General features: G+C 47.8%; 118 protein-coding genes and 1 other RNA gene (1 of these 119 cut by a window edge). 28 read left to right on the forward strand and 91 right to left on the reverse strand.

Annotated features, from left to right (window positions below; all coding sequences use genetic code 11):
- Window positions 1–743 precede the first annotated feature (743 nt).
- The 4 genes from cydX to purL form a co-directional block, all read right to left on the reverse strand.
- Complete coding sequence (gene cydX, locus ACN0TT_RS10570) at window positions 744–863, reverse strand: cytochrome bd-I oxidase subunit CydX (RefSeq protein ID WP_417762116.1); 120 nt, start codon at window positions 861–863, stop codon at window positions 744–746.
- A gap of 12 nt (window positions 864–875) precedes the next feature.
- The gene (gene cydB, locus ACN0TT_RS10575) at window positions 876–2,033 is read right to left on the reverse strand and encodes a cytochrome d ubiquinol oxidase subunit II (protein ID WP_417762117.1); all 1,158 of its coding nucleotides are present in this window, start codon (window positions 2,031–2,033) and stop codon (window positions 876–878) included.
- A 16-nt stretch (window positions 2,034–2,049) separates the two neighbouring features.
- On the reverse strand, window positions 2,050–3,621 hold the full coding sequence (locus tag ACN0TT_RS10580; RefSeq protein ID WP_417762118.1) for a cytochrome ubiquinol oxidase subunit I: 1,572 nt from the start codon (window positions 3,619–3,621) through the stop codon (window positions 2,050–2,052).
- 1,147 nt (window positions 3,622–4,768) lie between these two features.
- Entirely contained in the window at window positions 4,769–8,650 is a 3,882-nt protein-coding gene (gene purL / locus ACN0TT_RS10585; protein ID WP_417762232.1) for a phosphoribosylformylglycinamidine synthase, read from the reverse strand.
- A 289-nt stretch (window positions 8,651–8,939) separates the two neighbouring features.
- On the opposite strand from purL, the gene mltF reads away from it, so the two are divergent.
- Entirely contained in the window at window positions 8,940–10,385 is a 1,446-nt protein-coding gene (gene mltF, locus ACN0TT_RS10590; RefSeq protein WP_417762119.1) for a membrane-bound lytic murein transglycosylase MltF, read from the forward strand.
- Window positions 10,386–10,567: 182 nt separating this feature from the next.
- Here mltF and tadA read toward each other — a convergent pair whose 3' ends face one another.
- The 3 genes from tadA to ACN0TT_RS10605 form a co-directional block, all read right to left on the reverse strand.
- A complete protein-coding gene (tadA, locus tag ACN0TT_RS10595; protein WP_417762120.1) occupies window positions 10,568–11,113 on the reverse strand; it encodes a tRNA adenosine(34) deaminase TadA in 546 nt (181 codons plus the stop codon).
- A 156-nt stretch (window positions 11,114–11,269) separates the two neighbouring features.
- Complete coding sequence (locus ACN0TT_RS10600; protein ID WP_417762121.1) at window positions 11,270–11,836, reverse strand: DUF1415 domain-containing protein; 567 nt, start codon at window positions 11,834–11,836, stop codon at window positions 11,270–11,272.
- A 234-nt stretch (window positions 11,837–12,070) separates the two neighbouring features.
- Window positions 12,071–14,164 carry a TonB-dependent siderophore receptor gene (locus ACN0TT_RS10605; protein ID WP_417762122.1) on the reverse strand — a complete coding sequence of 698 codons (2,094 nt, stop codon included), beginning with the start codon at window positions 14,162–14,164 and terminating at the stop codon, window positions 12,071–12,073.
- Between the two features lie 667 nt (window positions 14,165–14,831).
- Between ACN0TT_RS10605 and ACN0TT_RS10610 the strand changes: the two genes are divergently transcribed.
- Both ACN0TT_RS10610 and ACN0TT_RS10615 read left to right on the forward strand, forming a co-directional pair.
- On the forward strand, window positions 14,832–15,299 hold the full coding sequence (locus tag ACN0TT_RS10610) for a DUF3617 domain-containing protein (protein ID WP_417762123.1): 468 nt from the start codon (window positions 14,832–14,834) through the stop codon (window positions 15,297–15,299).
- A gap of 43 nt (window positions 15,300–15,342) precedes the next feature.
- The gene (locus tag ACN0TT_RS10615; protein WP_417762124.1) at window positions 15,343–15,657 is read left to right on the forward strand and encodes a hypothetical protein; all 315 of its coding nucleotides are present in this window, start codon (window positions 15,343–15,345) and stop codon (window positions 15,655–15,657) included.
- A gap of 60 nt (window positions 15,658–15,717) precedes the next feature.
- On the opposite strand, the gene ACN0TT_RS10620 is transcribed toward ACN0TT_RS10615, so the two are convergent.
- Window positions 15,718–16,599, reverse strand: coding sequence for an SDR family oxidoreductase (locus tag ACN0TT_RS10620; RefSeq protein ID WP_417762125.1), 882 nt, complete (start codon window positions 16,597–16,599; stop codon window positions 15,718–15,720).
- A gap of 169 nt (window positions 16,600–16,768) precedes the next feature.
- On the opposite strand from ACN0TT_RS10620, the gene ACN0TT_RS10625 reads away from it, so the two are divergent.
- Window positions 16,769–17,302 (forward strand): TetR/AcrR family transcriptional regulator, encoded by a 534-nt coding sequence (locus ACN0TT_RS10625; RefSeq protein WP_417762126.1) that lies wholly within the window; start codon window positions 16,769–16,771, stop codon window positions 17,300–17,302.
- A 562-nt stretch (window positions 17,303–17,864) separates the two neighbouring features.
- Here the strand turns inward: ACN0TT_RS10625 and guaA are convergent.
- Both guaA and guaB read right to left on the reverse strand, forming a co-directional pair.
- The gene (gene guaA, locus ACN0TT_RS10630; protein ID WP_417762127.1) at window positions 17,865–19,439 is read right to left on the reverse strand and encodes a glutamine-hydrolyzing GMP synthase; all 1,575 of its coding nucleotides are present in this window, start codon (window positions 19,437–19,439) and stop codon (window positions 17,865–17,867) included.
- Between the two features lie 84 nt (window positions 19,440–19,523).
- Window positions 19,524–20,990, reverse strand: a complete 1,467-nt coding sequence (gene guaB, locus ACN0TT_RS10635) for an IMP dehydrogenase (protein ID WP_417762128.1) — start codon at window positions 20,988–20,990, stop codon at window positions 19,524–19,526.
- A gap of 130 nt (window positions 20,991–21,120) precedes the next feature.
- Here guaB and xseA point away from each other — a divergent pair, with 130 nt between their 5' ends.
- Window positions 21,121–22,461: an exodeoxyribonuclease VII large subunit gene (gene xseA, locus ACN0TT_RS10640; RefSeq protein WP_417762129.1), complete on the forward strand. Its 1,341-nt coding sequence runs from the start codon at window positions 21,121–21,123 to the stop codon at window positions 22,459–22,461.
- A gap of 293 nt (window positions 22,462–22,754) precedes the next feature.
- Here xseA and der read toward each other — a convergent pair whose 3' ends face one another.
- The 8 genes from der to ACN0TT_RS10680 all read right to left on the reverse strand — a co-directional run bounded on the left by der (window position 22,755) and on the right by ACN0TT_RS10680 (window position 31,636).
- The gene (gene der, locus ACN0TT_RS10645; RefSeq protein ID WP_417762130.1) at window positions 22,755–24,221 is read right to left on the reverse strand and encodes a ribosome biogenesis GTPase Der; all 1,467 of its coding nucleotides are present in this window, start codon (window positions 24,219–24,221) and stop codon (window positions 22,755–22,757) included.
- A gap of 79 nt (window positions 24,222–24,300) precedes the next feature.
- On the reverse strand, window positions 24,301–25,485 hold the full coding sequence (bamB, locus tag ACN0TT_RS10650) for an outer membrane protein assembly factor BamB (RefSeq protein ID WP_417762131.1): 1,185 nt from the start codon (window positions 25,483–25,485) through the stop codon (window positions 24,301–24,303).
- A gap of 11 nt (window positions 25,486–25,496) precedes the next feature.
- Entirely contained in the window at window positions 25,497–26,117 is a 621-nt protein-coding gene (locus ACN0TT_RS10655; RefSeq protein ID WP_417762132.1) for a YfgM family protein, read from the reverse strand.
- A 17-nt stretch (window positions 26,118–26,134) separates the two neighbouring features.
- Window positions 26,135–27,415 (reverse strand): histidine--tRNA ligase, encoded by a 1,281-nt coding sequence (hisS, locus tag ACN0TT_RS10660; RefSeq protein WP_417762133.1) that lies wholly within the window; start codon window positions 27,413–27,415, stop codon window positions 26,135–26,137.
- Window positions 27,416–27,532: 117 nt separating this feature from the next.
- Window positions 27,533–28,645: a flavodoxin-dependent (E)-4-hydroxy-3-methylbut-2-enyl-diphosphate synthase gene (gene ispG, locus ACN0TT_RS10665; RefSeq protein WP_417762134.1), complete on the reverse strand. Its 1,113-nt coding sequence runs from the start codon at window positions 28,643–28,645 to the stop codon at window positions 27,533–27,535.
- A gap of 54 nt (window positions 28,646–28,699) precedes the next feature.
- Window positions 28,700–29,698: a RodZ domain-containing protein gene (locus ACN0TT_RS10670; RefSeq protein WP_417762135.1), complete on the reverse strand. Its 999-nt coding sequence runs from the start codon at window positions 29,696–29,698 to the stop codon at window positions 28,700–28,702.
- Window positions 29,698–30,483, reverse strand: a complete 786-nt coding sequence (gene pilW / locus ACN0TT_RS10675; RefSeq protein ID WP_417762136.1) for a type IV pilus biogenesis/stability protein PilW — start codon at window positions 30,481–30,483, stop codon at window positions 29,698–29,700. Before pilW ends, ACN0TT_RS10670 begins: the two co-directional genes overlap by 1 nt.
- 31 nt (window positions 30,484–30,514) lie before the next feature.
- A complete protein-coding gene (locus ACN0TT_RS10680; protein WP_417762137.1) occupies window positions 30,515–31,636 on the reverse strand; it encodes a bifunctional tRNA (adenosine(37)-C2)-methyltransferase TrmG/ribosomal RNA large subunit methyltransferase RlmN in 1,122 nt (373 codons plus the stop codon).
- Window positions 31,637–31,858: 222 nt separating this feature from the next.
- On the opposite strand from ACN0TT_RS10680, the gene ACN0TT_RS10685 reads away from it, so the two are divergent.
- Complete coding sequence (locus ACN0TT_RS10685) at window positions 31,859–32,941, forward strand: CNNM domain-containing protein (RefSeq protein ID WP_417762138.1); 1,083 nt, start codon at window positions 31,859–31,861, stop codon at window positions 32,939–32,941.
- Window positions 32,942–33,137: 196 nt separating this feature from the next.
- Window positions 33,138–34,865 carry a bifunctional metallophosphatase/5'-nucleotidase gene (locus ACN0TT_RS10690; protein ID WP_417762139.1) on the forward strand — a complete coding sequence of 576 codons (1,728 nt, stop codon included), beginning with the start codon at window positions 33,138–33,140 and terminating at the stop codon, window positions 34,863–34,865.
- A 125-nt stretch (window positions 34,866–34,990) separates the two neighbouring features.
- On the opposite strand, the gene ACN0TT_RS10695 is transcribed toward ACN0TT_RS10690, so the two are convergent.
- The 12 genes from ACN0TT_RS10695 to ACN0TT_RS10750 all read right to left on the reverse strand — a co-directional run bounded on the left by ACN0TT_RS10695 (window position 34,991) and on the right by ACN0TT_RS10750 (window position 43,959).
- A complete protein-coding gene (locus ACN0TT_RS10695; RefSeq protein WP_417762140.1) occupies window positions 34,991–35,530 on the reverse strand; it encodes an isochorismatase family protein in 540 nt (179 codons plus the stop codon).
- A 58-nt stretch (window positions 35,531–35,588) separates the two neighbouring features.
- Window positions 35,589–35,879, reverse strand: a complete 291-nt coding sequence (locus tag ACN0TT_RS10700) for a hypothetical protein (protein WP_417762141.1) — start codon at window positions 35,877–35,879, stop codon at window positions 35,589–35,591.
- A gap of 87 nt (window positions 35,880–35,966) precedes the next feature.
- Window positions 35,967–36,428, reverse strand: a complete 462-nt coding sequence (locus tag ACN0TT_RS10705; protein ID WP_417762142.1) for a hypothetical protein — start codon at window positions 36,426–36,428, stop codon at window positions 35,967–35,969.
- 414 nt (window positions 36,429–36,842) lie between these two features.
- The gene (gene tnpB, locus ACN0TT_RS10710; protein ID WP_417762143.1) at window positions 36,843–37,118 is read right to left on the reverse strand and encodes an IS66 family insertion sequence element accessory protein TnpB; all 276 of its coding nucleotides are present in this window, start codon (window positions 37,116–37,118) and stop codon (window positions 36,843–36,845) included.
- Window positions 37,119–37,134: 16 nt separating this feature from the next.
- Window positions 37,135–37,407 (reverse strand): IS66 family insertion sequence element accessory protein TnpA, encoded by a 273-nt coding sequence (gene tnpA, locus ACN0TT_RS10715; protein ID WP_417762233.1) that lies wholly within the window; start codon window positions 37,405–37,407, stop codon window positions 37,135–37,137.
- 223 nt (window positions 37,408–37,630) lie between these two features.
- Complete coding sequence (locus ACN0TT_RS10720) at window positions 37,631–38,860, reverse strand: tetratricopeptide repeat protein (protein ID WP_417762144.1); 1,230 nt, start codon at window positions 38,858–38,860, stop codon at window positions 37,631–37,633.
- A gap of 9 nt (window positions 38,861–38,869) precedes the next feature.
- Complete coding sequence (locus tag ACN0TT_RS10725) at window positions 38,870–39,484, reverse strand: energy transducer TonB (protein ID WP_417762145.1); 615 nt, start codon at window positions 39,482–39,484, stop codon at window positions 38,870–38,872.
- Between the two features lie 2 nt (window positions 39,485–39,486).
- Window positions 39,487–39,891, reverse strand: a complete 405-nt coding sequence (locus ACN0TT_RS10730; protein WP_417762146.1) for an ExbD/TolR family protein — start codon at window positions 39,889–39,891, stop codon at window positions 39,487–39,489.
- 13 nt (window positions 39,892–39,904) lie between these two features.
- Window positions 39,905–40,432 carry a MotA/TolQ/ExbB proton channel family protein gene (locus ACN0TT_RS10735; protein ID WP_238894939.1) on the reverse strand — a complete coding sequence of 176 codons (528 nt, stop codon included), beginning with the start codon at window positions 40,430–40,432 and terminating at the stop codon, window positions 39,905–39,907.
- On the reverse strand, window positions 40,432–41,787 hold the full coding sequence (locus ACN0TT_RS10740; RefSeq protein WP_417762147.1) for a MotA/TolQ/ExbB proton channel family protein: 1,356 nt from the start codon (window positions 41,785–41,787) through the stop codon (window positions 40,432–40,434). The genes ACN0TT_RS10735 and ACN0TT_RS10740 overlap by 1 nt, the downstream gene beginning before the upstream one ends.
- Complete coding sequence (locus ACN0TT_RS10745) at window positions 41,787–42,569, reverse strand: DUF3450 domain-containing protein (protein ID WP_417762148.1); 783 nt, start codon at window positions 42,567–42,569, stop codon at window positions 41,787–41,789. Before ACN0TT_RS10745 ends, ACN0TT_RS10740 begins: the two co-directional genes overlap by 1 nt.
- Window positions 42,570–43,029: 460 nt before the next feature.
- The gene (locus tag ACN0TT_RS10750; protein WP_417762149.1) at window positions 43,030–43,959 is read right to left on the reverse strand and encodes a LysR family transcriptional regulator; all 930 of its coding nucleotides are present in this window, start codon (window positions 43,957–43,959) and stop codon (window positions 43,030–43,032) included.
- 148 nt (window positions 43,960–44,107) lie between these two features.
- On the opposite strand from ACN0TT_RS10750, the gene ACN0TT_RS10755 reads away from it, so the two are divergent.
- Entirely contained in the window at window positions 44,108–44,548 is a 441-nt protein-coding gene (locus ACN0TT_RS10755; protein ID WP_417762150.1) for a DoxX family protein, read from the forward strand.
- 11 nt (window positions 44,549–44,559) lie between these two features.
- Entirely contained in the window at window positions 44,560–45,249 is a 690-nt protein-coding gene (locus ACN0TT_RS10760) for a pirin family protein (RefSeq protein ID WP_417762151.1), read from the forward strand.
- 78 nt (window positions 45,250–45,327) lie between these two features.
- Here the strand turns inward: ACN0TT_RS10760 and ACN0TT_RS10765 are convergent, their stop codons facing one another.
- From ACN0TT_RS10765 to ACN0TT_RS10790, 6 genes are all read right to left on the reverse strand, one after another.
- Window positions 45,328–45,819: a GNAT family N-acetyltransferase gene (locus tag ACN0TT_RS10765; RefSeq protein ID WP_417762152.1), complete on the reverse strand. Its 492-nt coding sequence runs from the start codon at window positions 45,817–45,819 to the stop codon at window positions 45,328–45,330.
- A gap of 158 nt (window positions 45,820–45,977) precedes the next feature.
- On the reverse strand, window positions 45,978–47,273 hold the full coding sequence (locus ACN0TT_RS10770; RefSeq protein WP_417762153.1) for a c-type cytochrome: 1,296 nt from the start codon (window positions 47,271–47,273) through the stop codon (window positions 45,978–45,980).
- Window positions 47,274–47,282: 9 nt separating this feature from the next.
- Window positions 47,283–49,055 carry a GMC family oxidoreductase gene (locus ACN0TT_RS10775; RefSeq protein WP_417762154.1) on the reverse strand — a complete coding sequence of 591 codons (1,773 nt, stop codon included), beginning with the start codon at window positions 49,053–49,055 and terminating at the stop codon, window positions 47,283–47,285.
- Window positions 49,056–49,058: 3 nt separating this feature from the next.
- Window positions 49,059–49,760 carry a gluconate 2-dehydrogenase subunit 3 family protein gene (locus tag ACN0TT_RS10780; RefSeq protein ID WP_417762155.1) on the reverse strand — a complete coding sequence of 234 codons (702 nt, stop codon included), beginning with the start codon at window positions 49,758–49,760 and terminating at the stop codon, window positions 49,059–49,061.
- A gap of 603 nt (window positions 49,761–50,363) precedes the next feature.
- A complete protein-coding gene (locus ACN0TT_RS10785; protein WP_417762156.1) occupies window positions 50,364–50,663 on the reverse strand; it encodes an NrfJ in 300 nt (99 codons plus the stop codon).
- Between the two features lie 79 nt (window positions 50,664–50,742).
- Window positions 50,743–50,958 carry a DUF3820 family protein gene (locus ACN0TT_RS10790; RefSeq protein WP_417762157.1) on the reverse strand — a complete coding sequence of 72 codons (216 nt, stop codon included), beginning with the start codon at window positions 50,956–50,958 and terminating at the stop codon, window positions 50,743–50,745.
- Window positions 50,959–51,641: 683 nt separating this feature from the next.
- Between ACN0TT_RS10790 and ACN0TT_RS10795 the strand changes: the two genes are divergently transcribed.
- From ACN0TT_RS10795 to ACN0TT_RS10805, 3 genes are all read left to right on the forward strand, one after another.
- Complete coding sequence (locus ACN0TT_RS10795; protein ID WP_417762158.1) at window positions 51,642–52,385, forward strand: AAA family ATPase; 744 nt, start codon at window positions 51,642–51,644, stop codon at window positions 52,383–52,385.
- The gene (locus tag ACN0TT_RS10800; protein ID WP_417762159.1) at window positions 52,345–52,710 is read left to right on the forward strand and encodes a CopG family transcriptional regulator; all 366 of its coding nucleotides are present in this window, start codon (window positions 52,345–52,347) and stop codon (window positions 52,708–52,710) included. The genes ACN0TT_RS10795 and ACN0TT_RS10800 overlap by 41 nt, the downstream gene beginning before the upstream one ends.
- Window positions 52,711–52,855: 145 nt before the next feature.
- Window positions 52,856–53,383, forward strand: a complete 528-nt coding sequence (locus tag ACN0TT_RS10805) for a nuclear transport factor 2 family protein (protein ID WP_417762160.1) — start codon at window positions 52,856–52,858, stop codon at window positions 53,381–53,383.
- Window positions 53,384–53,472: 89 nt separating this feature from the next.
- On the opposite strand, the gene ACN0TT_RS10810 is transcribed toward ACN0TT_RS10805, so the two are convergent.
- The 4 genes from ACN0TT_RS10810 to ACN0TT_RS10825 form a co-directional block, all read right to left on the reverse strand.
- Window positions 53,473–54,930 (reverse strand): HDOD domain-containing protein, encoded by a 1,458-nt coding sequence (locus ACN0TT_RS10810; protein WP_417762161.1) that lies wholly within the window; start codon window positions 54,928–54,930, stop codon window positions 53,473–53,475.
- A 156-nt stretch (window positions 54,931–55,086) separates the two neighbouring features.
- On the reverse strand, window positions 55,087–56,409 hold the full coding sequence (aceA, locus tag ACN0TT_RS10815) for an isocitrate lyase (protein ID WP_417762162.1): 1,323 nt from the start codon (window positions 56,407–56,409) through the stop codon (window positions 55,087–55,089).
- Window positions 56,410–56,476: 67 nt separating this feature from the next.
- Entirely contained in the window at window positions 56,477–58,102 is a 1,626-nt protein-coding gene (gene aceB, locus ACN0TT_RS10820) for a malate synthase A (RefSeq protein ID WP_417762163.1), read from the reverse strand.
- A 1,253-nt stretch (window positions 58,103–59,355) separates the two neighbouring features.
- Window positions 59,356–61,134 (reverse strand): monovalent cation:proton antiporter-2 (CPA2) family protein, encoded by a 1,779-nt coding sequence (locus tag ACN0TT_RS10825; protein ID WP_417762164.1) that lies wholly within the window; start codon window positions 61,132–61,134, stop codon window positions 59,356–59,358.
- Window positions 61,135–61,619: 485 nt separating this feature from the next.
- Between ACN0TT_RS10825 and ACN0TT_RS10830 the strand changes: the two genes are divergently transcribed.
- Window positions 61,620–62,144, forward strand: a complete 525-nt coding sequence (locus ACN0TT_RS10830) for an outer membrane protein assembly factor BamE (RefSeq protein WP_417762234.1) — start codon at window positions 61,620–61,622, stop codon at window positions 62,142–62,144.
- A 61-nt stretch (window positions 62,145–62,205) separates the two neighbouring features.
- Here ACN0TT_RS10830 and ACN0TT_RS10835 read toward each other — a convergent pair whose 3' ends face one another.
- Complete coding sequence (locus ACN0TT_RS10835; RefSeq protein WP_417762235.1) at window positions 62,206–62,520, reverse strand: RnfH family protein; 315 nt, start codon at window positions 62,518–62,520, stop codon at window positions 62,206–62,208.
- Window positions 62,521–62,524: 4 nt separating this feature from the next.
- Window positions 62,525–62,962: an SRPBCC family protein gene (locus ACN0TT_RS10840; protein ID WP_417762165.1), complete on the reverse strand. Its 438-nt coding sequence runs from the start codon at window positions 62,960–62,962 to the stop codon at window positions 62,525–62,527.
- A gap of 184 nt (window positions 62,963–63,146) precedes the next feature.
- Between ACN0TT_RS10840 and smpB the strand changes: the two genes are divergently transcribed.
- Window positions 63,147–63,629 (forward strand): SsrA-binding protein SmpB, encoded by a 483-nt coding sequence (gene smpB / locus ACN0TT_RS10845; RefSeq protein ID WP_417762166.1) that lies wholly within the window; start codon window positions 63,147–63,149, stop codon window positions 63,627–63,629.
- A gap of 104 nt (window positions 63,630–63,733) precedes the next feature.
- Window positions 63,734–64,088: a transfer-messenger RNA gene (ssrA, locus tag ACN0TT_RS10850) on the forward strand.
- Between the two features lie 579 nt (window positions 64,089–64,667).
- Here ssrA and ACN0TT_RS10855 read toward each other — a convergent pair.
- The 23 genes from ACN0TT_RS10855 to ACN0TT_RS10965 all read right to left on the reverse strand — a co-directional run bounded on the left by ACN0TT_RS10855 (window position 64,668) and on the right by ACN0TT_RS10965 (window position 81,478).
- Window positions 64,668–65,408 carry a hypothetical protein gene (locus ACN0TT_RS10855; RefSeq protein WP_417762167.1) on the reverse strand — a complete coding sequence of 247 codons (741 nt, stop codon included), beginning with the start codon at window positions 65,406–65,408 and terminating at the stop codon, window positions 64,668–64,670.
- A gap of 3 nt (window positions 65,409–65,411) precedes the next feature.
- Window positions 65,412–66,101 carry a hypothetical protein gene (locus ACN0TT_RS10860; RefSeq protein ID WP_417762168.1) on the reverse strand — a complete coding sequence of 230 codons (690 nt, stop codon included), beginning with the start codon at window positions 66,099–66,101 and terminating at the stop codon, window positions 65,412–65,414.
- Window positions 66,101–66,583, reverse strand: coding sequence for an adenine glycosylase (locus ACN0TT_RS10865; protein WP_417762169.1), 483 nt, complete (start codon window positions 66,581–66,583; stop codon window positions 66,101–66,103). Before ACN0TT_RS10865 ends, ACN0TT_RS10860 begins: the two co-directional genes overlap by 1 nt.
- Complete coding sequence (locus tag ACN0TT_RS10870; protein WP_417762170.1) at window positions 66,580–68,994, reverse strand: phage tail protein; 2,415 nt, start codon at window positions 68,992–68,994, stop codon at window positions 66,580–66,582. The genes ACN0TT_RS10865 and ACN0TT_RS10870 overlap by 4 nt, the downstream gene beginning before the upstream one ends.
- Before the next feature lie 12 nt (window positions 68,995–69,006).
- The gene (locus ACN0TT_RS10875; RefSeq protein WP_417762171.1) at window positions 69,007–69,636 is read right to left on the reverse strand and encodes a phage tail protein; all 630 of its coding nucleotides are present in this window, start codon (window positions 69,634–69,636) and stop codon (window positions 69,007–69,009) included.
- Window positions 69,633–70,841, reverse strand: a complete 1,209-nt coding sequence (locus ACN0TT_RS10880) for a baseplate J/gp47 family protein (RefSeq protein ID WP_417762172.1) — start codon at window positions 70,839–70,841, stop codon at window positions 69,633–69,635. The genes ACN0TT_RS10875 and ACN0TT_RS10880 overlap by 4 nt, the downstream gene beginning before the upstream one ends.
- A gap of 2 nt (window positions 70,842–70,843) precedes the next feature.
- The gene (locus ACN0TT_RS10885) at window positions 70,844–71,182 is read right to left on the reverse strand and encodes a DUF2590 family protein (protein ID WP_417762173.1); all 339 of its coding nucleotides are present in this window, start codon (window positions 71,180–71,182) and stop codon (window positions 70,844–70,846) included.
- Window positions 71,179–72,921 carry a phage tail tape measure protein gene (locus tag ACN0TT_RS10890; protein ID WP_417762174.1) on the reverse strand — a complete coding sequence of 581 codons (1,743 nt, stop codon included), beginning with the start codon at window positions 72,919–72,921 and terminating at the stop codon, window positions 71,179–71,181. Before ACN0TT_RS10890 ends, ACN0TT_RS10885 begins: the two co-directional genes overlap by 4 nt.
- Before the next feature lie 21 nt (window positions 72,922–72,942).
- A complete protein-coding gene (locus ACN0TT_RS10895; RefSeq protein ID WP_417762175.1) occupies window positions 72,943–73,068 on the reverse strand; it encodes a DUF6890 family protein in 126 nt (41 codons plus the stop codon).
- A gap of 62 nt (window positions 73,069–73,130) precedes the next feature.
- A complete protein-coding gene (locus tag ACN0TT_RS10900; protein WP_417762176.1) occupies window positions 73,131–73,394 on the reverse strand; it encodes a putative phage tail assembly chaperone in 264 nt (87 codons plus the stop codon).
- Window positions 73,391–73,633, reverse strand: coding sequence for a hypothetical protein (locus ACN0TT_RS10905; RefSeq protein WP_417762177.1), 243 nt, complete (start codon window positions 73,631–73,633; stop codon window positions 73,391–73,393). The genes ACN0TT_RS10900 and ACN0TT_RS10905 overlap by 4 nt, the downstream gene beginning before the upstream one ends.
- A gap of 2 nt (window positions 73,634–73,635) precedes the next feature.
- Window positions 73,636–74,184 carry a hypothetical protein gene (locus ACN0TT_RS10910; protein WP_417762178.1) on the reverse strand — a complete coding sequence of 183 codons (549 nt, stop codon included), beginning with the start codon at window positions 74,182–74,184 and terminating at the stop codon, window positions 73,636–73,638.
- Between the two features lie 9 nt (window positions 74,185–74,193).
- Complete coding sequence (locus tag ACN0TT_RS10915) at window positions 74,194–74,751, reverse strand: glycoside hydrolase family 108 protein (RefSeq protein ID WP_417762179.1); 558 nt, start codon at window positions 74,749–74,751, stop codon at window positions 74,194–74,196.
- Window positions 74,738–74,944, reverse strand: a complete 207-nt coding sequence (locus ACN0TT_RS10920) for a TraR/DksA C4-type zinc finger protein (protein WP_417762180.1) — start codon at window positions 74,942–74,944, stop codon at window positions 74,738–74,740. The genes ACN0TT_RS10915 and ACN0TT_RS10920 overlap by 14 nt, the downstream gene beginning before the upstream one ends.
- A 7-nt stretch (window positions 74,945–74,951) precedes the next feature.
- Window positions 74,952–75,401 carry a phage protein gene (locus ACN0TT_RS10925; RefSeq protein WP_417762181.1) on the reverse strand — a complete coding sequence of 150 codons (450 nt, stop codon included), beginning with the start codon at window positions 75,399–75,401 and terminating at the stop codon, window positions 74,952–74,954.
- Between the two features lie 11 nt (window positions 75,402–75,412).
- Complete coding sequence (locus tag ACN0TT_RS10930; RefSeq protein ID WP_417762182.1) at window positions 75,413–76,519, reverse strand: DUF2586 domain-containing protein; 1,107 nt, start codon at window positions 76,517–76,519, stop codon at window positions 75,413–75,415.
- A gap of 4 nt (window positions 76,520–76,523) precedes the next feature.
- Window positions 76,524–77,177 carry a hypothetical protein gene (locus ACN0TT_RS10935; RefSeq protein ID WP_417762183.1) on the reverse strand — a complete coding sequence of 218 codons (654 nt, stop codon included), beginning with the start codon at window positions 77,175–77,177 and terminating at the stop codon, window positions 76,524–76,526.
- Window positions 77,174–77,659 (reverse strand): phage tail protein, encoded by a 486-nt coding sequence (locus ACN0TT_RS10940; RefSeq protein ID WP_417762184.1) that lies wholly within the window; start codon window positions 77,657–77,659, stop codon window positions 77,174–77,176. Before ACN0TT_RS10940 ends, ACN0TT_RS10935 begins: the two co-directional genes overlap by 4 nt.
- The gene (locus ACN0TT_RS10945; protein WP_417762185.1) at window positions 77,656–78,126 is read right to left on the reverse strand and encodes a head completion/stabilization protein; all 471 of its coding nucleotides are present in this window, start codon (window positions 78,124–78,126) and stop codon (window positions 77,656–77,658) included. Before ACN0TT_RS10945 ends, ACN0TT_RS10940 begins: the two co-directional genes overlap by 4 nt.
- Window positions 78,127–78,234: 108 nt before the next feature.
- Window positions 78,235–78,993, reverse strand: coding sequence for a phage terminase small subunit (gene gpM, locus ACN0TT_RS10950; RefSeq protein WP_417762236.1), 759 nt, complete (start codon window positions 78,991–78,993; stop codon window positions 78,235–78,237).
- A complete protein-coding gene (locus tag ACN0TT_RS10955) occupies window positions 78,924–79,430 on the reverse strand; it encodes a hypothetical protein (protein ID WP_417762186.1) in 507 nt (168 codons plus the stop codon). The genes gpM and ACN0TT_RS10955 overlap by 70 nt, the downstream gene beginning before the upstream one ends.
- A 65-nt stretch (window positions 79,431–79,495) precedes the next feature.
- Window positions 79,496–80,527 carry a phage major capsid protein, P2 family gene (locus tag ACN0TT_RS10960; RefSeq protein WP_417762187.1) on the reverse strand — a complete coding sequence of 344 codons (1,032 nt, stop codon included), beginning with the start codon at window positions 80,525–80,527 and terminating at the stop codon, window positions 79,496–79,498.
- Between the two features lie 45 nt (window positions 80,528–80,572).
- Entirely contained in the window at window positions 80,573–81,478 is a 906-nt protein-coding gene (locus ACN0TT_RS10965) for a GPO family capsid scaffolding protein (protein ID WP_417762188.1), read from the reverse strand.
- A 198-nt stretch (window positions 81,479–81,676) separates the two neighbouring features.
- On the opposite strand from ACN0TT_RS10965, the gene ACN0TT_RS10970 reads away from it, so the two are divergent.
- Complete coding sequence (locus ACN0TT_RS10970; protein WP_417762189.1) at window positions 81,677–83,473, forward strand: terminase large subunit domain-containing protein; 1,797 nt, start codon at window positions 81,677–81,679, stop codon at window positions 83,471–83,473.
- Window positions 83,455–84,507, forward strand: coding sequence for a phage portal protein (locus ACN0TT_RS10975; RefSeq protein WP_417762190.1), 1,053 nt, complete (start codon window positions 83,455–83,457; stop codon window positions 84,505–84,507). Before ACN0TT_RS10970 ends, ACN0TT_RS10975 begins: the two co-directional genes overlap by 19 nt.
- On the opposite strand, the gene ACN0TT_RS10980 is transcribed toward ACN0TT_RS10975, so the two are convergent.
- The 3 genes from ACN0TT_RS10980 to ACN0TT_RS10990 form a co-directional block, all read right to left on the reverse strand.
- Window positions 84,504–84,704: a hypothetical protein gene (locus ACN0TT_RS10980; protein ID WP_417762191.1), complete on the reverse strand. Its 201-nt coding sequence runs from the start codon at window positions 84,702–84,704 to the stop codon at window positions 84,504–84,506. The genes ACN0TT_RS10975 and ACN0TT_RS10980 overlap by 4 nt on opposite strands.
- A 71-nt stretch (window positions 84,705–84,775) precedes the next feature.
- Window positions 84,776–84,970 carry a hypothetical protein gene (locus tag ACN0TT_RS10985; protein WP_417762192.1) on the reverse strand — a complete coding sequence of 65 codons (195 nt, stop codon included), beginning with the start codon at window positions 84,968–84,970 and terminating at the stop codon, window positions 84,776–84,778.
- Window positions 84,963–85,391, reverse strand: a complete 429-nt coding sequence (locus ACN0TT_RS10990; protein WP_417762193.1) for a hypothetical protein — start codon at window positions 85,389–85,391, stop codon at window positions 84,963–84,965. Before ACN0TT_RS10990 ends, ACN0TT_RS10985 begins: the two co-directional genes overlap by 8 nt.
- A gap of 183 nt (window positions 85,392–85,574) precedes the next feature.
- Between ACN0TT_RS10990 and ACN0TT_RS10995 the strand changes: the two genes are divergently transcribed.
- Both ACN0TT_RS10995 and ACN0TT_RS11000 read left to right on the forward strand, forming a co-directional pair.
- Window positions 85,575–85,823: an ogr/Delta-like zinc finger family protein gene (locus ACN0TT_RS10995; RefSeq protein ID WP_417762194.1), complete on the forward strand. Its 249-nt coding sequence runs from the start codon at window positions 85,575–85,577 to the stop codon at window positions 85,821–85,823.
- A 282-nt stretch (window positions 85,824–86,105) separates the two neighbouring features.
- The gene (locus ACN0TT_RS11000) at window positions 86,106–86,399 is read left to right on the forward strand and encodes a helix-turn-helix domain-containing protein (RefSeq protein WP_417762195.1); all 294 of its coding nucleotides are present in this window, start codon (window positions 86,106–86,108) and stop codon (window positions 86,397–86,399) included.
- Here ACN0TT_RS11000 and ACN0TT_RS11005 read toward each other — a convergent pair.
- The 16 genes from ACN0TT_RS11005 to ACN0TT_RS11080 all read right to left on the reverse strand — a co-directional run bounded on the left by ACN0TT_RS11005 (window position 86,374) and on the right by ACN0TT_RS11080 (window position 95,283).
- Complete coding sequence (locus ACN0TT_RS11005; protein WP_417762196.1) at window positions 86,374–87,000, reverse strand: 3'-5' exonuclease; 627 nt, start codon at window positions 86,998–87,000, stop codon at window positions 86,374–86,376. The two genes, ACN0TT_RS11000 and ACN0TT_RS11005, sit on opposite strands and share 26 nt — an antisense overlap.
- Before the next feature lie 16 nt (window positions 87,001–87,016).
- Window positions 87,017–87,328: a hypothetical protein gene (locus ACN0TT_RS11010; RefSeq protein ID WP_417762197.1), complete on the reverse strand. Its 312-nt coding sequence runs from the start codon at window positions 87,326–87,328 to the stop codon at window positions 87,017–87,019.
- Between the two features lie 46 nt (window positions 87,329–87,374).
- Entirely contained in the window at window positions 87,375–87,671 is a 297-nt protein-coding gene (locus ACN0TT_RS11015; protein WP_417762198.1) for a hypothetical protein, read from the reverse strand.
- A gap of 1 nt (window position 87,672) precedes the next feature.
- The gene (locus tag ACN0TT_RS11020) at window positions 87,673–88,683 is read right to left on the reverse strand and encodes a DNA cytosine methyltransferase (RefSeq protein WP_417762199.1); all 1,011 of its coding nucleotides are present in this window, start codon (window positions 88,681–88,683) and stop codon (window positions 87,673–87,675) included.
- 49 nt (window positions 88,684–88,732) lie between these two features.
- On the reverse strand, window positions 88,733–88,972 hold the full coding sequence (locus ACN0TT_RS11025) for a hypothetical protein (RefSeq protein WP_417762200.1): 240 nt from the start codon (window positions 88,970–88,972) through the stop codon (window positions 88,733–88,735).
- Window positions 88,959–91,217: a replication endonuclease gene (locus tag ACN0TT_RS11030; protein WP_417762201.1), complete on the reverse strand. Its 2,259-nt coding sequence runs from the start codon at window positions 91,215–91,217 to the stop codon at window positions 88,959–88,961. Before ACN0TT_RS11030 ends, ACN0TT_RS11025 begins: the two co-directional genes overlap by 14 nt.
- Entirely contained in the window at window positions 91,217–91,756 is a 540-nt protein-coding gene (locus ACN0TT_RS11035) for a DNA methyltransferase (RefSeq protein WP_417762202.1), read from the reverse strand. Before ACN0TT_RS11035 ends, ACN0TT_RS11030 begins: the two co-directional genes overlap by 1 nt.
- Entirely contained in the window at window positions 91,753–92,343 is a 591-nt protein-coding gene (locus tag ACN0TT_RS11040; protein ID WP_417762203.1) for a hypothetical protein, read from the reverse strand. Before ACN0TT_RS11040 ends, ACN0TT_RS11035 begins: the two co-directional genes overlap by 4 nt.
- Entirely contained in the window at window positions 92,340–92,753 is a 414-nt protein-coding gene (locus tag ACN0TT_RS11045) for a hypothetical protein (RefSeq protein WP_417762204.1), read from the reverse strand. Before ACN0TT_RS11045 ends, ACN0TT_RS11040 begins: the two co-directional genes overlap by 4 nt.
- The gene (locus ACN0TT_RS11050; RefSeq protein WP_417762205.1) at window positions 92,750–92,977 is read right to left on the reverse strand and encodes a hypothetical protein; all 228 of its coding nucleotides are present in this window, start codon (window positions 92,975–92,977) and stop codon (window positions 92,750–92,752) included. Before ACN0TT_RS11050 ends, ACN0TT_RS11045 begins: the two co-directional genes overlap by 4 nt.
- Entirely contained in the window at window positions 92,974–93,243 is a 270-nt protein-coding gene (locus ACN0TT_RS11055; protein WP_417762206.1) for a hypothetical protein, read from the reverse strand. The genes ACN0TT_RS11050 and ACN0TT_RS11055 overlap by 4 nt, the downstream gene beginning before the upstream one ends.
- A complete protein-coding gene (locus ACN0TT_RS11060; RefSeq protein WP_417762207.1) occupies window positions 93,240–93,506 on the reverse strand; it encodes a hypothetical protein in 267 nt (88 codons plus the stop codon). The genes ACN0TT_RS11055 and ACN0TT_RS11060 overlap by 4 nt, the downstream gene beginning before the upstream one ends.
- The gene (locus ACN0TT_RS11065) at window positions 93,506–93,736 is read right to left on the reverse strand and encodes a hypothetical protein (RefSeq protein ID WP_417762208.1); all 231 of its coding nucleotides are present in this window, start codon (window positions 93,734–93,736) and stop codon (window positions 93,506–93,508) included. Before ACN0TT_RS11065 ends, ACN0TT_RS11060 begins: the two co-directional genes overlap by 1 nt.
- Before the next feature lie 264 nt (window positions 93,737–94,000).
- Entirely contained in the window at window positions 94,001–94,453 is a 453-nt protein-coding gene (locus tag ACN0TT_RS11070; RefSeq protein ID WP_417762209.1) for a hypothetical protein, read from the reverse strand.
- 11 nt (window positions 94,454–94,464) lie between these two features.
- The gene (locus tag ACN0TT_RS11075; protein ID WP_417762210.1) at window positions 94,465–95,010 is read right to left on the reverse strand and encodes a phage regulatory CII family protein; all 546 of its coding nucleotides are present in this window, start codon (window positions 95,008–95,010) and stop codon (window positions 94,465–94,467) included.
- Between the two features lie 66 nt (window positions 95,011–95,076).
- Window positions 95,077–95,283 carry a DNA-binding protein gene (locus ACN0TT_RS11080; RefSeq protein WP_417762211.1) on the reverse strand — a complete coding sequence of 69 codons (207 nt, stop codon included), beginning with the start codon at window positions 95,281–95,283 and terminating at the stop codon, window positions 95,077–95,079.
- Window positions 95,284–95,396: 113 nt separating this feature from the next.
- Here ACN0TT_RS11080 and ACN0TT_RS11085 point away from each other — a divergent pair, with 113 nt between their 5' ends.
- The 4 genes from ACN0TT_RS11085 to ACN0TT_RS11100 all read left to right on the forward strand — a co-directional run bounded on the left by ACN0TT_RS11085 (window position 95,397) and on the right by ACN0TT_RS11100 (window position 99,414).
- Window positions 95,397–96,074, forward strand: a complete 678-nt coding sequence (locus tag ACN0TT_RS11085; protein WP_417762212.1) for a helix-turn-helix domain-containing protein — start codon at window positions 95,397–95,399, stop codon at window positions 96,072–96,074.
- A gap of 17 nt (window positions 96,075–96,091) precedes the next feature.
- Entirely contained in the window at window positions 96,092–96,793 is a 702-nt protein-coding gene (locus ACN0TT_RS11090; RefSeq protein WP_417762213.1) for an SGNH/GDSL hydrolase family protein, read from the forward strand.
- 21 nt (window positions 96,794–96,814) lie between these two features.
- The gene (locus ACN0TT_RS11095) at window positions 96,815–97,852 is read left to right on the forward strand and encodes a tyrosine-type recombinase/integrase (protein WP_417762214.1); all 1,038 of its coding nucleotides are present in this window, start codon (window positions 96,815–96,817) and stop codon (window positions 97,850–97,852) included.
- A 335-nt stretch (window positions 97,853–98,187) separates the two neighbouring features.
- Window positions 98,188–99,414, forward strand: coding sequence for an integrase domain-containing protein (locus ACN0TT_RS11100; protein WP_417762215.1), 1,227 nt, complete (start codon window positions 98,188–98,190; stop codon window positions 99,412–99,414).
- Between the two features lie 110 nt (window positions 99,415–99,524).
- Here ACN0TT_RS11100 and ACN0TT_RS11105 read toward each other — a convergent pair whose 3' ends face one another.
- From ACN0TT_RS11105 to ACN0TT_RS11125, 5 genes are all read right to left on the reverse strand, one after another.
- Window positions 99,525–101,063, reverse strand: coding sequence for a DNA cytosine methyltransferase (locus ACN0TT_RS11105; RefSeq protein WP_417762216.1), 1,539 nt, complete (start codon window positions 101,061–101,063; stop codon window positions 99,525–99,527).
- A 131-nt stretch (window positions 101,064–101,194) separates the two neighbouring features.
- Entirely contained in the window at window positions 101,195–103,261 is a 2,067-nt protein-coding gene (locus ACN0TT_RS11110) for an AIPR family protein (RefSeq protein WP_417762217.1), read from the reverse strand.
- Window positions 103,258–104,214 carry a PD-(D/E)XK motif protein gene (locus ACN0TT_RS11115; RefSeq protein ID WP_417762218.1) on the reverse strand — a complete coding sequence of 319 codons (957 nt, stop codon included), beginning with the start codon at window positions 104,212–104,214 and terminating at the stop codon, window positions 103,258–103,260. Before ACN0TT_RS11115 ends, ACN0TT_RS11110 begins: the two co-directional genes overlap by 4 nt.
- Window positions 104,207–106,912, reverse strand: coding sequence for a Z1 domain-containing protein (locus tag ACN0TT_RS11120; RefSeq protein WP_417762219.1), 2,706 nt, complete (start codon window positions 106,910–106,912; stop codon window positions 104,207–104,209). Before ACN0TT_RS11120 ends, ACN0TT_RS11115 begins: the two co-directional genes overlap by 8 nt.
- Entirely contained in the window at window positions 106,909–108,405 is a 1,497-nt protein-coding gene (locus ACN0TT_RS11125; protein ID WP_417762220.1) for an ATP-binding protein, read from the reverse strand. Before ACN0TT_RS11125 ends, ACN0TT_RS11120 begins: the two co-directional genes overlap by 4 nt.
- A 348-nt stretch (window positions 108,406–108,753) precedes the next feature.
- Between ACN0TT_RS11125 and radC the strand changes: the two genes are divergently transcribed.
- The 5 genes from radC to ACN0TT_RS11150 all read left to right on the forward strand — a co-directional run bounded on the left by radC (window position 108,754) and on the right by ACN0TT_RS11150 (window position 111,606).
- Window positions 108,754–109,245: a RadC family protein gene (radC, locus tag ACN0TT_RS11130; RefSeq protein WP_417762221.1), complete on the forward strand. Its 492-nt coding sequence runs from the start codon at window positions 108,754–108,756 to the stop codon at window positions 109,243–109,245.
- Between the two features lie 45 nt (window positions 109,246–109,290).
- Window positions 109,291–109,653: a hypothetical protein gene (locus tag ACN0TT_RS11135; RefSeq protein ID WP_417762222.1), complete on the forward strand. Its 363-nt coding sequence runs from the start codon at window positions 109,291–109,293 to the stop codon at window positions 109,651–109,653.
- Between the two features lie 80 nt (window positions 109,654–109,733).
- Window positions 109,734–110,138 carry a DUF2787 domain-containing protein gene (locus ACN0TT_RS11140; protein WP_417762223.1) on the forward strand — a complete coding sequence of 135 codons (405 nt, stop codon included), beginning with the start codon at window positions 109,734–109,736 and terminating at the stop codon, window positions 110,136–110,138.
- Between the two features lie 108 nt (window positions 110,139–110,246).
- On the forward strand, window positions 110,247–110,807 hold the full coding sequence (locus tag ACN0TT_RS11145; RefSeq protein ID WP_417762224.1) for a site-specific integrase: 561 nt from the start codon (window positions 110,247–110,249) through the stop codon (window positions 110,805–110,807).
- Between the two features lie 73 nt (window positions 110,808–110,880).
- Window positions 110,881–111,606: a lecithin retinol acyltransferase family protein gene (locus tag ACN0TT_RS11150; protein WP_417762225.1), complete on the forward strand. Its 726-nt coding sequence runs from the start codon at window positions 110,881–110,883 to the stop codon at window positions 111,604–111,606.
- Between the two features lie 77 nt (window positions 111,607–111,683).
- Here ACN0TT_RS11150 and ACN0TT_RS11155 read toward each other — a convergent pair whose 3' ends face one another.
- Both ACN0TT_RS11155 and ACN0TT_RS11160 read right to left on the reverse strand, forming a co-directional pair.
- A complete protein-coding gene (locus ACN0TT_RS11155) occupies window positions 111,684–112,349 on the reverse strand; it encodes an inovirus Gp2 family protein (protein WP_417762226.1) in 666 nt (221 codons plus the stop codon).
- Window positions 112,350–112,580: 231 nt separating this feature from the next.
- Window positions 112,581–113,740, reverse strand: the 3' portion of a protein-coding gene (locus ACN0TT_RS11160) for a YfjI family protein (protein ID WP_417762227.1). Its footprint extends 271 nt past the window's final position; 1,160 of the gene's 1,431 nt are visible here — the last part of the coding sequence; its start codon lies beyond the right edge, outside the window; the stop codon is at window positions 112,581–112,583.

Below are 113,740 nucleotides of genomic sequence, written 5' to 3' on the forward strand. Positions count from 1 at the left end.
GGCAAGGCAGGTGATGTGCCGTGTAGTTATTCTCCACCAACAGCGCCTAACGCTGAATAAATTGCGCGCTGTCGCTGTCCGAAGGGTTCATTTAAACGCCTCCTGAACATTGTTGCGCCCAGCTTGCTTAGTTGACTAAGCGTCGCAGGCCTCGCCTCGTTCATAACGCGTTTAATTTGAACAAAAATGAAACACAAAGATAAACAGCCCCTAGGGAAGGTTGCGAACAAGTCCAGAGTGTCGTGAAGACTTATTCGCACCGTCCCTAATATTCCGTCAAATCATCTCTCTTGGCTAAACTCACTTCACCCTCTAGGGTAACCCCCGCCTGTTAACAGTGGCCGCTAAAGATGAACCTACAGCACAAAACGACAAAGCACGGTAGCGTGCGTATAGGAAAATGGCTGATATCACTCATAGCAAACATCAGACACAGCAGTAAGACGCATCAGCTGTGAATACCTAAAAATTACGCTCAGTACCATGGTGACTTGGGTTACCGCCCTATCGGCTCATACTGTGATCAATGCAAGGCAGTCAAACAGCCGTTAATGCGTTGTCTTTGATGTTGATAGTTAGGCAGCAGCTTTACGGCTAAAGTCCGATTTAGCCGCTTCTGACGCTCTTGCTGTGGAGCGAAACCGTCTCACTGTTCCAGTACGATTACGCTAGTTAGCTAACCCACAATAAAAAAGGCTGCCCGTACGTAGGCAGCCCTTTTTGAGTGCAATAAGCGCTATGGCTTACGCTTGATCGTCTTCGTTAGCACGATCCATATTCTCAGTATTTTCCAACCAAAGCGCATTGATAATGCCGAAAGAACAAGCCAGCAACAAACCCAGTATCCAAGTGAAATACCACATATTGTTTCCTCCTTAGTACAGTGAAGTGCTGTTAGCTTCAATGTGTTCACGGCTTATGCGACCGAACATCTTGAAGTAAGTCCACAGGGTGTAACTCAGAACGATTGGTACGAAGATAATCGCTACATAAGTCATCACGCTCAGTGTCATTTGGCTAGCGGTTGCATCCCACATAGTCAAACTCATGTTTGGTTGCAGTGAAGATGGCATCACGAATGGGAACATTGCTACACCACAAGTCAGAATCACACCAGCAATGGTCAGCGAGCTGAACAGGAACGCGAAACCAGCACGATTCAGGCGACTAGTCAGGAAGGTCAACGCCGCAGCGACCACCCCCAGAATTGGGAAGATCCAAGTCAGTGGGTATTTGTCGTAGTTAGCCATCCAAGCACCTGCTTGAGTGATGACTTCTTTGTTAGTTGGGTCAGACACTGCATGTCCGTCGATAGCAGAAGTGATAACATAGCCATCCATTCCGCTTACCCAGAAACCCGCAACCACAAACAGTACCAACACAACCAGTGACAGCACTTGTGCAACTTTAGACGCACGAGCACGCAACTCGCCTTCAGCCTTCATCTGCAACCAGCAAGCACCTTGTGTCATGAACATACCAACGCTGATCAAACCTGCAACCAAACCGAATGGATTCAGCAGATAAATCAAGTTCAACAACCAGTTGCTGTCGGCGCCACCGTAATATGCACGCAGGTATTCGTCGAAATGAAACGGTACACCCTGCAACAAGTTACCGAATGCAACACCGATAACCAGTGGCGGCACGAAACCACTCGCAAACAAACACCAGTCCCACGTTTTACGCCAAGTTGTTTTTTCGATTTTTGAACGGTAATCGAAGCCCACTGGACGCAACCACAAACATGCCAGTACCAAAATCATAGCTACATAGAAGCCAGAGAAAGATACCGCATACACAGTTGGGAACGCTGCAAAAAGTGCACCGCCAGCGGTGATTAACCAAACTTGGTTACCATCCCAGTGAGGTGCGATTGAGTTAATCATTACACGACGTTCAGTATCATCTTTACCAATAATAGGCAGCAATGCACCCACGCCCATATCAAAGCCATCTGTCACGGCGAAGCCGATCAGCAATACGCCGAGCAGGGCCCACCAGACAAATCTCAAAATTTCATAATCAAACATGGTCTAATCCCTCTGCTCAGGCTTCAAGTTTTTCGAAGTGATAACGGCCGGTCTTCAGTGAGCTAGGACCTTTACGTGCAAACTTGAACATCAAGAACATCTCGACAACCAACAGCACGGTGTAAAGCAATGTAGTCAGAATAATGCTGAACCACAGGTCACCGACAGTTAGGCTAGACGCTGACATGAAGGTTGGCAGCATTTCAGACACAGTCCAAGGCTGACGACCATATTCAGCAACAAACCAACCGCACTCGATGGCAATCCAAGGCAGTGGCAAGCTGAACAACGCGGCTTTTAGTACCCATTTTTTCTCTTCGATCTGGTGGCGAGTGCTCTGCCAGAATGCTGCTGCAAATACCAGCAACATAACAAAACCTAATGCAACCATCACGCGGAATGAGTAGAACAATGGCGCTACCGATGGGATAGAGTCTTTGGCAGCAGACTTGATCATCTCTTCTGTCGCATCAACCACTTTATCGGTATAAGGTTTCAGCAGCAGGCCGTAACCCAAATCGGATTTCTTCTCTTCGAAAGCAGCAACCAGTGACGCATCAGGCTCTTGACCCGCTTTCTTGGCTAAACGCAGTTGTTCCAGCAAGGCATAAGCTTTCATACCGTTACGGATACGTGCTTCGTGCTCATTCACCAAGTCATGAATACCAGTCACTTGCTCATCAACAGAACGAGTGGCGATGATACCCATAGCGTAAGGGATCTTGATAGCGAAGTTGGTTTCCATCTCGTTTTGATTTGGATAACCGAAAGCAGTGAATGAAGCAGGTGCTGGCTCGGTGTGCCATTCAGCTTCAACAGCAGCCAACTTAACGCGTTGCACTTCACCCATGCGATAACCTGATTCGTCACCCAATACGATAACTGACAGGATAGCGGCCATACCGAAACTTGCGGCTACCGCAAATGAACGGCGTGCAAACGGCAGGTCACGTTTTTTCAGAATGTAGTATGAAGAGATCGCCAGTACGAACATCGCACCAGTTACATAACCAGAGGCTACAGTGTGTACGAATTTAACCTGCGCAACAGGGTTGAACAGCAGCTCAGCAAAGCTGGTCATTTCCATACGCATGGTTTCGTAGTTGAACACTGAACCCACAGGGTTTTGCATCCAGCCGTTTGCTACCAGAATCCACAATGCAGACAAGTTAGAACCTAACGCCGTTAACCAAGTAATGGCTAAGTGCTGGCGTTTTGAGAAACGGTCCCAACCGAAGAAGAACATACCAACTAAGGTAGATTCCAAGAAGAAGGCCATCAAACCTTCGATCGCCAATGGCGCACCGAAGATATCGCCTACATAGTGAGAGTAGTATGACCAGTTAGTCCCGAACTCGAACTCCATGGTCAAACCGGTAGCAACCCCAATGGCGAAGTTGATACCGAACAATTTACCCCAAAACTTGGTCATGTCTTTATAGATTTGCTTATTGGTCATCACGTACAGTGATTCCATGATGGCCAGCATAAAAGTCATACCCAAAGTTAGGGGTACAAACAAGAAGTGATACATGGCTGTCAACGCGAATTGAAAGCGTGAAAGCTCAACAACCTCTCCAACTATCATTTGTGACTCCTTACATGGTGTACCGTCAATCAGCGTGCATCCCCATCGCTAAGAAAGACGGTGAGCAGGATAGCGTTAATTTGACATTTTGTTTTTATAAGTTCGGTCTAAGCAGGCCGAACAAACATTCCAAAATGATTCTTAGGCATCGGTTATCTTAGACCAAAGTCCAAAACAGCAATTTACCTACAAAAATTTGCACCGAATCACACTGGAAATATTTTCGTGTTATCGATCACATTTAACGCATAATGAAAAATAAACTTTTATTTATTTTTCATTAAGTTAAACATTAAACCAATCTGAATATAGCGATGATTTTATACCACTCAGCTTTGACTCAAATCAATCAAAGCCTAGAGTTTTAACGGGTTTTGCGGACAGCAACACAGTCAAAATAAAGCACCATTGACATTTAGCAAAAACAATGATAGGGAATTGTGATTTTTTGGGTTTTAATGGATTTTTCGGCGACTTAAATAAAAAAGCACCATAAACCTATCAAATATACATTTTACCTTACCGACCATACCTGAATTCATGCCACCTACACCCAGCGACACCAACTCAATATATTGTTTTTATTTATTTAAAATGCATCACAACAGAGAAAATCACATCAAACCATAAGAGCCTACCCAAACAACTTTAATCACATTAAATTCAATTTTGCTAATGTAAAATGTTTGCTAAGTTCTCAAGCCAGCAGCGTGCACTTTCAAACAATTTGTCATGCTAACTGATACGGTTCTCCGCCAATTTACGCTCACAAATTATTCATCATGCCAAGTTGATGCGAGTATGAAACAGCGTAGATAAGACACTATCTGCATGAAATTATAGGTGTTTATCCTAATCCTGCTCGTCGAGAAGGGAAAATAATGACGGTGTTAAGATAGTATGTTGTTCTATAACAAATAATTTAGATTTCACTAAGATGAAAACCGTTGTCATTTACGCGACAAGCGTCGAAAAATCAGTCCCATGTAGCGACTTTTCTATGTAACTCAACTGACGCAGTAAATAGGCTATTACAGCATTAGCGCTACAATGTAACTTGATGAATAGCAATAGTTTTAATTCATTTAACACAACAAACAAAAAGGGCAGGTAAAAATTTACCTGCCCTTTTTAACGCTCAAAAACCTTAACCGAGGTTTACTCTCGCATTACGGAACATACGCATCCACGGGCTGTCTTCGCCCCATGCATCAGGGTGCCAAGAGTTAGCAACAGTGCGGAAAACACGCTCTGGGTGCGGCATCATAATCGTCACTCGACCATCAGCCGAACTAATACCAGCCAAACCGTTTGGTGAACCGTTCGGGTTTTGTGGGTACTGGGTAGCAATAGCACCATTACCGGTCACATAACGCAGTGCGACAGTGCCGCTTTGTTCTGCCGCTTGTTGTGCTGCGCTTGAGGCGAACTCAGCGCGGCCTTCACCGTGACTTACCGCGATTGGCATACGGGAGCCCGCCATGCCGTTAAAGAACAGCGATGGGCTCTGCTGGATTTCCACCAAGCTAAAGCGCGCTTCAAAGCGTTCAGAACGGTTACGCACAAAATGTGGCCAATGTTCAGTGCCCGGAATAATCTCTTTCAGGTTTGACAGCATCTGACAACCGTTACATACGCCAAGGGCGAAGCTATCAGCACGTTCAAAGAAGCGGCTGAACTGCTCGCGCGCACGAGCGTTGAACAGAATCGATTTTGCCCAACCTTCGCCGGCGCCGAGTACGTCACCGTAGGAGAAGCCACCACAAGCCACTAAGCCGTGGAACTGTTCCAGTGACAGACGACCAGACAGAATGTCTGACATATGCACGTCAACGCTATCGAAACCAGCGCGGTCAAACGCCGCCGCCATTTCTACGTGAGAGTTAACGCCCTGCTCGCGCAGAATCGCCATTTTAGGCGCAACGCCTTTAGCAATATAAGGTGCAGCGACATCTTCCGCAGGGTCAAAGCCAAGTTTCACGGTCAAACCAGGGTCCTTAGCATCCAGTTTGATGTCGAACTCTTCTTTGGCGCATTCAGGGTTATCACGCAGCGATTGCATGCGGCAAGTGGTTTCAGACCACAGTTGACGCAGTGCCACACGGCTAGCCGCATACACTTGACGCTCACCATCAAGGATGGTCAGTTGATCATCATCGCTCAATTCAGCCACTTGATGACACGCCACACCCACAGCGTTGTATGCCGTAATAATCGCTGCAGCATCGGCTTTAGCGACTTGCAATACCGCACCCAACTCTTCGTTGAACAAACGGGCTAAATCAGAGCCAGCCAGTTCAGCCAGTTGCACTTTTAAGCCAGTGTTACCCGCGAACGCCATTTCGGTCAGAGTGGTAAACAAACCACCGTCAGAACGGTCGTGGTAAGCCATCAGCTTACGCTCAACCACCAGCTGTTGCGTGACATTGAAGAAACCTTTCAGTGCCGCTGCTGCATGCAGATCTGGGGCTTGATCGCCGAGCGCTTCAAATACTTGTGCTAAACATGAACCGCCCAAACGGGTTTCACCGTTGGCGACATCGGCCAGCAGCAATACAGTGTCACCTTTATCGGTGCGCAGCTCAGGGGTTACGGTGTTGCGCACATCGCGTACCGCACCAAAGGCAGTGATCACCAAAGACAATGGTGCAGTCACGGCTTTATCGGTGCCGTTATCTTGCCAAGCGGTCTTCATCGACATGGAGTCTTTACCCACTGGAATAGTGAGTTCTAACTCAGGACACAGCTCTTCACCGATGGCTTTTACCGCTTCATACAAACCAGCGTCTTCACCTGGGTGATTCGCTGCTGACATCCAGTTAGCGGACAGCTTGATGCGTTTCAAATCACCAATGTCAGCACCCGCGATGTTCATGATCGATTCAGCCACCGCCATACGGGCAGATGCGCCAAAGTCCAGCAGTGCCAGTGGTGTGCGCTCGCCCATCGACATTGCTTCACCCGCATAGGTATCGAAGGTTGCAGCAGTCACGGCACAGTCAGCCACGGGCACTTGCCATGGGCCAACCATTTGGTCACGGTTAACCAAGCCAGTTACGGTGCGGTCACCAATGGTGATCAGGAAGGTTTTATCCGCCACAGTCGGCAACGTCAGCACGCGCTTCACCGCTTCAGCGATATCAATCTTGTCTTCTTCAAGCGCTACACCGGTCACTTTTTGGGTGGTGGCTTCACGGCTCATTTTCGGTGCTTTACCGAGCAACACTTCCAGCGGCAGATCGATAGGTTTGTTATCGAAGTGTTCATCTGACAGGCTCAGGTGTTCTTCTGCCGTCGCTTCACCCACTACGGCGAATGGTGCGCGTTCACGCTCACAAATCGCTTTAAAGGTGTCGAGGTTTTCTGCTGCAACTGAAAGCACATAACGTTCTTGTGATTCGTTACACCAGATCTCCAACGGACTCATGCCCGGCTCATCTGATGGTACGTTGCGCAGTTCAAACTTACCGCCACGGCCAGCATCGCTTACCAGCTCAGGGAATGCGTTCGACAAACCGCCCGCGCCTACGTCGTGAATAAATTGGATTGGGTTGTCATCGCCCATCTGCCAGCAACGGTCGATCACTTCTTGGCAGCGACGTTCCATCTCTGGGTTTTCACGCTGTACAGAAGCGAAATCCAAATCTTCGCTGGATTGGCCTGATGCCATAGAAGACGCCGCACCACCGCCAAGACCGATGTTCATCGCTGGCCCACCCAGTACGATAAGCTTGGCGCCCAGTGAGATTTCACCTTTTTGCACGTGATCTTCACGGATGTTACCTAAGCCACCGGCCAACATAATTGGCTTGTGATAACCGCGCACTTCTACGCCGTTGTGGCTACACACTTCCTGCTCATAAGTGCGGAAGTAACCCACCAGCGCTGGACGACCAAATTCGTTGTTGAAGGCAGCGCCGCCCAGTGGGCCATCCATCATGATGTCAAAGGCTGAAGCGATGCGCTCAGGTTTGCCGTAGTTGCCTTCCCATGGTTGTTCAAAACCGGGGATTTTCAGGTTAGATACACTGAAACCCGTCAAACCTGCTTTAGGTTTAGAGCCACGGCCTGTTGCGCCTTCGTCACGGATTTCACCACCAGAGCCCGTTGCAGCACCCGGGAATGGGCTGATCGCGGTTGGGTGGTTGTGGGTTTCCACTTTCATCAGAATGTGGACTGGTTCGTTGTGATAACGGTAGACGCCATCGGTGTCGGCAAAGAAACGGCCCGCTTCGCAACCGGTCATCACTGCCGCGTTGTCTTTATACGCTGACAACACGTTGTCCGGCGTGGTTTCGAAGGTATTTTTAATCATTTTGAACAGCGATTTAGGCTGTACTTCACCGTCGATAGTCCAATCGGCGTTGAAGATTTTATGACGGCAGTGCTCTGAGTTAGCTTGCGCGAACATCATCAATTCGATGTCGTTCGGGTTGCGGCCCAATTTGACAAAATTTTCGACCAGATAGTCGATTTCGTCATCAGCTAGCGCCAAGCCCATATTGCGGTTGGCAACTTCCAACGCGCTGCGGCCTTGCTCCAGAATATTCACACTAATAAACGGTGCAGGCTCGGTACGGGCAAACAGCACTTGCGCATCTTCAAAGCGGTTTAAGACCACTTCCATCATGCGGTCATGCAATAAAGCAGTGACTTGAGCAAATTGACTGTCGGATATTTGGTCAGCGGTGATATAATAAGCAATGCCGCGCTCTAAGCGTTTGATTTGATTTAAACCGCAGTTATGCGCAATGTCAGTCGCTTTAGATGACCACGGGGAGATCGTTCCCGGACGAGGTGTTACAAACAGTAACTTACCTTGTGGTTCGTGGGATTCGACGCTTGGGCCATAGGCAAGCATTTTGGCCAGATTCGCTTTCGCATCGTCATTCAGTGGCGCCGTTAAATCGGCAAGGTGGATATACTCGGCGTAAATGTTACTGACAGGAAGTTCTGCAGTGGCACAAGCTTCCAATAGTTTTTGTACCCTGAAAGCAGAAAGTGCTGGGGCTCCACGGATGATCTCCATCACGTTAAATCACCTTTTTATAAAATATTTACGGGGTCAGAGGTGGCGACATTATAGGGAAATAGCGAGGGTAAATCACCTTAGTAATTGTCGAAATCGCCCCTAACTATGCTATAAACTATACAGCTCAAGGAACAGTGCGTTCATCTTGGTAAACAACCAATCATAGATGAAATATTTTTAGTAGACGTAAAAAAATAACTAATTGATTTAAAGTTATTTTTTAAGTTTTGCAACGATATTTGACATGAATTCGATTGCTTACATTTAAGAGAACCAGATTTTTGTTATGAACAAGCTGTTACCACTTCTTTTATCGCTAATATTGTTAGTCGGTTGCCAAAAGGCGGCTGACGAAGCACCTGTCGCTCAGCCGCCAAAAGTGAATACTGAGCTGAAAGTCGGCACACTTTATGGCGCCCAAATCTATGTCAGTTCCACCCGCGGTAATAGTGGGTTTGACTACGAACTGGCAGAGCGTTTTGCTGATTTTCTGCAAAAGCCACTCAACATCACGCCTTATGCCAATATTCATGAACTATATGATGCACTTGAACGTGGTGATATTGACGTTATTGCTGCGGGATTGGCCGACACGCCAGTACGCCGCGATCAATTTCGCCTCAGCCCGCCGCTTTATTACGTCAACCAAGTGGTGGTTTATCGCAATGGTTCACGCATTCCCATCGCGCCTGACAACATTGATGGCCGCATTGCAGTAGTGGCAGACTCATCGTTCGTCAACACGTTGGAGCAACTCAAGCTGGATGCGCCGAGCCTCAGCTGGGAAGAGTTACACGATAAAGACAGTGAAGAGATTTTATGCATGATTAACAGTGGCCAGTTGGATTACACCATCTCCGACTCTTCCACGATTGAGATCAATCGTCGTTTTATGCCAGAGCTGCGCGTGGGCCCCACGGTGGAGGAAGACCAACCGATTGTCTGGCTAATGCGCCGTAACGGCAGCGATCGTCTTATGAGTAAATTGCTGCATTTCTGGCATGAAGAGAAGCACGATGGCACCCTTGACCATCTGGTCGAAAAGTACTTCGGCCACGTCAAACGCTTTGATTATGTCGATACCCGTGCCTTTATGCGTGCTGTAGAACTAAAGCTGCCGCGATACCGTCACTGGTTTGAACAATATGCCGGGGAACTTGACTGGCGTAAGCTGGCCGCCGCCGCATACCAAGAATCCCATTGGGACCCGCGGGCACGTTCCCCCACGGGCGTACGTGGCATGATGATGCTGACCATTCCCACGGCGGAGCAGCTTGGCATTAGTAATCGGCTCGATCCTGAGCAAAGTATTAAAGGCGGTGCCACTTATCTCAGCAGCATTTTGCAATCTCTGCCGGCGTCGATTCCGCAAGAGGAACGCATGTGGTTTGCGCTAGCCACATACAACATCGGCTACGGTCACATTGAAGATGCGCGGATTTTAACGGAACGGTTAGGTAAAAATCCGAGTGCGTGGAAGGATGTCAAACAGGTGCTGCCATTGCTGCAAAAACGTAAGTACTACCAGCAGACTAAATATGGCTATGCGCGTGGTAATGAAGCGGTACGTTATGTAGAAAATATTCGCCGCTACTACGACACGCTCGTATGGATGGATGACCATGATGCGCAGCAACAGCTGGCCGAAAGTAGTGACAGCAGCATGGGAGAAGACAGCAGCAGTATGACCGCCGATGCCGCGACAACCACCACAGCTGGATCACCGGAATGATAGCTAAAGGTGAATTTAAACCTTAGGGCTAGCCGCCACGAAGCAGAGATGCTAACTTGGCGGCACTGTCTATTTAGGCGCCAACTCCATCATGAAACAGCGAACCATCAACCGTAGTGCCGCTCGTCGTCGTGTATTAAAGAAAGCCCATCGCAAGAGACAACACGCTCACCATCGTCTATTTAACTTTTTTCTGTATTTTGCTGAATAGCTGACGCTTGGCGCTGCTGTTTGAGCGACTTCTGCTCTTGGCGGCGCCGTTTGAAAAAGCTGCTCAGTTGGTAGGCACACGCCTCCGCTAATACGCCACTTGTCACTTGCACTTGATGGTTAAATTGCGGTTGCTGCAGCAGATCAATCACACTACCAGCCGCGCCAGTCTTCGTATCAAATGCCCCAAACACTACGCGGCCAATGCGACTATGCACCATAGCGCCAGCACACATAGCACAAGGCTCTAACGTCACGTACAAGGTGGTATCCAGTAAGCGATAGTTTTGCAGCGCCTTACCCGCCTGTTGCAAACAACGAATTTCCGCGTGGGCGGTTGGATCGTTATCAGTGATGGGCAGATTCCACCCTTCAGCAATCACCTGATTATCTTTCACCAACACCGCGCCGACGGGAACTTCACCCGCCGCTTCCGCATGCTCAGCCAACTTGAGCGCATGGCGCATCCATTGCTCATCTTCGGCTAATTGTGGGTTGGGCTTATCGGTATCAGTCATGGTGCTATTGCTGCAGAAATTTGGCGGAAGTATAACGAGTCAGCGTGACGATTGGTAGGTAGCCTCAACGGTTCAACTGTAGAATCACTTTCAACATTATGCGTGTGCAGGTAGCTAACGTTTGCATGACACTCGTGAGCCACCTGTACCAAGATGCTATTGGCTCTTAAATAGATGAGGGAACAACGCTTGTCGCTCTACCGCTGTCAACGCCGACACACGGGCAATGTTGATATCGGGAATCGCATCCGGGTTAGGATAATGCTCCAACACCTTACTCATACTGGCTTCGCGGATCAGATGGTAAATCGGATATGGCGAACGGTTGGTTAAGTTAGCCGGATCATCTTCCACCGTATTGGCAAAGCAGTAATCCGGATGGAACGTGGCGACTTGATACACACCATCCCACTTTTCTTGACGCAGCAACGCCTCAACCCAATCAATAAATTGATTGTAATCAAAGAAGTCTTGCAACATGTTTGGCACTACCACTAGCGTGGTTTCCAGCTCATCGGCGGTGTTGTTATCTAACTCGGTGAAACATTGAAACAGTTCACTCAGCAATGCTTCTTCAGTCGTCGCCTCACTCACATGAATTTGGATCTGCTTATTACGCTGTGGTTTCGCCGCAAACGGACATAGGTTTAAGCCGATGACCACACGCTCCAGCCAGTCATTTACCTCGGTCTCAATCGCATCAATATTCAGTGTGGTGCTCATAAATATCATCAGTCATTTTCAATGCGCGGAGCATAGCATAACTGCGAGCAAAGTGATGACGTTTATGCATGTACGTAAGCGCATCACACAACGGGGCGACTTTCCCTAAAAAGCACAGCGCCCCATCAAAGATGAAGCGCTGTGCTAAGTTCAAGCTAAGGACTCAGGATGACCATGCCCTTGATAGCAAGCCGAACATGTCGTCCACAGGCACACTACGCCGCCAAGCTAGTCCTAGTAACGCCAAGTGATCGATCCCATTACGTTACGTGGTGCACCAAAGTTTGCTTGCCCCCATTGCGGGCTCAAGCGGTATTTTTCATCTCCCACGTTATTGAGATTGACTGCTAACTTCAGGTTTGGCGTCAGTTGGTAACTCGCAAACAGGTCAACCAAGGCATAAGCGCCCTGCACTTCGGTATCGCCATAGTAGATTTCATTTTGCCAATTAACCACAGCCCCAACTCGCAGCCCGTCCACCATTGGCACGTTGTAAGCCGTAGCCAGCTTAAACTGTTGGGTCGGGATAAAACGGCGGGTATCAGCGCCATTGTCATCATCCACTTTCACTTGAGTATAACCGGCACTGATGTTCAGCCCCGGTAACACTTCACCGACCAACTCCAGTTCAAAACCATCACTATCGAGTGATACACCACGATAGATGTTCAGCCCAGAAACCGTGTCACGGCTAACCCACTCACCAAAATTATCCTGTGATGATTTGAACAGCGCGAGTGTCATTACCGCTTTACCAGCGAACATCTCCTGTTTAACACCCACTTCAGAGCTTTCACCACGGACAGAGCCCAGTGGCGCTAAGTTGTCATTCACCCATGGCTGGGGCGTAAACACTTCGCTATAGCTGCCGTACAGCACTGTGCCATCGAACACTTCATAGGTCAGGCCAACATAAGGGACGGTTTCGCTTTCATCGACATCCTGCGCCGCCCCGTAACTGATCCCATTTTGCTTGATATCCACCGTTCTCGCCCCTGCGACCAAGGCCAAATCATCAGTGAATTTAATCCGTGTGGAGAGGTAAAACGAATCCTGTTTCTGGTGGATATCGGTCGATTGTGTCGCGGCATCGTAGATATCAAAATCCGGCTCGGCAGTATTTCCCGCCGCCCAGTCACCACCAATCGGGGCATAGTTCCATTCGCTGGAGTAAACCGAGCGTCCGGTGAGATCGATCTCGGCGTGGTTAACGCCCACCACTAAGTCATGCTCTTGCCCCCATAATGAAAAGGTCCCGCTAACAAAGAGATCAAAAATATCCTCTTTGTCCTTGGCTTGATACAAACTCGCTTGGGCTAACAGTCCCTCTTCGGTGATAGGCTCTGGCGAACCCGACAGATAAAATGACTTCCACGCTTTATCCTGCATGTTGCGGGTGTAAATAGCTTTTGCCACCCAGTCATAGCCGATCTGCTGTTCTAATTCGACAAAGGTGCGCTGTTGCTTCACATCCTGCGCAGCCCAATCCGGTGCGGTGTTGGCAGACTCGTCATAGTCGGTCAACGAGCCATCACTGTAAAACAACGGTAACGCCCCCGATGAGTTAGCATCATTGTGGTTATCATTAATGCTATGCCCGACAGTGAGTTGAGTGGTATCTGTGAGATAACCACTAAGCACCCCATAAAAAACCGTTAACTCTTTGCCATAACGGTCAAGATAAGAGTCACCATCTTCCTTGGCTAACACCAGTCGGCCGTTCAGTTTGTCATCAATAATGGCACCAGATACATCGGCATCCACACGATATTGATTCCAGCTGCCTGCTGATGCTGATACGGCGGCGCGTGTATCAGCGGTTGGCCGCTTACGCACATAGTTAATCGTGGCCGATGGATTAGCTAACCCAGTGATCAGCCCAGTAGCACCTTTAACCACTTCGACTTGCTCGTAAATAGCGGCATCATCATGCCCTTGGGTCAATCCATAAGAAAACGGTACGCCAACCCCATCAAACTGAAAGTTTACAATGTCAAAACCACGGGCGGTGTAGTAAGTACGGCCAGTTTCTACCTGCTCTACCGTTACCCCAGGCACATAATTCAGCAGCGAATTTACCTCGCGCAAAGAAAAGTCATCAATCTGATCGCGGGAGATAACGGTAACCATTTGCGGTGTTTCCAACGCCGACAAATTCAGCTTGGTAGCTGCTTTGGTTTTATCGGGTTCACCGTAGACATAGATGGTTTCGATATTGTCAGCATCTGGAGTTTGTTCGGTTTGGGGTGTTGCAGCCAGTGCCACAGTGCTAGTGAACAGGGCCATAGATATTGAAATCGCTAAAGTGCTTTTCGCAGTATTTGTCATGAGTTCAATCCGAAACTAAGTGTTGTCCGTCAAATGTAAATGAGACGTTGTATATACATTGTAAATGAGAGTCAATCTCATTTACTAAGAGTATGAGACCTATTAACCTATTTGGATGGTTACTGCGAGAACATGCGCAATATGCAGTGCTAACGAGAGGAGGATGTCGAGTTTACGGCTTACCAGCGCGACCTTCCATGGTACAAGTGCATCAGAAAATTGCACTGTATTCCCGAGTGACTGGGGAGTTTGGGCCACGTTTTTTTTGAAAACAGTGGATTTGGCATAAAAAGCACTCAAGTGTTAGCGGCTAAACTACAACTAGAAGAAATATAGTTGCCCGCTCACACCTCGTCGACTCTGGTCAGCGAACGGGGAAATAACAATTATCGATCGTGACTAAACAAGCTTTAAATTCACGCTGGCAACCACATTTATGCAAAACATCAACATCTATTCTTCATCAATCTTTCCCCGCCGCCCCTAATCGGTCCAATCCAAAATCAAGCGATTATCGACATAGGAATCGTTCAAGTAGGAGCTCACAACCATCAGCTATCCCTCGTCAACCTAAGATTGCTAATCCTAGGTCATTTTCGGTACTAATTGACATTAGCGTACAAACCATACAGTCTAAAACAGTCGCATAAATTAACAGGGATGACTAATGCAACACTCAGTACATAAGCTGCTTTTAACCGGACTAATATTCACCTCCCCCCTTCTATACGCTGAAGACTACGATTTCACTCCCGGCCTGTGGGAAATCACCACTAAAAGCGAGGGTACACTAATAAAAGCAACCCCCGAGATGAAGCAGATGTTGGAAAAATCAGGCAGTTTGAAGCCCTTTACGTACACCAAGAAAGCATGTATCAGAAAATTTAATCTTTTTGATGATGCTAACAGTGAAGACGGCGAAAAATGTCAGAAGAATATCCAACGAATCAACGCAACTCAGGCAACGTTTGAATCAAACTGCACCAGTATTGATAGCACCACACATACCGTGGGTGAATATCATCTGAATGGAAAAACTCTCACATTCACCCAAGAATCTGAGGTTACTGAGGAAAGCATGAGTATTAAAGGCACCTTGATTGGCAACGGAAAATATCTTGGCCCTTGTAAGTAAAACTGCACCATTCCGGCCCATTTACGGGCTGGACTGACAGTCAATGCATCAGCGAAATAAACCATCAAGGCTTCCCCATTTCTTGCACTGTCCCCTTGAAGAGCTCAAACTCGATGTGGCAGAGCGTTCCGTTTTAACACCTCTGACCATTGATGCAGCTCGTCAATTACGCTTGGTGGTATTGACACAGCGTAACAACAAAAGCCCGCAAGGTAATCCCCCCTTAAATGCACCATGCAATGGTTATCGAGATCTCAAGGTAGACGGCGAGACTGTCACGTTTGAACACACTTCTTTAATCATTGATGCAGACCGCCATTTGCGCTTGGTGATTTATGCGAAGAGTGAACATGACTAATTAACGAAAGGGTAAGTTATGCTTAGAAGGGCAAAAGCAATTTGCCCTTCTAATCTCAAATTACGCGTCAGCACCACCTAGAACTTTGTCTAGTTGCATTTCTGTCAAAACACGGTCTTGAATAGGTTGTTTGACAGCGTTAATTTCATCCACCCCCCAAACCAAGCCAACAGGTGTGCGTGTTGGGCGCTTACCAGCAGGCATGTCTGCCAGAGCTAAATAAGCATCTACGACCATTTGTGGATTAGGGGCTTGATCGCTCTGCATAAATTTACCGAATTCTTCGAACATGGTGGCTGGGATGTTTGCCAATTCACCGTAGCTGTCCAGTATGTCTGTACGTGATGGTTGTTGTCCTGATGCACTTAAACCTGTTGGGAATGGACCAGGTTGTACGATGGCGACATCGATACCAAATGGCGCTACTTCGTAGCGTAAACCTTGAAGGTAGCCTTCTAAAGCATGTTTGGTTGCTGCGTAGGTAGAGAAATACGGAGCAGAAATTTGGCCAACCATGGATGAGGTGCTGATGATAAGACCAGATTTAGCTTCACGCATCGCAGGTAAAACAGCCAGAATAGTGCGCATAGCACCATAGTAGTTGGTTTCCATCTGCTCGCGCGCTTGGTCAATACTAAATGCTTCGGTAATACCAAGGTACATTACGCCAGCATTGTTTAGCAAAACATCAATTTTCCCCGCTTTATTTAGTACGCTTGCAATGGCGTTTTTGACTGATTCGTCGTTGGTAACATCCATATCAACAACTTGAATTGAATCGCTATAGGCTTCCAGCTCTGCCTTAACGACTGCATTTTTGCCTTCTGAACCGCGCATGGTGGCAAACACTTGGTAGCCTTTATCGGCAAAATCTTTTACTGATTGTTGACCAAAGCCACTACTGCTTCCTGTAATAACAATGCTTTTTTTTGTATTGCTCATTTTTCTTTCCTATTCGGTTTGCCAATTAAGTACCAGTCGGTACAATAAGCGCAAAAGAATAGTATGTCAAATTAAGATACTGGGCGGTATTAAAATGAGTTTGGACCCAACTAAGCCTTCACGGGGGCGACCAAAAACCCTAGATCGCGATTATGTTTTGGATGTCGCAATGAATTCTTATTGGAAAGAAAACATAGGCACTTTGTCTCTTAATGAAATTTGCAGGAGGTCTGGTGTATCAAAGCCTGGTCTTTATCGTGAGTTTTCAAATGAAGATGGCTTGATGAAGGCTGTACTGATCAGGTATCAAGAACAAGTGTTAAATCCTGTACAGCTGATGCTAAACAGCGAAATGCCGTTTCGAGAAGCGCTTGATAACCTTGTGTCATTTGCCACCTCTGCCAGTTGTCATCATGAGTCCCCAAATGGCTGCCTTTTTATAAAAATGCGTGAGTCGCGAATGCACTTAGGCGAAGCAACACTCGCACAAGTTGATTTTCTTGAGGAGCAAGGTTTATCTACTTTCAAAGAATGGGTAAAACGTTCAAAGGACAAAGGAGAGTTTTCTGCAGATATGTCTCCAGAGTTTGCAGCTACCTATATCGATGCACAGCTAATTAATGCTTCGACACTGCTGGCTCATGGAGAAGATCCTCAAACGGTGAAGAAGATACTATTCGTTGCTTTTTCCATGTTGGGGTAACGCTTACGTCAGTTCAGAATTGCTGCAATAAGAACGGATTTTTACATAGGTTGACCTTTCCAAGCATTTAGTGTCAACCGATCCTTGTTCTATACTCAGCTCGCAGGCTCCAATGTATCCAATGCGGCTAGCTTTGAAAGAATATTGACTGCATCGGGGATTTTATCCTTGTGAGTATTTCCATAACCAATGACGAGTCCGCGATGATTGCCGTGATCCCCACTATAAAATGTAGACAGCGCATGTACCGCAATACCGAATTCCTGTGCTTTTTTAGCAATATATTTATCATCGAGAGTTGCTGGTAACTGTAATGTCTAATGCATGCCAGCAAAGCCACCAAGAATCCAATCTTCCGGAAAATATTGAGAAAGCACAGTCCTCAGCACTTGCTGTCGCTCCCTATAAATACGCTTCATCCGGCCAAGATGGCGTCCAAATTCACCAGACGTCATAAAATTTCTGAAAACCAACAATCATTATCCCCATAAAAAAGTGCCAGTCAGTAAAACTGACTGGCACTTTTTTAGCTTAAGGCTTTAATCGCTATTGATAGCGAGCCCTACTCCCACTCGATCGTCGCTGGTGGCTTACCAGAGATATCGTAAACTACACGAGAGATGCCATTCACTTCGTTGATGATACGGTTAGACACCTTACCTAAGAAGTCATATGGCAAGTGCGCCCAGTGAGCGGTCATAAAGTCGATGGTTTCAACTGCGCGCAGTGACACAACCCAATCGTACTTACGGCCATCGCCCATCACGCCTACAGAACGAACTGGCAAAAACACGGTAAATGCTTGCGATACTTTGTTGTAAAGATCCGCAGCATGCAACTCTTCAATGAAGATAGCATCAGCGCGACGCAGCAAGTCACAGTATTCTTTCTTGATTTCGCCAAGAACGCGTACGCCCAAACCAGGACCTGGGAATGGGTGACGGTACAGCATGTCGTATGGCAGACCCAGTTCCAAACCGATCTTACGCACTTCGTCTTTAAACAGTTCACGCAGTGGTTCAACCAAGCCCATCTTCATATTATCTGGCAATCCACCAACGTTATGGTGTGACTTAATCACATGCGCTTTACCGGTTTTAGACGCGGCAGATTCGATAACGTCTGGGTAGATAGTACCTTGTGCCAACCATTTTGCATTTTCGAGTTTGTGTGATTCTTCATCAAACACTTCGACGAATACGCGACCGATGGTTTTACGTTTTTCTTCTGGATCAGCTTTGCCTTCCAGTGCTTTCAAGAAGCGTTCTTCAGCATCAACGTGCACGATGTTCAGGCCGAATTTATCACCGAACATATCCAGCACTTGTTGTGCTTCATTCAAGCGCAGTAGGCCGTTATCCACAAATACGCAGGTCAGCTTGTCGCCGATGGCTTGGTGAACCAACATAGCCACCACAGAAGAGTCGACACCGCCTGACAGCCCAAGGATCACTTCATCATTACCCACTTGCTCTTTGATACGAGCAACAGCGTCTTTGATAATTGATTCAGAGGTCCACAGACGCTCACAACCACAAGCGCCCATCACAAAGTTTTCCAGCATTTTCATGCCTTGTTTTGAGTGAGTCACTTCTGGGTGAAATTGTACGCCGTAGTATTTTTTCTCTTCGTTGGCCATTGCCGCATATGGGCAGGTATCAGTTGAACCGATAGTGACGAAGTCGGCAGGGATCTCCACCACTTTATCGCCATGGCTCATCCAAACGTCCAGCAGTGGCTTGCCATCTTCGGCGGTCGCATCTTGCAAACCTGCAAACAGTGCTGATTCACCAACCACTTTAACTTGGGCGTAGCCAAATTCACGTTCGTTAGAACCAGCAACTTTACCCCCCAGTTGCTCAGCCATGGTTTGCATGCCGTAGCATACACCCAACACTGGCACACCTGAGTCAAACACGTATTGCGGTGCACGAGGAGAGTTTTCTTCGGTCACACTTTCTGGGCCGCCAGAAAGAATAATCCCGTCTGGGTTGAATTCGCGAATATCCGCTTCATCGACATCCCAGCTCCACAGTTCACAGTAAACGCCGATTTCACGTACTCGACGTGCAACCAGTTGAGTATATTGCGAGCCGAAATCTAGGATAAGAATTCGTTGGTCATGAATATTGCTCATTGAAAACCTTTATTTCGATTTAAGTGAAGCCGTGGTAAATGACCACGGCTTGAAAGCATCAAATAGTATTACCGGACTAACAAATTAGCCGCGGTTGTTATAGTTAGGTGCTTCTTTGGTGATAGTCACATCATGTACGTGTGATTCACCCATGCCCGCTGCGGTCACTTTCACAAACTGTGCTTTTTCGTTCAAGTCTTTGATGGTAGCGCAACCAGTCAAGCCCATGCATGAACGCAGACCGCCCATGTGTTGGTGGATAAGCTCTTTGATTTTACCTTTGTAAGGAACGCGACCTTCGATACCTTCTGGTACCAATTTGTCAGCAGCGTTATCGCTTTGGAAGTAACGATCTGAAGAACCTTTAGACATGGCGCCTAATGAACCCATGCCACGGTAAGATTTGTAGGCACGGCCTTGGTACAGTTCAACTTCACCTGGTGCTTCTTCAGTCCCCGCGAACATTGAACCCGCCATGATGCATGATGCACCAGCAGCCAGTGCTTTTGCCAAATCACCTGAGTAACGGATACCGCCATCAGCGATAACCGGAATGTTCAAGTGTTTCACCGCTTCAACCGCATCAGATACGGCGGTAATTTGTGGTACACCCACACCAGTCACGATACGCGTAGTACAGATTGAGCCAGGGCCGATACCGACTTTAACGGCACTTACGCCTGCTTCTGCCAGTGCCAAAGCACCTTCTGCAGTTGCTACGTTACCACCAACGATTTGCAGATCTGGGTATTTAGCGCGTGCATCACGAATACGTTGCAGTACCCCTTCTGAGTGGCCGTGTGATGAGTCAATCAACAGCACGTCAACGCCAGCTTTTACTAGGGCGTCAATACGCTCTTCGTTACCAGCACCAGCACCTACTGCAGCCCCCACGCGCAGACGACCGAACTCGTCTTTACATGCGTTTGGTTTACGCTCTGCTTTTTGGAAGTCTTTAACCGTCATCATGCCTTTCAGCTTGAAGTTGTCATCCACAACCAGCACTTTTTCGATACGATTAGCGTGCATCAGTTGCTGCACTTCATCGCGTTTCGTACCTTCTTTCACTGTCACCAAGCGAGATTTAGGCGTCATTACCGCTTCAACAGTTTTGCTCCAATCAGTCACAAAACGTACGTCACGGCCAGTGATAATCCCCACTAACTCATTGGCACCGTTAACCACAGGGAAACCAGCAAAGCCGCATTTCTCACTCAGGGTTTTCAGTTCAGTTAGGGTAGTTTCTGGAGTAACAGTCACAGGTTGCTGAACGACGCCCGCTTCGTAACTTTTTACTTTGCGAACTTCTTCAGCTTGAGCATCGATGCTCATGTTTTTGTGGATAAAACCAACGCCGCCTTCCTGCGCCATTGCAATGGCCAGTCTAGCTTCTGTTACGGTGTCCATCGCGGCAGAAACCAATGGAATGTTCAACTCGATAGTATTCGTTAGACGAGTCTTCAAGCTGGCAGTGTTGGGGAGGACGGTGGAGTGCGCCGGCACCAATAACACGTCGTCAAAGGTAAGCGCTTCTTTGATTAATCTTAGCATTGCAACATCTCCCCTTAGATAAGGATACAAGTGAAATATGAGGTGAAATATTGCGGCGGCATTATACCTTGCAAGCGAGGTGCCGTAAATGGACAATAGCTAAAATTTTTTATGCGTTAGCACACACGTTATGGCAGCCAGTGAACAACAAATCTACAGTGTCTCACGTTTGAACGGAGAAGTACGCCATCTGTTAGAGTCACAATTGGGCCGAATTTGGCTCTCTGGTGAGATCTCTAACCTGATTATGGCCAGCTCTGGTCACTGGTATCTCACACTCAAAGATAACTACTCACAAGTGCGCTGTGCCATGTTCCGTGGCAAAAACCAGCAAGTGCGCTTTCGTCCAGTTAATGGTCAACAAGTGTTAGTGCGCGCCAATATCAGCGTGTATGAACCACGCGGTGATTATCAGTTAATCATCGACTCCATGCAGCCAGCGGGCGATGGATTGTTGGCTCAACAGTTTGAAGCACTAAAAATGAAACTGGCAGCCGAGGGGCTGTTCAGTGTTGAGCACAAGCAACCGCTGCCAAGTCATGTACGCCGCATTGGCGTGATCACCTCTCCTAGCGGCGCCGCCATCCGTGATGTACTGCATGTGCTAAAACGCCGTGATCCGTCGCTGGAAGTGGTTATCTACCCCACCCAAGTGCAAGGCGATGCTGCCATCGGCCAGATTGCTAACGCCATTCGCTTGGCCAACGCCCGTAACGAGGTTGATGTGCTGTTGCTGACCCGCGGTGGCGGTAGCTTAGAAGACTTATGGTGCTTTAACAGCGAAACCGTCGCGCGCGAAATGTTTGCTAGTCAGTTGCCAATCGTATCCGCCGTCGGCCACGAGGTCGATACATCGATCAGTGATTACGTTGCCGATGTACGCGCCCCCACCCCTTCCGCTGGCGCTGAACTGTTATCGGGTGACCGTCAAGACAAACAGGTGCGTTTACAACAACTGCAACTACGGTTACGCCAAAGTTGGGCGCATTATCGGCTTAACCGTCAGCAGCTGCTGCAGCAATATGACTACCGCTTACAGCGCCAAGATCCGCAGCGCCAGTTGCAGTTGCTGACCCAACGATTTGATGAGCAGCAACTCAAGCTCAACAACGCGATGCAACGCCTACTTACCCGCGAGAGTAATCAGTTACAGCGACTTGAGGGACGCTTAACAGCGCAGCACCCGAAACATCAACTCAATTACAGTCAGCAGCAGTTGCAACACCTTCAACACAAGCTAACCCAGCTGATGCAGCACCAATTAAGCCAAGCAGACAATCGTGTACAACGGGCAGCCCATTCGTTGCATAGCGTCAGTCCGCTCGCCACCTTGAGCCGAGGTTACAGCATCAGTAAAAATGCCGATGACCAAGTCATTAATGCTGCCGACAGTTTACAGGTAGGTGATGAGATGAAAACCATGCTCAAACAGGGCACGGTTTATTCTAACGTGACCAAAATCGAGCCATAACGTTGCTAGCGGGTGTTGACCCTAGGAGCTGTTGACCTTGGCTATTTTTTTAGCATTGTGAAGCAAGCATGCCCAGTAACGCTGAGTCAATTCTGCAAGTGGTTCAGCGGCCCCCTTCAGGCAGCAACCATGCGCTATTTATTCGCGTTAGCTGCGGTTGGTAAAGAAACGATCAGGTAGTTCTCCTGCGTTGGTGAACTCACGCCTAAGCGCTGCAACGATCAAAGCCCTAGCGTGTTAAAGCTTAGGCATAAAAAACGCTGGCAGCTGGCCAGCGTTTTTATTTGCAGCGATTAACCTTTACGGTTTTTAATCGCGCCCAGCATACGTTGCCGTTGGCGCGCTTGACTCAAAGTGAGCTTTTCCACTTTGCCTTCAAACGGGTTATCACCCTCTTGGAAGCGCATCTGAATTGGCGAACCAACCACGTTCAACGACTTACGATAGTAGTTAGTCATATAACGCTTGTAGGAGTCAGGCAGACGCGATACTTGGTTACCGTGCACCACAATCACAGGTGGGTTATAACCGCCGATATGGGCGTATTTCAGCTTCACACGGCGACCATTAATCAATGGAGGCTGATGGTCATCTTGCGCCATCTGCATAATCTTGGTCAGCTTAGACGTGCTCACGCGACGAGTCGCGCTCTCATAAGCTTCGTTGATTGACTCAAACAGGTGACCAACACCAGTGCCGTGCAACGCCGAGATAAAGTGAATTCGAGCAAAGTCGATAAAGCCTAAACGACGGTCCAACTCGCTTTTCACACGGTCTTTAATGTCGCTATCGATACCGTCCCACTTGTTCACGGCAATCACCAGCGCACGGCCGGCATTGAGGGCGAAACCCAGCAAGCCGAGGTCTTGCTCAGCAATCCCTTCACGTGCATCAACAACCAGCAAGACCACGTTGGCATCTTCAACCGCTTTCAGGGTTTTCACTACTGAGAATTTTTCCACGGTGTCATGCACGCGCGCGCGGCGACGAACCCCTGCGGTGTCGATGATGACATATTCTTGTTCATCGCGTTGCATCGGAATATACACCGAGTCTCGGGTCGTGCCCGGTTGGTCATACACCACTACCCGCTCTTCACCAAGAATGCGGTTAGTCAGTGTCGATTTACCCACGTTAGGTTTACCGATGATGGCAAATTTGATCGGCAGTGCGCGCAAACGCTCCTGCTCTGATTCGGCTTCTTCTTCGGTGTACAGACGCTCGTCAACCAACGCTTCGTCGGCCTCATCGCCCTCTTCACTGACCTCTTCGGCGTATGGTGCTAACACGTGTTCAATCAGTTGTGTTACACCACGGCCATGTGCAGCTGCCATCTGGTAGACATCACCAAGACCAAGAGCCCAAAACTCAGCAGAAGCGGAATCACCATCGATGCCATCCACTTTGTTAGCCACGACGAAAGTCACCTTCTCGCGTGAGCGCAGATGCTGTGCAATTGCTTGGTCTGCTGCGGTAAGGCCTGCACGTGCGTCGGTCAAAAACAGTACCACATCCGCTTCTTCAATCGCCGCTAGCGATTGTTCAGCCATTTTGGTCTCAATGCCTTCTTCGGTGCCGTCGATACCGCCGGTATCTACCACAATAAATTCATGACCTGACAAAAATGCCTGACCATATTTACGGTCTCTGGTCAGTCCGGGGAAATCGGCCACAAGGGCATCACGTGTGCGCGTCAACCGGTTAAACAGGGTCGACTTGCCAACGTTTGGGCGCCCTACCAGGGCAACGACAGGAATCATGGATTTCCTCTTCATCTTTAAAACAACAAAAAGCCTTCGGAACAACTCCCGAAGGCTTCGTAACTGAGCAAGGTGCTCCTTACGGGAGAGTAATCACGGCAATCTTGCCGGAACGTCCTTGCACGTAAATTTTATCATCAACCACGATAGGTTGAGAGTATAAACCATCGCTATCAATAGAGATACGACCTACCAACTTACCGGTTTCGCGATCGAAGAAGTGCAAATAGCCTTCAAAATCCCCCGCGACGATGTAGTTGCGGTATACCGCTGGCGAGGTTAAATCACGGTTTAGCAGCTCGGCGTTGCTCCAACGCTCCTGCCCTGTACGACGATCCACTGCGTATACACGGCTGTGATCATCTACCAAGAACAGGTCCAAACCTGATGACGCCAGCTCGTGGAAACTGGAATATTTACGTGACCAAACCACACGACCACTACGCATCTCGATACTGGCAAGGTTGCCATTGTAACTGACTGCATAAACATTCTCACCCAAAAGCAGCGGTGTCATGTCAACATCGGCCATACGGGAGAATTCATTGCCGCCTTTTGGCGTGTAAACTGGCGCTTCCCATGCTGGTTGACCATTAGATTTGATCACTACCACCACTTTACCGTCAGCAGTGCCAACAAATAAGCCACCTTCAGCGTAAGCTGGCGTGCTAGTGCCACGCAGTGTCAAACTTGGCATGTTGGACTCGTAGCTCCACAGTTTTTCACCGGTGTCGATGTTAAATGCGTCCAAGGTACCCTTGCCGCTATTCACTGCCACGATATCTTCAGCCGCGACTGGACGAGAGAGCAATTCACCACTGGCTTGAGCATGCCAAGCGACGGAGCCGTCTTCAACGTTCAATGCGACTAACAAGCCACTTTCGCCACCCACAAACAGTTTATTTTGTGCGGCAGTCAAACCACCGGCTAAACGCGCACCTAAGGTTTGCTTGAGGGCTGAATCGTCAAACAGGTCTTCAAAATCTACCGACCAAATTTCATCACCGGTTTTTTCATCAAAGGCAGTCACAACGCCGTCACGTGAGGCAACAAACACTTTGCCGTAGCGAACTTCAGGTCGTAAGCGAGAGAAATAATCGCCGACACCATCTCCCACTGAATCACTCCACACGACATCAGGTTCAATCGTTTGTTGAATGTCTGGCAGTTCGTTAACGACGATCTCTTCATCGTTAGACGCACAACCACCTAACAAAGCGACTGCTAAACCACCGGCCAGCAGAGTTTTACACCATAACTTCATTGGCGAATTCCTTAAGCCTGGGTCAAATTATCAAGTTTCACTTGCAGCGCAGGGCTGTTGGTCACACCCCCCTTGGCTACGGCTTCTTCGTACGCGGCTTTCGCATTGGCGTTATCGCCTTTACGTACCAAAAAATCACCTTTCAATTCAGCAACATCAGCAGCAAATGCTTCGCTTTTCACGTCGTCCAGCGTTGTTAAAGCAGCATCAATTTGGCCTTGTTCGGCTTGCACGCGCGCTAAACGCATAGTGGCAATTGATTCCACTGCTTCGCCAGGCTTGGCGGTCAGAATGCTTTTCAGTGCGGCTTCAGCTTTCGGCAAATCACCCGCTTCAACAGCCGTTTTAGCAACCACTAGCTGCAGCAGTGCTGAGTAACCTTTTTGAGAATGTGCTTTTTCATATTCAGCGGCTGCGGCAGATAACGCTTGAGCATCGCCAACCTTGCTCATCACATCATTAAACGCTTCAGAGGCTACTTCAGCCTGCTTTACCTGATGGTCGGAATACCAGTTCCAACCATACAGCGCACCTAAACCAATCACTGCACCAGCAAGGATTGAAGTTCCATAGTCTTTCCAGAACGTTTTGATCGCTTCAACTTGTTGTTCTTCTGTGCTGTAAATTTCCACGCGCACTTCCTCTACAATTATTTTTGAATATGGTCTGCTAAATACGTCGCCAATGATGCGCGGTCAACTGCCTGCTGTTCGCTATCATCACGCAATGTCTTTACGACCACTTGATTGGCAGCCAGTTCATTTTCTCCGATAATCAGCGCATAGGCGGCGCCGCTCTTATCAGCACGTTTCATCTGTTTCTTAAAGTTACCGCCGCCACAGTGAGTCATCACTCGCATGGTGGGCAAAGCATGACGCAGTTCTTGCGCCACTTTCATCGCTGCGGGTACACATTGATCGCCCATGGCAGTCACGTACACATCAACGGTGGCGGCAACATCTTCATTTAAACCTAAAGTTTCCAGCAACAGCACGATACGTTCCAAGCCCATAGCGAACCCGACGGCTGGGGTATCTTTACCGCCTAATTGGCCAACTAGGCCGTCGTAACGACCACCGGCCAATACCGTACCTTGAGCGCCTAAGCTGTCGGTTACCCACTCAAATACGGTGCGGTTGTAGTAGTCCAAACCGCGCACCAAGCGCGGATTAACCTTGTATTCGATACCAACGGCTTCAAGTAGTTCACACAGGCGAGCAAAATGTGCTTTGGATTCTTCCTGCAGGTAATCCGCCAACGCTGGCGCATCACTGAGCAAGGCCTGCACTTGCGCATCTTTACTGTCCAGCACGCGCAGCGGATTGCTGTGCATGCGGCGTTGGCTGTCTTCGTCGAGTTTATCTTTGTGTTGTTCCAAGAAAGCCACTAACGCATCACGGTAGGCCGCGCGTTCGTGGTTATCACCTAAGGTATTCAACTCTAGGGTGACATGGTCGGTCAGCCCCAGCTTTTCCCACAAAGATGCAGATAACATCAACACTTCGGCGTCAATTTCTGCTGAGGCGATACCGTACACTTCCACACCAAATTGGTGGAATTGGCGATAACGGCCTTTCTGCGGACGCTCGTGACGGAACATAGGGCCGATATACCATAAGCGTTGTTCTTGGTTATACAGCAGGCCATGTTCGTTACCAGCACGCACAGTTGAGGCGGTACCTTCTGGACGTAGCGTCAAGCTGTCGCCGTTGCGATCAGCAAAGGTATACATCTCTTTTTCAACGATATCAGTTACTTCACCGATAGAACGTTTGAAAAGGTCAGTACTTTCTACGATAGGAGTACGGATTTCACTGTATCCGAAGGAGGCTACTGAAGCACGTAACACAGCTTCAACTTTCTGCCATACGGGGCTTTGGGTCGGCAGAATATCGTTCATGCCGCGAATCGCTTGGATCTGTTTTGCCACTATTAAACTCGTTTAATTTCGCGCCGGAAAATCAAAAATGCCAGCATTATAGGCGGTTCGGCGCTAAACTCAAAACCGCCAACGGCTGGACATCTCACATTCATCAGCTTTTAATATTTATTCGCCCTGCTGCACGTCAATACGCTGAGCTAAGGTCGCCGCTTTGGCGCGGATCTTAGCTTCTAATGCATCTATCAGGTCATTGTTATCTAACCGCTCTTTCTGGCGAACACCATCTTCGTAGAAACCACTTTTATTGTTACCACCGGTTAAGCCAAGGTTAGATACCAGCGCTTCACCAGGGCCATTCACCACGCAGCCGATAATCGACACATCCATTGGCGTGATAATGTCTTCAAGACGTTGTTCCAGTGCGTTAACCGTACCAATGACATCAAACTCTTGGCGTGAACATGATGGACATGCGATAAAGTTGATACCTCGCGAGCGGATACGCAGTGATTTAAGAATATCGAAGCCGACCTTGATCTCTTCAACTGGGTCAGCCGCCAGTGAGATACGGATAGTGTCACCAATCCCTTCAGCCAGCAACATCCCCAAACCTACGGCCGATTTAACCGAACCTGCACGCGCGCCACCCGCTTCAGTGATGCCCAAGTGCAAGGGTTGTTTAATCTGTTTCGCCAGCAGACGGTAGGCATCTACCGCAAGGAATACATCAGATGCCTTCACCGATACTTTGAATTGGTCAAAGTTAAGCCGGTCTAGAATATCCACATGGCGCATTGCTGATTCTACCAGCGCTTCTGGTGTTGGCTCTTTGTATTTGTCCATCAAGTCTTTTTCAAGACTGCCGCCGTTCACGCCAATACGGATAGGAATATTGTGCTCACGCGCCGAGTCGACGACCTGACGAATACGTTCTTCGTTCCCGATGTTACCTGGGTTAATACGCAAGCAATCGGCGCCGTACTCGGCCACTTTCAACGCGATACGGTAATCAAAATGGATATCTGCCACTAATGGCACATTAGCTTGCTGTTTAATCAGCTTGAACGCTTCTGCGGCGTCCATCGTAGGGACAGATACCCGCACGATATCAGCACCAACACGCTCAAGGGCATGGATCTGTTTCAGAGTTGCTTCAACGTCGGTGGTACGGGTGTTCGTCATCGATTGAACCGCAATTGGTGCACCATCACCAATCGGCACATTGCCTACGTAAATACGGCTGGAAGGACGACGTTTGATAGGAGATTCACTGTACATCGTAATAGCTCTGGTTCGTGACCGGTCAATGCCGGCGTAGAATTGGGTTGATGATTAGGCTTGCGGCAAGGTCAAACGCGCAACACGTCCCGCTTTATAGCCATCAAGGCTCACATTGGCGTCATTGTACTTCAAAGTGACCACTTGCGGGGCACCTAATATAACACTGATAGGAGGAATACCCGCCACCTGAATATGTTGCCCAGCGGTTTTCAGGCCATCAATCATAACATGGCCGCTGGCGTCGGAGGCTTTAATCCAGCAATCACCAGACAAAATCAGCTCGATATTTGCTTTTGAAATAGCCGCGGTTTCACTGGTACTAACACTGTCTTCGGCTGCAGCTACGCGAGTTTCTGGCGTGGCATCGGTAGTTGCGGTATTCGCTGCCGAGGCTGAGTCTTCAGTTGCGCTATTTGCTTCAGGCATCAGTGGTTGTTGATAAGCCGAATCTGGGGTAGTTACTTCACTAGCCGCCTCAGCTACTTGACCACTGTCTTCCGTGGTATTACGTCCAGAAATAGTGCCGCGGTTGGTGGGTTCCATCACTGGTGTTTCGTTATCGTTAGGCGCTTGTAGCTCTTCAATGGTTGGCTTAGACAAGCTTTCGTCAACTGAAGCGGGCTTTTGCACCCACCACCACACGGCCAGGGCTATCGACACAATGACAATAAAATAGGTGAGCCACATCCAATGGGTGTCGCGTTTTTCAATACTGGTTTTACGCGAAAAACTATGCATGGCAGGTGATGCGACTGTGGGTACTTGATGTGCTAAACACGCTTCAATCGTCGCTAAATCAGCCTCAACTAAACGGGCATAGTTACGCACATAGCCACGTACATAGGTCGCCGATGAGATGTTGCTAAAATCATCTCTTTCGATTTCTTCCACCACTACATTACGCAAATGAAGTCGAGTAGCGACCTCTGCGGTAGTATATTTTTTGGCTTCTCGTGCTTCTCGCAGCACTGCGCCGAGCATTTCCTTTTGCTCATGTGTTGCTTCTGACTTTTGTTCTTCCTTGTCGATTTTATTTTGAAATTCAGTCATCAGTGCATTTGTGTCCGATATGCTTTGGCTTGCGGTGAACTCGGGAACTTCGCCAATAACAACACTCCGTTGCGTTTGGCGGCTTCAACATCACCAAGTCCATTTTCTATTTTAATGGCAGTGGCTAAACTCTGCGCTGACATGGTAGCCACCTTATTGTATTGCTGCAACATCCGCTTGGCGGCTTTGAAATTTCTACTCTCAACTTCCAATTGTGCCATTTCTAATAACGCCACACGTCGATGTGGCTCATATTTAAGCGCCATGGAAAAATATTGTTTCGCTTTTGTATCATCGCCAGCCTTCCGCATACAAATACCGAGGTTTTCGTAACTAGAAGCCGTGCGAGTATATTTGGGGGTGTCGATAGCGCGCAGGAACATGCGCTCAGATTTTTCGTATTTCCCCTGCTTGCAGAGAAATACGCCGAAGTTGTTGGCGGCATCGCCAGTGGCATCGCGGGTGTCGATAGCGCGGTCATAAGTCTCTTCCGCTTTTTGGAGTTCACCCACACTTTCAAAGTAGTAAGCCATCGCAACGTTCACCTGCTCCATCTCTGGGGCATATTGCATCGCTTTATCGAGGTTGAGTTTAGCCTGCTCGCTATCGCCTTTACGCAGATAGGCCAGCCCAAGCTGGCTGCGTTCTAATGCCGCCGAAGTACGGTCAAATTTGCGTTCAGCAACTGGCGTATCTGTTCCGGCATAAGTGCGTTCGGTGACACATCCGCCAAGCTGCGAACAGGCCACTACTAGCAAAAGAATACCGGGCAATCCATGCTTCATCGGTAAACCTATGAATTTGAGTAACAAAAAGTTATTTCATTGTGACCGATATTTGGCTTTGTTGCATTTGTTTTTTTGCTAAACGCTTCGTCCGGTCACGAATGTCGCCAGCAAGCTGCCCACAAGCGGCGTCGATGTCGTCACCACGGGTCTTACGCACGATCACAGTCAAACCGTACTCCATCAGTACCTTACAAAAGCGATCAATACGTGAATTGGATGAACGCCCGTAAGGCGAGCCAGGGTACGGGTTAAATGGGATCAAGTTGACTTTGCACGGGGTGTCTTTCATTAGCTGCGCTAACTCGTGCGCTTGGTCAGTACTGTCGTTGATGTGATCGAGCATCACATACTCCAGTGTTACGCGGCCGCGGTTAGCATTCGTCTTAGCAATGTAACGTTGAATTGCGCCTAAGAATTCTTGCAGTGGGTACTTTTTGTTGATCGGCACCAGTTCGTTACGCAGCTCATCGTTCGGCGCATGGATACTTACCGCCAACGCGATGTCGAGAGATTCTCCCAATTTGTCTAACGCAGGTACAACCCCAGAAGTGGAGACGGTAACGCGGCGTTTTGACAACGCAAACGCAAAGTCATCCAGCATGATCTCAATGGCTGGGATCACGTTAGCCAAGTTCAACAGTGGCTCCCCCATGCCCATCATTACCACGTTGGTAATTGGGCGATCACCAGTATCTTTTTGGAAACCCAAAAATTGCGATACCCGCCAAATCTGACCAACAATTTCTGACACTCTCAAGTTACGGTTAAACCCTTGCTGAGCAGTTGAGCAGAAGGTACATTCCAGCGCACATCCTACTTGCGAAGATACGCACAAGGTCGCTCGGTCATCTTCTGGGATGTAAACGGTTTCCACTTCTTGTCCGCCACCAACATTAATAGCAAACTTGATAGTGCCATCGGTTGACTTTTGATACTGAGAAATTTCTGGCGCAACGATTTCGCAACGCGCGGCCAGTTTTTCACGCAGTTTTTTATTGATGTTGGTCATCTGCTCGAAGTCATCGACTCCAAAGTGATAAATCCACTTCATTAGCTGATCGGCACGAAACGGCTTTTCACCCCATTCGGCAAATAGCTCACGCAACGCTTTACGATCATAATCGAGCAAATTGAGTTTATTGTCGCTCATTACTGTTCCTCAACACCAAAACCTGCAACAGGGCGGCGAATTATACAGATTGCCCCCCCGTTGTGCCAGTAATATCCCCGCGCGCGCCTCAGTCTTTTATTGAGCAAGGTTCACTCTCCAGAGGCATTCGAATAGACGAATTAAGCTTCGACTCATGACTGATGTGATAACCTACGGCTGGGCCAATATTAGCCTTATTTCGGAGGTGAAATTCTCACCCTCATGTTTACCCTTATTGTGATTGTTTTACTTGCGCTGACTTTCTCGTTTTTGTGTAGTGTATTTGAAGCGGTGCTTCTGTCTGTAACCCCTAGTTATATTGCAACCTTACGCCAGCAACGCCCCCAAGCAGCCGACCGACTCGCGCAACAAAAAGATAATATCGAATCTCCGTTAGTTGCCATCCTCACTGTCAATACCATTTCCCATACGGTGGGAGCCGCAGTAGCAGGTGCTCAAGCCGCTAAAGTGTTTGGCGACGAGATGCTCGGTGTATTTTCTGGGGTGCTGACCTTTTTGATTTTATTCTTTTCCGAAATTATTCCTAAAACTATCGGTGCCAACTACTGGCGCAGCTTAGCGCCCTCAGTCTCACTCGTGTTGCTCTGGCTGGAACGAGTCACACGCCCGTTGATTTGGATGTCCAACAAAGTTACCCGTTTATTAGGTAAAGGCGACGCTGGTCAATATGTGCGGCAGGAGATCAGTGCAATGGCGGAGATTGGCCTTGAATCTGGCGAGCTAAATAAACAAGAAAGTAAGATTCTGACGCAGATGTTGAAGGCTCGTGATATTTCAGCGCAAGCCATTATGACACCGCGCACCGTGGTGTTTTCACTGCCAGTAGAGATGACGTTAAGCCAATTTGCAGAGCAACACCGCCAACAGCCATTTACTCGTATTCCGGTGTACCAAAATGAGCACGATAACGTCATCGGCTACGTTAACCGCACCGATATTCTGTTGGAAGCACCGCAGCAGCCCGACCTCGCCATTGGCGAACTCAAGCACAGCCTATTGGTGGTGCCGGAAAGTGCCAAGTTGCTCACTCTTTTTGAATTGATGATTAAACGTAACACCCAAATTGCAATAGTTGCCGATGAATATGGTAGTGGCCTTGGCATTGTGACGCAGGAAGATATCATTGAATCACTGCTTGGTTTAGAAATTGTCGATCTCAACGACCCTGCCACCGACATGCAGCAGTTAGCCCGTAACTTATGGAAACGCCGCATGCAAGACAAAGGGATCCGGCTGTCTGAGGATCTCGACGGCGACGAAGCCACACAACCTAGGAGCTTTTGACCTTTTATGTTTGATTTTTGTTCAAATTAAACGTGTGATGAACGAGACGCGGCCAGCTTGCTTAGTCGGCTAAGCAAGCTGGAGGCAACAAAGGTCAACAGCTCCTAAGTACCCTCTTCAATAATGAAGTCTGTCGGCTTCCCTTGTTCTCTCCCTGAGCAAGTGTACAATCAAGCCTCTAGCGAAGAGGAAGTCCATGAATTATCGTTTAACGCTCGCCCATATCAACGACACCCATTCCCATTTTGATGCCAGCCTAGTGCGACTCAAAGTCCAACTCGGCCAACATCAATTTTCTCTTGCGGCACACACCGGCGGTTACTGCCGTATTGCCGCACAAGTGCAACAACTGCGTAAACAAGCACAGCAACAAGCGCGAGAGATGTTGTTTCTGCATGGCGGCGATTGTTTTCATGGCACGCTGTTTTACAACCAATTTAAAGGCCAAGCCAACGCGCGGGTGCTGGAGTATCTCAAGCCAGACGCGATGGTGATTGGTAATCACGATATTGACGACGGTAACGCCACGCTAGCCAACTTTATTAGTCAAGTGAGCTTTCCCGTATTAGCAGCCAATATGGATTTATCTGCCGAGGCTGCAGACAAGGACGGCGCCTTAGCTCCGCTACCGAACCTGCTGCGCTTTGATAATGCGACGGGCTTGGGGCAATGCCTGATCAAACCGTTCTACGACCGACAGATGGCTATCATCGGCATCACGCTTGATCAGATGCGCCGCGTGGCTCGCCCAGATGCTGATACCGAGTTTCAACCCGCGTTTGCCACGGTTGCCAACACCATTGAACACCTCAAACAGCAAGGCATTGACCATATCGTAGTGCTAAGTCATCTCGGCTACGACATGGATAAATGCTTAGCTGAAGCCGTGGCAGGCATTAGCGTGATTGTTGGCGGACACACCCATACATTGATGGGTGATTTCAACGATTTTGGTCTGCCCTGCGTACCTTATGGCGAGCGCATCAACGGCGTACCCGTATTGCATGCGGGCAAACATAGTGAGGCCCTAGGCATAGCCGATATCACCTTTGATGACAGCGGCAAAGTCGTGGCACTCAACGGCAGCAGTTGCTTGCTGCTCGACCGCCACTTTATGTTAAGCGGTGATGAACCTGCAACAGAGCAGGATTATCGTGATGCCACCGAACAACTGCACCAGCATCCAGGTATTTTGTGGGATGAACAAGATGATCAGCTAAAAGCGATCATCGATACCGAATTCCGCCCCGCACTCAGCTCAATGGAGCAACAAGTGCTTGCCATGGTGCCACGTACACTGGCCCATACCCGCTTGCCAAGCCAACGGTTACCACACGGCAGCGAGATTGCGCCCTTGGTCAGCCAAAGCATGTTTTTGGCGGCGCGTGAACATTTAGCTCAGCTGGATTTTGCCCTACACAATGCTGGCGGCGTGCGTCAATCACTCGAACAAGGACAAGTTACCCTTGGCGATATTATGGGGCGCTTACTACCGTTTGATTTGCCATTAGTGTGTTACCAAATCCGCGGTGACTATCTGCAGCAACTGCTGGAATCTGCCATCAACGAAGCCACCAATAACAGCGTCATTGGCACCGGTGCGGGCAGCTTTCCCTACACTCACCGTTTGCGTTATTTCTACGATGGTCGTCAGCCCTTGGGCGAGCGCATCGTCAAACTGGAACTGCTCAAAGACAATGGCCATTGGCAGCTGGTCGAGGCAACAGCGCTTTATGTGGGTGTATCCACCAGCTACACCACCAGCGGCAAAGAGGGTTACGATGCGCTATTGCTGGCCAACTGGCAGCAATCGCTGGAACAAGTCACCCTCCCCGGCGCCTTTATTCGCATGCTGAGCCGTGATGATATTCCGCTCGAACCAGCAATGCCGATGGTGAACTACATCAGCCATCGGCATAGTTAACTGGCTGTTGAATAATGAAAAGCCGCTTTCTTTGTTAGAAAGCGGCTTTTTTTTGCACGAGCACATTGGAAGATGGAAACAGACTGTTTTCAATAGCGCTTTTTATCTTTAACAATAGAAACTCACTATTTGATTAAATTGAGTATTTCTTTAAATTCCGGCGCCCGACAATCTTTAACCAGTTCATAAAGGCACATTTCTACACTGGTTAACTCAACGCCTGCGGTCGCCAATTTCTGTATTGCGAGTTCTTTATTCGCTTGCTCTCGAGACGAAACACAATCGACGAGCAGATGCAGGTCATACCCCAGTTGTTTAAGGTGGCTCGCCGTTTGATAAACGCAGATATGCGTTTCGATGCCACAAATCAGCCAACAGGTTTTGCCTGTCGCTGCTAACGCCGCAGTCACAGCAAGCTCACCACAACCATCAAAAGTAAACTTGATTATGGGCTGTTGCTGGCCGAGCAGTGTCCGCAACTCATCGACCGTTTGCCCCAATTTAGCTGGATTTTGCTCCAGCCAAATTATCGGCAACCCCAGCACTTGAACACCTTTCACTAATTTTGCGCAGTTTGAGATAACAGCATCACTGCCAGACACCAAGCGGGCTAACTTGCCTTGAACATCGATGATGATTAGGCCCGTCGTTTCCTTAGTAAGCATAAAGACTCCCTTGTTAACCATCTGATGACGCTTTGCAGCAATGACTTGTTGCGTGTTTTCACGACCAATGTGCCCCAACCAAACTTAAAAACGCTTGATTAGTCACAGGCATACCAGAGGCAGAGCCAACGACCACATTGCCCATGCCACATTTGGGGCAACAGGCAGTTTGCTCACTGTCAGTCCAGCGACGGATTTCGCTTGGCGGAAAGCTTTCCTCGCACATGAAACATCCACAGACATCACTATTTAGGAGATCTTCTCGATGATGATTTGCCCGATCAGAAACTTGATACTGATCGACGCCAAATTCTGAGCGTAGGTGCTCTTCTATGCTTTGGTAATTCATATTTCTTCTCTATGTATACTTAACGCCGCCAGCAGAGGCCGAAAAACCTGAGCAAAGAGTCAGTTGTTTGGTCTCTGGTTAGCCTTGCTAAGCATAGTTTTCCTCAATCATTCTACGGAGTGATTTGCTCCCAGGCTCCTCTCCCCATTCCTTGAGCAAGTCACTATTGCAAGAGTCCCAGTCGGACTGAATTGCTTGGACAGAAAACGACTGTCCTTGATAGCATGCCAGCCCATTGAATTTAGCAATGATATTTGACAGTGACCTAAGCGCTGTCGATTGATCCGAACTTGGCCGAGTAGCCAATGGGTAGGACGCATGGATTGCGTCGAAATCTTCTTGGGCATCGACTTCTTCCCCGCCAGCGAACAACTGTATATGCAGAATTGACTCCGACTGCCATGACTCACTGCATTGTGCATCAAAGCTATAAACATCGTAGTGCAGTGTCGCTCGCAGCTCACGAAATAGGCGATTACCTATGCCTGCATCAATTGGCTCTGGCAGCGTAATGACGATTTCCTTTTCTTCGTGCAATTCACCCCACATGGGCAATCTCCTTGGTGCTAAACGCCTCAATAACCAGCGCGCTCTGGCGGAAAGTTTTCCTGGCACATGAAATTAGTTCAACTTAAAGTGGTATCCCGCCCTGCTGTGGCCAAGATGGCCTTCGGTACTTTTGCTAAATTGCTTTTGCTGCGCCATACGGAACTGCTCTTCTAAATAAGCAATTCTGGCATCTCTTTGTTCACGAAGCGCCTCTAATTCGGCAATGTGGCGTTGATAATTATCTGTATTTATAAGATTGTTATCGCCGATTAACGCACTGATTACTCGATATTATTCAGACTATTTCGTGATCGACAATCGCTGTTTATGATCACCAGTTATCAGCCGGATAACGTGTAATGTAATGGCGGATGACCCTATCACATCAAAGCCCGATAACAACCACTGTAACTGCTATTCACTCAAGTACATGTGTTGTAATTGAGTGAACAGCGGCCACTTGGAACGGCGTTTCTCGAGACGTTTGTACCATAGAGCAAAACCAATTTTATCCCAGTAGAGCACCTTCAGTTTATCTCGCTTTTTGTTGCAGAAGACAAACAGCGTTTCCCTAAATGAATTCAATTCCATCTGTTGCTCGACCACGACTATCAGGCCGTTGATGGATTTACGGAAGTCGTCATTATCCAGATAAAGATAAATGTCAGAAGGCTCAACGAACATCTTCATTAATCCAGTGCCTTCATCAAGCCAGCCAGTGCAGACTGATGTCCGCTGGTACACTCAAGGTTGAAGAAGCGTGCTTCAGCACGAATGTCTGAGTGACATCTTCAACTCGCGACTCAAAGGTGGTGGCCTCGCGCTTAACGTGAACAAATTTATTGCTGGTTCGCTGAAGCTTGATGTCACTGCGTCTGGCGTAAAAAGTCTGGATATTAATTTGAGACTGACGGCAAAACGCCACCGCAGATAACCCGCTTTGTTCCTGACGCTCAAAAAGAGCCAGCCAGGTAGTTATATCTCATCGCTGATATCGCATGCATGTTCTCCTTAATAAAAGAACACCGTGCCGTAGCAACCTCATTTTTTAAATGTGGGGATTATCGGACGGTTACTTTTGAACCGTTTAAGCGATATCCGAGACTGACATATGCAAGAAAAATGAAACGTCTTTAAAGACACGCTACCGACAGACATAAAAAAGCCCCAGTTAAGGGGCTTTTTAAGTTCATGCTCGGTAGTTACAGAGAAACTTTAGCAAGTCTAGCCTTTTCTTTAATGTAAGAAAGGTAACTAGCAGCTGACTTAGCAGTCTTCTTATCCTTAGCGGCCTGCTGTGCATAACTGTATGCAGCTTTCAGGTTCTTAAGGTTAAGGTATGCCAATGCCAATTCAAACTGTGCTTCACCTGGGTTATCCAAGCCAGCATCTAACGCTTGTTTCAGCACGGTAACAGCATCTGAGTATTTTTGGTCAAGAGACAGAATACGTCCTTGCTTCAAATACAACTTGCCATCTTTGCTAACAGCCGCTGCTTGACCGTAGTATGCCGCAGCTTCTTTCAGCTCTTTAGCTTGGTGGAAGAATCCAGCCAACATACTTAAGTTTTTCTCATCTTTCTTAACGAGACCACTCTTCATATGTTTTTCGAGAATTTTCGCACCACGATATGGAGAACCTTTAGAGGCAAGTAACTGTGACAAACGCACAATGTTATCACCAGACTCTAAGAACCCTGCTTCGTACGCAACTTCATACGTTTCTAGGGCATGGTCCATATCTTCTGTCAGCAAATACAACTGCGCTAACTGAACCCAAAGATTTTTGTCTCCAGGAAACAACGAAACCGCAACTTCAAGAACTTTTGTAGCTTCTTTATACTTCTTCATTTGGAACAAAGAAGTAAATTTCAGTTGGTACAAGCCCTTGTCTGGTGTTTCTGCTTGTTTAATCCCTTCGTCAATTGTCTTCAACGCATCGTTCCATTGTTCCAACTCTGTGTAGGAAATGGCCATACGTTTATAAACAGTTACGTCAGTCTTACAAGTGAACGCCATCCATTTACGGTAATAGCTGATAGCTTCTTTATATTTCTTCTCTTGCAACAACAAGTCGGCATATAAACGAAGCGTACCAGCGTGGTCAACGCCACCGAGGATATCAGCGTCTACGGCAGTTTTCAGGTATTTGATGGATTTATCCATCTGCCCTTTCTCTGCGTAGAAGTTACCCAACATCCGCGAAACGTACGCTACGTCAAACTCACCTTTAGGTGAAGCTTCTAGCAATACGGATATTGCTTCATCGATATTACCAGCTTGATATGCTTCAAACGACTTTTGTACTTTACGACCAGTACTTTCGCCCACTGCTTTCGATTGACGAGTATCAATCGGACATTTCTCAGCGGCAAGTGCACTGCCGGTAAAGGTCAGCAGCATTGCTGCTGCAAGGATACTTACCTTACGCATGCTTCCCCCTTACCCTTTGTTCAGTTTAAAGTCGAGTTGAACAGTCATACCTGTCTGCTTAACAGCTTTACCGTCAACAATTTTTGGCTTGTACTTCCACTTACGCAAAGCACGAATAGCTTCACGGTCGAAAATACGACGTGGTTCTGCATTGATAACTTCTACATCATCAACACCGCCAATTTCGTTAATAGTAAAGCTAAGCTGTACAAAACCTTCTTTACCATCACGAGCTGCTGCAATTGGATACTGAGGTTCAATACGCACGATAGGTGTAGCATCACCATCACGTGTCATCATGTTACCCAGTTTAAACCCTGTGCTAGCAGGACCAGCACCTACACCACCTAGATTGAATGACATCGTTGTATTGATATCATTGCTTGAATCCGGTGGAGTGTTATCCAGCTCAGGCGGCTTCTCCGGTGGAGGTGGCGGCTTTGGTGGATCCCTAGGTTTCTCTTGGGCCTTACTGTCCTGCCTATCCATTGTGATCTCGATAACTGGCGTCTCATCAGAGGTGTCGGCGCGCTTGGCGCCGCCACCCACTAGACTGGCCATAAACCAGAACAGACCAAATGTCACAGCAGCACCAATAATGATAGATACTAGTGCTCTAAACATAATTAGTCTTTCCCCGCTGATACCGAGATTTTGTTAACACCTGCAGATTTTACTTGATCCATCACCTTGATAACTAAACCGTGTTGAGCTTCTTTATCAGCTTGAATAAGTACTGCGGCTTCAGGAGCTTCAGCCAACATACGTTCTACGTTCGCTGAAACACGTTCAATATCAACCAGTCGGTTTTCCATCATAATAGTGCCGTTTTTACTCACACCGATGAAAATGTTAGCCGATGGTTTTGACGTCGCTTGAGAAGCCTCTGGCTTGTTATAGTCAAGACCAGAAGGCTTTACAAACGATGTTGTCACGATGAAGAAGATCAACATGATGAACACGATGTCCAACATCGGTGTCATGTCAACTTGTGCTTCTTCATCTACACTTGAATGCTTTTTACGTGCCATGTTCAATCTCTCTTTAATGCTGAGGCAACTTGTCTTTTAGACGCTCTAAACGGATTTTCATTTTCGAGTCCAAACGTGTGCTAAAGAACACACCAGACAGCGCCGCAACCATACCAGCCAAAGTAGGCATTGTTGCTAATGAAATACCAGCGGCCATCAAGCGGGCATTACTCGTGCCCTGAGTCGCCATCACATCGAACACTGAAATCATACCTGTAACTGTACCTAACAGACCGATCATCGGACAGATAGCAACTAAGGTTTTGATAATCAGCATACGTGCATTCATATCTTGTTTCGCTTGGGATACCCAAGCTTCACGGATGCGCTGAGCGTACCAAGAATGACGTTCATCCCTGGCCATCCACGAGGCAACGATTGCTTTGTGCTCTTTTGGTACAACAAAAGAAATGTACCAATAGCGTTCTAACATCATTACCCACATGAGGAACAGCACCAATGCTACTAACCAGAGGACGTCGCCACCGGCAGCCATGAAGCCCCTGACGGCATCCCAAATGTCCATCAGGAATAGCATCATTAGTCAGCCCTCTTCTCAGCGTGTTCCGCGATGATACCTGCACTTTGTTCTTCAATGATTTGAACAACTGATTTACTACGTGCAACTACAACAGCGTGCATCAACATCAATGGCAACGCAGCAACCAGACCTTCAACGGTAGTTACCAGAGCCATAGAGATACCGCCTGCCATCAGTTTTGGATCACCAGTACCGAACAGCTGGATACTTTGGAAGGTCGCAATCATACCTGTTACTGTACCCAACAGACCCATCATAGGTGCGATAGCTGCCAATACTTTGATGATTGAAATACGTGCTTCCAGCGCTGGAGTTTCTTTCAGAATTGCTTCGTCAAGTTTCAATTCCAGAGTTTCAACGTCAACGTCTTTGTTTTCAGCGTAAACTTTTAGTACACGACCCAGAGGGTTGTTTCCTAGCTTGGTAATGTTTTTAGCTTGAGACTTAACGCGAGCAGCAACAATCGTCAGTGTGATCAATCGTTCGATAGCAATCAGCAGACCAAAGATCATCAGCAGAATGATGATATAACCAATGGTACCACCAGCTTCGATACGATCTTCAATGCTAGCTTTCTGAGTAAAGATGTTTAGCAAAGCACCACGACCTGGATCGATGTAAACTTTAGCTGTACCTGAGGTTGCTTTTTCGAAATCAGCAGCAGCGCTAACCATGTAACCTTCAGGTTGTTGAGACAGTTCTTGGATAATACCCAGTTCTGGCTTCCACACTACATATTTACCGTTAGCGATAAGGTTGAACTCACCGATGCGTGTTACAGTGGTGTTTTCTACGTTACCGTCGATATCAGTTACAGCAGCGTTGAATTTAACAACTTTGCCACCTTGAGTGATTTCAAACAGTTCTTCTTCCCAGAATTTTTCCAATTCTTCAATTTTAGGCAGCTGTTTGCGAGCACCTAATTCAGTGATGAACTTATCACGACCTGGGAACTGAGCACTTACGTTTGAGTTGATCAGTTTACCAGCGAAATCGCCAGCTTCACCTTTAACAACACCGAACATTTCACCCAAGTCACCTTGAGCAGTTTTCAGATCAGATTCTAACTGAGCGATTTTATGTTCGTTATCAAGAAATGCTTGGTTCAGGTCTTTACCGCGCTTAGTCTCTGCTGCCAGAGCATCTTTCTCTTTTTTCAGCAGCGCAGCTTTGTCACCGCGTTCGGCTTTAAATTCAGCTTCACGTTGAGCGTTGACTTTGCCTTGGTTAGCACGTTCTACTTTGATCTGTTGCAACAACTGATCAATGGTCTTTGGTGCATCTTCCGCGTGTGCGATGCCTGCAGTCAAAGTGAAACTAGCAGCAATCAATGCTGAGGTGATTAACTTCTTCATTATTTTGCAGCCTCCGCAGCTGGAACAGGTAACGCGAACAGATCCATTGCTCCTTGTTTACGAGCAATGCGAATGCCTTTGGTGATGTCACGCAGATAGCTGTCGTCCAGAGAATCCCATGCTTTGGTTTCTGTGTTGTACATCCAAGCTTTCTTTTGATCCAAGCTCTGAGCGTACAGAGCTACGCGTCCCAAACGGAAGTAGTCAACCAATACTTCTTTACCATCTAGGTTCAGTTTACCGGTTTCAACATCTACGAAGTTGCCGTAGTCACGTTCGATCGCGTACGCATCCAGAATCAGACGGAATTTTTCAGCCAAAGTCACTTCAGCTGTATTCAGTATGTTTTTAAGGTTTTCTACGCGAGCTTTACGATCTTCTGCGCGGAAAGGAAGATCTAACGCTACGAATTTTTCGAGGTTATCAACCATTTTAAACATCAAAGGAACAACACCTTGACGCAGTTTATCTACGCCGTTGATGTCATCTTGGATGCCTTTCATGGTGTTTTCCTGATCTGCAACCAAAGTTGCCAGATAATCGTTGTAGGCTTTCAGCGATTCTCTTTGATCAGCTACTGATGAGTATTCAAACAGCATGTCTTGTGCTTGGTCATAATACTTATCGACCTGAACTTGAGATTTAGCTGCATCAGTGTGCAACTTACCTGCTGCTGCTTGCGCATCAGTCAGCGGATCAGCAACAACGAAGTTGCTACTGGCTAACGCCAGCGCGCCGACAAGCGCAGAAGCGATTTTTGTTCTATTGCTTACCTTGGACATAGTTCCCAACCAATTTGAAGTGAATAAACAATTCAACTTAGTAACTGTAACCATCTTACGAGATAGGTATACAAACTAAGTACATCTTTCTATTGTGATTGTTAGATTTTTCTTCCCTTTTCTACGCCCCTAGAGGCATAGACCCGCTGGCATCATTTCATAAAAACCAGAGTTATGTCAACACGGAAACAGGGGAATCTAGGAGCAAAAATCTGACATTAAGTAGCAAAATTTTAAAACGGTAACTTTCCCACGAACACAATGGGTTAATCAGTGTTTTCTACTCATGGAATAACAACATTAGTGGTTGATGATTTGTTACCCACTTACGTTCATTGATGCTGTCGATTTGGCGTTGAAAAACCACTGGCTGCTTTCCGTTTATTAAAAATAGGATGAAGTGTAGTAAACGAGGTTTATCCGACTGTGTGGGAGACAGTTTTGCAGCTCCAATAAACCACTATACACCTAAGCCCCAATCCGCAATTTTAAGCCGTTCCACAAACCACGCCAACGCTTTGCCTTGTTCGCCTTTGCGCCATGCCATATATAGCGGTAGCTTACCGCGCGGCTTTTCGACTTGCCGCATAACAAGTTTGCCTGTGGCTAGCTCGTCAGCAATCTGATGTTTCGGTAAAAAGCCGATGCCAATGCCGAGCTGTTGCATGCTGATTTTATCGGGCATAGAAGAAACGCGGATCACCTGCCGACTGGCGAATAAGCCGCTGGAGCGCTGACTAAGTGATACCGAACTGTCGGCTACCACCACGGCGGGATAGGCCAATAATGCCGACATGGGGATCACGCCCGCGTCGTTTGCTGACGAGTCATGTTCAAACGTTTGTTGCGCCAAAGGATGCTGCGCCGCGACGGCAAAGACAAACTCCACTTGGCCTAGCTCGGCAATTTCATATTGGCCGCGAGGTAGCTCCCCTGAAACGCCAATAGCGATATCAGCCCGTTTGGAATAGAGCGCATCCCAACCGCCACCCAACGCCTCTTTACTGACATTGATAGTGACTTGTTTACCAAGATCGGAAAACTCAGCAATGGCGCCGAATAATGGCGCATCGGCCAGCACGGTATCGAGTGCTAATGAAATACGGGTTTCCCAGCCGGTTTCTAACTGCCGCACTGCATCTTCTAACCGCAGTGCCGCCGCGAGGATTTCCCGTCCCTCTTGTAATACTAACTGGCCAGCAGGCGTCAATGCCGAGCGAGTACCGCGTCGTTCAAATAGTTTGCTGCCGAGGTCTTGTTCCAGCTTTTGTATGGTATAGGTGAGCGCCGATGGCACGCGATATAGCGACTCAGCCGCTGCGGCAAAGCTGCCCTTTTTATCGATAGCATCCAATACCTTAAGTGCATCGAGACTCAAAATTGCCGACATCAAAACCCCTAATTCAAATTATTTGAACTTTAAGTTCAAAATGTTCCGATTTTCAAGCATGAACGTCAAGCCTAAACTTGCTTTCAACGAACGGGATAAAGCATCCCACGCCGGATTAAGCATTATCAAATTCATTGAGGAAAGCATTATGAAAAAGTTCATCAACACCTTAGTTACTAGCCAAGCAGGTTATGCACCACTGTTACTACGTGTACCTGTTGGCCTAATTTTAATGGCGCATGGTAGCCAAAAATTGTTTGGCATGTTTGGTGGCTACGGCTTAGCGGCTACTGGCCAGTGGATGGAATCTATCGGTATTACACCGGGTGAGCTGATGGCCTTCCTCGCTGGCTCTGGTGAGTTCTTCGGTGGACTGCTGTTGCTGTTAGGTCTGCTGATCCGCCCTGCGGCGCTGGTGGTTGCCTTTACCATGTTGGTTGCGTTATTTACCGTGCATATTCATAACGGCTTATTTATGGCTAACAACGGCTACGAATATGCGTTAACCCTCGCCGTGGTAGCCGCTTCACTGGTGGTGTCTGGCGCAGGCAAAGTATCACTAGATAGCTGGTTAGCCAGTAAACTTTAAGGAGTCACACCATGATTACTCTTCGTGCAGCAAAAGACCGCGGCCAAGCAAATTTCGGCTGGTTGCAAAGCAAACATACGTTTTCATTTGGACGTTATTACGACCCTGCATTTATGGGCGTATCAGCTCTACGGGTGATCAACGACGATACAGTGGCTCCCAGCGCTGGCTTTGATACTCATGGCCACCGTGACATGGAGATCATCAGTTATGTCACTGAAGGCGTGATCCAGCATAAAGACAGTTACGGCCATGAGATGACCCTGCCGGTAGGTGAGTTTCAGTTGATGTCTGCTGGCACTGGTATCATGCATAGCGAATTTAACGGTTCGGCCAGCGCGCCATTGAAGTTTCTGCAAATCTGGATTGAGCCTAACCAGCGCGACACTCAACCCAGTTATCAGCAACGCGCTTTTGCGCAGCAGGGTTGGCTAACAGAAGTTGTCACGCCTGATGGCCGCAACGATACGTTGCATATCAAGCAGGATGCGGTGTTATCGCGTATGGTGCTGGCAGCTAATGAGCAACAAAGCCAAACGTTAGCCGCCGAACGTACCTACTATCTGCATCTGATCAAAGGCGAGTTACAACTCGATGATGTTCGCCTGACTGCAGGTGATGGCGCGACAGTTACCCGCCAAACGCTGGCACAATTTAGCGCGCTGACGACTGTGGAAGCGCTGTGGTTTGATTTGCCTTAAACGGTCAGATGTCATGTAGATGAACAAGGCGAAGCACTATCAAGGCGCTTCGCTTTGTTCTTTCATGTAGCTAATTGCTTATAAATTGCAGCACATCTGCATACCTAGAAATTGCACGCCGCATTTTTCTTGGTAACTGTTGTGATGTTTGATAAAGCCACAACGGGCGAACACCGTATGGGATTGCAACGAAGCATCGGTAGTCAGTTGGGGCCAGCCCTGCTGCTTGGCCCACGCCTTGGCTTGCTCAACTAAGGCAGCGGCGATACCGCGGCGTTGATGGCTCGGCAGAACGTATAAACAGCTCACATAACCCCGGTCTTTAAAGCGACTTTCGACCTGAATAAAGCCAACGCAGTCACCATTGCTGTCAATGGCTAGCCACGCCTGAGACTGTTTCAGCTGCAAACGCCAAAAATGGCTGGAGCGCGGCGCGCGCGACCAAGCGTCACATTGCTGCCGAGTATAAAAACCGCCCGATTGTGCATGCACCGCTTGATGATAAATCTGTGCCACTTGTTTGGCATAGTGCCGATGGTGAACCGCATAATGAATGTAACTGAGCGACATCGCCCTGCCTCGCAATAAAACCGCTACTATATTCTGCAGAAACTTGAGCAAAATCAAGCGAAAAATGCCATAAAAAAAAGCAGCCAACTCTTACTGAGATGGCTGCTTTGGCGGCGAACGAGATGCGCCCTAACTAAGCGGAGAGATGGGAGCGCTAGTTAGTTCAGCGTTGGCTTAGTCGCATCAAGTTCAGTTGCAGGAATGGTTTTACGTACCGCAGCCACCTGTTTAGCCGTAACCGCAGTTGCATGGTTATTCCACGCTTGGCGTACAAAGGTGGCAAGTTTGGCAACATCTTCATCATTTAAGCGCCAGCCAAACGAGGGCATGGCCAATGCTTCTGGCGCACCTTTGGTTGATGGTAAGCGCGCACCAGCTAAGATCACATGGATAAGTCCACTTGGGTCTTTCGCATTAACTAACGCATTGCCGTCCAACTGCGGGAACACTCTTGGCGCCCCAGCACCGTTGGTAAAGTGACATGCGCCGCAGTTATCCAAATACACCCGCGCACCGGAGTTAACATCCACTTTAGCGCTATTCAGCTCTGCCGCTGTTTTATCGGTCGCATCTACAGACATCATCACTGCTTTACCTTCACCCGGTAAGGATTTGAGGTAATCGGCAATGGCTTCCAAATCAGACTGAGTCAGATAGCTCAAGCTGTGTTCAATCACCGAGGTCATCTCGCCACCCACTGCGGTACGGTCGTTACGGCCGTTTGCTAGATAGTCCACAATCTCAGCTTTATCCCAGCTCACCAATGGGCCAGCGCCACTACCCGCGCGCAAACTTGGCGCTTCCCAAATGCCAATTTTGCCACCGGTGAGGAAGTCTTTCTCAGTGTCGTCATAGCCTTTTTCTTGGAACGCGACACCACGAGGGCTGTGGCAACTGCCGCAGTGTCCCAAGCCTTGTACTAAATAAGCACCACGGTTAATGAAGGGGTTGTCGGAGTGTGGTTCAAACGCATCATCATGACCGAAGACCAAGTCCCACATGCCAATGCCCCAACGTTGGTTAAATGGGAAACTTAAATCAGTTTCCGGCGCTTTTTTATCGACGGGTTTTACACCGTGCATAAAATAAGCGTATAGCGCTTTGACATCCTTATCACTCAGCACCGAATAGCTTGGGTACGGCATTGCTGGATACAGATCGCTGCCGTCAGCACGTTCACCGTGGCGCACCGCATCATCAAACTGTTCGAGGGTGTAATTACCAATACCCGCTGTTTTACTTGGGGTAATGTTGGTGGCGTAAATGGTGCCAAATGGGCTTTCAATCGGTAAGCCCCCAGCAAAGGGTTCGCCCCCTTTGACGGTGTGGCAGGCAATACAGTCACCGGCGCGCGACAGGTATTCCCCTTTAGCAACCAAGTCGGTATCTGCCGCTTGGGCTTGTGCGGCCAGCAACAATACGGCTGGCAACATCAGAGATAATTTAGTTTTCATAACAACTCCTTATGCCTGCACCAATGGGCCTGGGTTTTTCAGGTATTGTTCGCGAATCGCCTTGGCTGACCAATACGCCAAAGCGCCCACCAGCATGGTTGGGTTGTACTGCAAGTTTTGTGGAAAGGCGCTAGCGCCTAAGACAAACACGTTGTGTACATCCCAACTTTGTAGATAGCGGTTCAATACGCTGGTCTTTGGATTGGTGCCCATAATTGCGCCGCCCACGTTGTGAGTGGTTTGATAAGGTCGTACATCATATTTGGCGCCAAAGTCTTTAAAGGAGAGGGTGAGATGATCTGGTGCCAAACCTTTTGCTATGGCTTCCACCTTGCTTTTCATGAACTGGGTCATACGGATGTCGTTGTCTTTCCAATCAAACGTTAACCGCAGCAGGGGTAAGCCGTGGTCATCTTTGTAGTTAGGATCAAGACTCAGATAGCAGTCACGATAAGACATGTTGGCACCGTGTGAGCTGATACTCATCGCGTGACCATAGTATTCCTTAGTGGCTTTTTTCCAACCTGTGCCCCAACTTGGCGTGCCTGATGGTAGTGGCATATTGCGAATGGGTTGACCATTGGTTTGTGCAGCCAGTAGGTAAGACCCCCCAATAAAGCCCTCTTTAGCAAAGTCGATCTGGTTGATAGCAAAATCATCAACAACCTCAGCGTTACTGCCCGCACCAATAAATGGATTAAAGCATTTATCTTTAAAGAATAACGTCGCACCGCCCATCATCTGATAGGCATAGTTACGGCCAACAGTGCCGGTGTTGCTCACAGGATCATAAGGCTGACCAATGCCAGACAGCAGCAACAAGCGCACGTTGTTGTAAGCAAAGGTACCCACTACCACGATTTTGGCTGGCTGGAACACTTCTTCGCCATTTTCATCAATGTAAGTCACGCCTTTAGCGGTTTTCTTATCATCGGCTAGTTCAACTTTCAGCACTTCGCTGTTAGCGCGGTACGCGAAGTTTTCATGTTGTTTCAACGCCCCCAAAATACTCGTTTGTGGCGAGGCTTTAGAGAAGTTCAAACAACCATAACGTTCGCAGAATCCGCAGAAGTTACATGGGCCTAACTGCATACCGTAAGGGTTGGTATAGGCTTCAGAAGCGTTGGAAGATGGCAGTGGAAATGGATGTAAACCTTGAGTTTTGGCGACATCATGGAACAGTTCGTCGTTCAACGTGCGTTTCAGCGGTGGCAGAGGATAAGGTTCACTACGAGGGCCTTCAAATGGGTTACCGCCTTCCAAAATCTTACCTTGAACATTACCCGCAGCGCCGGATACGCCCAGCACTTTATCAAAGAAGGTAAAATGTGGTTCAAGCTCAGCGTAACTCACGCCAAAGTCTTGAATGGTCATGTCTGTGGGAATGATCTCTTTGCCGAAGGTGTTTTCAACATAACTGCGCAGCTCTAACTCTTCCGGCATAGGGCGCCAAGTGTGACCATTCCAGTGGGTGCCGGCACCGCCAACACCGTCGCCGGGCAAAAATGAACCGAGATGACGATATGGCACGGCGGTTTCTGTCATGCTGTGGCGCACGGTAATGGTACTTTTGGCAGGTTTTGCCATCAATTTATAGCGCACCCCATAAGTCAGCTCATCGGCCATTTTGGGATAGGCAAAATCGGGCACGGTATCACGGTCTTCTCCCCGTTCTAGCGCCAATACACTTAACCCTTCTTGTGCTAACTCCATCCCCATAATGGCGTTGGTCCAGCCGAGGCCGACAAGTACGACGTCTACTGGTTTCTCTTGTCTAGCCATGACTTACCCCCTATCCCCATTCAAACTTATCGGTCCCATTGGATATTTCACATTGTGTAGCTCGACCCATTCTAAATAGGAGGCGCGTGCGCCTGGGAAGCCGATCATTTTCCAAGGTTCCATGTTTTTGTTGCCACCGTGGATGGGGTCCGCAAAGTAACCCTCTTTGGTGTTTTGCAGTAGAAAATCAAAAAAATGCTTGGCACTCACGCCATCAAACTTCAGCTCATCTTTTTGCAATTGCGTTAGCAGTTGGTCTTGCTGCTCTGGATTCAGCTCTGCAAACGATTTACTGAACGTTTGCCGACAATAGGTGTTGGTGGCAACAATGCCTTTTCGGTAGGTCTGTGCTGGTGTTAATGGCGACTGATAACCTAATTCCGCTGGCGCTTCCAGAAACGGGCCTTTCATGTACCAATCACTGGCATTGCCGAAATCCCCCTGCATTTGCAGATCGATAAAAATCGGCACATTCGCTTCCAATGCACTTGGGCCAGTGTCGTCGGCGGGGATCAAACGCTGGCAGGCGGCCAATACAAATGCCCACTCATCTGGGGTAAAAAACACGGGTTTATAATCTTGCAAGCTTGGTGCTGCGCTTGCAGTCGGTGACAACATCACTCCGGTTCCCAGAGTAGTTGCCGAGATCATCCACAACGCCCCTTTCATAAAACGGCGGCGGGAATCATCTGGACGCGATTCCATACTTATCTCCATATTGTGTAACGACATTGGCTTGCTCAAAAATGAATAACCGCGCCGCTAGCAATGATTTTCGGGTAGCCGACATCGACAAAGTACCGAGGCACTTTATTGCGGGGGTTATCTCTGTATTGTTATTGACGCGCGTTTTTTATGACGCTGAGAAACTTGTTTCGAAAAACACGACTGTTTTGGGAAGCTTTGCAGGGAGCATCAGATACAAAAGCGGCAGCTTCATTGAGTAAAATATCACATCAAGTGCGCTAACCCCTTGTATAGCCCATTAAAGTTCTCCAGTGCGATGACATTATCAACCTGCAAGAAAAGTGTGACAAGGCTAACACAATGAATTGTTGTCATGGTTAGGTAGCCATTTGTGAATGAATCAGACTAAAGCTGCTTTAGTTACAAAAGCCGGTGTTTAACGTGGAAAACCAGAGGTTTCATTGGCGAATGAGTGAGGAATTGCACAAGGAAATCTAATAAGTGCTGCTGAACAAATGCGTGCTGGCAGGAAATCATTGCCAATAGCTAAGATATGCGACCTAGCCAAGAGGCAAACTGTCGATAGCCGCCATAACTCGCTATCGACAGTGCCAAAAACCATTATTTCTTGGCAATTTCACCAACAAACATGATTTTATCAAAAGTGCGATTTAAGGTTTTGCTGGTGAATTTGTTCATCCACATCTGCTCAGCCAATTGCACTTTGTCGCCTTTAGCAACGGTAACTTGTGGACCGGCAGCCCAATAAGTCGTGTCACCTTCTTTGACTTGAACGTAGGTGTAACCACCGCTGTCCATGGTATCCAGCACAACAGCTTCATGAACTTTGCCTTGTGCCCACGCAGAAGACATACCAACGATCATTGCCGCTGCAGCTAACAGTTTTGCAAGTTTAGCCATTCCTTCAAAATCCTTTAATTAGTACAGACGCGTCATTTAACCACGTGATACTTTCAATTTCACTAATACGCGTCACAGTTTATCGTAGCAAGGGCCGTAACATCGACTCCAAGCCATTCAGTTTTACTTCGTAAATCAACGCAAGCTGCTCCCCAAGCTTACCTTCGGGAAACCCCTGCTTATGAAACCAGACAAGATAAGGCTCTGGGAGTTCCAATAATCGTCGCCCAGCATACTTACCAAAGGGCATTTTTTGATTAATTGCTTCCAGCAAGGCTTGCTGCTCAAAGGCCATGCTTCATCCTCAAGGTAGTCAGTTTGCCAATATTAACGCAACTCACCAGCGACGGCGCAACCGAATTCGAGATTCGAGATTCGAGATTCGAGATTCGAGATTCGAGATTCGAGATTCGAGATTCGAGATTCGAGCAGAAGTTACCGCGCCAAGCCCGCCGCACGCAACTATCGCATCCGCTTGAAGCTTGTTGCTCGCCGCTGCAACGCATACCTGCACCTCACACACCAAACTCAGCGGGTTTGACGCGATACTCGTAACTCGCAACCCGTAACCCGTAACCCGTAACCCGTAACCCGTAACCCGCAACTCACTTATACCCTTTTACGATTAAAAATGAATTTATCAGCCAACATTAAGCATAAAAAGTAATGTAATTAACAATGATAAACGTGAGCGAGTTCACCAAGTCGTTGTATTAGCCAGCCATTTGGCAGTGTCAAAGATAATTTTCACATACAAAACAATAGGTTAATCATCATTAAAGCGAGCTATATAAGCTGACAATATTTTGCCGCACAAAACAATTTCGCCAAATAAATGCCACAAAAAATACTATTTACATGTTTAAAAACAATGAGTTGAAACACGTTAAAATTTCAGTAACACTAAATTTACTTTTTAGTCATCAACATTGTTTTCGTTGTCATCCGTGACAACCTTCGAACAAGAGGAAGCAGCCCATGATTATTCTGGTTGGTGGAGAAAAAGGCGGCAGTGGCAAGAGTTGTCTTGCGCAAAACATTGCAGTCTATCTGGCAAGGGAATGCCAAGCATCTGTGATGATGGTTGATTGCGATCCGCAACGTACCACCTCAGATTGGATTCAAGCCCGTAACCAAGATAGTGCGTTACCCGCGATTAACTGCGTGCAGCTTTATGGCAAGATCCGCAACGATTTACTCAGTCTTGAGCAGCACTATGATGCAGTGATTGTCGATTGCGGCGGCCAAGATAACTTAGCCCTGCGCGCCACCATGTCAGTTGCGGCGTACACCTTAATGCCGCTGCGTCCGAAACGACGCGACCTCAAAACCGTCAGCCATATGGATGATGTGGTGGCAACCTGCATGATGATTAACCCCAAAATGCGTGCTTCATTTGTAATCACTCAGTGCCCTAACCTGCCAAGCCAAGGATCACGTATTGAAGAGGCTAAAGAGGTATGCCGCACTTACGATATCAATGTGCTCGACGCTGTCACCTACAGCCGTAATAGCTACGACGATAGTGAAGAGTCTGGCCGCAGCGTGATTGAGATTGAACCCGACGGCAAAGCCGCTGGTGAGATCCGCGCGATTGCCAGTGAAATGCTGCAGCAACAAGATGCCGCCGCCATCACTGCCATGTTTAAGCAACGCCGACCAACAGCGATGGGAGCAAATTATGGGTCTCGCCGATCTGAAGAAACGCGCTACGCCGTCTGAGGCACTGGCGGCGACCGCACCATCAGTGAATGTCGATGATTTTATTAATGACGCGTTGCACTACGCCATGGGGCAACCGCCGCAGCACGATAACATAGTGAACTTTCATCGGCTTGAACAACGGCTCGCGGAGCGTAACGCTACTCTGCATCCATTGAAGCGTGGCACCTTTACCTTAGGTGATGACACCATAGACAAGCTACGCCAACTGGCGCAGGAGAGTGATATTTCACGTTCACGCATGGTGCGTTTTTTAGTGAATTACTTCGAGCAACTCAACCCACAACAACGCAAGTTGCTCTATCGCCAATTTATGATTGATTGATTTTTTACCCTTGCTTCACCCATGAGAAGACTCCAACCTTCCTTTTGGGCTAACAGTCACCAGCCTTGTGTGTCTGTTAGCTTTTTTTTTGGCAAAAATGTGCCATCCTTTGCTTACCATTTCGTTGCTAATCAAGTGAGTAGGTATGAGCAAATTTACTTTTAGCAAGAGGTTGAGTCATGGTTTAGCGGCGCTCTGTCTGCTGTTACCGCTGCAGGTTAACTCAGTGATGGCAGAGCCAAACGATGCTGATGGCTCAGTAGAGGCGGTACTTAATCAACTGCATCAAAACGCCGCCGATGCCAATTGGGATAGCTACTTTACCCTGTTTACCGACAACGCCAGTTTTCTTGGCACCGATAAAACCGAACACTGGTCGATACAAAGTTTTGAACAATACGCCAGAGCCACTAAAGGTTGGAGCTATAAGCTTAACTCTCGCACCATTACCGAATCTGATAATGTCGCGGTATTTGATGAAATTCTCGAACACCATAAATATGGTTTGTGCCGAGGGACTGGCACGTTAGTGTTCACTGAGCAAGGCTGGAAGATTCTGCAGTATCACCTCAGTTTTCCAGTACCTAACGATATGGCAATTCGTGTCACTGAGCAGATCAAGCTATTTCGTCAGCAGCAAAAGCGCAAAGCGGATAACGCCAACAAGGAGTAACGCCTTAGGCCGCGCGGTTATCGGGGACACTACCGTGCGGCCATGCTTTGCCACCGACTATCATCGATGCGCAGTCGCAAAGTGCAGTATTAATGGCGATAAGCCATCGACAGGCAAAGATTGGTGAGCTGTACAAAGTGCGCAAAGCTATCAAAATCCTGCTGCTCAATATCGCGGCCAGAGCTAGCGCGATCGGCATAAAACACACCTATCACCTTGCTCTCCACCTTCAACGGCGCAAACATGCAGCCATTTTCTGGCAGCAGTTTTTCAAACCGCTCCGGCAGTCTTAACTTATGCTGCAGATTAAACCAAAAGCCTTGACCACGTTCGATACAAGCGCTGAGTTCACTAAAGCGCTGATCGAGCTCTAAGATTAGCTCCTTCTTTAATGCCTCATCACCATCGCCCATCACTACCCGCGGTTGCAACATTTTACGGTTGGGTGACAGCAGCAATACCGCCGTACGGTCTAAACCGATGCCATCAAGCATGCCACTCATGGCAACAGACACCACCTGATTAAAATCGGCTTTCACCATCGTCAAATTGGTCAACTCACGCAGCTTGTCCAACTGAATATTGAGGTTGGTTGGCCGTGCAATCCATGTTGGCGGCGCTTGCAACGTCGTGGTGGCATCGACCGCATTAGGTAGATATTGCACTAACTCCTTGGAGCCGTAATCCTCAGCTAACTTAGCCGTGGCTTCGATAGTTTCAAGCAGTTGCTTTTGGAACACTTCCACCGGCTGTTGCAGCATTTCTGCCGCTTGTTGCACCCGTTTTTGTAACTGTTCAGGATCGCTATCAGCCACCGCTAGCGCCTCAGCCAACTTATTGCCAAGGTAGATGCTGCGCACTTCGGGGCTGCGTTCATTGGGATTATTGAGCGAGTTCAACAGCATCTCACCCAAGCCCCAACTGCGAGCGATATGTAACGTAAGTTGATTGAATGAGGTGCCAAGATACTCTCGCACTAGGCTGAGCTTTACCACGTTATCATCGGTCTGCTGCAAGGCTTTATCGAGTTGCTCTGCCACCACTCCGCCGGTGCTCCAAAAAGCGCTTTCCCCCAAGTGATATAACAAGGCCGCGATAAAGGCTTCTTCCTGAAACGCTTCATCATGGTCGGCCAACATCATCTTAGTCAGCATTGCTGCTTGGAACGCCCGCGCCATCAAACGGATGAGCCGTTGGAATACGCTTTCACTGAGGTTTTTGTTTTCTAGCATGCTGGTAAGTAGTTGTGCGGTAATACATACATTGCGGATCACATCAAAGCCCAATACCACCGCCGCTCGACTGACGGTGGTCACTTGGCTGATGCCTTTGTTATAAATCGCGCTATTGGCCACCCGTAATACTTTGGAGGTCAAGGCGTTGTCATACATCACGCTGCGACCAAGCACCGCCATAGATGACACATCATCTTTAGCGAGCTGTTCGAGTGTTCTAAGCATCGAACACAGTGCTGGCATCTCCTGCTCACTAATCTTATTCGTCCAGAATTCAACACCTTTATTGTTTTTAGTTACGTCTGGCTTCAAGGCTATTCCCATGAGGTCAATAGACTGATATCTAATAGGCTAGTTAACAACATTATATTAACAAACTCAGTTTCTGTCGTACTAATTGAAGCGATAAGCAATGTTTTACACAAAAAACGGCACCCAAGGTGCCGTACATTCATCGAAGCTATTGGCTTAAAACTGCGCTTCCTCAGTTGAGCCCGTTAACGCCGTCACCGACGATGTCCCGCCCTGAATAATATTGGTCACTTTATCAAAGTAACCTGTACCAACTTCCTGTTGGTGTGCCACAAAAGTGTAACCGCGTTCCGCCGCCGCAAATTCGGGTTGTTGCACTTTTTCCACGTAATGCTTCATCCCCTCGCCTTGCGCGTAGGCATGTGCTAAGTCGAACATGTGGTACCACATGTCGTGAATACCGGCCAAGGTGATGAATTGGTACTTGTAGCCCATGTCTGACAATTCCTGCTGGAAACGGGCGATGGTGGCGTCGTCCAGATTCTTCTTCCAGTTAAACGAGGGTGAGCAGTTGTAGGCTAGCAACTGGTTGGGGAACTTGGCATGAATTGCCTCGGCAAAGCGACGAGCCTCCTCCAAATCCGGCTTAGCCGTTTCGCACCAGACCAGATCGGCATACGGGCAATACGCTAGCCCACGTGCGATGGCTTGATCTAACCCTGCCTTGACGCGATAGAAACCTTCAGCGGTGCGTTCGCCGGAGATAAAGTCACGGTCATACGGATCGCAATCTGAAGTGAGCAGATCCGCCGCATTGGCGTCGGTGCGAGCAATCACTAACGTCGGCACGCCCATAACATCAGCGGCTAAGCGTGCGGCCACCAGCTTTTGAATCGCTTCTTGCGTTGGCACTAACACTTTACCGCCCATGTGGCCGCATTTTTTCACTGAGGCCAATTGGTCTTCAAAATGCACGCCTGCAGCGCCAGCTTCAATCATTGATTTCATCAATTCATAGGCGTTGAGCACACCGCCAAAGCCCGCTTCCGCATCCGCGATAATTGGCAGGAAATAATCGGTTGCGCCGTCGTCTTCGCGCGTTTTGCCGCTGCTCCATTGGATCTGATCGGCGCGGCGGAACGAATTGTTAATACGGCTAACGACGGCCGGCACCGAATTAGCCGGATACAAAGATTGATCGGGGTACATGGTGCCTGCTAAGTTTGCATCGGCCGCCACTTGCCATCCAGAGAGGTAAATTGCCTCAATGCCCGCTTTGGCTTGCTGTACTGCCTGCCCGCCAGTGAGCGCGCCGAGCGAGTTCACATACCCCTTTTGGGCGCCGCCATTGACCAACTGCCACAGCTTATTCGCGCCCATGGTCGCCAAGGTGTTTTCTGGCGTGATTGAACCACGCAGAGCGACCACTTCTTCTGCGGTGTAAGGGCGTTTGATGCCCTGCCAACGCGGGTTTTCGGCCCAATCTTGTTTTAGGGCATTGATCTGCTGCTCGCGACTCATTTGATTGATAGTGCTCATGGTTAACTCTCCTTGGTGCAAATGGTGTGGTTGGCGCCCCAACTGCGCCAACGTGATTAATCAGTGTTTACTCGGTCAGCAGGCGATAGCCTGGCAACGTCAGAAAGTCGACCAGTTCATCAGCAGTGGTGATCTCCTCTAACAATGAGGCGGCGCGAATAAACTGCCCTTGGCTAAAGCGCGTTGCGCCCACCTCTTGTTTTACCTTGCTCAGCTCTTCAGTGAGCATTTCGCGGAATAACGCTTTTGTGACCAACTTGCCGTTGGATAAATGCTGTTGATGGCGAATCCATTGCCAGATGGAGGTGCGGCTGATTTCGGCGGTCGCAGCGTCTTCCATCAACCCATAAATGGGCACGCAACCATTACCCGAGATCCAAGCCTCGGTGTATTGCAACGCAATACGGATGTTGAGTCGCATGCCCTCTTCTGTGCGCTCACCTTGGCAAGGCGCTAACAATTCAGCGGCGAGAATCGGCGCATCCACATCACGAGTAATATGCAACTGGTTTGGTCCTTGACCGATAAAGCCATCGAATACCGCTAGCGCGGTGGCTGCCAAACCTGGGTGGGCAATCCATGTACCGTCATGGCCGTTGCGGGCTTCAAGTGTTTTATCGTGAGTCACTTTTTCTAGCACGGCTGCGTTAGCCTCTGGGTCTTTACTCGGAATAAATGCCGCCATACCGCCCATCGCCAACGCGCCGCGTTTGTGGCAGGTTTTGATCAGCAAACGGGAATAAGCACTGAGAAACGGCTGCTCCATGTTGACTCGCTGTCTATCAGGCAGGATACGATCAGCATGATTACGCAGCGTTTTGATATAGCTGAAGATGTAATCCCAACGGCCACAATTGAGCGCCACAATGTTGGAGCGCAGCTCGTAAAGGATTTCATCCATCACAAACACCGCTGGCAAGGTTTCAATCAAGCAGGTACATTTGATGGTGCCTGGTTGCAGGCAAAAACGTTCCTCGGCGAAAGCGAACACTTTAGCCCACCAACGTGCCTCTAAATGGCTTTCCAGCTTAGGAACATAAAAATATGGGCCGCTGCCTTTGGCTAAAAGCTGGCGATAGTTGTGGTAGAAATACATGGCAAAGTCGAACAAAGCACCGGGGATGGTTTTACCATGATGCTGCACATGGTTTTCTGGCAGATGTAAACCACGTACCCGCGCCACCAGTACCGTTGAGTCATCGTAGACTTGATAATGTTTGCCTGTTTCCGGCGCGGTATATTCAATTTTACCACGCACCGCATCTTGTAAGTTGAGTTGGCCTTCCAATAGTTTTTGCCAACTCGGCGCCAGCGAATCTTCAAAGTCCGCCATAAACACTTTCACGCCTGCATTAAGCGCATTGATCACCATTTTGCGATCCACCGGACCGGTGATTTCTACGCGGCGGTCTTGCAGATCCGCAGGAATATTGCGAATCCGCCAATCGCCACTGCGAATATTGGCGGTCTCGTCGAGAAAGTCAGGCAGTTGCCCGGCATCAATCTGCCGTTGGCGAATTCGGCGCTGCTCTAACAACTGTGGCACTTCGGCGGCGAACTCATCACAAAGCGCTTGCAGAAAGCTAACGGCGCCTTCGGTAAGCACTCGTGCATCAGCCGCAGTTTGAGGGCCGGTAATAGTTAAGCTACGCGAGCCTGTCTGATGAGGCGTTTGTCTTGCTGTCTGCTGCATGGGAGTTCTCCTTTGAATTTAACGACACACTTTCAAATGTGCCTTTTCAACGAAAAACCTAACGAACTCCTTTTGTAAAAACAATCGTGTAAAAAAACGGCAAAACTGACCACATCGAGCATATAAATTGGTTATACCAAATTTAGGAGTTAGTTTAATTGACTGATAATTTTGGATTTAATTTAACTGTGAAATTTCACAGCTTTTGAAGGGTAAAGTTGTCAGATCTATTGACCAAGAAAAAATAATAAAAGCTAATTACGTTGATTAATTACACCTGTAACGATTAAAAAACACCCAGCCAGCCAGCTCGTCAACTCTCATTTAGCAATAACGGCTTTAGCGTTACCTAAGAGGCAACCTGCTAACGCCATTAAAAGCCACAGGTTTTGTCAAATTACACAAGCAGTAGATTAGTGCTGTCACACTAATTGGTTTACGTGTGCGTCAACTTTACGGGTTGCCTGTAAAATTTCACAAAACAAAACGTGATAAAAAGCACGCAAAAGCGCTAATTATTTTGGTCAATTGCGAAAAATTTTTAAAAATCTGCATTTTTCACTCAATTTACCCCACTTTTCAGCGCTAAGCCGCCAAAACACCGCTATTCATGTGTCCGACAAGAGCAATGAGGCTCAATAAACACACGCCGACCGTGTTAAAAATCTGCGCAAAAACGACTTTCCTGCGGCAGCACAGGCGTTGCACATCTGAACAGAGCTAAGCAAACGGCGGCCATTGCACCGTATGGCGAGACACTGTGAGCACATTGCTGAATGCAGCTGCCCGTTGACGGTAAACTTAACAGATCCATTTTTGCCTCATTACGCAGCAGCGTTGAAACATGGGCAGCAAACGTTACCGACATTAGCAGGGGAATAAGTGCTGGCACTGTTATTGGGGATTGCGGCTTGAGGCCACCGTATGGGATTTGGTGTTTGAGATTTTGTGTTCGAAATTTGAGATTTGATATTCGAGGTTTAGTGCTCAAGATTGGCTATTCGAGCTTGAAGGTTGAAGTCTAATATTGAACTACTCGAAACCCGTAACCCCTATCTCATAGCCCTTAGCCCGTAGCTCATAGCCCGTAGCTCGTAGCTCGTAGCTCGTAGCTCGTAGCTCGTAGCTCGTAGCTCGTAGCTCGTAGCTCGTAGCTCGACAGAGCATGCGGTTATATAAATTTGCAGGCGAACGCCGAGAATGGCCCTTGCCTGCATGGCGCGGATAAATCTGACTCGATGCTCGGCGCTCGCTTACAACCCCTTATTATCTTGGTCGTGTTGCATCAGGCTCGCTAATTCTGAGCGACCTTGGTTGGAAATGCGGATCAACGCTTTTAAATCGTCACGATGTTGCACGCTGGCATCTACCTGCGCTTTATCGTGTGCGGCAAAAATCTTCACCCGTTCGATAGCTTGCAGTTGTGGCATCCCCAAAGCTTGCAACACTTGCTCACTGGCATTTAGCGCAGAGCCTAAAGTCTCGCGGAACACATTGGTCACACCAAGTGCAATCAAACGGTAAGCATGATTACGGTCACGGGCGCGAGCAATAATATTCACTTGCGGAAAATGTGCCTTCACTTGACCAACAATCTGCAACGAGTCTTCCACCGAATCCACGGCAATTAACAACACTCGCGCCTTATTGAGCCCGGCAGACAACAGCATATCTAACCGCTTAGCATCGCCGTAATAGACTTCACCGCCAAACTGACGCACCACATCCACGTGCTCGGCATCTTTATCTAACGCCACAAAGGGGATCTCGGATGACGCAAGAATACGGCCAGTGATCTGCCCCATACGGCCAAAACCAGCAATCACGACTTCGCAATCTGATGGCGGCTTAATCGCATCTGCGGGACGATTTGCATCTTCACTTTTACGTTTCTCAGTACGCAACAACTTCAGCAAAAACGGCGTCAGCACCATAGATAAACCAATCACCAACACTAAAGCCTGCGACAGCTCGGCTGGCATTAATCCGGATAGCTGAGCCTGCGACAACAACACGAAAGCAAATTCGCCGCCTTCGGCCAACACAATACCGAGAGTAATCGCCGCCCGCCAACTGTGTTTATGCAGCTTACCAACAATGGTGAGGATCAGCGCTTTAATCACTAGCATGGACACTAGCACACCCAGCAGTAACAGCGGTTGTTTGAAGATCAGGCTGAGATCCATCGTCATGCCAACAGCCATAAAAAACAGCCCCAGCAATAACCCTTTAAACGGCTCAATATCGGTTTCTAATTGATGGCGGTAACTAGAGTTGGCCAACATCACCCCTGCCAAAAATGCGCCCATACCGGCAGAAAGCCCTAACCAGGCCATCAAAGAGGCACTGCCCATCACTAATAACAGCGATAACGCAGTAACCACTTCCCGCACGCCACTCTCTGCTACTAGGAACAAGACTTTTGGTAACACATAACGCCCAACCACCACAAAGCCCGCTAGCGCTACTAAGGTGAGGAACCAAGGCACGGCTTGTTTGCTTTCATCAGCCATATCTGGCGCTAAATAAGTGGTCAGCAGCAACATTGGGATGACCGCTAAGTCTTGCATCAACAGCACGCCAAAAGCATCACGGCCGACAGGTGTTGCCAGCAAGCGTCGTTCGGTCATCAACTGTACCGAGAACGCCGTAGACGACAAACTGAGTGCGGCACCAATCACCACTGCGGGTGCCAGCGCCACATCAAACTGCATTGCCAGCAGCGTGATCAGCAACCACGACACCAGCACTTGGGCACTCCCCAATCCCAAAATGGCACTGCGCAGTTCCCACAATTTGCTCGGGCTAAGTTGCAGCCCCATGATAAACAGCATCAACACCACGCCAAATTCTGCAAAGTGCAGTACTTCGGTTGGCTCTGATACTATCGCCACACCGCCCGGCCCCAACAACACGCCAGCAGCTAGGTAAGAGAGAATTGGCCCAATCCCCACACGTTTTCCTAACGGCACAATCACCACCGCCGCAAGTAAGAAAAGCAAAATAGAAATAAATAAGCCATCCTGGTCCATCAGGGTTCCTCATGTGTAGTGTGGTAAATATGGAGTGCTAGACAGCAGGCGCGACAACGCTCCACCTGCGAGGTGCGAGCCATATAGAACGGTTGTAGAAACTGAACCGACAGGGTGTTGTGCGTCCAGAAGCAGTAGGGGCTTCAGTATAATATTCGTAACCGCTGGATTAAACGGCCTCAATAAAAAAATCTGACTTTTTTCATTGCACCAACCACCACTCAACACTGAATGACGCCGATATAACAGCTAAGTTACAGCCCGAATGCCGCGCGATAACATTACCACCAGCCCTTGCCCGCCATGCGCTGCCCAGAACTTGACCAAGCAAGATTATTTTTTAAGAAGTAATAGAACTAGTTAGCCATCTGTAGGTCGAACCAATCAGCACCAAGCACATAAAGGTGCGAACAATGCGCCCTCCCCTTGTCACCAACGGGGGGCTTGGTTATTATGGCCGACAATTTTTGGAACTAGTGCTGTCAATGTTGATGAAAAAGCAAAGTCTTGCCCTGATGGGCGCAATAACGCTGAGTCTCTCCCTAAGTGCATGTAGCGTAATGGATTGGCTGGTTTATAAGCCAGATATTCCACAAGGTAACTACATGGAGAAACAACAGGTTGAAAAGCTCCGTATCGACATGACTAAGACCCAAGTGGAGTTTATCCTCGGTCGTCCAGTGCTGCGTGACAGCTTCGCTGACGACACTTGGTACTACGTTTACCACTATAAAAGTGGCCGCGATGCTTCCATCATCCACAAAGAGCTGATTGCACATTTTGATGGTGACAAGCTGACATCAGTGACCGGTGATTACGAACTGAGCCCAGAGTTCAGCACGCCATTGGAACAAAGTGCACTGCTAGACGTACCAACCAATGCCAATAGCGAAGCTGAAGCACCGCAAGTTCCAGCTGACCGCGCTGAAGTCAAACCGTTAGTGGAAGAAGAAAGCCCAGCGCAAGTGAATGACGCCAAGCCTGAAGATAAAGACAGCAGCGGCAAGTAACACGCAGTTTCGATAATAAAAAAGCGCCTCAAGGCGCTTTTTTTAATGTCCGCTATCCGCGTTACAACTTAGCACCAGTGGTTTTATTGATGCGGCCTTCCTCTTTAGCTTTATCCGCACGGCGACGACGCACCTCTTTAGGATCAGCAATCAGCGGCCGATAAATCTCAATTCGTTGCCCAGGTTGTAACACATCATCCGGTTTCATCTGATGGCTAAAACTGCCCAGCTTGAGGTCGTCTAAATCGATCTCAGGGAAAAACGCCACAATACCGCTCTGCTTCACCGCCTCATAAAAGGTAGTGCCTTTGGTTACTGTCACGGTAATCACTTTTTGTTGTTCAGGCTTAGCGTAAATCACATCAATGGGGAACATCTGCTCATCTGCCACCGTAAACCTCCTTGGCTCTTGCCGTAAACGCCGACACCATTGAACTTACCAACTCCTTAAACACCCGGCCAAATGCCATGCCGACAATACTGTTGGAAAATTCAAAATCTAACTCGAACTCAACTTTGCAGGCATCTTCTGCCAACTCAATAAACTTCCACGTACCGTTCAAATGACGGAACGGGCCATTTTCAAGCTTCAGCTCAATACTCTTACCATCAACAACTTGGTTGCGAGTTGTAAAGGTTTTGCTGATCCCAGCCTTGCTGATATCTACCGACGCCACCATAGTGCGGCCATCAAACTCCAGCACTTTACCGCCAACACATCCCGGCAAAAACTCTTTGTAAGATTCCACATCATTAACCAGATCGTACATCTGCTGTGCACTGTACCGCACCAGAATATTACGGGAGATATGAGGCATTACTATCCAACAACCTTTGATGAAAATAACAAGTGCGCGATTGTAACACGCAGACAGAAAAACGCACCTCCGCCCGCTAAAACGAACAAAAAGCCAGCAGACAAATCAGCACTAATCCGGTTAACAACAAAAACTTAGCTTAGCCAATTCCAAAAGCCAAAAGCCTGCGTATAATAGCGGGCCTATGGCTAAGAAGAATGCAAACAAAAAAGGTACAACTCCGGCATCTATTGCGCGGAATAAACGTGCCACCTTTGAATACCGCTTTGACGAGAAAATCGAAGCGGGGCTTTCGCTTATGGGTTGGGAAGTGAAGTCAATTCGCGCAGGTAAAGTTAACCTGTCGGATACCTTCGTCCAAATCAAAAACGGCGAAGCTTACATGCACAACTGCACTATTGTGCCGTTGAACACCGCATCCACCCACGTTGTTTGTGACCCTACCCGCCCGCGTAAACTGCTGCTTAAACGCCGCGAACTCGATCGGTTAGCCGGTTTGGTTGAACGCCAAGGTTATGCTCTGGTCGCTATCTCAATGTACTGGCGCAAAGGTGCTTGGGTAAAAGTTGAGATTGGCTTGGGTAAAGGTAAGAAAGAACACGACAAACGTGCTGATATTAAAGAGCGTGAATGGGCGATTGAAAAAGCCCGTGCAATGAAAAAATAATCGGCCATCTGCACAGATTGCGCGGATAACCAGCAAACAGTTGTCATTTGAACTTGAAAACTTGGTGTAACGCCATATAACAGGTTACAATTGAAAGTAATTTCGGGGGCGATTCTGGATTCGACGGGATTCGCGAAACTCCGGGAGCATGCCGAGGGGCGGTTGGCCTCGTAAAAAGCCGCACAGTTATAGTTGCAAACGACGATAACTACGCTCTAGCAGCTTAATGCCGCTAGCCATCTACCACACGTCTTGCACATGGGCAGTGGATCAGATGGTCATCCTACATCGTGCTAGCGAGGGAACCTTGTTCGGGGGTGAACCGCGAAATAGTACCGGACTCACCGCTTGTAATCCTGTCTTTCGGAGTGCAATCGGTTAAACAAAAGAGAGACTAAGCATGTAGTGCCTTGGGCGTAGGTTTTTCGGACGCGGGTTCAAGTCCCGCCGCCTCCACCAATAAAAACAACGGGTTAGCATTCATTGCTAACCCGTTTTTCTTTTAAGTGGCGATGAAGTGGCGATGGAAAAATAAAAAGTGGCGATGTTCGCTAAAGTTTTTCTGTTTTCGTGGTGCCAAATCTAAATTTCAGTTTTATTTTTGCTGTAATGCGCGCCAGATCTCACTTTTTGCTTATCTCAAAAAATCTACACTCGCTAAAAATCTCCACGTAAACCACACAAAAACATTCATAAACAACACGTTACTAAATCTAAAAAGACGTTTATCAAGTGAAATAACTGCAAAACAGTGAAATAAACCGCGATCTTTTCAGATCTTTGATCGTTGCAAAGCCCTAGTAACGGCGGTATCTGGCGTATTGAACTGCACTAATCGAAAACTGAAAAAAATTTAAGGCAAAAACCGCGCAGGAGGGGAGGAAGAGTGCGGATTTCGTCGCGCAATAGTTCCTTGGCGCCGATTCCGTGGCGTTGGCCAACATCGTTAGTTATGTCTGTGCTCGAGATAAAATACGGACGCGGGTTCAGTTCCCCTTTTGGGAATCTGAACCCGTTATGATGTGGTTTGGTGTGGTGTTACTTGGTGATTGGGTCTAGCCGTGCTTTCTGTGCGGTGGCTTGGCCTGCTTGTGATGAAAAGTCACCGGCTTGGTTTGGAGTTGGCCCACTTCCGTGGTTATGTTCTGCGCATGTGCTAGCTAAGGCGTTGACTGTTGCCATTAACTCAGATAACAACTTGAGCACGTTCTCGCCATCGCTACCTAGCCATGTTTTAGGTGACCGATGGTCTTGCTCGATGCTGGCAGTAACCTTGCGTGTTTGGCATTGCAGTTCTGCCAGTTTGCCAATGATGGCGGTCATGTTCTCGTCTGTGGTGTCGTTGATGTTGCCTACATCATCAATATGACGATAAACACCATCGCGCGTTTGGGTGCGGTGCTCACCTGCTTTGATAGCTGGTAAGTCCCAACCGAATGGCAGTACTGTGCGAATGAATGGCTTATCCGCTCGGCCATATGCCCAACCAATTTCGACAATGGCACCAATGGCCGGCGGGTGCATCGTTCCAGCTTTAACTCCTGCACCGGGTAGTGGTAGTGGCACCGCCTGCAATACTTTGTCTTTGGTATCGCTGCCGTTTGCGTCCAGCAGCTGCACATCAACAGCCCAACGTGGATAGAATGGATCACTGCGCCTGTCGCCGTATTGGGTTGGTAGTTCTGGCAGTTCAACCACTCGGCCCCAGCACGGTAGGTGTAACCCCGCGGTTAACTCTGGAAACAGGCGACAAACTATTTTGCGGATCACTTTATCCATTGGTTACCACTCCAGCGTCATTTCAGTGGCTTTAAATTCCACCCGCTTTAATCGCTCACCATTTAGCGTTACATGCGGTCTAATCAGCGGCGCTGCTGTCATGGTGGCAGACCTTGCCGCCTGATGATCAGTCATTAGTCCAACCGGTATGTTGGGTGCTTTCCCCTGCCAAAAGCTGTTGGCGTAACTGCCCAAGTAAATATCACCGTTGGCTTGTTGGTACCAAACGAAATCGGCAATTTGAAAGCTGCGGCCTATTTGCTGCAGCATAGCTAAACCTGTCGAGTGCGCATAAAAGCATGGGATGGCTTTATCAACATAAGCCGCATTAGGCAACGTAAAAGCCAACCCTGTTTGATTGGCTATTTCGTCCACCACTTGCCGCATGGTTGCGTGTCGCAGCATTACGCTGACTTCCTTTTCTAATACAGCGCTGTACTCGCGGCAAAAGGCAGTAAACCAGCCATCTGCTGTTTTTTGATAGCGCTCGATGAAGCCAGAAAACACCCGGTAAACCATGTCACCCCAGCCAAGATCAACTTGCACTTGCTGCAATCTCTGTGGTTCTGTGTTGATGGTTATTTGGCACGTTCCCGGCGCGCTGTCATTCAGCACTATCCAGTGCTGTGACATTTCTGTTTTTTCGCCGTTGATGGTGGCTCGGCTGATAAATCTCGCATTAGGCCCAGCCATTAGCTAAGTTCCTGCTGCAAGTTCTCGTGGATGCGTGACCACTGGAATTGTTCAGAACTGCCGCCCTGCTCAACTGCGGCAGTCTGCGGCAAGCGTTCTTCAGTTTTTTGCGGCACTGAGCGATATTCTTGCAACTGAAATGAGATAGCCCACTGGCGCGTGCTTTCTTGCTCTGTTGCTTCTAACCGGCCATTAAACCGCACCTGCTTAACACCTATAGCTGATGCAGTCGCATTTGTGATGCGGTACACCGTGCGAGCGCCATCGGTGAGCGACTCCGCCATGCTAAAAAGCTGACTGAGTATGTTTTCATCGGTAAATGGCAGCATGGCGCTAACATTCAGCGTCTTTGGCTTAATACCTGTTTCCGCCGTGTTAGTTGACGATGTTTGGCCGCTGGCATCTTGCGATGCCAGTTCAACCCCTGCGGTTATCCGCATTGATTTTAGCCTGATGATGTTAGCGTCTAGTTGTAATTTCATAGTGCGTGACTTGATACGATTGATGGCCTAACTTTGTATGAGCAGTTGTTCCCAATGGCATAATTTGGCACCTGAAACGCCGCGTTACCGCTGTAGTAATATTGCTCGCCTACGTTAAAGTTTACGGTATTCTGATCCCATAGAATATGAACATCATATCGGCCGTATTCAAAAGTTACCGACATGTCATTAGAGAATATCTCTTGACCGTTTTTAAAAAACTTGCAGCTAATAGTTGTTCCAGACACTACTAGACTCGCAATTTTTTCTCCTGACATGTCGTTTAACTTTAGCTCCGTTCCATCCTGAAAGTTAAAGTTTGAGATGGTGACATAATCATATAACCCAAGAGGCTCGTGTGGGTATGATGACCCATTAATAGAATCAGAGTATGTTGTCTCTCCAGTCTTAACTCCACCAAAATATAGAGTTTGTCCTGCGCCAACATCATTCGAATTTATTGTTAAAACAAGTATGTTTAAACCAGAAAACAGCTGTCTACGGATTTTGTATTCTGACGTCCAGTTGTCTGCTGTGTTATCACCAAACTGTTTATTGTTATAGTAAAACTGTCCAATACCAAGCAAATTGGTAAATTGCAATGTGCATTTTGCTGCTGTTTCTGACTCATTACCTAAAATTGATATCTCGTCGAATGTATCATCAGTGATAAATGGGAATATTACTTTTCTCTCCCCTGCCGCGCTTGCGTCAAACTGTAAAAAAGTTCCGACAATGCTTTCTGCGTGATATGTCAATGCTCTGTTAACATCACCGTCGTCATAAAAAGTGTTTTGCCAAAGACCTGCAAACTCACCTTTTTTGTAAAGTGTTGGCGCTGAAATAAAAGGAATTAAAAGGTTACACCCTGATTGTAGATATCCAATATCTTGCATATGCACACCATCTGGGATGATTGTTGCAGCTCTAATCTTTTTGAACGATTTTGACCAATAGTAAAACTGATCAACTAAATCTACTGACATCTGTTCAGCAACAAAGCGCATTACTTCTACAAAATGCATTAGTGACCTGTTTTTAGATTCATCGATCATGCCGCTAATTCCTAGCAAGTTTGGGCTTGGTGTAACTAAAACAGGTGTAGCGCCATTAGCTTTACATGTTGATACAAATGACATTAAGTCATCTCTATACTGATTAATATCTAACCCAAGTTGAGAATCATTAATCCCGTGGTTACAAAACACTACGTCAACCCCAGATAATGCGCCTCCTGATGCAAACTTATCTGAAAATGTGCTGCCGCTTCCGTCCGTTCCTGAAATCATGCCTCTTAGTGTTGAACCAGAGATCGCCAGATTATCTACAGGACAATTGATGTTGAACAGTGTCTGAATAATCCCCCGCAGCGTTGCTGGAGGATTATATAGTGCTTGCACCTCAAGATTTCCTGCGGTTGCTCCCCAAAATGTTGAATCGCCAACACACGCAAACTTTTGCACAATCCCAGTTGCCATTAATTTGCCGATTTCAGGTGCTGTTTTTGTTTTCTTTGCTAGTCCATTAGCGATCATTAATTCTGTTGCGCTATCTATTCCCTGTCTTAGGTCGTTTTTTTCTCTCAAATCAATCACAGAATTAGCAGCAGTCACTTGCGCAATTTTGCACAGGTAATGGTTAACCCCGCTTGCGTCTGTGTAGTCGTCAAGTTCAGCATTTGACACGGTGAACTGTAGCTGTGGTTTCCACACGCTATCGTTGGTTCCCTCAAACCATGCATCGACATAAATAAATTGCGGATAGCTGCTTACTACCACTTCCTGAACAGCATCAAGCGATACGCGCAGGCCTGAAACATACCCCGCGCCAGCTGTTACGTTAAAGCTGTTGGCGCTGGCGCCCGGCACCACTAAAAAACCGTCATCAATAAACCAGTCTTGGCCGTTCATATCTGCCGCTAATTGGCGGTGCAGTTCGTCCATGCCAAGCAAGCGTTTATTGAAGTCCAACTGCCATGTTGCTGCATCCACGCTGATGTTGGTAATTTCAGCAATTCCGCTGTAAGCAATGCCAATATTGCGGTTTAATGTATTTCCCGCTTCACCGCCATTAGTCACTGTTTTCGGTACTGTCGGTATATGCTGCACTGCAAATAAAACATCATCAGTGCTTGAATACAGCCCAACCCAGTTAAACTGAAACGGTCCAGTTAAGCTGTTTAGCACTGTGCTATAAACAACGGTGTTATCTCCGATGCGTCCATATTGGCTCACTGGTTGGGTATGCACTCGATTAGCAACCGCAGGCAACCCCTCGTTGCGGTCAATCGGTGCGTCTGGGTTTAACCCTGCAATGTATGCAAAAATAAATGTGTCGACAATTAGCGGCTGTCTTTGTTGGGCTTTTTGCGCTAATAGGTTTTCGCCTGCAAAGGTTAAGTCTTGAGCCATTTTGAAGTCCTCTTAATATCTCATGCCAACAATGGCTAGTTGTGAATCGTTATCCATTGAAAAAAACCCGATGTAATTGCCAACGTCTGTTCTCGCTGTTATCACATCAAAACTGCTTTGATAATCAAATGACGCTGCCGCCAACATGTGTGTTTGTACGGTGACGGTTGAATACTGATAGCGCCGCGTTGTTCTGCCATAACGGCGGCAAATGTAGTTAATAATGTCTTGGTTGGTGCCTACGTCTGAATCCAGCAGCTGCAAGATCACTACATCAAAATCGATGTTCTCTACCCGCTCATTAATGGTGATGTGTCCCATGCCTAGCTTTTCAAACATATCCAGCCAACCGGCTGTCATGCCTGCGCCTTTAGCAAATGGCAGGGCGTACCTTACGCGGGTGCGGTATTGCCATTCTGTTTCGCTGGCAATGCGCTCTACGTTTCGTTCCCATGCGAGCAAATCGACTAATGCAAGCTGGGCTGTCATTGGGTCGATTTGTTGTGTTGTCCACGTAAAGGCGGCCTCTACCCGCTGCCAAAAACGCACGGCAGCACGCCGCAGCTTTTGCAGTTCGCTGCCCGGCTTTGCTAGCCAGTAATGCAGCTTGGTGATGGTGTCTGCTACGTCTTGCCAGCTCATGCTGTCGCCCCGTTGATGATGGTCAGCGTGCCAATGCGCGGTATATTCAACCCGCTGGTAATGTCACCCTGCCCCCAGTTAATGGAGTCGATACCGTCAAATTCGTCATGCAGTTCTTGGCCTAAGCGGCTAAAGCTAAAGCGGCTGCTTGGCTTGGTCGTTGTCACTACATCGCTGTAGTTGGTGTTTTCGCGGAATGCGCAGCGGATCAAGTTCTCTGCATTGCCTGCGGTTTCTTCGTCGCCAAACAGTGCGGCCAGTTCATCGGCTAGCAGATCAGCGCGTGGGTAAATGGTGACGCTGAGGTTTACCTCAGTGCTTGGCAGTGCCATTACCTTCATGTCATCGCCGTGGCCGTGGTAACCGCCTGCGGTAACGTACTGGTTTAAATCTTCCAGCATGGCGGCTGATGGTTCGCCGCTATCTAACAAAATGTAGGCGTTGGCGGTGCCGGGGCCGCGCGGTGCGTCATGTTCAAAAAATATGTTGTCTGTGTTAATGCCGGCGCGTTCTGTCAGCATGGCGCGATAAACGGCGTCAATGTGCCACGGTGCTGCCGCAGTAAACGCATTGCGTGACCGCTCTTTGAGTTCGTCATTGGTTTCTGCGTCGGCGCCAGCGGTGTCAATCCAGTCGTCATCGTTAGTTACGCTGCCAATGCCTGTCACCGCTTCTGGCAGAATGTGAAAGTAACCACCGGCAAGGTTGTAAGCTGCCCCTGCAAACTCGGCTATCACAGGCACTTGCACTGTGGTGGCGTTAAGCGGCAACAAAGTATCTTCAACAACCAATACGCGGTAAACCTCTCCGTTAATGGCGTCGGTTTGGATTACGGTGTCTTTTTCAATCAACAGGCTTGGGCCACTGCTGGCAGCGCGGTTAAAGCGAATATGCCCGAGCAATTTGCTTTCTGCTTTTGGTGTTACGCCGTATTCATCCACTTTTGATTCAATAAAATCGCGGTCAGTGGCGGTTTTTAAAAACATGTTTGGCATCACTTTGGCGATCAACACGTTGTTAATCACCCATACCGCAGGTTTAGCAATCAGTTTGCTGATCAAGCGCCAGAATGGTGAAAAGCTTGAGTTGTTGTTGATGGCGCTGCCCTCGGCTTGCACATCTTGCAAAAACAGGGCTTGCCATCCTTCCTCTGTGGTCGGGATGCCTGCATCTTCAACAATCTTTTTAAAGTCGATTTCAGCCATCTTTATGCTACCTCTGCGCTTGTGGTTATCTGTGCCGATACGCTGCCAAACTCGATAGTGTCGGCATAAACCCACCAAGTGCCGTTGGCTGTTTGTTCTACCCGCACCGTGCCCGGCATTACCCTTACATCATCTTCAACCAGCAGTTTGATGCGGGTTTGCGTGTCACCATTTACGCCGGTGCCACGGTCAGCTGTCAGCAGTACCGCTAAGCCTGTTTCAATAATGGCGTGCACTATGTCTTGGGCGATCACGGCGCGGTCTGTCAGGTACTGCGGGTTATGGCCGTTGTCTAGCACCACATCACCGTTGTTAATCCATAAATCGGTATAGGTACTCATGAGCGCATCTCGACATAGTTCATAAAGTTGGCGCTATCGCCTTTTTGTGGGTACACGTTTACCGTTCCCACTTGGGTTGATTTCTGGCTGTTGGCGTTGCTGATTTGCTGGCTTACGCCGCCTTGTTGGAATTGCGGCTGTAACGGTGAAATGGCCGCAACCTGCGGTGATGCAGGCGGCGTTGCTGGTGACTCTGCACCCATCGAAATTTTGTCAATATCAATGCCGGGGATCATGTTCAGCTTGTCGATAATCCAGTTGATTACCCCAGCAAACATGGTTTTTAATTTGTTGAGCCACCCCCACTCGCTCATGGCGGCTTTTAGGTCATCCCAGTAGTAAATCAGCAGCCCTACTGCGGCAATCGCTGCCACAATGCCGCCAACAATCAGCATGATTGGGTTAGCCCACATCACAATATTTAGGGCGAACATGATGGCGCGTAACCCGCCAAGCGCGGATGAAAGACCACCGGCTATTAAACTAAATGTGGTGGTTGCTACGCCCCATGTGACCATTGCCATGTTGGCCGCACCCACGGCGATGGTGAACATACCGCCCAAGGCAACTAAACCCGCAATCGCTAGCGCGGTGTAGCCTAGCGCCTTGGTCAGTACAGGGTGTTCTTGGGTGAATGCGACAACGCTTTTGCTCATGTCGGCAAAGCCGCCTAAAAAGTCGTTCACGGTTGGTAAAATGGCGGTGCCGAATGCTGCGCGGATCACGTACCAGCTTTGTGCTAAGCGGTCGCTTTGTTGTGTCATGGATTGCGCCATTTTGGTGGCTTGGTCCATGCCTTTGATTTTGCCAAGGGTGTTAATGCTGTCGCCTAAGCCGGTTACGTCATTCAGCAGCAGTTTGAGCATGCCCGACGCTTCTTGCGAACCAAACGCCGCGGCTAAGCTGTCGCTTTCCGCTTGGTCAATGGTGTCACCATAGGCACCTTTAATTTTTTGCAGAATATCCATCATCGGCAGCAAGCGGCCGTTGCTGTCGGTAAAGGTTAAGCCAAGGGCTTTTTGCGCTTTACCCACACCAGCTAAGAACGCACGGTATTTTGTACCGGCTTCGCTACCGCTCATAGTGGCTTGCAGTGTACCGAGAACGGCCATTTGCTCATTCATGCTGATACCAGCGCTTTGCGCATCGGCGCCAAGGCTGGTGAACGCGCCCGACATTTCTGCACCAGTGGTTTTGAACATCTGCACAGCGCTGGCCGTCATGCCGGTGACTTGCTCAACCCAGTTACTTTTACCCATTGCCAAGGCATTGTTTTTAAAAATGCCGTACATAGTGCCCATGTAGTTGGTAATGGTGGCAGCGTCTGCCTTGGTGCCTTTTGCCAACACGTTAGACGCCATGGTAAAGCGGCTGAGTTCGCTATCGTTTAGCCCGGTAATAGCGGATTGAATGTCATAGCTGGATTTCACAAAATCTGTGGCACTGCCGCCGTATTGGGTGGCGTAGTCGTAAGCGGTATTTGCTAGCTGCTTAAGCGCTGATTGCTGCACGCCAAGCGAGTTAACTTCACCTAATGCGGCGTCCATTTCCATCGCTGGCCGCAGTGCGTTGGTGGTTGCCAGCCAAGCGCTGCCCACGCCAGCCGCGCCCGTCATCATCTTCATGCTGCCAGCCTGATAGTTAGACGCCAAGCCGTTAAATTGCTTACTGATGTTAGCAATCGGCTTGGTGATCTGGTCCGTCAGGCTGACGATGAAATTTAACTGGTTCGGTAGCATGGTGTTCCTGCTTGCTCCCCACTATCGGCCGCTGAACGCTCGGCCAATACCGTTGATGATGATTGCTTCTAACTCTTCGCGCTGGCGCTTGTACAACCAACTGGCTCTGGCAAGGCTTTGTTCGCTGTCGTCTTCATGCGGCAGCAAGTGGCGGCGTAATATCAGCAGTTGTTCAATGCCATTGCCGTCAATCGCCTCGACCAGCGCTTCTATTTTTTTACAGTGATCGCCAGTTGCGGTGCGAACTCAGCGGCCAAAGCGCTACCAATTTGCAACGCTGCACCAGGGTGTTTGTCGAATAGCGCTTTCAGTTCTTCTTTGCTGTCTGCGTCCACTGTGCGCATGGCAAAGTTGTGGTTTGGTGCCACTTTGTTATCGGGCATCATTTCGTTCACTAGGGCGTTGTACGCCTCGTTGTCTACGGTGAATGACAGATCGTTACCCGCTGCGGTTAAAACAATTTTCTGGCTCATGATGCTTTCCTATTGGTGATTAAGTCTTTGATGCTTTCAAAGCCGGTGTTCATTTGGCGTTCTAAGCGGTCGCCAAGGTCGCGCACGTCGTCTTTGGTGGCATAGGTTTCAGCGACTTTGGTTTTGTGGTCGCTTAAATCTTGTTTTGTTGTGGCAATGCTCTTTGCTAACCAGCCAACCAGCGGCACAACAACGGTAAAAATCAGGCCAAGCATGGCGATGGTGGTAGCAAGATCCATGTCTATCCCTTATTCCCGGTGAATTTGGTCATTACTGAACTGATCAGCTTGTCTTTGTTCTCGCCGTCTTTCATACCGCCAACCCAGTAACTAATGGCGTCTGACAGCTTCGGCAGCAGATAACCCAGCACTACCAAGATCAGCTGGTTAGAGCCTGTTGGCGGTGAGACAAAAAACAGCATGCCCAGCGGAATGCATACCGCCGCTAACAATGCCAAAGTGATGGCTGATGGCATCCAGTGGTCTTGGTGTTCAGTGCGCGCATTTTGGCGATCAGCTAAATCTGCTTTGTGCTGCTCAACGTCGAGTTCTTGCATCCTTATGTGGCCTTGGCGGATTTGCTCGCGTTCTTCGTGCGCCCACTGTTGCAGCTTGAGTGCGGCATCAGGTGTTTGCAGTGCCTGCGCCACGGCCTCTGGCGTGTTATCTGAGCCAATAGCCCCAGCAATTTGGGCGCCGATGCTAGCGGCTACGCCTACAGGACCACCCAACAGCGGTGCCACGGTGGCGGCAACTTTGCCAACGGTGCCTGCAATGTCTTTCCAGTCCATGCGTTGCCCCTAGTTCAAGTGCACGATGCGGCTAAGCCAACCAAAGATGTTTTCTTCTTGGCTTGCATCGTTAATGGCAATGTCTACGCAAAAGCTAATGCGTAGTGCGCGTAATGCTTCGGTTAAAATGGTCATGCCATCGTTACCGCGTGCACGTTGGTAAGCTGTCAGTGCGGCAATGGTTTTGCTGCCTAAAATGCCGTCTACGGTTAAGTCGGCATATAGGCGCTGTTCATCGTTCAGCACGTTAAGCAACAGTTGCAGCTGTGTGGCGGCGTTCTTTGGTGCTGAGTTCACGCCAAAGTCAAACAGCTGCACGGCAAGTGGCTGGCTAATGTCGCCAATGCTGTCTAGCTTTAGCGATTGCCAAAACTCGCTGGCGTAGATATCCACGGCTAAGTCATACGGCAAGTTCGCCATATCACCCTCATAACCATGGCGGCGCGCGGTGGCTTCGGTAATGCCGTAACGTGTTGCGCCGCCGCGATCATTTTTGCGGTTGCTGTAACCGCCCTCACGGATGATCAGCGCATCAATTAAGCCTGCTTTTAGTTCACTTACTTGCATGGCGTTCGCTCCACTCTTGGCAACTGATACACAACTGCACGCCTTGTATCGCTTGGCGGCGTGGTGCTGGTATCTGGTCGCCACATTCGGCGCAATGGCTGCGGCTTGGTGCCGCTGGCCTTTGCTGTCTGTGCTGCAGTCGCTGTTGTTCCTGTTGCTCTTGCAGCCTTACTACTCTGTCCGCATCATCCATGGGCTATTTACTGCTGAATGTTTTCAATTTCTTCTGGCCGCAGGTACGGCACGCCATTGATGTGCACAAAGTCAGGGCTGGTCACATCAAACGGGACTTTGAACAGGCTGGCTTGACCGCCTTTTTTGTCGATATCCAAGATATCGCTCAGCTTGATGCGGCAACCAAAGGCTTCAACTTTCAGCTCGTCTTTTTGCGTTTTGCCATAAAACATGATGTCGAACGTTTCCATAGCTCGCCATGCACCGGCGCGCTGAGCGGCTTCGCTGATCAAGTTGAAGTTGCTGGCGTTTAGGTTCAGTTCTCCAGTAGCTGACACATCACCATCTACATAACCATCTGGCACGCCGCTGGTTATGCTTACTGCGCTGTTGTCAGTAATCGTCAAAGTGGCGGTGTCTACATTCACCAGTAGATCACCCATGTTGACGTTAAAATTCATTCCAGATAAACGCATGTTGCTGGCTCCTATTCAGCGCTTAAATCGAGCGCGATATTCACGGTGATCGATTTAGGGGAGTTGTATGGGCGGATGGTGATGCTAATCACCACGGCGGTTTTGCTGGTCCACGTAATTTCAATGTCATCCGCTTGTGGCGGTTCGACTTCGCCTGGGAACACAATGCCGTTGATGGTGGTTGACTTGCTCATGTCGCGCAGTGGCTTCATGAAATAGGCTTTGTTCAACTCAATGCTGTTCGGCGTGCTGTTAAGCACACGGTTAGCAATGCGCTGAATGGCAAGCAGGCGAATGCGGCGGCTAGCTTTGTGCACCACGCGCACGTTCTCGATCACTTGGTAGTCGCCGCCCTCGGCATCGAGCATGGCGCAATCTGCCCAGTAGATGCCGTCATAGTCGTTGTACCATTGCGGCACGCTAAAACGATTGGTGGCTAAGGTTTCTAACGTTGCCATTGATAGCGGTGTGCCGGTGCTATCCACTGGCATGCTGCCAAGGCCTTTCACGCCGCCAGTGGCTACGCGCATTGGGCTGTCAGCAACACTGACGCTGCGGTCAGATAAACGGCCAGCGACCACACCAACGTTGTTGCCGTTAAGCTGCGGCGTGAGTGATACCAGTTCGGCTTTAATGCCGTCTTGCAGTGTGACCATAGCGGCTTCATACTGCGGCCACGTTTGCGCGGCAGGATCAATGCCCGGCACGGCAATTAAGGCAAAGTTCCAACGGCCAGCGCTGGCAGGCATTGAAAAAACTTTGTCGTAGATGGCGGTGATCTGCTCTTGGGTGGTTTGCACATCACATACCGCTACCCCCTCAAAGCTCTGCACTTCGTTGGCGTGGTCGATGGCGTCAAATACGGTTTCACCGTCTGCCAGTGGGTAAACGGCAGCGGTCCAGTTCTGCCCAGCGTTCAACTGCGCGGCGATCACTTGGTCACGTAAGCTGCTGTCTGCTAGCAGTGTTTCTAAGTCACTGGATGCGTTAACGCTAAACAGTTGGCTTTCTTCTTCCGCACTGCCTGCGCGGCCGATGAATAATAGATGGCGTTCAATCTCGGTGGCTGCCCCTTGCCCGAGGTTGAGATTGTTAACTTGTACCTTACCTGTTGCCATGGGGTTAACCTCGTTTCTGTACTTGTTGAATAATCTGCATGAGTTCGCGCTGCACGTTGGTGGTGTAGTCGCCTAAAAATGGCCGCGCTGGTACGGGTATGTTCCAACGCTGCTGTGATTTGCTGTCGCGCATTGAGCGCAAGATCACGCCTGCTTTGCCTACGGTGAGCGTGTCTTGTATTTCGCGGATGCTGGCGCGGCGCCAGCCGCCTTTTTTCTTACGGACTTTGTAGCCCTCGGCGCTCAGTGCTTTGGCCTGTGCGCGGCTAGCTGGTGCGTCATAATCTGGCTGGCCGTGGATGCGGCGCATTTTTGATGCGGTCATGGTTTCTTCGCCGCCCTCTTGTTGCAGTGCGGCAATGCGGCCAGTGAGCGCGTTCTTGTGTTTGAGTTCGAGGCGATCAGCGTTTTTAACGTATGGCTCTAAGGTGCGGCCAAGGCGCTTGAGCATCTTGCCTTTTTTGCCGTTGGCGCGCGGTGTAAAGCTGCCGCCTTCTAGCGCTTGTTGGCGCTTAATGCGTGCGCGTGCTTGGGCGCGCTCGTAGCGGCCAAGCGTTTTTAAAATACGGGTGCGCTTGTTGGCTGGCAGTTGCAGCAAAGTTAGCTGTGTTTTCAGGTCAAGCGCTTGGGCAGCGTTAGGCGTAATTTTCAGGCTCATGCTGCACCGCCTTTTTGCTGAAACTCGGCGGTTTCAGCCACATCAATCTGGACGATAGCAACGCGGTAACGTTCACCGTTGTATATGATTGGCCCCGTTTCATCAGGGATGATCTGCACATCATCTTGCAGCTGCAGTTCGATGGTGACGGTAACGTTGTCGCTACTAATCTCGTCAATATCGATGTCGGCATCTGGCATGCTGTAATCGTCACGCTGGTAGTCGTTTTCGCTAATCCATGCGGCAACCATTGCTAGCAGGTTGTATGGGTCAAACCGCTTTTGTGGCAGTTGTTCAATTTGGATTACGGCGGTATAGCGCCAGTTGGCGACCAAGAATCCCTCATTGCCCAAGTCTTCGCCGTTCATGATCAGTTGGCCGCGTTCTTGCCATGCGTCCAGCTGGTTAGGCCTGATCATTGGTTGCATTTGGTTGAGCAGGTATTGGCACAGCAGCTGCAATTTGGTGGTGGTTTGCGTCATAGCGAATGCACCCCGCAGCGGCCAAGGTTAAGTAAAGTGCGAATGGCGCGGTTTGATTGCGCTAACATGGCGTTTTGCTGTGGCACATCTTGGGCTTTGTTGTTGCCAGCTTCGCGCTGGTCAACGGTAGAAAAATACCCCAACAGGTCGGCGTGACTGCGGGCGTAAACTGCGCCTTTGTATACGCTGGCCTGTTGCGTGGTGAAAGCCACGTACTGCAACCCCGCTTCATCGGTTGCAAGGGTCAGGGGCGCTGCTGCTTCTGGATCTAAATCATTAAGCATGCCAAGCAACTGCTGCTGCACTTCCATGGCACTGCGGGTGAGCGAGTCGGCAATTGCAGCCTCTTCGTAAAACTCTGGTACTCTGCGGTGCGCGCGAAAATCGCCCGTATTCAGCGTGGGCCATTGGCTTTCGCTGTCTACTTCGATTGCTGCTTGCGTTTGTCCGTCAAATCCAAAGCCCATTTGCTCACCTGCGTTTGATTGGGTTCAGAGCCGTTGCCATCACAGTGGTTTTTCCAGTCACCTGAAAAACACTCAGGCAGGGCTCTGGAGGGTTGGGAGTCGTTCCCGTTATGCGTCTGCGCTGTCGAGGCTTAGCCCCGGCACTTTGTCGAGTGCGCGCAGGCGCATGGCTATCTGGTTTCTAATGGTTTTTACTTGGGCATTGCGATAGATAAGCTGGGCTTTTTCAAGTAACGCATCTGCTTGCTGCAACGTTGCAACATCGCCAACCGTTGATGGTTTAACCGTGCCATCAGTGGCGCGAATGAGTGCCAGCCCCGCTTGCTTGTAGTAGGCCGCTGTAACCGGCTCTGGTAACTTCCAGCCGCTTTTGACTTTGGCAAAAACCTGCCCGAAATATGGCTCCACGCTGTTGCCGTTTTCTGCTTGCACAAGTGCCCAATCCAACACAGTTCCTGCAATGAATGTCGGCCAAGTGCGTTTGATACGCGCTGGCGTAGGCTGGCCCAAATCAATGGCACGTAGTCCAAAACTAATTGCGCGGCCGAAGTCGCCAACATCAAAAAGCCATAAAATGCAGTACGCAAATAACGGGTTATCATGGGGTGTAATCTCCTTGCTATCGATCTGCTGCAAGTAGTCGTTGACTATTGGCAACCATTTGGGCAACAGCACGTCACGCTTGTGTGTGACTTTATCTGCCCTGCGTTCTAGCCGTTTGAGCCCGGCTAGATCGGCATCCAGTTCTAGCAGTTGCAGGTGCAGGCTTGGTGCCTGCTCCGCACTGCCGCTTTGCGCTACTTTTTCGAACTGCCGTTTTGCTTGGCAGCGCTCTTTGTAGGCGATGATTTTGGCGCCGTGGCTGATGACTTTTTTAGCTCGGCAGTCGCTGCGGTAATTTCATCTGCTGCGCTGCTGACTTCACTCGCTGCTGCGCTGACATCTTCTGCGGCGCTGGCGCTATCGTGCGCGGCTTCGCTGATGGCTTCGGCACTTGCTGCGGTGTCGTTCGCTGCGGTGCTAATGTCGTTAACCGATACGCCCGCTTCGTCCATTTCAGCTTTCAGCGCGTCGGCTTTGGCTTCGGCGTCTGCTTGCTCTTTGGCTGCTGCATCTGCCTTGGCTTGCTCTGCGTCTGCTTCGGCCTGCTTTTTGGCTTCGGCTTCTTGCTTGGCTTTGGCGTCTTTGGCTGCTTGCTTTTGTTCAAGCAACTTGGATTCACTCAGCTTTTTCTTGGCTTTTTCGTCACCTGCTGCTGCTTGCTTAATCAGGTGGCGTTTTTTGAAATCAGCGATTGCGCCCATGGCTGTTACCCTCTTATGTTGTCAATACAAGCCCCGCTCTCGCGGGGCTGTTGGTTGCGCTAGCTTTATGCGTCTGGCGCCGCACCAATGGTGACGTTGGCTTCGTCAATTGCTGCGTAAGCTTCGTACTCTTCAACCACGTAACCATCCATGCGCCAATATTTATCTTCGTGGCGTTTGCGGTCTTGTACGTTCTCTGCCATGCGGCTAGAGGTGCCTTTCTGCTTGTAGTAATGCAGGTTGGTTGGAATGGTGACCACCAAGCGTTTGCCGGGGAAAAATGGCGGTTGCAGTGCGATCAAGCCGCCAATGTTCTTGTCCAACTGCTGTGCGGCAACTTTTTCAGTTGGCGTGTTGGCTTGGTTCATTAAGCGTGATTGACTTGCTGATACTAAGTCAGAGCCAATTAGCACGCGCAAACGTGGATCATTGCGAATGGATGGGTGTAGCAAGGCTTTCAGTTCGGTGACTGCTGCATCTATCGTGCGGTATTCGCCCGCTTTTGGTTCGGTGCCGACTGGCAATTCAAAGTTGAAGTAGATGTCATCAGTGACAACTTGCTCTGGCGCGTCGGCTTTTACGTGCGCATGCCAGCCGATGTTGACATCTTCACCTAATGGGTTGGCTACTGGATCAGTGGTAGCTGCTACGCTGGTGCCGTTGAAACCAATGCGCAGAATATCCAGTGCAAAGCGGTTGGTGGCGTTTGCGCTCATGAGTGATGCAAATTGGTTTTGTGTGCCGCTGTTGGCCCATGCGGCCATTTGTGCCCAAGTGACATAGGCGCAGCTGTCAGTTTCAACCAATTCGTATTGGTTGCCATCAACGCTTTGACCAGAGGTAAAACGACCTGATGCGTTGCGGCCTGTAGCAATGTTATAGCTACCAACGCTAACTACTTGGCCTTTCATTTGATCTACGTCCAGCATGGTGATCATGCCGAGAAATTCCACGCTTTCGAGCATGGCGGCGCGCAGTTTTGTGTCCATTACCTGCGTAACGGCAAACTGCTCTGATACATTGTCGACTTGATAATAGTGAGCAATCGACTTGTGATAATGGTTCATGCACTGGCGGGCAATGGCTGTCATGTTCATGTGTTGTTCTCCGAAAAATTGGATTAGTGACTAATTGCCGCGCGCTTACACGACTGACGCGAAATCGTCGCCAGTTTTGTCTGGCTCTTGATTAGCCGTTTCTTTGCTCAAGGCTTTGAACTGGGTATCAAGGCCGTTTACCTTGGTGCCAATGCTGTCAACCTTTTCGATCAGTTGGCTGAACTGTTCAGCGGTGATGCCTGCTGCTGGCTTGTCTTCTGACTTATCGGTCACGGTGTCCGCTGGCTTGTCTGCTGGTTTGTCATCAGCAGGCTTTTTGCTGAACTCATTAACTTGAGTTTCCAGCGTGTTCACCTTTTCTCCGATGCCGTCGATTTTGCCCATGAGGGCGTCATACTGTTGCTTATCCATTGGTTCTTCCTCTGCTTCGGCGGCTGTTGGTTTGTGACCGCTGCTAAAAAAGTTGCTCAGCAGTGCAAACAAGCCTTTTTCAGTTGGCATTTGTTGTTCATCACTGTGAATAAAATCGGTGATTTTTAGCGTTTCAAGGGCGCTAAATTCGTGTTCTTTGGCGTTGTTGCCCATTGAGAACTTCAGGCGGGTGGTGCCGGTAGATGCTGGGCTGTCGGTAACGGCGAGGCCCATTAGGTAGCAGGTGCCTGATGCTTTGTAATCTGGCTCTGGCTCAATCGAGGTATACAGCTTTTGGTCGTCTTTGTTGGCTTCCAGTAGGTAGTCATTGGCGCGCAGTTTGGCAAATAGGCGCAGCTTGCCGCCTTGTTCTGCGGCTTTTAATTCGAGTACATCACCCCATGCTTTACCCTCAAATGCCCCCCAACTTGAGCGGAAGTGCTCAGGCCAAATACGGGCTTGGTATTCTTCGGTGTCGTATGACGCGGCCATTTGGTTGATCCAATCTTTACTGATTGAACGTCCGTCAACGGTAGTGCCCTCTGTCGCTACGATTACCCAGCCTGTTGTTTTTGCCATGGTGCTGTTGCCCTGTTGGTGTGTGCGGTGATGCATCAATAAACAGTGGCAGCATAGCGGCGGGTAAAGTGGCTTTCACTTGGTTTGGTTTTGGTGGATTCCGATTTTTAACTATTTGGAATTTCTAATAATTTTAGGTCGTTATTGCGGTTAACTTGGCGGCTACACTGGCGCCATGTTTCTGTGAACTGTGACGTTATGGCCTATTCCCCCGAACTACGCGAAGCTGCCAAACGGCTGTATTTGCGCCGCTATACACCTGATGAAATCCGCATGGAGTTGGGCTTGCCCAATGCGCGGGTGGTGTATTACTGGGCCGATAAATACTGCTGGCAAGATATGCTGCGTGAAGAGGAAGTGGACGAAGCCATTGCTCGGCGCATTGTGCTGCTGACTGATATTAATGACAAGTCACCGGCGCAGATCAAAGAACTCGACATGCTGATTGAAAAGCATGTGAAGCTGAAAAAGCAGCGCGCCGAGACTGCCAAGCGTGGCGAACAGCCGCTTGCCGCATCGAGCACAGCCAGTAATGACCATGCTGGACAAGATAAAGGCGGCAACGCTGGCGGTGGTAAAAAAGGCAAAGGCGGTAGCTGCAAGAATGACGTATCGCATTTAACCGCGGATGATTTTGCCGAGTGGGTAGATAGCTTGTTTGGCTATCAAAAGCTGATGCGTGACGTTAAAAATGACCCGTCCATGCCGCGCACGCGCAATATTTTGAAGTCGCGCCAAATCGGTTTTACTTACGGCTGCGCTGGCGAAGCGTTTGAAGATGCGGTACTGACTGGCGAAAACCAGATATTTATCTCTGCCACTCGCGCACAGGCTGAGGTGTTCCGCAGCTATATCGTAAAAATTGCTAAGCAGTTTTTTGATATCGAGCTGAAAGGCAACCCGATCATTTTAAGCAATAGCGCTGAGCTGCACTTTTTGGCAACCAGCGCTAACTCGGCGCAGTCGCGCAGCGGCAACGTTTACATTGACGAATACTTTTGGATTAAGGACTTCAAGCGCGTTAGTGATGTGGTGTCGGCGTGTGCGACACAAACCCGCTTTCGTAAAACCTACTTTTCTACCCCAAGCGCGAAAAACCATGCCGCTTATCCGTTCTGGACTGGCGCGCAATGGAAAGGCGATAAAGCTGACCGCGAAAATATTGAGTTCCCATCTGATAAAGCGCTGCGTGATGGTGGCCGCATCTGCCCTGATAAGCAGTGGCGTTACATTATTGACGTATACACCGCTGTGGCTATGGGCTGCGACCTTATTGACGCTGACGAACTGCGCGAAGAGTACAGCGAGGCGGTATTCCAAAACCTGTATTTGTGTGAGTTTGTTGACGATGAAGCCAGCGTGTTCAAGTTCAGCAAGCTGCAAAAGGCGATGTATGACGCGGCCAAGTGGACCGATATTAAAGCCGGTGATGCTCGGCCGCTGGGTAACCGTGAGGTATGGCTAGGCTATGACCCAAGCCGCACCCGCGATAATGCTTGCTTGGTTGTGGTGGTTCCGCCAATTAGCGACGGTGAAAAGTTCCGTGTGATTGAGCGCCATTACTGGAAAGGCGTTAATTTTCAGTATCACGTTGAGCAGATTCAGGCGATGTTTAGGCGTTATAACGTGACATGGCTTGGCATTGATACCACGGGCTTAGGCGCTGGCGTGTGGGATATTATCTCACCGCTGTACCCGCGCGAAGCGCACGCCATCCACTACAGCAATGAAAACAAAACGCGGTTAGTGCTCAAGATGATTGATGTGATTGAGGCTGACCGTCTCCAATTTGACCAAACAATGGTTGATATCCCCGCCGCATTCATGGCGATCAAGCGTTCTATGAGTAGCAGCGGCAGCATGATGACATTTAAGGCTGACCGCTCAGAAAAGGTCGGCCACGCTGACGCCTTTTGGGCTATTTCTCACGCCGTTATTAAAGAACCTATCAACTATGCCACTAAGAGGAAGTCCACATGGGCAATGGCCGCGTAAACAATTCGCGCAAAGCAGCTGCGGCGCAGCAAATGAGTGTTGAGGCTAAGCCAGCTAATCAGCCGGTGGTGTTTTCACTGCCTGAACCGGTGATGCCAGACATGTGGCTGACGGACTATGACACGCTTTTTTTTGATGAATACCGCCAGTGTTGGGAACCGCCGATTGATCGGCATTTGTTGGCGCGGTTAACCCGCGATAATCCGCACCACGGCGGTATTGTGCACAGCCGCGCCAATATGGCGGCGGCGCGATATCAGCGCGGCGGGTTGGATTTTCAGCAAGTCAAGGCAACGTTTTTGAATCTGGTGCAATTTGGTGATGTGGCGTTGCTTAAGATCCGCAACGGTTTTAAGCAACCGGTGCGCTTGTTCCCGTTGCCAAGTTACCGCACCCGCTATGGTGTTGATGGTGGCGCGGTGGTGCTGGAGCGCAACAATACGTTTCGCACTTATGCCGCCAAAGATGTGATTTGGTGCAAGCAGTATGATCCGATTCAGCAAGTGTATGGCGGTGTGGATTACATCGGCGGGTTGCAGTCGGCGTTGTTAAATAAGGATGCCACACTGTTTCGGCGCAAGTATTACATCAATGGCGCGCACATGGGCTTTATTCTGTATACCAATGACCCGAACATGGATGTTGATACTGAAAAATTGCTGCGCACCAAGATCCAAGAATCAAGAGGCGTGGGTAACTTCCAATCGCTGTTTGTGAATATTCCAGACGGCGGCGAAAAAGGGGTGCAGATCATCCCGGTGGGTAATTTTGAGTCTAAAGACGAGTTTTTGAACGTTAAGAACGTGAGCGCGCAGGATGTGTTGGTAGCTCACCGCTTTCCGCCCGGCTTAGCTGGCATTATCCCCAGCAATACCGCTGGGCTTGGTAACCCCAATGCTTACGATGGTGTGTATTTCCGCAATGAAACCAAGTTGCTGATCAAGCTGCTGGTTGATGCGGTTGAGCGTGATGCCGAGGTGCCACGCAGCTTGAAATTGGTGTTTGATTTGAGTGAGGCAAATAGCGCGGCTTAATCTTTGTTATATAAAAGCGCTCTGATTTCATCGGCGCGCTGTTTATATAGTTCTGCTAGCTCTATGCCGTGCTGGTCATTACCAAGCCCATCTGTAACCATGCTTTCAACAAAATTCTCGAGAGCGACTCTAATCACTGATGCTTGTGCGTCTGATATTGTGGTTTCGTTGATGGTTATTTTGGCTTCTTGATACATATTTATCACCTATCACTTTGTTTTTATTGCTTATAAAAGCATTCATGCTATGGCTTAGGCCGCGCTATTTATTATTTCAACTGATGCTTTTCAGCTAAAAGTCGCATCCCCTCGCGCAAAATCTCTGCATTAGTGCCATAAATCTGCAGCAGTTTATCGCGTAACTCTGCAGATTCTGCATCTAAAAATGTGCGTGGGAACGCTGGTTGATTCCGGCGTTTTTCATCCTGACGGCGGTTGGCGGCTTGTTGGGCTGTTTTATTCATTGTTGCTTTCAACCAATTTTAATTCAGATTCACGGCCAAACATCGGTACGATGTAAACTGTGCCTTGCTCGTCTTCGTCTTCACATCCATCGTAACCCATCTTTACTGCGCATTCTCCGCGTTTACCTTGAAGCCACCAACTTAACTCTCCGTCACAACATTCAAAATTCCACTCGCTTACAGACGCGTCAAGCAAACTACATGCTGTGTCGAAATCAACCCCAAATTTTTCGACAATTTCATTCGTAATATCTTCATCTTCCAGACGCGAAGCACGAATGCAGTCAAAATCAGCTTCGTAAGTGAAACTAGATTCATTACTCATGCGGTATACATCATCAGAGAAGAATAGACATGACCCGGCAATGCCAAATTTATTTATGCTACCGACTTCTATTTTGTTTGGGCTAGTGTGAAACATTTTATTCTCTCCTACTCGCTTCGCTTTGTGCTCGGCCTATGTATTTAATATAGGATACCCTATACTTTGATGCAAGCTTTTCTTGAAAAATATTTCAAATATTTTTTGCATAAACTCACCACTGTTTAAAAATCCAGTGATTTAACCTACACTGGCCGTGTGGCAGCTTATGAGGGAATGGCGATGCGGGTTCTGTGTCCAGTGTGCGGTAGTAAAGCAATAATAGGTAAAACGAATCGGTTATCTATACAGGTGTCTGACCTGTACTGTAGTTGCGGTGACCCGGAGTGCGGCCATACGTTCGTGATGAACTTGAGTTATAGCCACACTATTAGCCCAGCCGCTAAGCAATCAAGTGAGGTGGTTCGCGCGTTGATTGGTTGCATGCCCCCTGAGCAGCGTAAGCAGCTGCAGCAAGAGTTGGCGCTGTAGTTGGTAAGTGGCGCTTATGATGTTCAACGATTAGCGCCATTATGCTTATGCCTATGTCTTTTTCTTGTTCTGTGTTTGCGTGATCCATCGCGTTTAATACTGCGTCCATTTGATTAATTAGCACGTACATCTATACAACTCCGTTCTGTGGGTGAAATCCTTTACATATTGATAATAAGGTCAAATTTTTGTCACTAATGGCAAAATATGACGTTTTTGTACTATGCTTTGTGCAAATTTCTGCGACTTTATCTGCTACAGATCACAGGGGCTTTACATTAGATGACCATCAGATTTGTTCTGATCGGCCAAAGGATTGCCCATTATCGGAAACAACGGGATATGACCCAAATCGAGCTTGCTGCTGTGGTTGGCATTGGCAAGCGCACTATCGGTAAGATTGAGAACGGCTACGATATGCGGCTAAGTGTGCTGCTGGCGATTGCTGACGCGCTTAATGTGCCGTTGCATGAGTTGCTTGATTATGAGCAGACAGCGCTGCCAACGCTGTCTACGTGTGAGCGGGAAAAGATTTTAGGCCATTTGAAGGCTATTGCGGAGTTGTTGCCGGGATAGCATCCATTGCTATGTTTATCATTGTTAACGTATCAGCTGCTGCATCATGCAAGGCATGATGCTTGATAAATCCCGCTGGATTATCCCCTTTAATATATCCGTTTCGTGTTCTAGCTAAAGCGTCAATGAATGTTCTTATGCAGCGGAAGCGGTTGTATTGCCACGGTGCTTGCATTTGTAGTTGGCTGTAGTGATGGTTCAAAATGCCGCCGTCGAAGTCGTACCCTCGGCAATAGATGTGCCCACCGTCTTTAATTAACGGTTTAACATACTTTTCCAAGTGCTTGCTTAGTATCTCTAAAGCATCGGTTATCACTAAGTCATTTTCGAAGTCTTCATCTAATACGTGTTTTGCTGCATCGCCTTGTTTTTCCCACCAATGGCGTGTTGATTCTGACTCGGTAAATCCCTGTTGATAAAACAAGAATTCGTAAGACATATACTGATTAATTTTTATATATAGGCTGCTTTCTCTGCTGCATAGCTCTGCAAAGCTGACGTTCTCATTAAAGTTAAACGGTACAATGCCAATACTGAGTATTTTGGCACTAGTTTTGGTGTCGAGTGTTTCTAAGTCGATAGTGACGTTATCGTATTTCATTTTTTCACTCCGCAGTTCATTTGTTACTTAAGCCTTTAATTACTTGGCTTCCTGTGTTGATTATTTCCATATCGAATTTATCGAAGCGGATAACTTCATTTGTTTTGTTCTGAGTAAACCCATAACCCTTGCGGGCGTTTTCGCGCTCGGTGATGCGCCAAACGATTTCTGCTTTGGCGTCCAGTGATGATTTAGCGGTGCTTAAGTTGCCTTTGCTTTCACCGTTCAGCGTTGCGGCTACGCCAAGGCTGTGGCCTTTGACGTAGTAATCGACTAACCCGCCGATGATCTTTTCACTTTTGATATCGGTGAGGCTGATTAAGTCCATGATGGTGGCCCTTGTTCGAGGCCGCGCAGTAGTGTTGGCATGTTATTTACTCCTCGTCATCCGAATACGGCCCCAAAATTTCGCTATCCTCTGGATCACCGATGTATAACCAGCGTTTTTTCATCGTGTTGTGGTCCATGATGAAGTACCACTTATCGCTGGCGAAGTGTTCAGGCAGCGGCAGCGGTTTACGCTCACCTACGAATAACACCGTTGCTGGTTTTTCTTGTACGGTGAACGCAACCGCTTTCACTAGAAATTGCTCTTTGCGGCCGTCTAAGTCGTCAAATGAGTACGGTTTGGTGATTTTGACGTAGCTTTTACCTGTGATTAGTTTTTGCATGTTATTTACTCTCCATAAATGATGTTATGAACGCTTTAGCCGCTTCGGCGTTGATAGCGTTACCATAGCCGCGCAATCGTCCCACTCTGTTGGTAGCGCCATGAGCCAGCGGGAATGTGCCGGGTTCAACTGGCCTCCACTTGGCATCTCGGCAGAGCAGCCAGTCAACATCTCGCCAGAAACCGTTAGTCGGCATGGAATTTGATTTTTCACAAGATCCAGTGTGTTTAATCCTCTTTTCCCGTCCGATGTCCTCAATCCGCTCTTTGCTTCCGCCGATTTGGGTGTCGGCCAACCGGCTAGCGGCGCTTGTCGGCTCACTTGGTCGAATCGATGTTTGCCGTCCGCCCTTGCTTTGATGTCCCCAGCTGAGTCTTTCCAGTCCCGTGCGTTCGGTGTTACCCATCCCGCCAACGCTGCAAAGTCCTGTAGGTTGCTCTGTCGTCCCGCTTCCTTTCTTGCTATCACTTTCTCCGCGTCCTGATACGCGTTCTTGACGTTGCTCGAGTTCGGAGTCGGCCACCCAATAAGTTCTGTCCCGGATGTGCGGCGCACCGACGCCCGCAGACGGAAACGCGACAGCCCCGAAGGCATAGTCCAAGGCTTCCATGTCATCTTGTACAAGGTCGAGCCAAGGCTCTGCGTCTTTGCTTGCAACTTGTTCACCAAAGACTGCTCGAGGGCGACACTGTTTGATGAGCCAGTAGAAACTAGGCCAGAGGTGCCGCTCGTCATCAAACCCAGCTCCTTTGCCTGCCGAGCTGAAAGGCTGGCAGGGGCATGAACCTGTCCAAACTGGTCGCGAATCGTCCCATCCGGACTGACGCAAAGCGTAAGACCAGGCGCCGATACCGGCGAAAAAGTGGCACTGGGTAAACTCTTTAATTTCATCTGGCCGCACATCTTCAATGCTTCTGGTGTCGACAATGCCGTCTGCGATGTGGCCGTGTTTAATGAGTTGTCGCAGCCATTCAGCTGCGAAAGGGTCGATTTCGTTGTAATAAGCTGCCATTGATCGTTCTCCCAAAGGCTTAACTGTGAGTTTTTAGCTAATACAGCCATCACTCCCCCTGTTCCGCTTTTTCGCGGCGTTGATTTTTAATGTTGTTGAGTATTGCGCGGCAGCGTTCCCGCTCGGTTGGTTCGAGGCGGTTTAACCATGCGATGATTTGCGGCCGTGGCATGTGTGCATCAAGCACGGCTTTGCAGCGGTTGTACCGTTCGGTGTGCGCTGCGGTTTCGGCAAAGATGGCCGCAAGCGCGGCGCGGTCTTCGGCGTTGTTTTTGTCAAAAATCGGCATCGTATTCACTCCAGTATTTGACCTCGGCAGCTTTGCGCGCGGCTTTGGTGTTCATGGCTTCTTCAATGCGTTCTAGTTCCAGCACGTCTTGCAGCTGTTCAAGCGCACGTTCGGCGCTGGTGATGCTTGGCTGTTGGTTTATCCAGTCCTCAACATCGCCGCCGTGTTCAACTAGCTGCCACGCCTCGGCGCGTAGGTTGGCGCGTTCCGCTGCTGCTTGTGCCTTGGCGTCATGCAGGGCTGCGCTGTCCATGTCGTGCCAGTCGGCGTTGTTGTCGCTGGCGGTATCGCTGGCGCGGCTGACGATCAACATTGCGGCGCCATCGCTGGCGCTTTTACGCAGACGGACCAAAGATCCAGACGAATTGATAACGGCACCATTTCGCAGTAGCGCGAGATCGCAAGGCTCTATACCTAATTTTTCGAGTTCCGCGATCAAGCGGCGATCCTCTTTTTGCGTTTTAGATCCTTGCGTACAGTTATTGTCAGAACTCCAAGCTGCGCGGCTTGCGCCTTGCTCCAAATCAAGAGCCAAAGCGGTGTTGCCTGTGGCGTCCGCTAGCCGATGTTTGGATATTTCCCAGCCATCAAGGCGGGTTGGTGCGGCTAAGGTGTTCGACATCACGCCGCGTATGCGCACGATATCCTCGCCGTGTTGGTTGGCGGCTTCGGCAATGGTTTTCATCAGTTGTATTGGTCGGTCTTTGCGTGGGATGCAGGCGCCGCCCATGCGTTCGATGAAATCTTGCCAGTTGCCGTTGTCGGCAGCACGGCGCGCGGCTTCTAGTATGTCGACGCTGTTTAGCTCTCCCGGATCAAGTGCTTCGCGAATGCGCCGCAGTTCACGCCACGCAGTAACGGACGGGCCGCCGATTTGTTGAAATTGACGAATGCCCCACAAACTGGCCCAAGCGGCCACACCCTCGGCACCGTGAATACCTGAGCTTTCTGCCTCGTGGTCGTCGGCCACGTAGGCACCGTCAATGTTTTTGGCGATGTATTTGGCAATGTAGCCTGTGGCGCTGCCGCGTTCTTTGTCGATTTCTTTGGCTTCAAACCGTGGTGTTGGGTCAAACTCTCCTCCTCGCATCAGTTCATCTTTATCAACAGCAGTGGCGTATTTTTCCATGCAGCTGATTAAGTCGGCTTGCTGGGCTGGGTTAACGAATAGCAGCATGTGCCAGTGCGGTGTGCCGTCGTGGTGTGGCTCGACTACGCGAAAACCAAAGAATTGGATTTCTTCTCTGGCTAGCGCTGCGCGGCAACGGGCCCACTGTAGGCAGAGATATTTTTGGGTTACGCGTGGGTTGGCGCCGGTGTATTTGCGGTTGGCGTGGCTTGGCCCCTTTTTGCTTTTCACGTAGCTGTGGTAACGGCTCGGGGCTGTCCATGTGAAGAACACGCCCTGATAGTCGTTATCGTTGGCGTACTCTTCAAAGCCGCGCATGCGTACCATCAGTTCGTTGCGGCGGTTGACTGGGTTAGCCACGCTTTTGGCCACGGCCTCGGCGAGTAACATTTCTAAATCGTGTTCGCGGTTGATCACATAGTTGCCATTTAGCCATGCCTCTGCGGCGGCTTTTTTGGCTTTGTGGTGTTTCAGCGCTTTGTTGCTGACGTATGGCGAGACACCCGCGCGCACTTTTCCCACCACAATGGCGGTGTGCTCTTGGTAGCGTTGGAATAAGCGCTCAATTTGGCGCGTCCACCATTTATCGTCGGTGAGGCGGCAGATTGCGCCAGCAACTGCGTTATAAAAGCTTGGGTCCTCGTCAAACTCGCCTTTGGCTTTGCGCTTGGCGTAGTCTTTAAATGACGGTATTGCAGGGCTAATGCCCCATTGGTCGGCGGGTTGTTTGACGATTTCTATGAGCTCTTTGGCATCAACTTGGTGATGGCCGAACTGTGTGGCGTTATTCAGCAACTGTTGGCAGCGGCCGGCCCATTCTTTGGCTATGGCGGCGCGGCTAATATCGGTGCGCATGTGCCACATTGGGATTGGGAAACGCTTGGTTATTTTTTTGATGGACTCGCAGCGAGTGCGCAACCAAATGTTGGCGTTGCGTTCTCCGTGTTCGCCGCGTTTGTAGCGGCTGAGGTAGTCGATAAACAGCGTTAGCCCGATATCATCAGGCAGGAATTCAAGCTGCTTTTGCGACCATTTGAGATCAGCGCGCTGTTTTGCGGTGATAAAAATAGCCGAGACATTCGCCCCGGCTTGGCGTTCAAACTTGGCTAAGTCCATTAGGCGGCGTTCTCTACGCTGATCAGGTGGCTAGCACCTAATGGAATATTTGGGAAGCGGTTGCCTTTATCCCAAATAAACCAGCAGTATTCGCAGCTATCTGAACCACCGCCAACAAAACGTGGACGCGGCACAATGATTGGCATTTTGGGGGGGAAGCCTATTTCAGCCCAAAACGGTATGCGGGTTTTGCTGCCTAAAAAGTTCACCCGTTGCAGGTAGGCCAGCGTGCCATCTGGCGCTAACTCATTCAGTGATTTGCGTAAAAACTCACAAGTCAGCGAAAACGGCGGGTTAGTGATGATCACATCCATCTGTTGAAACGGCGTGGTTAGGTAGTCGATGCCCTCTTGAATCTCGGCAAAATGCTTTTGCTCTGCTGGTAAGCCGATGCGGTTGAATATTGCGCCAGTTCCTTTGCATGGTTCAAGAAAGTGATCCGTAGGACGTAGGCGCAACTGCTGCAGCAATGCTAATACGGTTGGATCAGGCGTTGGGTAAAGCTCGTGCGGCCGCACTTTTCCTGTTGTGCTGCTCATGCTTTTGCCTCCCACTGCGGTTGTGTGGAAAGCACTTTGAAGCCAATCACCCAAACCCAAGGGTTTTCGCTCCATGTGGAATAGATACCATCCCAACATTCTGCAAACGATGTGCGTTCATCTACCAAGTAATCATCTAGTGCATACTTGATATCAGGTGTTTTTAATGGCTTTTTAAAACCCTCCGCTTTGGCATCTTCTTGGCTAATATCGTGCAGTCGTTCAATACGAATGCTGGTGATTTCTAGCAATATGCGGCTTGCCCAGCGCGGCATGCGTTGCTGTGGTTGCCACCTGATTTCACCTGCCCACATATCGCCAATATCTGAACGGCGATACCAAGCAAGGCCATTGCTAAGCGCCCATGGCGTTACTCTTATTGAATGTGCTTCGCGCACCCAAAGCCGATCACCAACCGCACCATGCTTGCAAATCAACCTTGCGTTATTTCCGTTACACCATCTGCCAAAGTCACGGTGCGCTCCGCCCTCTGGCTGTGGTTTTAATGGTCTGCGCGTCTGCTGTTTTTCTCCCGCTAAAATGGCGCTAATCATTTCATCGTTGAATGAAATCGGACGCTCGTTCATAGCTCACCCGCCTTAGCTTCGGCGATTTTGCCTAAGCAGTTTCTAAGCACGATGGCGGCATAAGCTAGATCACCATCATCAATACTGCGCAGTGCTTGGTGAATGGGTGCTGACAGTTGGTTGAGTAAGGTACGCTTGCTAGCTTCTGCGTTGGCAATGTCACCGATTTCTACACTTTCAACGTTAAAACCTGCACGCCGTAAATCCACCATTTCGTTTTGTAATGATGTGAGTGATCGATCGGTAAACAACCAAACATCAGCCACGCTTTCACTGGTGATGGTGTCTGGCTTAACTGCCAGTGTTTTGCATAGCAGTTTGCCGCGCAGATAACCGGCATCACGGGTTAGATAGCGGCCTTTCAAATTGCCACGGTTAAAGCGAATGGCATATGCGGGTTCGTGGTTCACAGCCCTGCCTCCCCGAGTTCTGCCATTGTCATGCCCAGCTGTTGCGCTAGTGCGCGGCGTTCTTGGTGGTGCTCAATGGCGCGCAGGCGTTGACCGCGCGCGATGGCTTCACGTGATGGCTTTTTAGTTGGCTTGGTTTCAGCGAAACAGGCAGCAAGGCTGATGGCTGAGTTAAAAGACGGCCGCAGGTGCAGCCGTGCCAGTGCTTCTGCGTGTTGGCTCATGCTGAATATCCCCCGAGTTGTCTGCCAAATATGGCTAGGTTCCACATGGCTTGATTTGAACTCTGCCCTTTTATCGCTTTTACTCGTACAGTTCTTTTTGGCAGCTCGGTGACGTGGGTGTAATACTTCGGTGTTGTTCTTATGTTGAACAGCTTTGCCGATGCCTCAACTGCTGTTATGCCAAGCTCTTTTGCAAGCGTTGCTGCCGTATAAGCCTTTCCTGTTGTTACCATGTGTTCGGCAACTTCTAATGTAGATAACTTCATGCTGCCGCCCTCCCGCAAAGAATGGTGGCGCGTTCTAGCTGGTGCATGGCTTCAAATGTTTCTCGGCACATGTTCGCCGCTGCTACGTCAACCAATACCTCATTACAAAAACGCTCAGCACCTGCGGCCATTTGTTTGAATAGAATTGCCGAATCTAATCCTTGCGATTCAAGGCGGTTGGCATGAATTGCCAGCATATCTGCCAGCATTTTGCGCAGGCGTTGGTGTTCCACTTTTTCCATGTTGAGCTTTGCTTGTGCCATTACGCTGCCCTCACTTGTTGTACATGGATGTTGTTGCGTAGTGCTACTAGGCGCACTTTGATATCGCGCGCGACTGTTGGCGCGAGTGATTCCGCAACGGCTTGCAGTGATTCGAGCGCAGCCTCGGCCATTTCTTTGGCGCATGGCGTTGGGCTGTTGATGGTGGCAATGACCAAATTAACCTCGTTGGCAATTGCTTGAGCCGGTGTTAAGCTTGTTGTTGTCGACATTGTTTAACTCCTTACGTTATGGCGTCGGCACGAATCCGATAGTTGCTGCTATCGGATTTTTTCTTTATTGGGCTACTGCTGCCTGAACCCATGTAAAATTTGGGTATGTTCCCTCGATGTGAAACCCTCCCCGTTCCTGTGGTAATGGCGGCATTGCCATTACGCATTTGTCACAAAAGCATTGGTAACCGCCCACGTTTAAGGTGGTGAGCATGGCGCCGCAGCCCTGGCAATAAATGTTGTATGAGTCATCGTTAAATATGCTCATGCGCGTTTCTTCCCTTTCGCTTCATCCATGAGTTGCACGGCTAGCTTGGCGGTGGCCGCTAGGCGTTCATCAATGTGCGGTGGTTCGTTGGCGGGTTCGACTTTGTTGGGTACTTGATGGCGCGGTTTTGGTGTGCCGAGGATTTGCTCGCGGCCGCATGGCACCATGCTGAATGCTTTGCCCATGTCGGAAAGGGCAATAATGGCGGTGCGCACAGCTTCGCGCTGGTCGATAGTGAGTGCCATTAGTGGCGAGTCGATAGCGGTTGACGGTTTGATGCGTGCGGCATAAAGCACGGTGGCGCGCTGCTGCTGCGTTAGTTTGTCGTAAACGCTGGCAAGGCTTGATTTACCCAGCATGTTGCGGATTGCCATAATGGCTGTTTTGCCACTGTTGCGGCCACCGCCGCCAATCTCTACTGCTCCATCGCGTGTCATTACTGTGTGCATGGTGTTTGCTCCTACGATAAGCCCGGCAGTTGCAGGCCAGATTGCAGTGCGTCTGATGCGACTGACAGCACTGGTATGGCTTGGCAACGTTGTTCAATTTCGTAACAAAAAACGGCTAGCTCACTCATTACGCGGCTGGCGCGGCGCACGGCTTCATGGCGCATGCGTTCGGTGACGCCACGGCGCACTTTTACATCCAGCGCGATAGCGCCGAGTTGGGCGGCGTTGGCGTTGATGTCTAGTGCGCGGTCTGTGAGTGATGTTCTTTCGCTATTGTTGAACTGTTCCAACGCAACTGATGGCGCGCATTGCAGTTCACGCAATATGCCGTCAACAATGCAGCGGTTACCGCTGGCTAAGCTGACTTTGACGACTTCGTGAATGGTCATTTGGTGCGGCTGGTCGGCTAGTAGCTTGTTACGCAGCAGTTGTGCTGAGCGCATTCCGGCGCGGTCTGCGATATCTACTAGGTTTTCGTCATCGGCAAATTGGCGCAGCGAGCCCATTAACTGCGGCTGGCCTGCTCCCTTTTGTATGCCTGTTGGCGCTTCATACATGGCGGCATTCTCCCTTATGCGCGATGCTGAACTCAGTCAAAACGACTATTCAAATGACAAACTGAGTTAGAGGGTGAATTGCTGTTCAGATGCTGCGCGAGATAGCGCCAACATGTTGATAAATGGGGTGTCCTTTGGTTTGCGCTTAGGCACGATTGGCAAACGCCCCTCGCTAACCATCTTGCGGATCAAGTGAATTGACATGCCTGTGCGGCGTCCGAACTCTTCATATGTCAGTACGGGTGAGTCAATGTGCAGTGTCAAATTGCTCATTTGGTGCTATCCTCAGTCAGTTTGTATCTATTGCCACATGATGCGTTTGGCTGCGTGTATATGTGGTTTCAAATTGGTAAGGATTATTGATCGTTATGAGCAACTTCGTCAATATGAAATTTGGTAAATTTCGATACGACTTGGATAAACCCATTCATATCGATGGTGGAAAGCCGCTAATCGAGAGGCTAATTCACCTTTTTAAACTTAGTAACCGCCTTGAATTAGCGGAGATTATTGGCGTTTCAGTTGGCACACTTTCAACTTGGACCACTAGATCAACCGTTCCGCATGAATTGCTGCTCAGATTGCATTTTGCAACTGGGGCGAACATCGAGTACCTGTGTTTTGGTACTGGTCCAGAGTTTCCCCATAGTGGTAAGCAGTCTGTTGATGGTGTTAGTGATGTGACGGCTATTTATGCCATCACCGAACCTGACGAGGCGCTATCGCTGCCGATTATGAAAGTTAAGGCCATCGATAACGGTAAGTTGGTGCCTTACGTCAATTACCGAATTGACGCTAATGCTATGGTTGAGTTCGGTTTATTCCCCAAACAGAATGACTTTGTGATCAAGCAGAGCGGCAAATACTTCTTTATTTCTTCCACTGAAACCACGGTTACTGATGGTCAATACCTTTATAGCGTTGGTGGTATTCACAAGATTGGTGAAATGAAGCTGCTGCCAGATAACAAGGTTTATTTGATTGATAGCGGTGAACGGTATGAAGTGGATTTGGCCTCAACCAAGATCCACGGCAAGGTTGTTAGCGTTCTGGCGCGGTGTTAATCGGTAAGGTATATAAAATGTATAAGATTTTATGCCGTTTTATTTTAGCTTCATTAATCTTGTCGCTTACCTCTTGTGGTTTTGAAAAAAAACATAACGTCGATGATTTTAATGCTTCGCAAATAAAAAAAGACGTTCCAGTTTTCAACTATGGAGTTTCTGGAAACAATACTAATGATTTATTAAAAAGAATAGATTCAATAAGTTTTTCAAAAAACTCTCTTGTTATTATTCTTATAGGTACTAATGATGCATTAAACTGGGCTGGCAATGACATCAATATTGATTTGTTTGAGTCAAACTACAGTATTATTCTAAATAAAATATACTCTAAAACTAGAAATGTTATTATTTTGTCTATACCAAAAGCATTTGATAGAAAAATATTAAATAAGTACAGACATGGCTTTTTCTCAAATTATAAATCCCCAAAATCCAAGGTTGACGCCTACAATAGCCGCATAAATTTGTTAGCATCTATATATAAAATTGATATTGTTCATACTTCGCAAATAATTGATGAAAATGACTATGTTAGTGATGGTCTACACTTCAATGACGACTATTACAAAAAGCTGTCAAAACTTATTTATAACTTCGCAAAGTCAAAAAATCTTAAGTTTGAAGATGTCTATTGCTTAGGTGACAGCTTAACATTTGGTGCTTATGCAATTGGAAGTTATCCTGAGTATCTATCTGATATTTACAATATAAATTAATTTTTTGAGTATTAAAAACTTATGGTTGTCCGTAACTTAAAAGACGGTTCCAAAAAGCCTTGGCTTAGCGAAATGTACCCTAACGGTGCAGACGGTAAACGGATTAGAAAACGGTTTGCCACTCAAGGTGAGGCTAAGGCTTTTGAAAACTTTACCTTGCGCAATGTGAATGATACGCCGTGGCTTGGCGAACGTGACGATAACCGCAAGTTAAGTGAACTTTGTCAGCGATGGTATGAACTCCACGGCCAGCAGCTTAACTATTCATCTGGCCGATTACATAAGCTCAATATGATTTGCCAAGGGCTTGGTGATCCTACCGCTCGGCTGTTAACTGCTAACGATTTTGCCGTGTATCGCCAGCAGCGGTTGAATGGTGAGATTGCAGATTTGCAGGGTAATTGCCGAGCAGTAAAGCCAAAAACTATCAACTTGGAACAGTCTTTTTTGTCTAGCGTTTTTTATGAATTGAAACGCCTTGGCGACTGGAAATACCCTAACCCGCTTGATAGCTTTGCCAAGTTCAAAATCCCTGAAAACGAAATGGCTTTTTTGTATGACGAAGAAATCCCCATCGTGTTGCAGGAATGCGAAGCCAGCCAAAACCCTGATGTAAAGTTGGTTGCGCTAATCTGTTTGGCAACCGGCTGCCGTTGGTCTGAGGCTGAAACGTTAACAGGCAATCAAGTGGTGAACAGTCGGATCACGTTCATCAATACCAAAGGCAAGAAAAACCGCACTGTGCCAATATCGCCAGACTTAGCCGCAATGCTGCCGCGCAAGCGTGGGCGACTTTTCAGCGATTGCCGCAAAGCATTTGAACGGGCTGTAAACCGCACCAAACTAAATTTGCCCGAGGGGCAGTGCAGCCACGTTCTGCGTCATACGTTCGCCAGTCATTTTATGATGAACGGCGGCAACATTTTGGTACTGCAGCGCATCCTTGGGCACTCGGATATCAAAGATACTATGCGCTATGCGCACTTTGCCCCTGACCATTTAGACGATGCGCTAACCAAGGGGCCAATGGCTAAGTTCAATTTTGAAAAGTGGCGATGAAATGGCGATAGAGATTGATATAGGCGCGCATCATATAACAACATATAGCATTTAACCCTTTGATTTTACGTTAACCTATTGATATTTAAACACCACAAACATAACGTAGGTTTTTCGGACGCGGGTTCAAGTCCCGCCGCCTCCACCACTTGAAAGAACGAAGACGTCCACGGACGTCTTTTTTCTTGCCTAAAATTATTGATTATCATGCAGTTATATTCCAATAACGTCCGATAAAATTTTTCTGAAACCGAAGCTCATAGATCGTCATCTAGTATTCCTCGCTATTATTGACTATGTTTAGACATACTACGTTTCGAACTGCTGAGGCTACTATGTGTCCAAGACTGACGACCCCGCTTACAGATAACACCATAAAAAAGTGTAAAGCAACAGATAAAGATTTAGTCCTATCTGACGGCAATGGTCTTCAGTTACGAGTAAGAGCGACCGGTTCAAAACATTGGAACTTTAACTATTACCATCCAATCACCAAGAAGCGAGTCAACATCAGTCTGGGCAGTTATCCTGCAACAAGTCTTAAAACTGCACGAGAACTCGCATTAGAACAGCGAGGACTTGTAGAACGAGGAATTGACCCCAAAATTCACCGTGAGGAACAACGGTTAGCACAGCTAAAAGTGAATGAATACACTCTCAGAAAAGTGGCTGAGGAATGGCTAAATGTCAAAAAGCATGACATTACGGAAAACCATGCTTCTAAAGTATGGGGGTCACTGGAGCGGCACGTATTCCCTAGCCTAGGGAATTACGCTCTAGAACAGATAAAAGCTCCGTTAGTCATTGCAATATTTCGCCCAATCGAAGCGACAGGTAGCCTTGAAACGGTAAGACGTCTATCACAGCGCCTGAACGAGATATTCAATTTTGCGGTCAACTGTGGCTATACCGATGCAAATCCTCTAAGCGGCATTAAGGCTGCGTTTAAAAAACCTAAAAAAGAAAACATGGCCAGCATTAAGCCTGAAGAACTCAATGAGCTGATGAGAACTTTGGCACAAGCATCGATTAAGCGCGTTACTCGCTGTCTGCTCGAATGGCAATTGCACACAATCACTCGACCATCAGAAGCCGCGACGGCCGAATGGGCAGAGATAGATTACAAAAACAAAGTGTGGACAATACCGGCGAGCAAAATGAAGAGACGACGGGAACATAAGATCCCTCTCACACCCCAAATGCTAGAAATTCTCAAAGTCATGGAACCTATCAGCCACAACAGACGCTATATATTTCCATCAGATAGGGACCCCAGAAGTCATTGTAATACTCAAACAGCCAATATGGCATTAAGACGCATGGGGTTTAAAGACCGTCTCGTAAGTCATGGTTTAAGAGCGCTTGCTAGTACCACACTTAACAACCAGAATTTCGATTCTGACCTGATTGAATCAGCACTGTCACATGTTGACCAAAACCAGGTAAGGGCGGCATATAACCGCAGCGACTTCCTAGAACGTCGCCGCGAAATGATGTGCTGGTGGAGTGAACACATTGAAAAGACGGCTGAAGGAAATCTTTCAGTGACACGATTAAAATGATTTTCCAATTTAAAAATCGCTCTTGAGACAAGAATATCTATACTTACCTGCGAACTGCATATTTAGCTTTAGCTGCCTGATATACTTTTCGTATGTCATTTAAAGAGTTATTAACTTCGACTCAACAGCCCCAACACAACCTTGCCAATCTGCTGTGCCAAATACGGTGGAACAGCATTTCCAACCTGAACGTATTGTTGTGTTCTATTACCTTCGAACAAATAGTTATCGGGAAAAGTTTGTAACCTTGCGGCTTCTCTAACTGTCAAACTTCGACATTGCTGTGGATCATAATGAATGAAGTAGTGGCCATCTTTTGAGATATGGCTAGTGACAGTGGTTGCGAATTTATTGGCCGCTTGTGTGCGAAAACGATCAGCATGCGAACCTGTATCCCAATTTTCATGTTCAGGAGCCAACTCTGCCGGAAAATCTCTAGCCTTAGGTGAAGTGCCGCCACTTAACTTAGTATATGCTGCGCTGAACGCATAACGAAGCAAATCAGATGTCATATGACCGCGAGTCGCATGGTTTAAGACACAGTCCGGTCGATTATCTAAATACCAATCTTCTAAATGCGGAGGTATGTTGTTCTCTACTTCAGTTAAGTGACTACTTTGACGCATCAATCCCGACATTGGCTCAAGATTTAAATTATCGATAGCTTCAATAGCAAATTGATTTTTCAGCATATGCTTCAAAATTTTAGCGTTTTTGGAAACTTGTCTCTCCCAGTCTTTTTGGAGATCTTTCTGCTTAGAAAAACCACTTCTGAGTGGTGGCAAATCGGATAGAACTTGTTCGACAGTTACTGTTTTCGTAATTGGAGAAATGATGTCGGGTACTCCGGTTATATCTTGTCGTACACCTAAAAGAATTACTCGATGTCGTGCTTGAGGAACACCATAATGCTCTGAACGAATGAGGAAGTCAGAGGAATCAGGGTATTTTGGGTCCTTCGGATCTTTCGCCTCAACTACAAGCGAAAAAATTCTATATTTATAGGCACTCCCACCATCCGTTAAAGGCTCCGGATTCGTTAAATCTTCCAATATTTGAGGAAACATAACCTTGCCGTCAATTTTGGCAGATAGGATACCTCGTACATTTTCCATAACAAACACATCAGGCTGTGCGATAGAAAGTACTTTAAGGTATTCCTTATATAGGAAGTTTCGATTGTCGTTTTCAGCTCTATAGTCTTTTATTCCAGCATTGCGAGAACGGCCAGCTAACGAATAGGCTTGACATGGAGGACCTCCAATAACGATCTTAGGCCCTTGATGGGTAATCAACAGTTCACGAATTCTAGCATGAATTAACTCATTATCGTCACCAAGCGCCCTAGGCTGCTCTAACGTTTCGTAACTTGCCTCTTCAGCTTGGACTGGATATAAACTAAAAATTTCTTTTCGAGTTAATTCTCCGCGCACATATCTAAAGTAATCATTTAACCCGCCATCCAACGCTTTAATTTTGCGATAGAATGCTCTCGTTGTTAATGTTTTATGCGCAGAAGGCTCTTTTTCTACGGATACACCAATTTTGAATGGATAGTTTCCACTCTCATCTTTGACAGAAGATATACCCTCGCCTAACCCGCCTGGCCCCGCAAAGAGGTCAATTACAAGCACTTCACCTGTTTCCATTTCATTACCACTAATAAAAATGCCTGGCAATCATACCAGGCTAAAGCTGACGAGCAATAGATTAGTTTAGAAAAACAGGGGGTATAGTCCGAATCTAATAACTAAAAGTGTATTTAGATTTTGAAAAGTTGTTACATGTGAAAACCTTCTGCCCGCAACTTTATAAGCGCCTCAAACGCAATTCCACATTGTTTGGGAGATGGAATTTTTCTGGGGATAGCTGAACAAATTTCCATAATGCTGTTTTCTTTAGGAGTAAGCATTCCACGTTCCCTAGCCCAATTTGTAGCCTCTCTCCAGAACTTAGCGCCTAGGTTAAACACCTCAACCTCGACATTGAGTGAGTTTTCTAAAGCATTGTCAGCCTTCACATCCCTAACATTCTCATCCGCTAATTCTGAAGAAATAATGACATCCATAAATGCATCACACCTTGGTAATTCAATCTCCATAACCCTTTGCCAACAAAGTAACTTTTTTGCCCATTCACTGCAGTTTTTAATACCGTCTGGAGGGGTAGTTATAACTTTTTGGGCCAGCGCCGCAGACGAGAGAATGGATGTTTTTAAGCCTTCTGGTATCGATTGCATTTTCCAGATAAGGTCAAGATCTATAACCATACCTAAAATCTTGGCTTCATTAACAAGCTTCGCAATTGCATAAGTAACAATATTGGCTCGATAGCCTCCCTCGTACCACTCAGCATTTGAGACGATTTTTTCTGTTGTTCTAAATATGATCGCTTTTGCAATCAACCTTTTAAACCATATTTCGTTAAAATTCGTTCCCTCAGCCCCCCAATTTTTACCAATATTCTTCGCAAATTCAGAAAAGTTTTTTTGTGCACCTAGACTCACAACATGCGGTAGACATGCCCAAGTATTTTCATATTTCGCTAGATCTGTCTTTACAAAGAACTGACTCCGAGGATATTCAGCATCGAACTTCTTGCGATCTGTTTGAGTTCTTCGGCTTCTTTCGTCTGCATATTGGCCTCTAGCTCGCTCGTAAAACCACTTCGTTTCTCGATAACTATCGATACCTGTAGGCGCTAAAATACGGCGAGACAACTCCTCAATACGTATATGAAATGGATGGTTAGCAAAAAAATCTGCAGCGTTTACCTTGTTCTGACTATTGGCATATTCAGAAATTCTAGGGACAACCTCTTCCGCGCATGCTTTTGGGGTTATAGTTAACTTCATTTGGACAAATACTTGCTGTATTTGTTCTTTTAGTGTTTTGCTAGCCGCGTATAGTGACGCGGTTGTTTGACCACCGTTAACTATTTGAAGATTATTTACACTGGCTAATTGATAGCCTGAATCAGTTTTAACTATTTCTATACTATCAGCCGTAGCACTTAATCCGTTGTTATAAGAAAAAAACATACTCGGCTCATCCCGAATAGTATCCCGAATGCCCTTATTCACTTTCCCTCGAACTTGGAGAAAACTTCTTACATTAGCTTCAAGTAACCTAGGTCCCCATTTATCATAAATTTCAGCAAGTTGTTTCCCTGGAATAACTGCTAAATAACTCTCCAGAGCATCAGCTCCACCTGATGCTTTTAGTACCGGAATACCGCCACCAAAATCGTCTTCAAAATTAATAACTGAATCAGCCCTTGCAATTCCTTGTTCCATAAAGCGCTTCAGCCGCTTTATATCCCAGACACTCAATGTGACTGGCTTTTCATCAATAACTTCAAAGCTAGTAGCATCAGTTCGAGCTCTGTAGTCTCCATTAGTCACTATAATTAATTTAACTTTTTCAATGCTATGCCATGTCGCTTTGATCAAATCAGCTACACCAAAGCCCGGACTAGTTTCTTCAAGCTTTCCCCGAAACTGATCATCAAGACTCGCGCTCAAAAACCTTAAAAGTTTCTGAGATAAACGTTGCACATGCTCCTTATGTACAGGGCGAATATCTCTATCTAGGGTAAAATCACAGAGTATCAGGCTCAATATTCCTTCATTTTCCCTTGGATCACCGCCATACCCATCTATTTGCGCTGAACCACGAGAATATGTGCCTTCATAAAAAGCTCGATTGGCGCTTTCGATTTCGCCTGACTCGCTCAATAAATCACCCACTTTTTCAAAAAATGCCTCAACCGTTACCAAGCCCAAGGCATCGGCATCACCTTGTATATCGGCAGTAAATTGAAGGTTGAAATCTACTAGCTCTGTCATATCGATAAAAACTCTCGAAGATAGTGAACTGTGTTATCGCCTAGCTTAAAAGGCTCACAAGCGTCTAAAGAAATGGAATATCTTACGTTCTGCACGCCTTGTGGTAACGGACTATTAACACGAGGGAACCCTTCAACTACTTCATAGTAAGAGGTACTTCTAATCAGCCAACGGCGATCATCGTACTTATTTAATGGGTCATAACCTGTCGAATAAATAGCATCTTCCCACTTCTTATAAGTGTTAAGGTCTTCCTGAAATAAAGTATCTGTTAACGCTACATAATCGTGTAATGTCATCCCCTCAGGTATGATTTCAGACTCCACATTAGTAACATTCAGGAATAAACGTCCACCATCACAATCAGCTAATTGATCTGCCGATGATATAGAAATAGACGGTAATGCAGCAGTTCTCCGAGTTTTAACTTCAATACAACACCCAATTAGCTCAAAGTCTTTAGGAGCGCCTGATGGCCCTTTCCAAGCTTCAATCGCCATTTCTGCCCCAAAGCTAGCTGCTAGTTCTCGAAGAAGAGCTAGTTCACCGATCAAACCTCGCTGCTCCTCAACAGAAAGACCTTCTGAATGGCCTGAACGTAAAAGATGATGCCACCTTTTAGTTCGTTGAATCGCTCTTAAAAGAGCGTCGTCAGAATTAGAAGCCTTTTCCGCGGCTTCAACAACATCCCTGCAGAGGGTTTCAAAAAGTTCCGCTTGTCTACTCTCTTTAAGAGCGAGCACGAATGCCCAGCGTTCCGATATTATCCTAAAGTTCGCGATGAGGTTTTTGAGCTCGGGAAGCTTCGGCTTATCTATTGGTTCGATAGGAAGTCTAAGCATTAGCCCAAGAAATCCTCCCTCAACAACCACCCAAAAAAAATCAAATTGGCCGTTATTATTCACCCTTCTTGCATTACTCAGATCTAAGTCCTTCCATGGTGAGTTATCCATTCAATTCAGCCTCATATTCTTCATCAATATCATCTTCACCATAAAGCTCTTTGTATCGCTGTGTATTAACAATATAGGCAACTTTCTCAGATGCTTTTTTTGAAACAGGCAGACTAATCCCCCAAGCGACAACAGGGAGAGTTGGGATTAAAGAAACTCTAGTATCACCTTCTTTACCTTTTGGAGCCATTGGTTTAACAAAATGCAAAATAAATAACGGCTTATCTCTTACTTGTCTATAAATAGAGTCTGGGTAGTTACCATTCTTGTCATAAGAATCTTCAGCAACTTGCGCCTTAATTGGATCTACACCCGCTTTTTCGATACCTCTAGATGCAATTCTCATTTTTTTTCCACTAAAGGACATATACCCATCTTTCAAGTCATCAAGATTAATCGACCGGTTGGTAGGGATAATATCAACCCCTAGCGTATCATCTACATCTCCTTTTTGTAGACTTGGGATGAGCAAGTCCCACAGAGCTAGTTCATCTTCTTTTCGGGCGCTTAGATAGCTTCTTACCGGCGTAGTTTCAGTAATCACACTCTCAGGTGTATTGCTCCAACCAGCGAGGAACTCATCAATATATTGAATCGGAACATCACTCAATAATAATCCCCATTGAGTATCTTTGATCTTGAAAGCGGCTTTTTCCAAATTAAAAATAAGCTTTTTAGCTATAGCTAGATTCGCATTCAATTCTTTAGAATCGATACTGACCTTTGCAGTTTCAATAAATTGATTAGAAAGACCAACAAGTGTGGTAACTTCGCAACCTGATCCCATCTTATTTTTTGCAGTAACTAACAATGATGCTGGATGACTGCGTACTGCAAGACCAAAATCCTCAGGGGTAGCTCTTGCCTGCTCCATTGTTTTTATTTCCTCATGTAATTCTTCAGTTGCGTTGGCAATAAAGGAGTACCACTCTATTGCTTCATCAGGCATCCAAATTCGACACAAGTCTTCATATTTATCTCGATAACCAAACCATCGGCCCATCTGCATTAAGGTATCGTACATCATTGTATTGCGCAGGAACCATGTAACGGTAAGCCCCTCAAGAGTCAAACCTCGAGAGAGTGAAAATCCCCCGACAGCTATAACAGTTTGCCCCCTATTCCCTGTATCTGAGTAATCTAACCCATTAGCTCTACTGTTAACTTCAACAACCTTTGCTGAAGCTATGCCATCAAAAATAGTTTCTTGTATCTCGCCCCAACTAAACTCAGTATCTTTAAATTCAACCTCCCATACATCAAACAACGCTTTGATTTCAGGGTCTTTCAAGGCATTGATTGAAGATGAATTTATCCTTAACGCGTTTTGAATCTTTTCTAAGTTTTCATGCAGTCGGTTTTTAAGTTGACTCTGCACTCGAGTGAAACGACTAGCATTAACTAACATTGAGCAGTGAGAACTGGATTGACCTCTTAGATTTCTAATAGCTCTAGATAAAAGAAAAGTACGCAATGCAAACATCAACGTACCTGGTAACTGAGGAATCTCGTGATCAATCTGATGCTTTATCGGTAGAAGGTCTTCATTATCATAGATACTCCTTAACCAGATTGGTTCTTCGTCATCTGGCAGACCATCAATAAAAATTTTCTTAGGGCCAAAGTAATTAGTTGGCGCATCGAGACCTATAATAAAATCTTTAGGAAATAGATCTTCTTTGTAAACATCGTGGTTTTCATCAGGATCAATGAAAATATTTGCAAACGGAGTTGCGGTATATCCCACATAGCAACTTCGATGAAACATTTTGAGGAGGTCACGTATTTGCCCATTTATCTTAGTAACAAGCTTGTCGCTATATTTGGTATTGATCGATGCGTTATCAGCCTCATCATCAATAAGCAACATCGGCTGATCGATCATTTCTCTATCACCACGAGCACTATTGTCTTTAAGCCATTCAAGAAGATTTTCTAAAGTTCGATGGTTTTTTTTAATAACGAGGACAACAGGCACTCGATATGAGTCAATTTCACTGGTATTGGTTGATGCAGTAGGCTTATTGAAATCCCTTGAAGTATTAGTCAGACTAACTGGAGTTCTATTCGAATCAAAATGTCCAACTCCAATAACATGCTTAGCATTTCCATTTTTTTTATCTGAGCTTTTTCCTGTATCTCGACCAATGAAGCCTTCATCGATTCGAATTTGAGTTTGATTTCTTAAGTTATTATGTATGCCAGCAACAACAATAATAAGGCGATATCCAGCATCTGCAGCCTTACATATCAAACTTGTATAATTCAGGGTCTTACCACTTTGCACATGACCAACAACCATACCTCGACGATCCCACGGGAAGTATTCTTTAGGATTTCCTAACCTCCCAAGTATCTTGTCTGTAACGATATCGGTTCCAGTAATAACATCTCTCGGCAATCCATTTTTTAGTAGTAGCTTTTCATATCGTTTCCAATAAAACGGGTCTATTTCCGGTTTTACATCATCTAGCCAAGGTTTAAACTTGGCACCATCAACTATCGCACCGAGACCAATTTTAATCCCCTGTTTTGACTCTATTTCACGAGCGATATCCTCTATCACTAAGTCACTTATAGTATTATCTACTATGCAGGCAACGCTCTTAACCAGATTTCTTAGATCATCCTCCGATTTACGAGGTTGATTGAATAGTCCTGCTTCGACCATATCTAATACTTGCTGCTTGCTACTCATAAGCCTTTTTCCTTGAGATAATTTGAAACTAATCTCTCCGAGACGTCCCAGTTTGATTGCAGTAGTGGATAATTTTGAAGTACATCCTTAATTCTGTCCGGACTAACATTACTAACAAGCAACGCATCGGTTAGGTCAATAACGACTTGGTTTAAGTCTGATTCAGATGTCTGCATAGCAACTATTGATTCTGCGTTGCCCACCAGCTCAGCATGAAGCGCATCAATGGGTAAACCAGCTCCTAGCAATCTGATACATCGCTCGAACCCAGCTTGTAATTCATTTGGTAAACAATTTAAATAAACTTGAAATACCGGGTGTTCTGAATTGGGTTTGAAGTGTATACGACCATCGACTTGAACTCGGTTCCAAATAGGATGCATTGTTCCTTCTACTAATCTTTGGCCTCTGCTTCGATATGTTCTTTTCGAGGAACCAACAAAACGCTCTAGGATTCGCTTGAGTCGCTCTCTAACGAGCTGTGGAAGCTGCGCCGAAGATTTTTTAACATCAATTTTCCATTGAGCGTCCATCGTATTAGGTATATCGATGGCTATTCGACTTAATTTCGTCAGTTCAGTTTGCTTAGCAAGCCCCAACCAGCTCCCTGAAATAATTAATCTATTTTCACGATAGATGTATAGCCCTTGGGATTTTAAATGACCTTCTGGCCCACCAAGCTCATCCCATTCCAGTTGAGTCATTTTTTTGTAGTGCGGAATCGTATAACTACGGATAAGAACATCGCCATTAGATAGGCGGATGTTATCGTCAGGGTCCTTCTGAGTAGATGGATGAGAGGAAGCCATCGGATCTAACGGAGTTAATTGTCGGTTATTGATACTTATTTGAATTTGAGGCTTGCCCGTTTCTAGAAATCGATGAAAAGTAATCCTTAAGTGTCTCTCAGCAATAGAGAATTCTGCATTCATATGCTCAGTTGTTTTTGACGAACTATCGATTTCTCCAGTGAGACGATCTAATTTCTTCCAAACAACAACCGTTCCAGTCTCTTCGAGTAAGTCGTAACCTAACTCGTTTTCATAATCTTCAATAAGCTCTAATGTCCAAGCGTTTGTGTTCGCCACTAGATCTAAATCCCAGCGAGCGCATGATGTAATTCCATCCTGCCGGCTTAAAACCGTAAGCGATCGACATTGAGAAAAACTCGCGCTTTTGAGGCCTAAACCAAATCTACCGAGTTCAGAAGGTAACCTATCAAACGTGGGATTTTTACTCCCTAATCTCATCGCATCAACTAATCCACTTTCGCTCATGCCACAGCCATTATCAGCGATAACAACCGATGGAGAATTTGAGATAGTATCAACCAAGAGACGAACTCGATCTGCACCAGCAGAAATCGAATTATCTATAATATCAGCCAAAGCAGTTTTAAGACTGTAACCAAAGTCTCTATGCCCCTCAATGAGGGACGAGGCGTAAGGTGTAGCATCGACGTGTCGAACACCATTTTTTTTACTAAAGGTCATACACATCAATCACATTTGAGTCATCAACACATTCGCTATTACCCTATCACCATTACGAAACTCGACCAATAATTAACGGTTAATATTTCAACTAATCTGTGAGTTACAATCATTTTCCCGTCGTATGGATATTTGTTACTGGCAATTTTCAAAATCGTTGTAGTGCTCAAGTCATAGGTGTGTTGCAAATGACTTATTTTATTTCGATGGTTTTTATGATGAGCGTACTGCGTGATTGACTCACGCTCGCTGCTTGTGCTGTTTCTAACACATCTTATTATTTCCATTATTTTTCATATATATATCACCACTGTGCATATACCAGACTTAGCAACCTTAGGAGGACCTATGCACAAAGTGATTACCCTTCCCAGCGACAGTTGGTCGCAAACCTCAGCCCAAATTCTTGAAACCGCCGCAGGCATCGTTGCAGAACGCTTTGTTCGTGGTGATGCTTTTTGTAACCCTAATGCCACTCGTGATTTTCTGCGTTTTAAACTCCACCAGCATGAGCGCGAAGTATTCGCCGTAATGATGCTGGATAGTCAGCATCGGCTGATTGAATTCAACGAAATGTTCTTCGGCACCATTGATGCGGCGAGTGTCTATCCGCGTGAAGTGGTGAAGGCTGTGCTGCTGTGTAACGCTGGTGCGGTGATCTTCGCACATAACCATCCATCAGGCTGTGCGGAGCCTTCAATGGCGGACCGCCGCATTACCGAACGGTTAGTGGCTGCGCTGGCGACTATCGATGTACCGGTACTGGACCATATCGTTGTCGGCGATGAGTGTGTCTCCTTTGCCGAACGTGGCTGGCTTTCTCCCGTAATACCGGCATAAAGGGCTGCCCAAGTAAGGCAGCCCTTCTTTGTTTTGGAGTGCATCATGATTGAATTTACCGACAGCTTTTCTCAAGCTGCAGTCGCTGAAGCATGCTCAGCCTTTCCTGATTTATTGAAGCGCTTAAGCCTGGAGTTAACACTGCAGATCTTTGAACGTCCGCTAAACGAACAAGGCCGGATCATAGGTCCAGCAGAAGTAGAACCACCCAAGTCATTACGTAAGACCGTGTTGTACGTCTGCAGGCGCGACATGGTAGAGCATCTTCCCAAAGAGATTGGCTTTTGCCGCTACCTCAAACACTGCGATCAATACGGTACACCACATGGTGAATGGTTGATGATCCTCAATGGCATCTACTACAACCATGGCGACAACATCCATCCGCAGTGGAGTTGCCACACCTAGCATTACCCCGTTAAACCGAACATTCCCCTTGCCCGTAGCGTCTCTGACCTGCGGGCTTTTTTTACATTTTGGAGACCATTATGAACATTGCCCGCGAAACCGCTCTCGGCCTGCCAGAGCACTTTTACGAGTTGCTAGAACAACAACTGGCGACCGTAGCCCCACACAACAACATCGTCACCCTCAATTATCGTGATCCCGATTACAGCGCCGAAGATGGCGGCTATCACCCGGTGGAAATCAACCTATTTAGGCAAGGCGATAGTTGGCAGCTCAACTACATGACCGACTTTGCTTACTGTGGTGGTCCCTTCCCTGAGCTTGAGAAAGAGATGGATGTGCTGTTTCAGGAGAAGTTGGTTTACAACAGCTTCTTTGGCCGTTGTTACCTACGCGATGCTGACAGCCTGGTACGGCTGCTGGTGGAGAACTTCTGCAGTTACGTCGAGATGGAGGTTTACCAGGTGCAAGTCACGACTGACTAATTCTGGTTCTCAAAAAGGTATTGTGGGCACCAGCAAACTTAGGCCCCATGCGGGTTTGCGTGAGGTCGGTTCCCACATTCGCGCTATAGCAAAAAGAGGGAACCACGAATGAAAGAAGTCGAAGCGGTCAAAAGCCGCGACACCATCAAGCTTATCAGTTACCTGCTCGAACGTCACTTCGGTCCGCAGATGGCCGATGTGTGGAATATCGGGCTTAACCTGGCGCTACGAATATCCGATCTGCTCGCGATTAAGTTCAGCGACATCGACGGCGACCGTTTAACCATTATCGAGCAGAAGACCGGTAAACGTGCCAGCATCATCCTCAATGACAAAACCAAGGCGTTGATTGAGGCGATCCGCCAGCGTCATCCCGACCACATCTATCTGTTTCAGTCCTACCGTAGCCAACAGATGCAACATGCAGCGCCTAAGCCGCTCAGTCGTCGCGCCGTGACCAAAGCCTTTGCCTTCGTCGGTGAAGACATCAAGCTCGCATTAGGAACCCACTCAATGCGTAAGACCCGCGGTTATCACTTGTATCAGTCCTGCAAGGATATTGGCCGGGTGATGCGCATGCTCAGGCACGGCTCTGAGGCAGTTACCCTGCGCTACATCGGCATTACTCAGCAGCAAATCGATAAGGACTTTGTTGAGTTAGAAATCTAACCCCTTCACTAATCCCTCACTTGAGAGCAGTTGCCTGACCGGGCGCTGCTCTCTTTTTTATTTGGAGTTTACTATGAAGAAATTTAAAGCCGGTGATCATCTAGTCACCAATATCGACCCGCTAGGTCTCACACAACATCACGGCCTTTGTGTCGGCCATAACCAGGTTATCCATCAGCGCAAGGACGGCGTGGTTGAACAGGTTACTTTGGCTGAGTTTGCTGAAGGCGCGAAGGTCCGCCGTAGAGCGATTGCATATGATAGAGATAGTGCAATTGAGCGAGCCAAAAGCTTACTGGGTTATCAATCCTATCTCCTACTCAACAGCAACTGCGAACATTTCGTTAATTGGTGTATTGATGAAAATTACCGCTCAGCTCAAGTCAGCGACAGTGTGCACTTAACGATGCAGGTATCCGCTAGGGCGGGATTGCTGGGGCTCAGTGCTAAACGAATCGCACAAGGCAGCAGCGCAAACATCGCTCTTGCCTCTACCGCAGCCAAAATGATTGGTGAACGTATTGGGCTACCCGATTCAGTAAATACGATTCTGGGTACTCCTGGCGATATGGTCACCAAGCCGATTGAGACCTTGATAAATGGGACCAGTGACACGCTATCGACGTCGGCCAACCATATTCGAGATGGGAAATACGGTAAAGCAGCGGGCTCTCTGGTAACCGGTGCAGCAGTTACTGCAGTAGAGGCAACCGTGGTCACGCCGATTAAAGTGGTGGGTGATGGAATTGTCGCCGTGGCAGATATCGGCAAAGACCTTTGGCTGTGGTTGAAATACTAGCGATAAACAAGTCAGGATAACCGCATACTGGGCAATGGGACCCAGTATGTACACTAAATGCATTACGATTGACCAAGTCAATCCGGCAGGTTTCGGGGAAATCGACTACAGCCATAATGGCGAACTCTGGAACCAAAATACTTAGTGTCAACTTTGGCGAAGTAACTTAACCGATAGACTAACTTCTCAAACTGCTGTTCAATCCCCACATCCTTACGATTCAGTCTATAACAGCCATTCGACGGGAAATGTATAGTCCCATGAACATCATATACATCAATACGTTCCTGCCAGTAACACAGTTTTTGCAACGCACTTGCCCAGGCTTTATGAATACGGTTATACAGGTTGTTACGTTCCAATTCATAGCTGCCTAATGAACTGTAGGCATTACCATTAAAAAACAGGCAAGCATGATAGTGAACCTTGTCATCTTGTCCCTGCTCACGAACCCAGATGTAAAACACATCACTTTTATGAACAACGCCTTTAGCCTCCTTTTTTTTAGATAAATAGTCCGCCTCAACTTGAGCCTTTAATGATTCGATAAACCTAGTCATCACTGAATTATCAGCTACCGATATCCCATCAAACAATCGTAAATCAACTCTCACAGCAAATACTTTTGGATATAAACTAATAACATATTTTATTAAGTCAAAATTACTTCGCAGATAATCGTAATATGCTCCATTCTTGAACTTCATAATTTTAATCCCTTCAAATAAATCAGAATGATTCATAGAAAAACCATCCACACTAAACGAAACATAAAAACAACCTCCATTTATAAATGATATGACAATCTAGCAACACATAGACTTGTTTGTATTGAGAATTAAATTCATGACTAAGGACGAACTTAATAATATTATTAACCTAAATTAAATTTCGACATTCTCACTAAAAAACAAAGTGCAATAAAGGAAATTGTCACTTAAACGACCTAAAACCAACTCTTAAATTAGGTGAGACTATGATTTGTTAATTTCAAACTCCAATCTAATTGGATCAGGCCCACGACTACACTGTAGATCTATCACCTTAGTATTTTTGAATGGCATTTCAACCAAATTCCATGACTGTGATAGCGTATAAAAAGCTCTATCAAACTTATCTTTTTTCCGGATACAGTTCGGACCATATTGCAAAATGTGATTTCTTTTTATATAACGACGTCCCAAATTCACTTGAGTTTGTAGCCATATTCCAAGCTGTTCAGCATTACGTTCGTCTTCAGACGGTCCGCAGAAAAGCCGCATAAAATGCCAGGAGAAATAACTCACCAACTCAGTCGCAAGCCAGAGAGAATCCTTGGAGATTTCAGAATCTAGTGGGTACTCAAAAAAGTGGATGAGTGCTGCGAGTCTAGCAACGTTCTCCGGTATCTTTGATGCATGATCGCGCGCCATCTCATAAATGCCGCCATCAGCCATTTTTCGCTCTACGTCATTGCAGATGCCAATCCAGCACTCCTTAGCTTCAGCCGAAAAACATACTGTAGTTCTAGCTAGCGGAGCAGACATTTCATTTACGCTAGATAACAGTGAGACTATCTTCTCATTGAACTCCTTAATTGAATTTTTTGGATGAAGAACTCCACTGATTTGACGACTGCCACAGGTCGAAAATGGCGCACAGACTAAAAACCTAGCTAAAAAGCCGGTCCCACGAGGATCATCCCTCGAACCTTTAAGAAACCGCTCAACAACACATAGCTGCGACATAATGTGAACAGATAAGCGCACGTCGCTGAGCGTAAAGGAGTCCAAAGACTTCCGATCAACGCTGATGTCATCACCACTCCACAATGAATTGATATATGACGTATTGGCCATGGCACGGCTATTCATTACCACGGCGCCCTCACTAGTCGTTAAAAACGCGTTTGCTGAACTGCGACTCAGCCCATCCAACAACGCCTCAATCGTACAGTCCTCATAGGTTAACTTTGGTGATATGGGTTTCGTTGGCTTAGCCAACTCGCATGCGAGTAAATCGGACGCGAGTTGAGACGGGTCATTGTCAATTACATTTCTGGCGTTTCTCTTGAGCTGTCTTTTTCGTGCCTTAAAATCTTCAAGCTCAATCTCATACTGAATCAACGCTTGCTGAAATTGCTGTTGTCTGCTTT

The organism is Shewanella sp. (assembly GCF_048265805.1).
GTDB lineage: Bacteria > Pseudomonadota > Gammaproteobacteria > Enterobacterales > Shewanellaceae > Shewanella.

Bases quoted from the DNA above. Each gene is read 5' to 3' on its own strand.
- cydX (WP_417762116.1), bottom strand. From the start codon at position 863: ATGTGGTATTTCACTTGGATACTGGGTTTGTTGCTGGCTTGTTCTTTC.
- cydB (WP_417762117.1), bottom strand. From the start codon at position 2,033: ATGTTTGATTATGAAATTTTGAGATTTGTCTGGTGGGCCCTGCTCGGC.
- ACN0TT_RS10580 (WP_417762118.1), bottom strand. From the start codon at position 3,621: ATGATAGTTGGAGAGGTTGTTGAGCTTTCACGCTTTCAATTCGCGTTG.
- purL (WP_417762232.1), bottom strand. From the start codon at position 8,650: ATGGAGATCATCCGTGGAGCCCCAGCACTTTCTGCTTTCAGGGTACAA.
- mltF (WP_417762119.1), top strand. From the start codon at position 8,940: ATGAACAAGCTGTTACCACTTCTTTTATCGCTAATATTGTTAGTCGGT.
- tadA (WP_417762120.1), bottom strand. From the start codon at position 11,113: ATGACTGATACCGATAAGCCCAACCCACAATTAGCCGAAGATGAGCAA.
- ACN0TT_RS10600 (WP_417762121.1), bottom strand. From the start codon at position 11,836: ATGAGCACCACACTGAATATTGATGCGATTGAGACCGAGGTAAATGAC.
- ACN0TT_RS10605 (WP_417762122.1), bottom strand. From the start codon at position 14,164: ATGACAAATACTGCGAAAAGCACTTTAGCGATTTCAATATCTATGGCC.
- ACN0TT_RS10610 (WP_417762123.1), top strand. From the start codon at position 14,832: ATGCAACACTCAGTACATAAGCTGCTTTTAACCGGACTAATATTCACC.
- ACN0TT_RS10615 (WP_417762124.1), top strand. From the start codon at position 15,343: ATGCATCAGCGAAATAAACCATCAAGGCTTCCCCATTTCTTGCACTGT.
- ACN0TT_RS10620 (WP_417762125.1), bottom strand. From the start codon at position 16,599: ATGAGCAATACAAAAAAAAGCATTGTTATTACAGGAAGCAGTAGTGGC.
- ACN0TT_RS10625 (WP_417762126.1), top strand. From the start codon at position 16,769: ATGAATTCTTATTGGAAAGAAAACATAGGCACTTTGTCTCTTAATGAA.
- guaA (WP_417762127.1), bottom strand. From the start codon at position 19,439: ATGAGCAATATTCATGACCAACGAATTCTTATCCTAGATTTCGGCTCG.
- guaB (WP_417762128.1), bottom strand. From the start codon at position 20,990: ATGCTAAGATTAATCAAAGAAGCGCTTACCTTTGACGACGTGTTATTG.
- xseA (WP_417762129.1), top strand. From the start codon at position 21,121: ATGGCAGCCAGTGAACAACAAATCTACAGTGTCTCACGTTTGAACGGA.
- der (WP_417762130.1), bottom strand. From the start codon at position 24,221: ATGATTCCTGTCGTTGCCCTGGTAGGGCGCCCAAACGTTGGCAAGTCG.
- bamB (WP_417762131.1), bottom strand. From the start codon at position 25,485: ATGAAGTTATGGTGTAAAACTCTGCTGGCCGGTGGTTTAGCAGTCGCT.
- ispG (WP_417762134.1), bottom strand. From the start codon at position 28,645: ATGTACAGTGAATCTCCTATCAAACGTCGTCCTTCCAGCCGTATTTAC.
- ACN0TT_RS10670 (WP_417762135.1), bottom strand. From the start codon at position 29,698: ATGACTGAATTTCAAAATAAAATCGACAAGGAAGAACAAAAGTCAGAA.
- pilW (WP_417762136.1), bottom strand. From the start codon at position 30,483: ATGAAGCATGGATTGCCCGGTATTCTTTTGCTAGTAGTGGCCTGTTCG.
- ACN0TT_RS10680 (WP_417762137.1), bottom strand. From the start codon at position 31,636: ATGAGCGACAATAAACTCAATTTGCTCGATTATGATCGTAAAGCGTTG.
- ACN0TT_RS10685 (WP_417762138.1), top strand. From the start codon at position 31,859: ATGTTTACCCTTATTGTGATTGTTTTACTTGCGCTGACTTTCTCGTTT.
- ACN0TT_RS10690 (WP_417762139.1), top strand. From the start codon at position 33,138: ATGAATTATCGTTTAACGCTCGCCCATATCAACGACACCCATTCCCAT.
- ACN0TT_RS10695 (WP_417762140.1), bottom strand. From the start codon at position 35,530: ATGCTTACTAAGGAAACGACGGGCCTAATCATCATCGATGTTCAAGGC.
- ACN0TT_RS10700 (WP_417762141.1), bottom strand. From the start codon at position 35,879: ATGAATTACCAAAGCATAGAAGAGCACCTACGCTCAGAATTTGGCGTC.
- ACN0TT_RS10705 (WP_417762142.1), bottom strand. From the start codon at position 36,428: ATGTGGGGTGAATTGCACGAAGAAAAGGAAATCGTCATTACGCTGCCA.
- tnpB (WP_417762143.1), bottom strand. From the start codon at position 37,118: ATGAAGATGTTCGTTGAGCCTTCTGACATTTATCTTTATCTGGATAAT.
- ACN0TT_RS10720 (WP_417762144.1), bottom strand. From the start codon at position 38,860: ATGCGTAAGGTAAGTATCCTTGCAGCAGCAATGCTGCTGACCTTTACC.
- ACN0TT_RS10725 (WP_417762145.1), bottom strand. From the start codon at position 39,484: ATGTTTAGAGCACTAGTATCTATCATTATTGGTGCTGCTGTGACATTT.
- ACN0TT_RS10730 (WP_417762146.1), bottom strand. From the start codon at position 39,891: ATGGCACGTAAAAAGCATTCAAGTGTAGATGAAGAAGCACAAGTTGAC.
- ACN0TT_RS10735 (WP_238894939.1), bottom strand. From the start codon at position 40,432: ATGATGCTATTCCTGATGGACATTTGGGATGCCGTCAGGGGCTTCATG.
- ACN0TT_RS10740 (WP_417762147.1), bottom strand. From the start codon at position 41,787: ATGAAGAAGTTAATCACCTCAGCATTGATTGCTGCTAGTTTCACTTTG.
- ACN0TT_RS10745 (WP_417762148.1), bottom strand. From the start codon at position 42,569: ATGTCCAAGGTAAGCAATAGAACAAAAATCGCTTCTGCGCTTGTCGGC.
- ACN0TT_RS10750 (WP_417762149.1), bottom strand. From the start codon at position 43,959: ATGTCGGCAATTTTGAGTCTCGATGCACTTAAGGTATTGGATGCTATC.
- ACN0TT_RS10755 (WP_417762150.1), top strand. From the start codon at position 44,108: ATGAAAAAGTTCATCAACACCTTAGTTACTAGCCAAGCAGGTTATGCA.
- ACN0TT_RS10760 (WP_417762151.1), top strand. From the start codon at position 44,560: ATGATTACTCTTCGTGCAGCAAAAGACCGCGGCCAAGCAAATTTCGGC.
- ACN0TT_RS10765 (WP_417762152.1), bottom strand. From the start codon at position 45,819: ATGTCGCTCAGTTACATTCATTATGCGGTTCACCATCGGCACTATGCC.
- ACN0TT_RS10770 (WP_417762153.1), bottom strand. From the start codon at position 47,273: ATGAAAACTAAATTATCTCTGATGTTGCCAGCCGTATTGTTGCTGGCC.
- ACN0TT_RS10775 (WP_417762154.1), bottom strand. From the start codon at position 49,055: ATGGCTAGACAAGAGAAACCAGTAGACGTCGTACTTGTCGGCCTCGGC.
- ACN0TT_RS10780 (WP_417762155.1), bottom strand. From the start codon at position 49,760: ATGGAATCGCGTCCAGATGATTCCCGCCGCCGTTTTATGAAAGGGGCG.
- ACN0TT_RS10785 (WP_417762156.1), bottom strand. From the start codon at position 50,663: ATGGCTAAACTTGCAAAACTGTTAGCTGCAGCGGCAATGATCGTTGGT.
- ACN0TT_RS10790 (WP_417762157.1), bottom strand. From the start codon at position 50,958: ATGGCCTTTGAGCAGCAAGCCTTGCTGGAAGCAATTAATCAAAAAATG.
- ACN0TT_RS10795 (WP_417762158.1), top strand. From the start codon at position 51,642: ATGATTATTCTGGTTGGTGGAGAAAAAGGCGGCAGTGGCAAGAGTTGT.
- ACN0TT_RS10800 (WP_417762159.1), top strand. From the start codon at position 52,345: ATGGGTCTCGCCGATCTGAAGAAACGCGCTACGCCGTCTGAGGCACTG.
- ACN0TT_RS10805 (WP_417762160.1), top strand. From the start codon at position 52,856: ATGAGCAAATTTACTTTTAGCAAGAGGTTGAGTCATGGTTTAGCGGCG.
- aceA (WP_417762162.1), bottom strand. From the start codon at position 56,409: ATGAGCACTATCAATCAAATGAGTCGCGAGCAGCAGATCAATGCCCTA.
- aceB (WP_417762163.1), bottom strand. From the start codon at position 58,102: ATGCAGCAGACAGCAAGACAAACGCCTCATCAGACAGGCTCGCGTAGC.
- ACN0TT_RS10825 (WP_417762164.1), bottom strand. From the start codon at position 61,134: ATGGACCAGGATGGCTTATTTATTTCTATTTTGCTTTTCTTACTTGCG.
- ACN0TT_RS10830 (WP_417762234.1), top strand. From the start codon at position 61,620: ATGTTGATGAAAAAGCAAAGTCTTGCCCTGATGGGCGCAATAACGCTG.
- ACN0TT_RS10835 (WP_417762235.1), bottom strand. From the start codon at position 62,520: ATGTTCCCCATTGATGTGATTTACGCTAAGCCTGAACAACAAAAAGTG.
- ACN0TT_RS10840 (WP_417762165.1), bottom strand. From the start codon at position 62,962: ATGCCTCATATCTCCCGTAATATTCTGGTGCGGTACAGTGCACAGCAG.
- smpB (WP_417762166.1), top strand. From the start codon at position 63,147: ATGGCTAAGAAGAATGCAAACAAAAAAGGTACAACTCCGGCATCTATT.
- ACN0TT_RS10855 (WP_417762167.1), bottom strand. From the start codon at position 65,408: ATGGATAAAGTGATCCGCAAAATAGTTTGTCGCCTGTTTCCAGAGTTA.
- ACN0TT_RS10860 (WP_417762168.1), bottom strand. From the start codon at position 66,101: ATGGCTGGGCCTAATGCGAGATTTATCAGCCGAGCCACCATCAACGGC.
- ACN0TT_RS10865 (WP_417762169.1), bottom strand. From the start codon at position 66,583: ATGAAATTACAACTAGACGCTAACATCATCAGGCTAAAATCAATGCGG.
- ACN0TT_RS10870 (WP_417762170.1), bottom strand. From the start codon at position 68,994: ATGGCTCAAGACTTAACCTTTGCAGGCGAAAACCTATTAGCGCAAAAA.
- ACN0TT_RS10875 (WP_417762171.1), bottom strand. From the start codon at position 69,636: ATGAGCTGGCAAGACGTAGCAGACACCATCACCAAGCTGCATTACTGG.
- ACN0TT_RS10880 (WP_417762172.1), bottom strand. From the start codon at position 70,841: ATGGCTGAAATCGACTTTAAAAAGATTGTTGAAGATGCAGGCATCCCG.
- ACN0TT_RS10885 (WP_417762173.1), bottom strand. From the start codon at position 71,182: ATGAGTACCTATACCGATTTATGGATTAACAACGGTGATGTGGTGCTA.
- ACN0TT_RS10890 (WP_417762174.1), bottom strand. From the start codon at position 72,921: ATGCTACCGAACCAGTTAAATTTCATCGTCAGCCTGACGGACCAGATC.
- ACN0TT_RS10900 (WP_417762176.1), bottom strand. From the start codon at position 73,394: ATGAGCCAGAAAATTGTTTTAACCGCAGCGGGTAACGATCTGTCATTC.
- ACN0TT_RS10905 (WP_417762177.1), bottom strand. From the start codon at position 73,633: ATGGATCTTGCTACCACCATCGCCATGCTTGGCCTGATTTTTACCGTT.
- ACN0TT_RS10910 (WP_417762178.1), bottom strand. From the start codon at position 74,184: ATGGACTGGAAAGACATTGCAGGCACCGTTGGCAAAGTTGCCGCCACC.
- ACN0TT_RS10915 (WP_417762179.1), bottom strand. From the start codon at position 74,751: ATGCAAGTAAGTGAACTAAAAGCAGGCTTAATTGATGCGCTGATCATC.
- ACN0TT_RS10920 (WP_417762180.1), bottom strand. From the start codon at position 74,944: ATGGATGATGCGGACAGAGTAGTAAGGCTGCAAGAGCAACAGGAACAA.
- ACN0TT_RS10925 (WP_417762181.1), bottom strand. From the start codon at position 75,401: ATGCGTTTATCTGGAATGAATTTTAACGTCAACATGGGTGATCTACTG.
- ACN0TT_RS10930 (WP_417762182.1), bottom strand. From the start codon at position 76,519: ATGGCAACAGGTAAGGTACAAGTTAACAATCTCAACCTCGGGCAAGGG.
- ACN0TT_RS10935 (WP_417762183.1), bottom strand. From the start codon at position 77,177: ATGAGCCTGAAAATTACGCCTAACGCTGCCCAAGCGCTTGACCTGAAA.
- ACN0TT_RS10940 (WP_417762184.1), bottom strand. From the start codon at position 77,659: ATGACGCAAACCACCACCAAATTGCAGCTGCTGTGCCAATACCTGCTC.
- ACN0TT_RS10945 (WP_417762185.1), bottom strand. From the start codon at position 78,126: ATGGGCTTTGGATTTGACGGACAAACGCAAGCAGCAATCGAAGTAGAC.
- ACN0TT_RS10955 (WP_417762186.1), bottom strand. From the start codon at position 79,430: ATGGGCGCAATCGCTGATTTCAAAAAACGCCACCTGATTAAGCAAGCA.
- ACN0TT_RS10960 (WP_417762187.1), bottom strand. From the start codon at position 80,527: ATGAACATGACAGCCATTGCCCGCCAGTGCATGAACCATTATCACAAG.
- ACN0TT_RS10965 (WP_417762188.1), bottom strand. From the start codon at position 81,478: ATGGCAAAAACAACAGGCTGGGTAATCGTAGCGACAGAGGGCACTACC.
- ACN0TT_RS10970 (WP_417762189.1), top strand. From the start codon at position 81,677: ATGGCCTATTCCCCCGAACTACGCGAAGCTGCCAAACGGCTGTATTTG.
- ACN0TT_RS10975 (WP_417762190.1), top strand. From the start codon at position 83,455: ATGGGCAATGGCCGCGTAAACAATTCGCGCAAAGCAGCTGCGGCGCAG.
- ACN0TT_RS10980 (WP_417762191.1), bottom strand. From the start codon at position 84,704: ATGTATCAAGAAGCCAAAATAACCATCAACGAAACCACAATATCAGAC.
- ACN0TT_RS10985 (WP_417762192.1), bottom strand. From the start codon at position 84,970: ATGAATAAAACAGCCCAACAAGCCGCCAACCGCCGTCAGGATGAAAAA.
- ACN0TT_RS10990 (WP_417762193.1), bottom strand. From the start codon at position 85,391: ATGTTTCACACTAGCCCAAACAAAATAGAAGTCGGTAGCATAAATAAA.
- ACN0TT_RS10995 (WP_417762194.1), top strand. From the start codon at position 85,575: ATGCGGGTTCTGTGTCCAGTGTGCGGTAGTAAAGCAATAATAGGTAAA.
- ACN0TT_RS11000 (WP_417762195.1), top strand. From the start codon at position 86,106: ATGACCATCAGATTTGTTCTGATCGGCCAAAGGATTGCCCATTATCGG.
- ACN0TT_RS11005 (WP_417762196.1), bottom strand. From the start codon at position 87,000: ATGAAATACGATAACGTCACTATCGACTTAGAAACACTCGACACCAAA.
- ACN0TT_RS11010 (WP_417762197.1), bottom strand. From the start codon at position 87,328: ATGGACTTAATCAGCCTCACCGATATCAAAAGTGAAAAGATCATCGGC.
- ACN0TT_RS11015 (WP_417762198.1), bottom strand. From the start codon at position 87,671: ATGCAAAAACTAATCACAGGTAAAAGCTACGTCAAAATCACCAAACCG.
- ACN0TT_RS11020 (WP_417762199.1), bottom strand. From the start codon at position 88,683: ATGGCAGCTTATTACAACGAAATCGACCCTTTCGCAGCTGAATGGCTG.
- ACN0TT_RS11025 (WP_417762200.1), bottom strand. From the start codon at position 88,972: ATGCCGATTTTTGACAAAAACAACGCCGAAGACCGCGCCGCGCTTGCG.
- ACN0TT_RS11030 (WP_417762201.1), bottom strand. From the start codon at position 91,217: ATGGACTTAGCCAAGTTTGAACGCCAAGCCGGGGCGAATGTCTCGGCT.
- ACN0TT_RS11035 (WP_417762202.1), bottom strand. From the start codon at position 91,756: ATGAGCAGCACAACAGGAAAAGTGCGGCCGCACGAGCTTTACCCAACG.
- ACN0TT_RS11040 (WP_417762203.1), bottom strand. From the start codon at position 92,343: ATGAACGAGCGTCCGATTTCATTCAACGATGAAATGATTAGCGCCATT.
- ACN0TT_RS11050 (WP_417762205.1), bottom strand. From the start codon at position 92,977: ATGAGCCAACACGCAGAAGCACTGGCACGGCTGCACCTGCGGCCGTCT.
- ACN0TT_RS11055 (WP_417762206.1), bottom strand. From the start codon at position 93,243: ATGAAGTTATCTACATTAGAAGTTGCCGAACACATGGTAACAACAGGA.
- ACN0TT_RS11060 (WP_417762207.1), bottom strand. From the start codon at position 93,506: ATGGCACAAGCAAAGCTCAACATGGAAAAAGTGGAACACCAACGCCTG.
- ACN0TT_RS11065 (WP_417762208.1), bottom strand. From the start codon at position 93,736: ATGTCGACAACAACAAGCTTAACACCGGCTCAAGCAATTGCCAACGAG.
- ACN0TT_RS11070 (WP_417762209.1), bottom strand. From the start codon at position 94,453: ATGCACACAGTAATGACACGCGATGGAGCAGTAGAGATTGGCGGCGGT.
- ACN0TT_RS11075 (WP_417762210.1), bottom strand. From the start codon at position 95,010: ATGTATGAAGCGCCAACAGGCATACAAAAGGGAGCAGGCCAGCCGCAG.
- ACN0TT_RS11080 (WP_417762211.1), bottom strand. From the start codon at position 95,283: ATGAGCAATTTGACACTGCACATTGACTCACCCGTACTGACATATGAA.
- ACN0TT_RS11085 (WP_417762212.1), top strand. From the start codon at position 95,397: ATGAAATTTGGTAAATTTCGATACGACTTGGATAAACCCATTCATATC.
- ACN0TT_RS11090 (WP_417762213.1), top strand. From the start codon at position 96,092: ATGTATAAGATTTTATGCCGTTTTATTTTAGCTTCATTAATCTTGTCG.
- ACN0TT_RS11095 (WP_417762214.1), top strand. From the start codon at position 96,815: ATGGTTGTCCGTAACTTAAAAGACGGTTCCAAAAAGCCTTGGCTTAGC.
- ACN0TT_RS11100 (WP_417762215.1), top strand. From the start codon at position 98,188: ATGTGTCCAAGACTGACGACCCCGCTTACAGATAACACCATAAAAAAG.
- ACN0TT_RS11105 (WP_417762216.1), bottom strand. From the start codon at position 101,063: ATGGAAACAGGTGAAGTGCTTGTAATTGACCTCTTTGCGGGGCCAGGC.
- ACN0TT_RS11110 (WP_417762217.1), bottom strand. From the start codon at position 103,261: ATGACAGAGCTAGTAGATTTCAACCTTCAATTTACTGCCGATATACAA.
- ACN0TT_RS11115 (WP_417762218.1), bottom strand. From the start codon at position 104,214: ATGGATAACTCACCATGGAAGGACTTAGATCTGAGTAATGCAAGAAGG.
- ACN0TT_RS11120 (WP_417762219.1), bottom strand. From the start codon at position 106,912: ATGAGTAGCAAGCAGCAAGTATTAGATATGGTCGAAGCAGGACTATTC.
- ACN0TT_RS11125 (WP_417762220.1), bottom strand. From the start codon at position 108,405: ATGACCTTTAGTAAAAAAAATGGTGTTCGACACGTCGATGCTACACCT.
- radC (WP_417762221.1), top strand. From the start codon at position 108,754: ATGCACAAAGTGATTACCCTTCCCAGCGACAGTTGGTCGCAAACCTCA.
- ACN0TT_RS11135 (WP_417762222.1), top strand. From the start codon at position 109,291: ATGATTGAATTTACCGACAGCTTTTCTCAAGCTGCAGTCGCTGAAGCA.
- ACN0TT_RS11140 (WP_417762223.1), top strand. From the start codon at position 109,734: ATGAACATTGCCCGCGAAACCGCTCTCGGCCTGCCAGAGCACTTTTAC.
- ACN0TT_RS11145 (WP_417762224.1), top strand. From the start codon at position 110,247: ATGAAAGAAGTCGAAGCGGTCAAAAGCCGCGACACCATCAAGCTTATC.
- ACN0TT_RS11150 (WP_417762225.1), top strand. From the start codon at position 110,881: ATGAAGAAATTTAAAGCCGGTGATCATCTAGTCACCAATATCGACCCG.
- ACN0TT_RS11155 (WP_417762226.1), bottom strand. From the start codon at position 112,349: ATGAATCATTCTGATTTATTTGAAGGGATTAAAATTATGAAGTTCAAG.